The following is a 112,803-nucleotide window of genomic DNA, read 5'->3' on the forward strand; positions in this document are numbered from 1 at the left end:
AGCCAGTGCTGCTGATTTTCGTTCAGGCGAAATGCGTTTCATGGTGTTGCCTCACCGCCCCATTAGAGTTTTTGATGGGGGTGACAACTATCCTGACAGAGGGGGCGTCCAGCGAACTTTAGGGCTTTCTGACGAAATTCAGGTGTGTGCTGTTTACGGGGCTTCTGCGTGGTTGATTCTGGTTTTGTCATGTGAGCCACCTCTGGTTCAGAGTTTACCCACTTAGTCTCGTGTCCACTATTGCTGTGGTAAGATCAGAATGACCTGGAGAATAAATCCTGTGAGGCGAAAAATCCCAATACCATTATATGTAGCTCAATTATATTAATCTATATGATTTATTTATGGTGATTTTATCAATAGCATCATCGATACATGATAAAAAATGCAAATAACAACATAATTCACACCAATTAACTCCAATAACAGGCAACCCATAAATTAACAAAAATGAAAATACAATTCCATTATTGGAATGACTTAAAATTCAACGATCAAAAAAATGAAATATGACAACGCCTTACGATACAAAGGGTTAAATGATCTTTTTTTATTTTGAAAAGGTATTTTATTATTCGCAAAATTACGATATATTTCAAAAACGACTGAGAAATAATAGTACATTGGATGTGTATTTTATCTTAAGAGGGAATATGAATAACTATTATATAATCGACAATATTGTGTGCTTTTGCCCTTTAAACAATACATTAGAGAATCTATCTGGTAACGGAGAATCGATAATAATTAACTCACCCGCCAGTCGTTGCTTCCTACTGCTGCTTCAACAACAAAATAAAGTTATCAGCCAACAAGAGTTTCTGGATGAAGTATGGCAAAAAAAAGGTATTCATGTTTCTGCGAATACTTATTATCAAAATATCTCTATTCTGAGGAAGGGGTTGAAAAAAATCGGATTAGGTAACAACGTCATCATTACCGTTCCACGCATTGGCCTGACGCTTGCAAAAACCATAAAAATTACGGTATTGCCGCCAGAATCGACTCAACAGAACATTATTGCCGAACGTAAAATAGCCACTGAGTCCATACATTCTGCTGTGCAAGCAGTGTCCGTAGAAAAAGTGAGAACCACTCGGCAAGCCGGGGTTTTACAGTCCTCCAGTGCCTGTAGTCCAACAGATCAATCTGCTGCGGAAAAAAATTCATCGCCAGTCAGCCAGAGCCAAAATACGCATCAGGGCAACACTTTTTTCCAGCGTTCCTGGTCTTTTATTCATCGGGAAATCATTCATAAATTAAATGCCGTAACATTCATTATATTGTTGATTTTTTTTATATTTTCAAATTTAAATAAAACTGAACTTTTGACAACGGAGAACTACTCCAGCACGCCGAAGGAACAAGAATGCCAACGTTCCGCAGCTCAGGTTAATGAATTCAACTCATGAAAGACAGCTGATATTGGCACCTAAAATACTGCGCTCTATTAATCGTTTAATATCACAGGGTTTAAACCCGACACTCCTCAAATGTAGATCTGTATTTAAGGAGTGTCTTGCACAAAAGCGATAAAAAAGACGGCTGATGACTCCAATGAGTAGAACATGTATTTTTCGATGAAGGCTCCGATGACTTTTTCATGAAGCTCATGCAAAGCTGAGAACAGAGAGTTCTGCGGACCAGTCGTTTGATTCGAGTTCTCAGCATCAGGTTGTACGCTCAATGCGCTGAGTGAAAATCATGATAATTTAGCGCCTTACAATTAATATTCTATGAAGAACAACCACATAAATACGTTCATATATATCCTTCTATCTAATCTTACATAAGATAAAAATAAGAAGTCAGCATATGGACTTCATGCTTGTATTGCTATAAAAACATCATGAGCTTTTCAATAGTTAGTTCATTTTATGAGGGAACACACTACAGATTGTAAAATATAATTCTCATAAAATCTTTGAATGAGTTCATTAATACTTTACCAGGATATTTTAAATGTACATATGGAGAGGTACATATAGAAATGGAAAATGATACTTTTGATGATGGTTTTTTTTTCATCTTTAATGATAGATTTTGCTTCAACCCTTTTGAGCGAAAGATCTCATCAATCACAGATGATGATAACCACAGGGAAGTAAATATCAATGCTCCAGCAAGTAGATGCTTTTTATTATTGTTAAAAAACAGAAACGATGTAATATCAAGAGAATATTTCCTTGAACAGGTTTGGATAAATCACGGAGTTTTTGTCTCACTGAATACCTACTATCAAAATATATCAATATTAAGAAAAGCCCTAAAAAAGGTCGGACTAACAGAAGAATTCATTCTCACGATACCACACAGGGGATTAACATTAAGTCAAAATATTAAAATAAAAAAACAAAACAGAAATGAAACAGATATAACTACAAATGTGAAATATGACCGGATAGATAATACTCACAACATCCTTACCACAGACAAAAATGATAAAAAAACGCAGGAGATTCCTCATCTCTCAGAAAAGACAGCCATCAAATTAGCAAAAAAATCATGTGGAAAATTGAGAGGATTACTCTCGATGATCGCCATTGCCACAACCATTTCCCTTATAATGATATTATTAAACAATCACCTTCTAACTCAATCCAGAGAGCACCAGAACTGGGATACAAATAAAGAAACTACCTGTTTTCGATAAAAATAAGCTTTTTATTTTAAATAAAATCACACTAAATATTGATGATTTACTGTTTATCATGACGCAGTAATGAGTAGATAACAAGATGTCATCTCTCGTAAGATCTCGTAAGAGTGGTGTATTATGCACGGATATTTAACAACTTTTACGGTTCCAGTCAGTAGGAACCGTACACCCAGCCTTGATATGTTATCATTATTTACATTTACGCACTTACTGCAACATTCACTATCAAGAAAAAATCAACTTCATATAAATCATGATAAATATAATCCCGCTCACAATGATGAACTTATCATCTTAACTACCACACTTATTTTTATTAGTTATCTAAATATATTCACGTTCTCAAACTCATGAATATTTATCATTTAAGGTAAAGTTAAGTAGATCATATCTGTAAAAAAAGCTTACAGTACATCCACTACAAAATGAAGATACAGTTATAGTGGAATATAGAGATACATACTACATGTTAGTATAAGCCAGACATGTTAGTAGAAGCCAGCCAATAAACCAGCGTCAATAGCGTAAAAATGGAATTAATATCATGAAAGAACTTTCCGTAATCGAAATGGATGAAGTTTCTGGCGCATACAGCTGGGATTTGAGCAGTATCGGTAGCTTCGTACTGAGCGCAGCGTCAAATGCCGTTGAATTAGTATCTTCAGCGATTGTAGCCGCTTGCGTGGGAGCTATGGGTGGTGCATTAATCGGCGGTAAACACGGTGGTGATGGCGGGGGTATTCTGGGTGTCGGTTCTATCGGTCAGGGAGTTGGTATGATTGGTGCCGCAATTATCGGTGGTGTTGTCAGTGGTATTGCTGCCGCAGTAGTCGGATGGGAACGCACTGAGGAATATGCACGCAAGGCCATTGATGGCATGATTACCGGCACGCTCAGTTAATCGTTTTATTATTTAAGGAGCCACTTCGGGGCTCTTTTTTCTCGACGAGAATCTCATGGACAATAATAAAAAAAGCATATTTCGCAATGATGCTATCGATTATCAACGTCAGAAATGGGTGGGTAAAGCCCTACTTATTTCCAGAATCCCTGCACCTGTTATCAGTGGACTGTGTCTGGCTTTTATTGTGGCTATTGTACTGTCCATGATTTTCTTTGACTATAGCAGGCGCATTGATGTCGATGGTGAAGTCATTACCCTTCCTCACTCCATCAATATTTATTCCCCACAGCAAGGCTATATTATCACCAGTTTTGTTAAAGTTGGCGATCGGGTAAAAAAAGGCGACCCATTGTACGAGTTAGATGTTTCCCGTACAACGTCATCCGGCAACGTCAGTAGTACTGCGGTCGAATCTATCAAAATTCAGACTGATAATTTACACACCATAATTGCCAAACTAGAGAGCAATAAAAAATCCACCTTAGAAAATTTGCAGACTCAAATTAACAATTATGCGACAGCCCATAAAGAGACATTGAAAGTGTTAAAAAGCGCCCAAGAGGGTGTCGAAAAAATGAACCAAAGTTTACGTAATTATGAAAAATACCTGAAAAAAGGTTTAATTACCCAAGATCAACTTAATTATCAGCGCGCACAATCACTTTCTCAACAGAGTGCCTATCAAGCGCTGAACAACCAAAGCATTCAGGAAAATATTCAACTTTCACAATTACACAGCGATAAAATCACGCGTGCGGCAGATTTTGATAATCAGATTATTCAAAATCAATCTCAATTGAGTGATCTGGAACGACAACTGGCAGAATATAAAGCCAATAACAGCATCATTATCAGTGCCAAAGTAGACGGTGTTATTGAGTCACTTAGCGTCACCCCCGGTCAAATGGTTGAAACCAGTGCCAGTCTGGCACAAATTAAACCGGTGGATAATGTTGAGTATTATCTAATGCTATGGCTACCGGATAATAGTTTACCCTATGTAAAGATTGGGGATGGTATCAACATCAGATACAACGCTTTTCCGTCAGATAAATTTGGTCAGTTCCCGGGTAAAATTACTTCGATTTCATCTATTCCAGCCTCACCGCAGGAAATGAGCGGTTACAGTAGCGGTAGCCGTCAGGAAAAAGGTTCTTACTATAAAGTTTTGGTCTCTATTAGCGACACTGAGTTCAGTGATAAAGGGAAGAAACTTGCAATCTCTGGCGGCCTTCAGGCGAAGGTCATCGTTTTTCTTGAGAAAAAACCATTATATCAATGGGCCATTGCTCCTATTAATAAAATAAAAAACAGCGTGAGCGGAGTTGTCAATGACCAGTAATTCACTCTTTGACAAAATAAACAACAAAATCAATTTTTCATTACAGCGTAAAGTCCCCAAGATCCTGCAGTCTGAATCTTCAGAGTGTGGACTGGCTTGCCTGGCAATGGTGTCTGCTTACTATGGTCTGAATGTCGATTTATTTAATCTTCGTCAGAAATTCGGCGTATCAACTAAAGGTGCAACGTTAAACCTTGTCGTTAATGTTGCCTCACAGCTGCAACTAAAAACACGGGCACTTTCGCTGGATATTGATGAGATCAGGCAACTACGAACACCCTGTATTTTACACTGGGACATGAACCACTTTGTAGTACTGGTGAAAGTACGCCACAATTCATTTATTATCCATGATCCAGCTTTCGGGCGGCGTGTGGTGGGAATGAAAGATATGTCCAACCATTTTACCGGCGTGGCGCTGGAACTGTGGCCGGACAAAGAATTCCATAAAGAGACGGTGAAAACCAAGCTCCGCCTGCTTGACCTGATGAAGAATATCAATGGTCTGCCAGGGGCATTGCTGAAAATATTCTCGCTTTCGGTGGTCATTGAGTCGGTCAACCTGCTATTACCGGTAGGAACCCAACTGGTTACCGACCATGTCATTCAGGCACATGATTACGATCTGCTAACCGTCATCTGTCTCGGGTTGATAATCTTTACCCTGTTTAAGGCATTTGTCAGTGTGATCCGAGCCTGGACCTCAATTACATTGGGAACATTGACCGATGTACAATGGAAAACTACGCTGTTCGATCATTTAATGAAGCTGCCGTTGTCTTTCTTCGAAAAAAGACACCTCGGTGATATTCAATCCCGTTTCTCCTCGCTGGACGCCATCAGGACGACCTTCACCAACAGTATTGTTTCCGGGATTATCGATACGATCATGACCATCGGGCTGTTTGCGATGATGATGGTATATGGTGGCTGGCTGGTGTGGGTGGTATTGGGCTTTACTCTTTGTTATGCCCTGATACGCCTGTTGACCTACCGTCTGTATCGCCAGTTATCTGAAGAGCAAATCGTCAAGGGCGCCAAATCCAGCTCTCACTTTATGGAAACCCTCTACGGTATTTCAACGGTGAAATCATTGGGTATTGACCGCATTCGTTCAAGCCACTGGCTAAACCTGAATATTGACGCCACCAATACCGGGATAAAAATCACCCGTTTTAATATGATGTTTGGCGGTATCAATACCCTTATTTCTACGCTGGATCAGGTGGCGATCCTCTGGTTGGGCGCTTCGATGGTCATTGATAATAATATGACCCTCGGAATGTTTATGGCCTTTAACTCCTATCGGGGACAATTCTCACAACGCGCTTCCAGCCTGATTGACCTGACGCTAAGCCTGCGTATGCTTTCGCTGCATAATGAGAGGATTTCCGATCTTGTTTTCACTGAAGCGGAAGAAGAAATCACCGCACGGGTGATTTTTAAACCTGGCGAAGGTATTGCCCTTGATGTTAAAGATCTCACCTATCAATACGATGCATTATCAAAGCCGATCTTCACCGATTTGAATATGACCATTCAACCTGGGGAAAGTGTGGCTATCGTCGGTCCATCCGGTGCAGGGAAAACAACATTGCTCAAAGTCATGAGTGGTCTCCTCACTCCCACCAGCGGACAAATCCTGGCTGGCGGACTGGATATTCATAAAATCGGGCTGAATAATTTCCGGCAGAGTATCGCCTGTGTGTTGCAGGACGACAGGTTGTTTTCCGGCTCCATCGCCGACAATATTAGTGGCTTTGCCCCTGATGCCAACAGAGAGCTGATCATGGCCTGCGCGGTATACAGCAATATCCATCATGAAATAATGAGCATGCCAATGGGTTATGAGACACTGATTGGTGAACTGGGTTCAGGCATTTCTGGCGGACAAAAACAGCGGCTGTTCATTGCCCGTGCGCTGTATCGTCGCCCAAATATTCTTTTTATGGATGAAGCGACCAGCCATCTGGATATTGATAACGAAACGGCCATTAATAACGCCATATCGTCGCTGAAGATCACCCGAATCATTGTGGCTCACCGTCCTTCAACCATTGCCTCGGCTGACCGTGTTATTACGCTCTGAATAATATTCACCATCTGTTTTCCTCTCTTCCGGTAAGAGAGGAAATAGTCGTTCTTCTGACGGCTGAATACCGTCATTTATTACGGTATCCGGAAAAAAAGCGGCAAGACGCTGATCTCGCTACAGCGAGTCTCTACGACACAAAGAGTGAGACAGAGACCCGCTTTCCCGACAACCTTTACAGGTTATTTCGCGTAGGCTTCGGTCGAAATAGTCAGCTTCACTTCGTCGCTCACCGCTGGAACGTATTTGTCTAACTTGAACTCAGAACGTTTGAAAGTGGTCGTCGCATCAAAACCAACCGCCTGCTTTTTCACCATCGGATGCATTCCCTGCTTATTCAGCACCGCATGCAAAACAACCGGTTTCGTGATGTCTTTAATGGTCAGGTCGCCATAAACGTCCATTTTGTTTTTACCCTTGCTAACCACTTTGGTACTTTTGAAGGTCGCCGTCGGGTATTTCGCCACATCAAAATACTCGGCACTTTTAAATTCAGTGGTCAGGGCATCAACATGAGTATCAATGGTGTTCAGTGGGATGGAAACGTCGACTTTAGATTTGCCAACGCTGGCTGAGTCGAAGTCAATGTTACCTGTGATGTTGGATACATTCGCGGTCGGATGCGAAAAGCCGAAGTGTGTCCAGGCGATCACCACTGAAGTATGGTTGGGGTCCATGGCATAGCTTTCTGTCGCAGCGGCAGAAAACTGAGAATAGAAAGCAGAACTGATTAATAATGGCAAGGTGATTTTTTTAAGTAATGACATATATCCGAACCCTATTGTCTTAACGAGTAAGCTTGATAGTGCAAGATAATTCACCTATCCGATAGTGAAGATATTTGTTCAGGTCTGTCAAAAAGATTAGTTAACTTATGGAATGGTTTACACTGAGAAGTATGGGTTGTCCGCTCAGTAGTCAGGTGGCGGATCTGCCGGACAGCTCGAAATATTCGACAGCGGATCCTGAGCCACGCCAGCAGCCAAGTGAAATGAAGCAATAAAGGAGACAATGATGCCGGGACCATTGATTGGCGTAGGTGTATTAATTATGCGGGAAGGCCGATTGCTACTGGGTCGACGCCTGGGCAGCCATGGCGCAGGCGACTGGGCAACACCCGGCGGACATCTGGAATTTGGTGAAACACCGCAGGACTGCGCACGCCGTGAGGTACGGGAAGAAACAGGGATGAAGGTAGGCAACCTGGCGCAGTGCGGCTTCACTAACGACTTTTTTCATCGCGAACAAAAACACTATGTGACTCTTTTTATGCTGGCTGGAGAGTGCAACGGTACGCCGGAAGTACTGGAGCCGGAAAAATGCACCGGCTGGCACTGGTTCTCGCCGGATGCGCTACCAGAACCGCTGTTCGCGCCACTGCAAACGCTGCGTCAGGAAGGTGGTCTGGCTTTTCTCAATCCCGTAAAATAATCACTAAGACAGGGAAAATATTTCTGGCTACCGGAGTGCTGATCACTCGGTTCCATTATTCTCTCACTCCAGGGTAACGGTTCTTCTTTCTCTCGCGCTGAGTAGCGCAGCATCCAGCACCTCCAGCGTGCGAATAGCCTGCTCCGGCGTTACCGGCGGTTCAGTTCCCTCACGCACTGCCGCAGCAAAAGCTTCGTAATAACGTTGGTAACATCCCTGCGCAGAAGGGATACGCTCCTCGCCAGCTGCTGTGCGCAATATGCCCCACCGTTCCGGTTTCTCATAGCCCCAACCTGTTGGATCATCTGCCGGGCGCTTGCCAGCATAAATCGCCTCTGCCTGCACATCCGACCCATTGGAAACATAACTGCCTTTGTCGCCATATACCCGCAATTCGCGTACGGCCAGGTGGTTCAATTTGCTGGAAGAGAGGTACGAATGTACGCCACTGGTATGTGTCAGGGTAATCACAAAGCTGGCATCTGTCGGGCCTTCAGGTCGCTCCACAAGGTCAGTCTGCGCCAGCACTGATTTAACCGGCCCCAACAGCCAGATAGTCTGATCGACCAGATGACTGCCCATATCACGTAACAGTCCGCCTGTTTCCCCCCCCTCCAGCGTGTCCGGATCGTCGAGGTCCATTCGGTTATGCAGACGCCACAACTTCCCCACCCGTTGCTGCTCCAGTACGTTGCGCAGGGTTTGAATATCGGCATCAAAACGACGATTATGATAAATCCCCAACACGACGCCTTTGGCTTTCGCTGCGGCCGCCAGCTCACGTCCCGTCTTCGCATCAGGCGCAAAGGGCTTATCTGCAATAACCGCCACCCCTGCGGCTATCGCTTCCAGTACCAGTGCCCGACGGGTTTGCGGCGGGGTGGTAATGGTGACTATATCCACCCCAGCAGCCAGTAGCTCAGTCAGGCTGGCATACACCGGCACCTCAGGGAAGTCCACCTTCGCCCTGGCGATAGTCGCTGGCGCGCGAGCAACAATACCAGCCAACTCAACACCTTGTGCAGCAATGATAAAAGGTGCGTGAAAATTTTTACCACCGGTGCCATATCCTACTAATCCTATACGCATTTTTTCTCCTGGGAAATCACATGAGATATATATTTCATTTTTAACACGAATGGTTAATTATTTTCAATTTAGACAACGAAACCCGAATCAACCAGTCAGGGACGTGAAAATGAGCAGGGTTCCGTCACAAAAAAGAGCATTCAGGATGAAGACTCTTCAGACCACGTCGAATCCAGGACCCGGGGGAGGTGTACGCCAGCAGGTTAATGAAGCGCCTCATCGTCGTGGTACCAGGTTTCATAATTCGTCAGGTTATTGTCAATGATTCGGTCAGTTGGATTAAAAGCGATAAAAACCGCCTGATGCCAATGATACTTGACAATGATAGTTCTGTGAATTTATCAGAAACATTCGGTATAACCTCCTCATTTCACAGAGCAACCGACGTTGATCGTTGTTCTGCCACAACATTAAACTGTAAACCGCTTTCAATAATTTCACATAATAACGAGAGAGGACATCCTGCCAGCGCACGTCTCGCATAATGAAATGTGAAGTATCAATGTGCGTGTTTATTTAGCACTATAAAAATAATTTTTTTCCCCATTTACATTATATTTAAACCGTCGAATACTAGCGCCGACAACTCGTCGCGTAGCCCCTGCCACGCAGGGTTGCAATAAATTTATCTGATAGCAAACCAGATCCGTTAACAACAACCAAGGAACTCTTGTGGCACCCGTAGTAAATAAATCCGCAGCGTTGCACTCGGAAAATCTCGCTGATGAGGATGACAGTTTAGTTTCTCCCACAGATAATAATGCCATAAATAAAACCTACATCACCCGCGGCACTCGTCAATTCACCCACGCCACGCTGGCGCTATTTTGTGCCGGACTCTCCACCTTCGCCGTCCTTTATTGCGTTCAACCGATCCTTCCGGTGTTCTCGGAAAATTTCCATCTCACCCCGGCACAAAGCAGTTTATCGCTTTCGGTCACCACGGTCATGATGGCGCTCGGGATGCTGGTCACCGGCCCGGTATCGGATGCTGTCGGTCGAAAATCGGTCATGTCTGTTTCGCTGCTACTGGCGGCTATCTTCACGCTGGCATGTTCCGCCATGAGCAGTTGGGAAGGCGTACTGGCAATGCGCGCCCTGACCGGACTGGCGTTAAGCGGCGTAGCCGCGGTGGCGATGACCTGGCTCAGCGAAGAACTGCACCCGGTGTTTCTCTCATTTTCGATGGGGCTGTATATCAGCGGCAACTCGATTGGCGGGCTGACAGGACGGCTCTCCACAGGAATACTGGCGGATCACTTTTCGTGGCATGTGTCGTTGTGCCTGGTCGGGTTGTTTGCGCTAATCGCGGCCGGCCTGTTCTTCCGTTTGCTGCCACCTTCCCAGCATTTCCGCCCCAGTTCCCTGCACCCACACAAGCTGTTAGTGAACTTCATGTTCCAGTGGCGGGATACCGGGCTGCCCATGCTGTTTCTGGTCGGTTTTATCCTGATGGGCAGCTTTGTCACTCTGTTTAATTATGTCAGTTATCGCTTCCTGTCTGCGCCCTTCTCGCTGAGCCAGACAGTGGTAGGCCTGCTGTCGGTGGTGTATCTGACCGGAACTTACAGCTCGCCGCGAGCAGGAATAATGACGCCCCGTTACGGCCGTGGCGTGGTGCTGATGGCATCGCTGGGGCTGATGTTGGCGGGACTTCTGGCCACGCAGTTCACCTCATTGTTTCTGGTGCTGCCAGGACTGATGCTGTTCGCCGCGGGTTTCTTTGCGGCGCATTCAGTGGCCAGCAGTTGGGTCGGTCATCGCGCACGACGCGCCAGAGGCCAGGCTTCCTCCCTGTATCTGTTCTTCTATTATTTTGGCTCAAGCGTGGCAGGAACGCTGGGCGGTGTGTTTTGGAACAGTTATGGCTGGTTGGGTGTTTCAGGCTTTATCGCCGTGATGCTGACAGGCGGCCTGCTCCTCGCCAATAAACTGCGTAAAATTCCTGTTCTGGTGAAGAAAGTTCGCTAACAGTCTGAGGCGGAGCAACGCTCCGCCCTGGTTAATCCCGGCGCTAACGATTTACTTCGCCCCACTCTCCCCTTACTCTGTCGCCAGATAAGACCTGTCTGGAGCCACCATGAGTGACGTTGAAAATCTGCATGGGATGATTATTTTCGCCAAAGTCGTCGAGACGCTGAGCTATACCGAGGCAGCGAAACGACTTGGACTGTCGAAATCCTCAGTGAGCAAAGAAATCTCCGCACTGGAAGTCCGGCTCGGCACAAAATTGTTGCAACGCACCACCCGCAAGATTGCCGTTACCGAGGTTGGCATGACCTGGTATCACTACTGCGCCCGTATTCTCAACGAAGTGAAAAGTGCCGATCTGTTTATCCGTCAGTTCCATGAGGAGCCGACCGGTAACCTGCGTGTCGTGGCGCCGGTCACTTTCGGCTGTCAGTGTATCGTGCCAGTGTTGAACCAGTTTGTGGCCAATAACCTGCACGTCAGTGTCGATTTGGATCTCACTGATCGTCCGGTAAACCTGGTAGATGATAATATCGACCTGGCGATTGTTATCCGTCGCGACCGCCCCGAACATGCTCACTGCCAGGCACTGATCGATATCAGTTGGGGGTTGTATGCCTCACCGGATTATCTGCAACGTTTCCCCACCATCAACAAACCCGACGATTTGCCGCGCCACGATTTCATTCTGTTCCGCGGGCCTGCCCATACCATTTCACTCCCTTTTCGCAAAGATAAGCAGAAACGGGACATCGAAGTCCGCAGCCGCTTTCGCGCCAACAACAGTACCGCGCTGGTGAACTCCGCCATCGCCTGTACCGGGATAGCCTATCTGCCAGACTATAGCGCCCAGGACGCAGTAAAAGCAGGCAAGTTGGTCAGGGTGTTGCCCGAGTGGGAAATGGATGTGTATACATCGTGGATCCTGAGCAAAAGCGACAGCTTTATCTCACCGCGCGTCAGGCTGTTTATTGAAGTGCTACAAAAGGCATTACAGCAATAATGAATCAGGGCGGAAACACCTTCCCGCCCTGATTATCTTACTTAGTAGTAGTTACCGTGACGGTAATCCCATGTGGTGAAAATGTCAGACATCATCGACATGATCTTATCCACATCCAGCCCCTTACGGATCAGCACCGGGCAAGGCGTGATGTTACGCTCGCCTTTCTGCTCAGGCACCAGCTTGCCGCTCTCATCCACCATCGCGACCATCACCCCTTGCTCGTAACGGGTTTTTTCAGACTCGTTGGGCTGGATTGATTTCACGTAGTCGTTGGCGGCAATAATCAGATCAGCATGCGCTTCGATACGCTCGCCGATCCCTTCGACCAGGCCGCGGTTGCCTTTACCTGACGGGTTAGCTGAGCTGGCAAAGGAGAATTTACCGTGGTTTTCCCACAGTTCTTTCGCCAGTTTTTCGCCTGGCACACCAAATTTAATCACGAAGCAACTGGTCTGACGGCGATCCATCATCAGTTCTTTTGAGCCGTCGTCCGGAATACGCGCGACCGCTTCTTCTTTCCACGGCAGAATGCAGCCCAGCAACACGTCTTTATCCCAATGCTGCTGATACAACGCTTCAATTTCCGGGTTCAGCTGCGCCAGTTCTTTCAACTGCTCCAGCGAGCCGCACAGCACCACGCCCGGTTTGTTGCGGTTACGCTGCTTGGCCTCAAATTTACGCTCGAGACCTTTGGCATCGGAGGTCATGATGATATAGCCCACTTTGGTCGGGCAAACAATCATGCCGCCGTCGGCAGACAGAATTTTTACCGCTTCTGGCTGCAATCCGCCGTTCCACTGGATAGTCTTATTGTTCATAGTCACACCTGCAAATCTCATAAAGGGTTAGATGGGTTAGTGAGAGAGACCCGTCTGGACAACATCACGCCATTCACCGGGACCAGACGTCACTAATAACCTGTTGAAACCATCCTAACCTGGCCAGACATTTTCGCAACAATAAAGACCCATTAGCGATGATTGTTTCCATCAAGAAACAAATGTTGCTCATGATATGGCATCATCGGTATGGCACTTTTGCGGTTGTGTCGCATTAAGCAGCTAATCAGGTAACATGCTGTTTTTTTGTGATGTTACCTGCCCATATCCCTGATCCGAAAAGCCTTCAAACGCCTGCATTATCCCACAGATATTATTGCCCAGTGTGTTCGCTGGTATCTGGCTTATGCCCTGAGCCTGCGAAATCTCAAAATCAGGAGCCAGTGGAAATATCTGTACCGTGCGGTCGATACCTCAGGTCAGACAATAAACTTTCTGCTGACAGCGAAACGGGATGCGGCAGCGGCATTACGCTTCTTCCGCAAGGACATTCGCCACCATGGCGAACCCGAAATGGTAACCATCGATAAGAGTGGCGCCAATACGGCGGCGCTCGCCACGCTCAATGCCGGAGATGAAACCATCACCATCAGGCAGAGTAAGTATCTGAACAATTTGATTGAACAGGCCTCCCGGAATATCAAACGCCGAATACGGCTGATGCTGGGAGTCAAATCGTTCCGGCGTGCACCGGCTATTCTGGCCAGTATTGAACTGATTCACATGATACGTAAAGGGCAATATCAGCACCCTGCCGGGGACGGGATGCCCCCGGCAGGCCCGTTTTATCTGATGGCTACCTGAAAAACAGGCAGCGCAACATTTGCTGGCCGGCTGTCGTTAACGCGACAGAACCACTTTTGCCGCAAAACGGGCCACCCGACTTACTTCACCTGGCTCAGCTTATCAATGTCAGCATTCCCCTGCGACTCCGTCATGTTTTTACGCACTTTCGCCACGTCGCTGGCGCTGACCTGCGTTTTTGCGGTATTCCCCCAACTGCTGCGGATGAAATTCACCACATCCGCCACCTGCTGGTCCTTCAGGCGCCAACCAAAAGCGGGCATGGTGATAGTCGATGGCGCATCCTTTACGCCAGGCAGCGTGGCACCGCTCAGCACGATATGGATAAGCGACGTCGGATCGTCCGCCAACACCACCGGATTGCCGCGCAGTTGCGGGAAAAAGCGTTGGTAACCACTGCCATCCGTCTTATGGCAGGCCGCACAGCTGTCAACATACACCGAGGCACCCGGCTTGCTGTCATCGCCTTTCCACAGAGCTTTCGCTACCGCGTCATCCTCGCTAAAGCCAACCTGGTCAGCGTCGCGCGCACCCAGTGACTTCAGATAGCGGGCCATCGCGGTCACATCCTCTGCGCTCAGATACTGCAGGCTGTGTTGGATAACATCCGTCATGCCACCAAACACTGCGGTCTGTTGATTACGACCGGTACGCAGAAACTGCACCAGGTCATCTTCACTCCAACGCCCCAGACCGTCACGGTTGTCGCCGCGCAGATTACTGGCGGTCCAGCCGTCAATTGGTGAGTTACTACCAGCCAGGTAATCACTGCCTTCATGATCGCTCAGCGCTTTTTCCTGCATAGTCAGGCTGCGTGGCGTATGACAGGCGCCGCAATGGCCCAGGCCTTCCACCAGGTACTCTCCGCGAGCCAGTTGCGGATCCTGACCTTTTTGCGGTTGAAAAGCTTGCACATCCGGTGCAAACAAGCCGCGCCAAATCGCCAGCGGCCAACGCATGGACAGCGGCCACGGAATGTCGCTGTGCTGATTCGCCTGCGCAATCGGCTGCACGCCGTGCATAAAGTAAGCATAAAGCGCCTGCATGTCGTCGTCACTGACCCGCGCATAGGACGGATACGGCATCGCCGGATACAACGTGTCGCCATTCTTCGCCACACCGTGACGTACCGCCTTCTGGAAGTCATCGTAGCTGTAGTCGCCGATGCCGGTGTTCTTATCCGGTGTAATGTTGGTGGAATAGATAGTGCCGATCGGCGTCGCCATCGCCAACCCACCCGCGAACGGCTTCCCTCCCTTTTGGGTATGACAGGCCACACAGTCACCCGCTCGCGCCAGATATTCCCCACGTTTGATCTGCCCGGCGTCGTTGTCAGCGGCAATAGCGGCAAAAGTCGTCATGCCCAGCATCAGAGCCGGGATTAGTATTTTCATCATGGTTATCCTTACGCCTGTACCAACGGGCCTGGGTTTTTCAGGTACTGTTCACGGATAGCTTTTGCCGACCAGTAAGTCAGTGCCGCCACCATCCCTGTCGGGTTATACCCCAACCCCTGTGGGAAGGCTGACGCCCCCGGGACAAACACGTTAGGGACATCCCAGCTCTGCAGATAACGATTGATTGCACTGGTTTGCGGATCTTCACCCATAATCGCCCCGCCATTCATATGCGTGGTCTGATACACCGTGGTGTCGAAATGCGTGCCCGGAGCTTTGGGTGAACCGCTGATCAATTTCGGGTTCATCGCTTCGGCAATTTTATGCATCTGCCCATGCATAAACTGCGACATCTTGATGTCATTATCCTGCCAGTCAAACGTCATCCGCAGCAGTGGTCGGCCGAAAACATCCTTGTAATTCGGATCAAGATCTAGGTAGTTATTACGGTACGACTGATGCGCACCATGTGCATCCATCGATACATGATGCGTGTAGTGGTCGGCGACGGCCGCCTTCCATTTACTGCCCCAGTTTGGTGTGCCCGGCGGGGTCGGCAGGCCGGAGATCGGCTTCACGCCAGCCTGATTCACCCACATTGGCGAACCACCGACAAAACCATATTTGGCGTGATCGAAGTTGTCAGCGTTAAAATCGTCGATCCCTACGCCTGCGCCGCCCGCGCCGATAAAGTTGTTGGTAAACACATCTTTATCAAAGAAGGCTTTGATGGTGGAGATGTTCTGATAGGCGAAGTTACGGCCCACGGTCCCCTCGTTGGTCAGTGGATCGTAAGGCTTGCCGATACCGGATAACAACATCAGATGCACGTTGTGGAACTGGAAGGCTGAGAGGATCACCAAATCAGCTGGTTGCTCAATCTGGCGTCCCAGCGCATCAACATAGGTAACGCCAGTGGCTCGCTTCTTATCCGCCGTCAGGTTAACCTGCAACACATTGGCGTTTTCACGCAGCTCAAACGTCGGTTCCTGACGCAGCGCGGGCAGAATATTAACGTTCGGCGACGCTTTGGAATACATGTAGCAGGCATAGCCACTGCAGTAACCGCAAAAGTTACATGGCCCCATCTGCGCACCGTAGAGGTTGGTATACGGGCCGGAGGTGTTGGCTGAAGGTAAATCGTAGGGGTGATAGCCAATCGATTCTGCCGCCTGGGCAAACAACTGCGCAGAGTAGGTCCGCTTTTGCGCGGGCAATGGGAATTTGTCAGAACGGTCTGGCGCAAACGGATTGCCCTTCCCCTGACCTGTCACTTTACCTTTAACGCTCCATTCCGATCCGGAGGTGCCAAACACTTTCTCGGCCTTATCGAAGAACGGTTCCAGCTCATCATAGGTGACACCGAAATCCTGGATAGTCATCCCTTGTGGAATAAAGTTCTTGCCATAACGTTCCTGGTAATGACTGCGCATCCGCAACTCGATTGGATCAACACGAAAATGCACGCCAGACCAGTGCAATCCTGCCCCACCGGTTCCCGTACCCGGCAAGAAAGCGGCTAACTGACGATAGGGTAATGCGGTTTGCGCCATATTATGGCGGATGGTGACGGTACTTTTCGACAGGTCCTGAAACAGCTTTTTACGGATGTTATAGGTCAGTTCATCAATCACCTGCGGATACGCGCCATCCGGCCAGGTATCACGATGTGGACCTCGCTCCAGCGCCACAACATTCAGGCCAGCTTCGGTCAGCTCTTTCGCCATTATCGATCCAGCCCAACCAAAACCGACGATCACTGCATCCACTTTTCTCATTACATTTGCCATGATTATGCTCTTTCCCCACGCATAGACACCGGAGGGAACGGGTAGCGTTCCCCGCGTTCAACCCAGTCCATAAAGTCCGCACGGGCACCAGGGAAGTTAATCAGCGTCCAGCCGACCATCCCCTGATTACCACCGTGGATCGGATCGCTGAAAAACCCTTCACGAGTGTTTTGCAGCAGGAAAGAGAAAAAAACAGTGGCCGGAACCTGCCTGAACTCAACATGGCCTGCTTCAAAAGCCTGCAACAACGCATCCTGCTGGTCACCGCTCAGTTGAGAAAAGGTCTTACCCAGCTGAGCTTTCGCGACAGCATCCGCATCGGCGATGCCCAGGCGGTAAATATCCCGGGGGATCAAGGGCAGCTGGTAGCCTAACGCCGGATCGGCATCCGGATGGAAAGGCCCCTGCATATACCAGTTGGCGCCGGTACCGTACGGGGTATTCATCTGTCTGTCGATATACTCCGGTACTCCCGCTTCCAGCGCACCAGGCCCTCGCTCGTCAGCAGGGATTAAGCGGGCCACCGCCGCCTGTAAAAAAGCGTATTCCTCCGGGGTAAACCAGGTGGGTTGATAATCGCGGGCTTTCTGCGTACCAGCGGGAATATGATCTTTGGCTACCGCTGGTGCGGCGGCGGTAAGTGCGCCCAGTCCACTGCCGCTAATCGCCATGGCGGGTGCCAGGGTAATGGTCTTCAGCAAAAAATCCCGACGGGAACTTCCTGTTTTTTCTTTCGACATGACATTGCCTTATCAAGCTAAGGCCTGGTAACAAAACCAGGGGATCACCGTTGCTTGCAGTATTTTTTATAGAAGTGAAGTAAGAATAATGGCGTCATTACCGGGGTGATGTTACCGGTAACATTCGTGAAAAATTATACCCTGGATTTTTTCAAATATTTATCATAAACAAACAAAATGGCACAAATTAATTAACACAAGTTCACCATATCAGATATAAATTTTTAAATTCAATAACAAATCAACATTTTGTGCTTAATTTTCTTACTGGCAACTGCAATTCAAAATTTAACTCCTGTCTTTACCCCTTAGGATTGGAGGTTCCTTATAAATAAGAATAACCAGGTTACAAAAACAGCATGAGTGAAACCAGTACGGCCGGTCGACTGCCGTCCAGCGAGAAATTTAATACCCCACGCCTGTCCACCAGAATCGATGCTCTACCCGCTTCCGCCGGGCTATGGCGCTTTATTGCGCTACTGTCTCTCGGCGGATTTTTTGAACTCTACGACCTATTCCAAACCGGTTATATCAGCTCGGGACTGATGGCGGAAAACATCTTTCACCTCGGTCGCCAGGGCGTATTTGGCCTTTCTGACCAGGCGGCATTCGCCTCATCAACGTTCCTCGGTCTGTTTGTCGGCGCCAGTCTGCTGGCGCCCTACGCCGACCGCTTTGGCCGTCGCCTGACATTTATGTTTGCACTGGCCTGGTATGGCTGCTTTTCATTGCTCATGGCCTTTCAGGGGCAGGCGGAATGGATCATCTTCTGCCGTTTCCTGGTCGGCGTCGGGCTGGGCGTTGAGCTGGTGACCATCGATACCTATCTGACTGAATGTGTCCCCAGCAACCTGCGTAGCAAAGCGTTCGCGTTTGCCTTCTTCGTGCAATTTTTATCAGTGCCGGCGGTAGCGCTGATGTCCTGGTGGCTGGTGCCGAAAACTATCCTCGGGTTAACCGGCTGGCGATATGTGGTGATCGCCGGCGCTCTGTGTTCGCTGGTTATCTGGCTTATCCGCAAAAACTTGCCAGAATCTCCGCGCTGGCTGGCGCAGCAGGGCAAGCACCGCGAAGCGCATCAGGCCGTCAGTCTGATGGAAGCTCGTTGCGGCGTACCGTCTACGGAGCCCCCGGCTGATGAGATGGAAACGAATGAAATTATTGAGGAAAAAGGTACCTTTCGCGACATCTGGCGACCGGAATACCGTCAGCGTACATTGATGCTGGTCGTGATGAACATTTTTCAGGCGATTGGCTTCTTCGGCTTTGGCAACTGGTTGCCCGCGCTGCTGTCCGGCAAAGGCACCAGCATCACCCACAGTTTACTCTACGCCTTTTTCATCACTCTCGCTTACCCTCTCGGCTCATTGCTTTGCAGTCGTTATGCCGATCGGCTCGAAAACAAATGGCAAATTGTCCTGTCGTCGCTGATGACGGTAATTTTCGGCACGCTGTTTGCGCTGCAGAGTAACCCGGTGCTGCTCATTATCTGCGGCTTCTGTATCACCTGGTCGAACGCCTGGCTGACCTGGAGCTATCATGCCTATCAAACCGAAGTGTTTCCCACCTTTATCCGCGCCCGGGCGGTTGGCTTCTGTTACTCATTCAGTCGCCTTTCAACCGTATTCAGCAGTATTCTGATCGGGATGATTTTGCAGGTAGCCGGCACGCAGGGGGTGATCGCCTTTATCGTCGTCAGTATGCTGATTGTCATGCTGGTGATTGGCGTGTTCGGCCCGAAAACGCGGGGCCTGGATCTGGAGAATATCTAAAACGGTGGTGGGAGCATTGAGGCTCCTGCCCTCAGCGGTGAACTGACGCTCCAGACGGTAACACCTGCCGGATATCGTCAGTCCCTCAAAATATTCATCCGCTATTTTTCGCCAGGCGGCAGTTCGCCTGTAATCAATAGAAACAACAGCAATGAGATTATTAACAGCGAAAAGCGTTATAAAAAGGAAATAATGCCTGGAGTTCTTATGTTTAAATCTTTTTTCCCGCGGCCTGTACTCTTTTTTAGCAGCGTCGTTATCTGGTCTGCCCTGGCCATCCTGGTGTGGTTCGGAGGAGGGCATGACTGGCTTTTGCACCTCTCGTTTTTTTCCCATGGCGCCAATACTCCGCTCCCCAATAACGCCCTGCGCTTTATTGCACCGTCCGGCCTGGCTTTCTATCTTTATTATCTGGTGGTGGTCGCGCTGTTTGCCGGCTTCTGGTTTCTGTTCAGCCCCCATCCGTGGCAGCGCTGGTCGGTGCTGGGCTCAGCCCTGATTATCTTTGTTACCTGGTTTTCCGTGCAGGTCGGCGTGGCGGTCAATGCCTGGTATGGTCCGTTTTACGATTTGATCCAGAGCGCGATGGCCCATCCCAATACGGTGACCATTACCACTTTCTACCGTCAGTTGACAGACTTTCTCAGTATCGCGCTGATTGCGGTAGTGATGAACGTGTTGAATATGTTTTTCGTCAGCCACTATGTGTTCCGCTGGCGGACGGCGATGAACGATTACTATATGGCGCACTGGTCGGAACTGCGTGAAATTGAAGGGGCCGCCCAACGTGTGCAGGAAGATACGATGCGCTTCTCCTCCACGCTGGAAGATATGGGGGTCAGCTTTATCAATTCCATCATGACGCTAATCGCCTTTCTGCCGGTGCTGGTCGCGTTATCGATACACGTTAAAACCGTGCCAATTCTCGGTAGTATTCCTTACGCACTGGTCGTTGCTGCCGTGTTGTGGTCCCTACTGGGTACCGGGATGCTGGCAATCATCGGGATCAAGCTGCCTGGGTTGTCGTTCCGCAATCAGCGCGTGGAAGCGGCCTACCGTAAAGAACTGGTGTATGGTGAAGACGATCCCCACCGCGCCAGGCCGCCCACAGTGAAAGATCTGTTCCATAACGTGCGTAAGAACTACTTCCGCCTGTACTTCCACTATCTGTATTTCAATATTGCGCGCATTCTCTATCTACAGGTGGATGCGGTGTTCAGTCTGTTTGTGCTGTTCCCATCGATTATCACCGGCGCGATTACGCTGGGACTGATGACACAGATAACCAATGTCTTCGATCAGGTACGCAGTTCGTTCCAGTATCTGATTAACTCATGGACCACGCTGGTTGAACTGCTGTCGATCTATAAACGTCTGCGCAGTTTTGAGCAAACCCTGAATTCGTTACCTGATCATGAAGATGTGACGGCTTAGCCAGAAACAGGGGCGGATCACTTCGCCCCTCCGCGAATCAATGCAGGACCTTGCCCCTGAAGCCGCCTCGCTGCTTTGTGCATCCCGCGCCTGTGCGGTTTAAAAACACCTGTCGCATTTTTCCTGCAACTTACATTATCAGGGTATATACTGAAATATTCAGAATGGAGATAACATGTTAAATAGATTTAAAAGCCACAGGAATAAGATTTTTCCTTAGTGGAATCGTTAATTTATTAACACTTTCATTTTTCATCAACGTATAGCGACATTATGTGTTGATGATATCTGGCTTATTCTATCGCCAGAAAAATTAAGAAAAGTCCGCAAATAAAAAAACACGACAGTATGATAATTAAGGCTTTTTCCTATTGTGTTGGCCTTTTTTATCTTATTTTACCGATTCGCCATAAATTTAAAATTGCAGTAGTAATAACTTTTATTATAAAGTCCCGACTATCGCTTAAAAAAACACTGTAGAAATAAACGGATTTTCTAATAATCACAGGTGGTTACTCAGCTAAGTTTTATTTGTCTGTTACGGGTAAATACAGAAAAATCACCTTGTCACCGCCCACAGACATAGCACCAGTGTCATCACGTCAACACCAGGGCGTTATACCGGGCAGGTCGCAAGACCTGCTTTTTTTTTATATCGACATGATCGATTGCCCAGCCCCCGTGTTGTCAGCCTGGCACAACGCCAGGCCTGGGGGCCAGGCTAACGGAAGATGCTAAGCATCACCGCCACCCGGCGGGTTAGATGAAACCCGCGACAGCGGCTATACCTCTGATTCTGGCTGGACTCAGACCGACGAGGTTATATCTGCTCACTCCGGCAGCGTTCAGGAAGCGGATGCCAGACGCTTGATTTTCGCCTCATAGGCCAGCGCCTGCTCACTGTCAAACTGGTTCTCCCATTTAGCAATCACCAGTACCGCCAGGGCGTTACCTATCACATTCAGCGCGGTACGGGCCATATCCATGATACGATCCACTCCGGCAATAAACGCCAGACCTTCCAGTGGGATCCCCACACTCCCCAGCGTCGCCAGCAGAACCACGAATGAAACGCCCGGTACACCTGCAATGCCCTTCGAGGTCACCATCAGTGTCAGTACCAACACGATTTCCTGACCAACAGACAGTTCAATGCCATACAACTGAGCGATAAAGATTGCCGCGATGCTCTGATACAACGTCGAACCATCCAGGTTAAAGGAATAACCGGTCGGCACGACAAAACTGGTGATCGACTTCGGCGCGCCATACGCCTCCATCTTCTCCATAATCCGTGGCAACACAGTTTCAGAACTGGAGGTGGAGTAAGCCAGGATCAGTTCATCCTTCAGAATACGCATCAACGTGGTAATGCGCAGCTTACAAAAACGCGCCACCGCCCCCAGGACCACAAAAGCGAAAAACAGGATCGCGGCATAAACCAGGATAACCAGCTTAGCCAGCGGCCACAGTGAAGCAAATCCAAAGTTAGCAATGGTCACCGAGATCAGTGCAAACACCCCTACCGGCGCATAACGCATAATCATATGCGTCACTTTGAACATCGTTTCAGAGGTGGAACGGAACACCTTCAGCAACGGCTCACGATGTTCTGACGGCAACGAGGACAGACCCAGACCAAACAGAACCGAGAAGAAGATGATTGGCAGCATGTCACCTTTAGCGAACGCCGCGAAAATATTCGGCGGGATCAGCGACAAAATGGTGGTGACCAGACTATGCGCGCCACTTTCCACTTGCGCGGTGGTGGCTTCATATTTAGAAATGTCCACCGTTGCCAGCGTTGACATATCAATGCCGTAGCCTGGTTTAAACACATTCGCCAGGGTAATACCTACCACAATGGCAATGGTGGTGATCACTTCAAAATAGATGATGGTTTTCAAACCGATTCGTCCCAGCTTCTTTGCATCGCCCACCCCGGCGATACCGACAATCAGCGTGGAAATCACAATAGGCACGACAATCATTTTGATCAGTCGGATAAAGATATCTCCGGCAGGACTGAGAATGTTATTGATTAACCATTCACGATTTTCCGGTTGATTATGCAATATCGCGCCGACGAGTATCCCCAGAACCAGTGCCGTCATTATTTGCCAGGCCAGGCTAAATTTTGCTGCTTTCATAATATTTTTCCTTAACAAAACCCACGATCCGCGTGTGGCATGCGAAATGAATTACTCTCACGGGAGATCAAACCGAAATAGGCTAATTCGCGGATAATGGATGGTTGCACCCTGATTTGCAGGCGCGTAATCAGTACCATTTTCACAGGTATAAATGCAACCCTATGTGATATACGGCCAGAATATCATCAACTCTCAGGATAAAGAACTGAACTCATCATCGCTAAGTAACTCATTGTTATAATTGGTAATATTTACACACCCTGCCGCATAGTTATGCAAAACAAACCCCAAATTCGCAACATCACCAACGTTTAATCGCCTTTATTTTGACCTGTTTTTTTCTCACCGTGGCAGTTTTGAGGGGGTGGGAACAAGGGCAAACGTTTCATTCAGGTTCGGTAATTTTTTCGCTGCTTTCATCACATACAGTGACGACGTGATCCAGGACGCAAAAAACAAACAAATCTTATCGCCTCGCTTCATTCAACCTTTTATTGACATATCATTAACATATTCAAGGAGATTAGCTATGATCCAACCACACCGTCATTCCGTTCCCGCAAATATTGCGGAAAATACCCTGATCAACGCGCAACAATATCAGTCGATGTACCAGCACTCGGTGCAGGACCCCGAAGCATTCTGGGGAGAACAAGGTAAAATCCTCGACTGGATCAAGCCTTATTCAACGGTGAAAAATACCTCGTTCGCACCGGGCAATATCAACATCCGTTGGTTTGAAGACGGTACGCTGAACCTTACCGCTAATTGCCTTGATCGACACCTGCACAGTCGCGGAGATCATCCGGCCATTATCTGGGAAGGTGATGACGCCAGTGAAAGCAAGACACTGACCTTCCGGGAACTGCATCGCGAAGTTTGTCGCTTCGCTAACTCACTAAAAGAACTCGGCGTGAATAAAGGCGATGTCGTCGCCATTTATATGCCGATGGTGCCGGAAGCTGCCATCGCCATGCTGGCCTGCGCACGCATTGGCGCTATTCATTCGGTGATTTTTGGCGGCTTCTCGCCTGAAGCGGTCGCCGGGCGCATTATCGATTCTAATGCCAGACTGGTGATCACCGCAGATGAGGGCGTTCGCGCTGGCCGTCGTATTCCGCTGAAGAAAAATGTTGATGATGCACTGGCTAACCCTAACGTTAAAACGATGACTCATGTGGTGGTGTTCAAACGTACCGGTAACACGATCAACTGGCAGCATGGCCGCGATATCTGGTGGCACGAGCTGGTGAATAAAGCCAGCACGCACCACCAGCCGGAAGAGATGCAGGCGGAAGACCCGCTGTTTATCCTTTATACCTCCGGTTCGACCGGCAAACCCAAAGGGGTTCTGCATACGACTGGCGGCTATCTGGTTTATGCCGCGACCACCTTTAAATATGTCTTTGATTATCATCCAGAAGATATCTACTGGTGTACCGCCGACGTTGGCTGGATAACGGGCCACAGCTATTTACTGTACGGTCCGCTGGCCTGTGGCGCCACCACACTCATGTTTGAGGGCGTACCAAACTGGCCGCAGCCCAGTCGTCTGGCAGAAGTGGTGGATAAACATAAAGTGACCCTGCTTTACACCGCGCCGACCGCGATCCGCGCCCTGATGGCCGAAGGCGATAAAGCCATTACCGGCACCGATCGCACCAGTCTGCGTATTATGGGGTCGGTTGGTGAACCGATTAACCCGGAAGCCTGGGAGTGGTACTACCATAAAATTGGCAACGGCCGCTGCCCAATAGTCGACACCTGGTGGCAGACGGAGACCGGCGGTTTCATGATAACGCCTCTGCCGGGTGCCACGGAGTTAAAAGCAGGTTCCGCCACTAAACCATTCTTTGGCGTACAGCCCGCACTGGTGGATAACGAAGGTAACGCGCTGGAAGGCGTCAGTGAAGGTAATCTGGTGATTGTCGACTCCTGGCCGGGGCAGGCCCGTTCCCTGTTCGGCGATCACCCGCGCTTCGAGCAAACCTATTTCTCCACCTTCAAAAATATGTATTTCAGCGGGGATGGCGCTCGTCGTGATGAAGACGGTTATTACTGGATAACGGGACGGGTTGACGATGTGCTAAATGTTTCCGGTCACCGACTGGGCACCGCTGAAATTGAATCGGCGTTAGTTTCACATCCTAAAATTGCCGAAGCCGCCGTGGTGGGGTTCCCACACCATCTAAAAGGCCAGGCTATTTACGCCTATATCACCCTGAACAGCGGAGAAGAACCCACTCCAGAGCTGTACAACGAGGTGCGTGGTTGGGTGCGTAAAGAGATCGGCCCGATAGCCACCCCTGATGTGCTGCACTGGACTGATTCATTGCCGAAAACCCGTTCCGGTAAAATTATGCGTCGTATCCTGCGCAAAATTGCCGCTGGTGATATCGGTAATCTGGGCGATATCTCAACCCTCGCCGATCCTGGCGTAGTGGAAAAACTACTCGAAGAGAAACGCGCGATTCACATGTCGGAACCGCGCTGATAACCACAAAGCCATGGATGGGCTGGGGGCTGTCGCCAGGACGGTAACAGAACCAGACACACGACAACCGCTGAAAACCGGCTCAGGTGTCGCCAGATTCAAACCACGCTTTATTTCTGAGCCATCGCCTCGAAAATCGCCGGGTAACGGCTGCCTGAAATATTTTCGGGTGAGAACGTCGCTTCCAACAGGGCACATTCATCACCGGTCAACCGCAGATCAGCAGCCCCCGCATTCTGCTCAAGATGCACGATACGTTTTGCCCCGGGAATCGGTATGATGTCGTCCCCCTGGGCCAGGACCCAGGCCAGCGCTATCTGCGCAGCGGTCACTCCCCGGCCTGACGCCATATCCTCAATCACGGTCACCAGTTTGCGGTTAGCCTCCACATGACCCGTTTGAAAACGCGGCAAGGTATGGCGAAAATCTCCCGCTTCCAGTGCCGCTGTCGTGGGAACTTTTCCGGTCAGAAAACCGCGGCCCAGCGGACTGAATGGAATAAAGGCTATCCCTAATTCGCGACAGGCGGCCAGCACGCCATTTTTTTCAACATCGCGAGTCCACAGAGAATACTCACTCTGCACCGCGGTGATAGGGTGAATAGCATGAGCCCGTCGCAGTGTTTCTGCTGAGACTTCAGACAGCCCCAGTGCGCGTACTTTGCCCTCCTTCACCAATTCAGCCATTGCGGCGACACTGTCTTCAACCGCTACCGCCGGGTCTACGCGATGCAGATAATAGAGGTCGATAATCTCGGTCTGCAACCGTTTCAGAGACGCTTCCGCTACCGCACGGGCATTCTCCGGCGTGCCATTGGTACCGGTAATATCCCCGAAATCAGTGCGCTCCCGATTGTAGGTAAAACCAAACTTGGTAGCGATGGTCACTTGCTGTCGATAGGGCTTGAGCGCTTTCCCCAACAGGATTTCGTTGCGATAAGGGCCATACACCTCTGCAGTATCAAAAAAAGTAACGCCAAGATCGACTGCACGATGCAGAGTACGGACAGAGTCTGCTTCATCCTGCGTACCATAAGCCTGGCTCAGCCCCATACAGCCAAGGCCAATAGACGAAACCGTCATGTTTCCTAACCTGCGCTGTTCCATAAAACATCCCTCCGGGATTCTGGGTGAAATGAACTCAGAATCAGCATAATTGAAGTCAGTAATGATGATAATAGGGGCAATCAAGACTGCCTTAATCTATTATTTAGAACAATGAAACGCACACAGCTCTCTCAGCTTATTGTTTTTGTCACCGTCGCCCGATGCGGAAATTTTCGTTCAGCAGCGACTCAGCTTGGCATCGCACCTTCAGCGGTGAGCCATGCCGTGGCAACGCTTGAACATGATCTTGGACTACGGCTTCTGGCCCGCACGACCCGTTCAACAAAGCCCACGGAAGAAGGCGCTCGTCTTCTTGCTCGGGTTAGCGGACCGCTTGGCGAACTTGAAGCCGGATTGACTGAAGTGACCGAGAGAGCGCTTATCCCCTCTGGCCCGTTGCGAATAACCCTGCCGTTGTTGGCAGCCAGTGAAATCATCATGCCCCGATTAGCAGAATTCAGCGCACATTATCCGGCAATCGAACTGGACATTCGGGTCGCCGATATTTTCGAGGATATTGTCGAAAGTGGCTGCGATGCGGGAATAAGACTCGGTGAGAGCCTGGAAGCCGATATGATAGCCGTACGTGCAAGCAATGCCCGGCGAAGCATTATTGTCGGCGCACCAGCCTATTTCGCCCGGCATCCCAAACCTGAACATCCCCAGGATCTGGCCGCACACAACTGCATTCGCCGTCGGTTTGAGAGTGGCAGACTCTATCGCTGGGAATTAGCCCGTGAAGGACGCACAATAAATGTCGAGGTGAAAGGTAATCTGATCCTACCACAGCAGGATCTGATACGACAGGCGACCCTGGACGGAGCAGGATTGGCGTTTCTCTTCGAAGAAACCGTCTCAACAGACCTTCACGAGGGGCGCCTGATTTCTGTTATGGAAGAATGGTGTCCATCCTTCGATGGTTTTTATATCTACTACCCTTCCCGGCGGCAGATGCGTCCCGCATTACGGGCTTTCATCGATTTCTTTCGCTATTCAATGCCGTAATCGGTCAACATGACGCAGTATAATGCGCCTGAACCCGTCGGTCAGACCGTGGACCACATAAGATGCCCGATAGCCGGTGCGACGAGCACCGTGACGATACCGGACAACATCATCACCAGACTGGATACCACCCCCTCTTCCTGGCCTATCTCATAAGCTCTGGCGGTTCCCGCGCCATGAGACGCAGCGCCGAATCCGGCACCTTTCGCCAGCCCCTGCTTCACCGCCAAGCGGATAAACAACACATCACCAACGGCCATACCGAAGACGCCGGTAATCACCACAAATAACGCCACCAGATCAGGCTGACCGCCAAGTTGTTTCGCCGCAGCCAACGCAAACGGCGTGGTAATAGAGCGTACAGCCAGGCTACGTTGGATGGCTTCCGGCAACGTTAACAGTCTGGCCAGCCAGACTGAGCTAAACACCGCCACCAGCGTGGCGGTGATCACGCCGGCCGTCAGGGATATCCAGTGACGGCGGATCATCGCCATGTTCTCATACACCGGTACGGCAAAAGCTAACGTGGCCGGCCCCAATAACCATAATAACCAGTGGCTTTCACCAATGTAGTTCCGCCAGGATATGTGCGTCACCAGCAACAATGCCACCAGCACCATCGGCGTCATCACCAGTGGCATCAACAGCAGTTTGTGCCAACGACGATAGAGTTGCTTATTGAGGTAGTAGACCAGCAGTGTGGCCACCAGGCAAAGCATACTGATAATAAAATCATGCATCACGTTTCACCTGCCTGCGTTCTGCCAGCCAGACCTCAAAGCGATACACGCGCTCTACCACCAACGCCGTGGCCGAGAGAACCAGCAATGTGCTGACGACAATCACCAGCATGATACGCCAGCCGTCAACCCGCAGCAGTTGCGAATAATTGACTACCGCCACCACCGCCGGAACGAAGAACAGCAGCATCTCAGCCAACAGCCACCGCGATCCAGCTTTCACCCAGTCAAGCGGCAATACTCGCAGCATGATCAGCGCCAGTAATAACAACATCCCCACGATGTTGGCGGGCAGCGGCAGATGCAACCAGTCCACCAGTCGCTGGGCAACCATAAAGAAAGCAATATAGAAAATAACCTGTAACGGAACCTGAATACGTTGCAGCCAGCCCGTTCCTGGCAAGCGTATTGCCAACGCCATAATGACGTCTCCCCGAGTATTGCGTTGAAATATATTATAAAGGAGTAACAAACAGTGAAAAAAATAACTTAATATTATTCAAACTATGCCTTACAGGAATGTTTATGGACGTCCGAGCCCTGCGTTATTTTGTCGAAGTGGTACGCCAGCAGAGCTTTACCCGCGCGGCGGAGCAATTGTTTGTCACCCAGCCCACCATCAGTAAGATGCTGCGCCATCTCGAAGACGAGCTGGGCTGCACGCTGCTGATCCGTGAGGGGCGCAAACTGCATCTGACCGATACCGGCCAGGCGGTCTATCAGCGCGGGCTGACAATCCTGCAGGAATTTAAGCAGTTGGAAGCCGAAATCAGTGATATTAACGATTTGAAAACCGGCGAGTTGAGACTGGGTATCCCACCTATGGTGGGAATGCAGATTGCCGGATCCATTTCGGCGTTTCGCCATCGCTACCCAGGAGTGGAACTAAAAATATCCGAATTCGGCGGACTGACGGTGCAACAGGCGGTATTGTCAGGCAGTCTGGATATTGCCATGACCGCCCTACCGGTAGCGGATGACTTGCCGCTTAATGCGCTACCGCTGATGAGTCATCCGCTGTGCGTACTGGTGCCCCGGACCACGGAATGGCTGCGTCGCAGCCATATCCCGATTGCTGAACTGAGTGAATATCCCATCCTGATTTATAACGAAGAATTTTCACTCAACCGCCAACTCATGCGCGCGTTCCATGCCAGTGGCTTTGCACCACAGATTGCGGTACGCAGCGGGCAGTGGGACTTTCTGGCCGCCATGGTACAGGCAGGAATGGGCGTGGCAATTCTGCCAGAACCAATCTGCCAGCGTCTGGATAAGCGTCATCTATTGTGGTTGCCACTGGAATCGGATCTCCTGTGGCAACTGGGATTAATCTGGCGGGAAGGCAATTATCTGTCGAAAAGCGCCCAGGCATGGATTGCCTGCTGCCGCGAGTTCTGGCCGGGTGAGGCACCGACGCTGTCAATCCAGGAGTGCTCCGGACCGGTGCAACACCGCCAGGCCACATAATACAGGCTGAGGCCAGCAACTGAAGCGATGCGCGCTAATCTCATCAAGGGCGCGCACGCCTGCCAGGCCACGCTCAAACTTTTTCTGTCAATGGCAAGATATCTTCGTGCGTATTAATTCTCGCCGTTGCCGCAACAGCGACAACAACTCCTGATGTTTCTCCAGGTCAGGATCTTGCAGGATCGCCTGTACCACCAGGGCAAAGCCGACTTTCTCACCATGCAACCCGGGGGGAAACTGCGGATGATAAGTCATGCTGTCGTGAATAAGATGAGCAATACCTGCACGGGGCGTCGCATCTTTCACCCCATTGGCCAGTCCGGCAATACAGATAGCGGCATCGATCGTATTTTGTAGTGCCATGGTGACCCGTTGCTGGCGGTTGTCTTCCACCGCCTGACGACCCTGGTTCAGGATACTCTCCAGTGAGAGTTTGGCGGCCTGCGTTTTTACCAGCAGCCCGAGTGCGCCATTCGCCAACGGCAAATAGGGTGAAAATTCATACCATTTTGCTAAGGCATCCACGATACCCGCCTGCAAAAAGCGCGGCGGTGACTGCACGATGATCCGGCTGTCCACCAGCACACAAACCAGCGCCCGCGCGCCATTAATCAGACCAATACGCGCGCCCTGCTCGTTATACAGTACACTACTGGGAGAACCGGCGGCACAGGTCATTTTTCCAAAACCAGAGGCTCCGGGCAAGGCCACAAACTCACCTTTTTTTAGCTTTAAATTTATATTATTCAGTATGATACGATGACCAGAATTTTTACTCACATTAGCCAACGAGACGACATTAATGGGTTCCTGCGACACATGAGTATTCCCCGTCAATGAAGCGGTCTGCCCCGACTGACGGACGTCTCTGTCATTGATGATTGGGGTAGTGTTTATTGCTGCGGTGATACGCATCATTATTTACTTCGGTTCAGCCAGGGCATGGAATAATATTCCACCAGCCGCATAGTAATATCGCCCGCAATACCAACACAGCATAGATATAGCGGTTTGTATATCATCACTTTGCCACAACGCTACAAATCCCTTAAGCACATCTGTCGGGGTGCAACGCCACTGGTAGACTCTTCATAAGAACGGACCCAGTCGCCCTTGATGTATTGTCGCTCATAATGTAGAGAGATCCCTGATTGTCATATCATAACTCGCCATTAGAAATAATTAAGCCAGGGTGAGCGTTCTATACTTTGATTATTGAATTATCGTTGCTATAACATCAACACCATGAAGATTTAATAAAGAAAACATCAACAGGGAGCAAGTTACATTCTGGTATTGAATCTGGAAAACATTAAAACAGCATAATCTTATCTAATTTAAGCAATACAGACTTTAACACTTATGTATATTATTCATAAGCAGCAAGGCAGCGATTTTTGTTGCTACGCAAAAATACCACATTTTTTAACCAGCCCCCAGCAGCCAACATATCTGGAGACTGATCATCACTTAATATCAGCACACTTTTTTCAATTACTGAGGTTCTGAGGTGGAAACAATAAAATCATCAAAGTATGCGTGTTGATCGGTTTCCGGCGCCCAGTCGCTGGTTGAACCGCCAAAAAAGGTATCCATTTTTATCACGCTGATACTGACATCACTGCCTTGACGTAACGTAATATTGTCCAGCTCTAATATTTTATTGCCATCAAGGTATTGCACAAACGTACCATTTGACTTGCCGATATCATTGAGAATAACGTGTTGAGTCAGTGTGTACCATTTCCCTTTTGTAAAATGAACCCCTGTCGAGAAATAATCACCACAGCGATTTTCTTTATCTGGATAATATAAATAACCATAAACAGTGCCATTCTCACGCCACATTAAACGGGTGCTAAAACCATCAAAGGTACCATTATCAACACAACCTGTTGGATGATCCCCGCCTGCCAGCCCCGGCAACTTCCCACCTTTAACCCAGTTAAAATCCGGGGAGAACATGACCCGATATTGCAGCCACAGACTTTTATGCTCATTTTTTAACGGCGCATTAAAAACCATCGCTGAATTACCGCCAATCAATCCGGCTTTATAGGTTACCTGCAGAACGTTATTCTCCGGGGTTAACGGATCCGCGACAATATTCAGACGGCCAGCGGATAAACCAGAAGCATTTCCTGGTGATATCCCCCATTGCTCCCTGAAATCAGTGGCCTGATAAGGCCCCCTGGGGAGATGATTGAAATTGACGGTTAATAATTTCTCACCCTCCGGTTCTGTACAAGAACCCGTGCCATTCACTGTCCCCTCGTCGCCGCAGTCGTCAGTCTCTGCGGTCGTCACTGGCGAATGATCGGCGACTTCCCGCCATAACGAGGGATCGATGGACGGCGTCCAGTTAGCGCCAACATGGGCGGTATGAGTCTGTATCGCTTCGTAGTTTTTCCCCTGATAGGTAACGATATCACCCGCATGATAACGCGTCCCCTCCTGCCATTCTTCGGCCGCCTGTACCTGAAAAACCAGCACACAAAACAGCAGAAAAAAAACCGAAAAAATATTATTTAATTTCATGATGGTCATTCCTGGCTATGATTTTATGTAGCAAAAACTTTAGCAAATACCTGGTGATATTACCCTTGCTAAAATTAATACCATCAGGCAACTTTTAAAATAACGCCACTCGCCAGATGAAATAAAAACACCCGCCAGCGAACAGCCTCGTTGATTTTTTACATTGGGAAAATATTGCAGAATAAAGAATGTATAGACTCATCATGAATGGGTATAACAGATGATCACGCTCAGCCCTCCGCCAGATGCAATTGGCCGACCAAAAACCAAAGAGAGTCGTGAATGTGCCACTGTCGCACATTCACAACTGAATCGTCTCCGTCAGGCTGTTGAGATCCCGACTCGTCATGGAGATCATCCCAAAACAGCCTCATGAGAGTCATCCTGGGGAGGGAAACCGGGGCTGATTTTATTCTTCTTTCTCAATCAGTAACGTTTCCAGTAGATCGAGGTCATGCAACATCTTCGTCATGGTCTCATTGCTGATCTTCTGCGTGGCCCGCAGATGGTAAAGCTCGCCTCGTTCGGCGCGCAACGCGGTCAAACGGAAACGACGCTCAAGATTCTCGGTGTATAACGCTCGCTCCAGATCGTCATTGCCATCCACCCAGCGCCGCATGTGACCGATCACCCGCGCACTGACTTCCTGCACCAACTCACGATCGATATTCTCCTCGGTATCCGCCATCAGACGCTCAGCCATCTTATACAGACTCTCGATTGCCGTGCCAGCCATCGCCGCACGAGCCATCTGCATCTCACGTCGATAAGCACTTTTATCGATACCTTCCACCCCGCGCAGCAATAGCGGCAATACCACCACACCGATCAGCAAAGAAAACAGGATCACTCCCGTGGCGATAAATACCAACTCATAACGCGCCGGAAAGGCATTGCCAGTGGTCAGGAATAGCGGAATAGACAACACACCCGCCAGAGTAATCGCCCCTCGTACTCCCGCAAAAGAGGCTATCAGCAACTCACGCAATGAATAGTTGCTGAACTCCATTGGGTGCCTGCGCAACAGACGCTGGCTGATCAACCGCATGGTCCACAACCACGCAAAACGTACCACCATCAGCGCAGCATAGACCAGCACCACCGACAACACCAACATCCACAGATCCACATTCGGATCAACTTCAGCTTCACTGATTGAAATCTGCAGAATATCAGGCAGTTGCAGACCAAGCATCAGGAATACCATGCCGTTAAACACAAACTCCAGCATCTGCCAGACACTGTTGGCGCGCAACCGCATCGCCAGCGGTGCCTGACGGATAATGCCGGAACGCGTGATGGTCATCCCCGCCGCCACAGCCGCCAGAATCCCGGAGACACCAATATGTTCGGCGATCAGATAGGAAGCAAACGGCAGCAGCAGCAGCAATACTGTCTGCGTCGCCGGATCATCGCCGCTCCAGCGATTAAAAAGACGCAGCGATCTACCGTACAGCCAGCAAATAGCGATCCCCGCTAATAAACCGCCTACCGCGACTTTCGCAAACTCCAGCGACGCGCCGGAAACGGTAAACACCATGGTTCCCATGGTGACCGCGACGGCAAACTTCAGTGAAACCAGGCCAGACGCGTCATTCATTAACGCCTCGCCTTGCAGGATCGACATGATTTTTTTCGGAATGCGCCCTTCCCCGACGATGCCAGACAGCGCCACGGCATCAGTAGGCGACAGCACCGCCGCAAGAGCAAAGGCTGGCAACAATGGAATACCCGGCACCAACCAATAAATCAGGTAACCAATGCCCACGACAGTGATCAGCACCAGCACCAACGCCAGACCGATAATCTCTCGCCCATGATGCAAAAACTCACTGGTTGGCGTTTTCAAGCCGTCAGCGAACAACAGCGGTGGGATAAACAGCACCAGGAACAGCTCAGGGTCAAAATCGACATGCAAACCAAAAGTCGGCCAGGCGAGCAGAGCCCCCAGGAGAATCTGCACCAGCGGCAGAGGAATTTGAAAAGGGATAATACGGGCAGCAACGCCAGACAGCGACACCATCAGGGTGAGTATCAGGATAGTAAAAAATATTTCCATGTTGTCCTTAAAAAGCTTCCAAATATTTGTCACCGACCTGCTTCAGCCAGGCCTTACTTAATAGTAAAACAAAAATGTAAACTATTTAAAAACAGGATGTGCACTTATTTACGGAGAAAAATGCGGAAAATGTAGTCAGCAGAAGCCGGAGATCCGGCCTCTGCTGAGGATCAAATCGCCCAACCTCCAGCGTAAAAGGCCACCAGCGCGACCGCTATCACTAGCGTACCGACATTCAGTTTACGCCACTCACCGGCAAAAATACGACCAATCACCAGCGAACCAAAGCCCAGCATGATGCCGGTCACGATATTACAGGTCAGCACGATAAATACCGCCGCCAGCAGACCAGACATCGCGTCAACAAAATCACTGAAGTCGATTTTCGACACATTACTCAACATCAACAAGCCAACGTACATTAGCGCCGGTGCCGTGGCATAACCCGGAACCAGGTAGGCCAATGGAGAGAGGAACAGGGTCAGCAAGAACAACACCCCCACCACGATCGCCGTCAAGCCTGTTTTACCGCCCGCCGCCGTACCCGCCGCAGACTCGATATACACCGCCGCAGGCGCACCGCCGACCAGGCCGGAAAAAATACTGCTCAGGGAGTCAGTAGTCAGTGCCTTACCGCCATTGATGATCTGCTGGTCTTTATCCAGCAGATTCGCCTGGCCCGCCACCGCCCGGATAGTGCCGGTGGCATCAAACACAGCGGTCATCACCAGTGCCAGAACACTGGGCAACACGGCAGGTTTCAGCGCGCCGAGAATATCCAGGCTAAATACCAGTGAATGACCCTGCGTATCCGACAGTGAAGGCATAGCAAACAGTCCCTGATATTTCACTGCGGGATCAAAGAGTAAGCCGATAATCGAAAGGGCGATCATCGTCAGTAAAATGCCGCCTGGCACGCGCAGTTTTTCCAGACCGAAAATAACGGCCAGCCCCATCAACGACATGATAACCGGGAAAGAAGCGAAATCACCCAACGCCACCGGCAGACCTGGCGCGGGATTTTTAACGACCAGGCCAATACCATCGGCGGCAATCAATAGCAGAAACAAGCCAATCCCAACGCCAGTACCGTGCGCCACCCCCATCGGCAAGTTGCGCAGAATCCAGGCCCGGATACCGGTTGCAGAAATAATCGTAAACAGTATGCCCATCAGGAACACCGCGCCCAACGCGACAGGTACACTGATATGCTGGCCCATCACCAGACTGAAAGCGGTAAATGCAGTCAGGGAAATAGCGCAGCCGATTGCCATTGGCAGATTAGCCCACAACCCCATTATTAGAGAACCAAAACCCGCCACCAGGCAGGTAGAAACGAAAACGGCTGTCGGAGGGAAACCGGCTTTGCCCAGCATAGACGGTACAACAATGACCGAATAAACCATGGCCAGAAAGGTGGTGAGGCCGGCTAAAACTTCCTGACGAACTGAACTACCGCGCGCGGAAATTTTGAACCACACGTCTAACGAACCGCCGGCCTGATGAGAAGGAGTCGACATTGAGAAAAGTCCCCTGAGATTTCTTATGATTTATGAAAAGGCAAACGATTATCCTGCCTTTATCGCTGCACTTTCAACTCTTGATCGTGCATAAATTTGTTTAAATCAGCCACTGCCGCCGACGCGTTAACCGTCAAAACTCTACCCATTCGACTGAGACCGTCGTAATAGGATTTACTTATGGCCGTAAACTTGCCAGGCATCCTCAGCCCCTTCGACAAAGGAGGGTCTATTTTAGCCCACCAGGATCCAGCAGGATCGCGCCTGTACCGCGTTCACTGAGTTGATCATCCGGATTACGCAGCGGACAGTCTTCCATCGACAGGCAGCCACAACCAATGCAACCATCCAGATCGTCACGCAGGCGGGTCAATGTGGAGATACGACTGTCCAGTTCATCACGCCACTTTTTGGTCAGCCCGGCCCACTCTTTTGGCGATATGCGTTTACCGGCAGGAAACTGCATCAAATGCTCGCCAATGGTAGCCAGAGGAATGCCGATACGCTGTGCGATTTTAATAATCGCCACGCGTCTGAGTACATCACGATGATAACGCCGCTGATTACCGGCATTGCGAAAACAGCTGATTAATCCTTTGCTCTCATAGAAATGCAGAGCCGAGACAGCAACGCCGCAGCGTTGCGCTACCTCACCCGGCGTCAGCTCGCGCTTATTCGGACAATGGCGATTTTTTTTCATTCAAGGCCTTTACCTCAAGTTAACTTGAGGAATTATACTCAGCAGCCATTGAGATGGCGAAATGAAAATTCCAGTTTATTATTTCACGCTGGGTACCAGGGAGAAGACGCAGTATGCATGACGATATCATCCACACGCTTACCGACTGGATCGAAAGTAATCTTGATAAAACACTGTCCATTGATGAAGTTGCCGCCAAATCAGGCTATTCGAAATGGCATCTGCAAAGGATGTTTCGCTCGGTGACCCACCAAACGCTTGGCAACTATATTCGTGAACGTCGCCTGACACTGGCCGCGGAAGCTTTACGCCAGACACAGCGCCCGGTTTTTGATATTGCCATGCAATATGGTTACGATTCGCAGCAAACGTTTTCCCGTGTGTTTCGTCGTCAGTTTTCCCTGACGCCAACGGCGTATCGTCACACCATGCGCCGCCAGTCACTGAAACATCCGGCAGACTTTCACTTCGACTGTAGTGATTTCCCTGGCTCGGTTTATTCGCCATCATCAGAGAAAAATAGCTGTTCTGCCTGTAATTAACCCAGGGGATTCATCCCGACAGGCGGAATGAATCCAGGAGGTCATACCTCGCCGCCTTTTAATGAAAATAATTATCGTCTTCATTTCAAAATAAACCCGCCTCGCTTAAACGCATATCTCCCCACCGATTGCAGTAAAACGGATCTAACTCACGATAAATAAAGCATTATTTTACAACATACAAAAATCCCTCCAGGCAATTATAAAAATAGTTTAATTTTTAAAATCGGATGATATAATGTGACCGTCGTCACACTTCCATGACCCTGTAGTCAGTTCAAATGAAAAGCAATCCTGGCAACTTTTCATGCGGACGGGTGACGCTGGCTCAATGTCAGGTCTGATTTGTCGCGGAGTTTTAAAAAGAGATGGCAACCTTAACCGCCAGCCTAATGTTGATGAGGTGGGAACTGGTAAGCGCAGTAATGATGTTCATGGCCAGCACGTTAAAAGTGAAGTGCCGTCAGACCAGCCATAATGGCATGGCATTCATTTTTACTGGCGTAGGTATTGGCATGTCCTGCTGGTTTGTGACCGGTCTGCTGGGCATCACTCTGAGTATGGATAACCTGCTCAACTTCTGGCATGTCACCAAAGATGTGTTGGTAGATGTCATGAGCCACACCCCGGCTGATTATCCTCTCCCTTAAAAGGCAAGCGAGCCGTTGTTCCCGGAGAAAGCGGCTCGGATAAGCTGTGATTGCACGTTCAGACTTTCTTCAGCACCACGGGCAATGCAGAGACTTCAGCAGGCGGTCCTGGCATCACGTCAGGTTTATGATCCTGCACCCACATACTCCCCATCAGCTCGTTCAGTCCCTGATCCAGCCCGGTAACCATACCTGCTCCCGGCGTAAAAGTTAGCTCTCCGAAGTAAATCCGCCCGTCATGGATATACCAGTCCACCCGCACATAGTCGAAATCACTGGCCAGCGTCTTACTCAGGTCCAGCACTTTCTGTAGTGTTGGCAATTCATGACTGATATCCAGTCCGGTATCGCGGATCTTGTAGAAGCACGATGTCAGGTTGTTGACATAGAAGTTCATCGACAACGGTGCATTACCACTGCGGTTATAAATCACCTGTAGCACATACTCAAAGTTACCGTCTTTCTTATTGAACATATGAAACTTGTAGTCGATCGCAGCAAGCCTGCCGTCGCCAACGTATTGTTCAACCATAATGCGCGGCTTGATATAACGATAATGAATCTCACGAGCCTCCAGCGAAAAGTCACAAGCAAGCCACTCTTCACAGCGCTTAATCAACCATTGCTTCTGCTTGTCGTCCGGCTCATCTAATATGATTTCAACCATGCCGGATCCATGATTAGATTTGATAACCGTATTCTTTAACGATTTAAGCCCCAGCAATGTTACAGGTTGCGCAGTTTCATGTAATAGTGGAACTAAATACTCATCGCCAATGGTTTTTGCAATATAGTCTCGTACCAATACTTTATCCGCAAGGATTCCATAACGGACATAGTCACCCGTGACAAATTTGCGATAAAGAATTTTCTCATTAAATAATTTTGGCTTGCGAATATTTGGTAACTTTTTAAATTTACGGTAATAATAAAACCTGTCCTGGTAAGACCATGGCATTTTCCTGAGAAAAAATAAGACGCTTTTTCTCAATTTCGATTTGAGTTTTAACATTTTTTACCTCATTTGTAGGTTTTGTAGTTAAGCGAGGAAAGCTGTATTTTAAGAATGACACCATTCTTAAAAAAATAATTCATTACCGTCAGGGACAAAAGTTCACTAACAAGTACGCTCCAGGCAGCGCCGGTCAATCCCCAGGCACGAATGAAAAACCAGTTAGTCGCCCCACTAATCACCAGCAGTAAAAAAATCTTCACTAGCAGATAATTAAACCCACCTTCTTTCACTATATAGCGATAAGCGACTGTTCCCATTGCCGAAAAACAGGTTCCCAACGACAATAACATGACGAGACGCCCCGATTGTGTATAGTCATGTCCATAAAGGAAACGGATAATCTCTCCGCCAAACATCGCAACAATGAGAAACATCAACAAAGAAACCGCCATAACATAGCCATACAACTTTGCTGCCAACTTTGCTGCCACATCCGCCCGCTCCTTGAAAATCTCAGAAAAGCTGGAAGTAATGATGGCCGCCGGAATAAAAATCCACGACGCAGAAATCGTGTTCGCCGCGGTAAACAGCCCCAACTCATGCGCTGATCCCACTCCCACCAGGAAAAATTGTGCCAACTTTACCTGTATAGAGATAAACATACTGGAAATAGCCAACGGCAATCCGGCATGTAACAGATAACGCAGATAGCAACGATGTTTACGCTTTGGTGGCAGATGGATGCTATTTGTCTGAAAAAAGAGCTTTCTTTTGATCAGGTAAGGCACCAACGTCACTGACACGATCGATAACGACAACCACATGGGATTCAGCTTCCACCGTGCAATGACGAAGCTAATTCCAAAACTGAGCACCATTCCTGTCGCATTGGCAACAGTATTCATGCGCGATTTCAGTCGGGCATTATTGTAAACACTGAAAATATCTTGCGTCACAAACATAGCAGACCAAAACGAAGCCATTGCGAAAACTAAAAAATTTTCCCGCATCATTAACCAGACATAAATCAGTACCGGTACGGACAGCAACAATAACAGCACCATACGTAATCTTTTTGCCACCGCCATCAGGCGAATACCTTTAGTGGTACTTTTGCTAATACTTTTAAATAAAATGGTTTCAGTGCCAAAAATAGCTACAGTCTGAATGATCGAAAATACGGAAGCAGAGAATGCCATTTGTCCCAAAACTGCAGGACCAAAAGATTTTGCCACATAAGAGGTGACAAATATCACGCCGAATACAGAGACCACCTTCTCCGACATCATCCAGGCTGCATTTGATACGACACGGTGTTTCATCCAGGCATCCTTTGTAGCGCTTAATGTATTGCAAGACCCGATACATCCTTGTCGATAAAGGAGAAAGTTATGCCAGGCACCTTCTGGACCCAAACAGGTCCTGAATCATTATTATGATAGGTATTATTCAACTGAGTGAAACCCGTTATTAAAAAATTTATTTTAACTCCATCACATTTCAAGAATGGTCAGATTATATCTGTACTTGAATATTTGTGAGTCTGGTCAAAAAATCCATGCAACCACAATTTTATTCTGGTACAGGATTCTTCCCCGCATGGGATTAATCCGTATGGCCTACTGGTTTTCGTCATCCACAAAAACGAATTTATAACAAAAAACCAAATGTCGAAAGCGAACTGTAATCCAATGAAATAAAATAGGAGAAATCTCATGATGATATTTTTTCAGAATACCTTAAGTTAATACATGACATTCAAATCGCGTACTTAACAACGTTAAGATAATTTCTTGAGCATTTAGGTCCATCAATTATCTAAGTTGTTCTCATCACATTATAGTTAAGAAAGGTAATAACATTTATGAGAAAGTCACGATATACAGAAGAGCAAATCACCAATGCTATTAAAGCATCCGAATGCGGCGTTAAAGTGAAGGCTATTTGTGAAGAACTGAAGATCTCTGAGGCAACCTTCTACAGTTGGAAAAAGAAATACTCTGGGCTTTTTTCAGAAGAAGGAAGAAGAATCAAAGAGTTAGAGGAAAGGTTACACAGTATGGAACGTGAACTGCAGATACTCTCCTCCGACAAGGAGATGCTACAAAGTGTACTGAAAAACTTCTTTACTACCAATGACAAACGTCAGGCAGTTAATTTTCTACAGAACACTTATGACATCGGAACCCGCCGTAGTTGCCGTTTGCTGGATATTAGCCGTAGTGTGTATCACTATCCATACAACTTAGAAAATCATTAGTCTCAATGGACAACATATTTTTCTATGAACACAGACTAATTAAAATATTCACTCTGTTAATTGAATAATAAACATTCATTGCAATAACAACATACATCTCTGATGAGTGGATCAACAATACTATTGCCTACCCGGCCGGACGCCTCATTGGCAACATTAAAACTACCCTTTTAAGTCATAGAGTTAGTGGTGCATTTATCTCAAAACAAAGTGATAAATGCACCCATTGTGACATTAAGAGCACTTACAGGTTACACACCACATCTCCCGTTAACTGCAAAGACAGTGCTCTCTCCTGATTTAACGCTGACTCACCACATTCGCCCTTCAGGAAAGACCATCCCATATAAAGTCTAAATAATTCAAACAGTCGACACTGACACGGGTACAGTCACAACATGACCAATGGGAAGAATAACAGGTAAACCGTTAAAAAAATTAGCCTTAATCCCCAACACACCGTAAAACCAGGTCCCTCTACACGGATAGTACCGAAAGAAATTAAGTAGTAATAATTAATTTTCAATAAAATTTAGTCCAAAATATGAACAATAGAAAAGCATTACCGCCAGCGTTTCTAATGTTTTTATCCTCATGTCGCTCCTCTTTTTTCAAGAGTACAGGAAAACTATTTGAGTTGATCTTGAGTTAATCGTGGTTTGGCAAATGAAAACTTATCTCAAAAATCATTGTTGAAAGAATAAGCAAAGAAGGTTAACTGTCCCAAACCAGGGACAAATAACATTAGCGATTATTCTTATAGCGGAACAATGGTTTCCTGTGGCAGATGCCACAAGAGTAAAAATCGATCATCGCCAGCGGAAAGTATGATTGAAAACAGGAATGGATATAATTAATTTGAATTAAAATGGCCATTTTACGGCCTGTATGGAATAACTAAACGGGATAATTGCGAATATTCCGCTCTTTAGAGAGGGGCAATCCAGCACCACAAACTCAAACTTTGTCCTGCCAGCCAGTACCACCCAAGCCTCAAGATCAGCATTAATCCGGATGATGAGCTCAGGGCCGATGCGAACTTACGCCGCCCGGCCAACGACCAATAGCATCCGTAAAACAAACGGCGCTCATGAGAGCCCGGCAGCATACCTGTTGCCAGGGTAGAAACTGCGACGCTGGGATGATGTAAACGCTACACAGCACAGTCAGATAATATCTGACCACCGCCCCCTGCCAGTACAGGGTTACTTGTTTTCTTTCTCAACGTCGTCAATTTTCCAGCCCTTATGATCCCGACGCATGGTGACCAACAACAGTTGTTGATCGTTGGGATCATTACCCAGTGTCACGTCGCCAGAGGCGGTTTCACCGTTGATAGTGAAGCGGCTGACGCTGACATGATCCACCCAGGAATCGCTGTAGTCCTGATCCTGTAGAAAATAGTCATCATCCATACCATCAGGACTTTTGATCAGTACGTAAATTTTTTGCAGCAGCTGCGGTGTCACATAATCGTTCAACTGTGGGTCGTGCTCATCAATCGGACTTTCGTCCTTGCTCAACGCACTGAGGTACCAGCTATAAAAGTTTTTGCTGATGGTCTGAGGGCCGCTAATCTGCTTCGCCACTGCGGCATGCACAGTAAGCAGCGCGATGCCCAGCGCCAGTAACCATTTTTTCATTAATACCATCTCTGCCTGATTATCTCTTCCTGCTACGGTCCATGCGCATCCCTGCGCGATGTTGCCAGAAGCGTGGCTAATTTACCCTTTAACATTATCCAGTGAGTATATTTCCGCATTTTTTTAGTAAATGTTTATACCGGGGTCACAGACAACCAATGTTGTATCACCTTGACCAGCGCGGCAGGTTGCTCCAGAGGCAGCATATGACCTGAATTATCAATGATTTCCAGGCTGGCCCGGGGAATCATCTCACACAACGTCCGGGATTCCTGCACACTGCGCATCCGATCCTGCCCGGCAGCGATCACGAATGTCGGACAGGCTATCTGATGCAGCAAATGTGTGTCACTGTTGCGCGCCATCAGCAACTGCCGACAATACGCTTCTTTACCCATCCTCAGGCTCATTTGATGAATTTGCGACTGTAAATGCACATTTTCAGCATGTTCCTGGCTCAGTGATAACGCAATCGCTTTGTGCCCAAGACCGCGAAAAGCCCCCTGTGAAGCACGCAGTGACCTGGCTGCGGCGGCCTTGAAAGCCTGTGACTGCGGGCTGTCCTGTTGACTGGAAGTGGCAATCAAAATCAGTCGCTGGACCCGTTCCGGCGCCTGACGAATCATTTCGCGAGCCACATAGCCCCCCAGTGAAAACCCCACCAGCGTGAACCGCTCTGGCGCCCCGGCCAGCACACTTGCCGCCATGGTCTCCAGTGAGTCATCTCGCGATAAATCACCATAAATCAGCGGCCCGTAAGCAGCTAAATCATCGACCATTTCCTGCCACAACCCAGCGTCACACATCATGCCAGGCACTAACACCATCCCCGCCATGTCACCCTGCTCCGTTAGCTGCAATGGATTCATGATAACAGTATTGCAACCCACTCATTCAATACTGTTGGTGATTTAAAGCTGCCCACACAGAGATGATTAATTATGCTCACAGTAAGACATCAAACACGATGGGATAAGACAACGACAGACAAAAAAAAGCCCCAATTCTCTGGGGCATTTTAGCAACATCAACAATTTTTAACGGACGGTCACAAAATTTAGAACGGAATATCGTCGTCAAAATCCATTGGCGGTTCATTGTTCGCTGGCGCACTGCCCGGCTGTGCCTGTGGACGCGCTGGCTGTCCGCCGCTGAACTGGCTACCAGCACCCTGCGGCTGCTGCGGCTGGCCCCAACCGTTGTTGCCCTGAGCGCCGGCCGGCGCGCCAGCACCACCGTTTTGGCGACCACCCAACATCTGCATGGTACCACCAACGTTAACCACCACTTCCGTCGTGTATTTTTCCACACCGGCCTGATCAGTCCATTTGCGGGTCTGCAGTGCGCCTTCAATATAAACCTGAGAACCTTTACGCAGGTATTCACCCGCCACTTCTGCCAACTTGCCGAACAGCACGACACGATGCCATTCCGTCTTCTCTTTGGTTTCGCCAGTCTGTTTGTCACGCCAGCTTTCGGACGTGGCCAGAGTAATGTTGGCAACGGCACCACCATTTGGCATGTAGCGGACTTCCGGATCTTGACCCAGGTTACCCACCAGGATCACTTTGTTTACGCCTCTGCTGGCCATGTTCGTGTCTCCGATAAATGTTCTGCTTTCAGTCTAAGCCGGAAATTCTAACACTGTATACCCGCAAATCCTATCTTCGAATCCCGCGCCAGGATGTTCCCTTGAACCTTGCATTATTACTTTCCACCGCTGGAGATGGATCGTAAAATTTTCCTCTGTCAAACCTGATCTTGCAGAATACCTGGCGGACAGAATGAATAAAACACTGTATATCCAATCAGGTTTTTATATGCCATAATGACAGGCTTCATTCTGGCCGTGCCGGACAGGTATGGCGAGGTCTGTGTTAATCCGGGAATTGTCAATGGATAAGATCGAAGTACGGGGTGCCCGCACCCATAATTTGAAAAATATCAACCTGATCATCCCTCGCGACAAACTGATTGTTGTCACCGGCCTGTCAGGTTCGGGGAAATCCTCGCTGGCGTTTGATACGCTGTATGCCGAAGGGCAACGCCGCTATGTGGAATCGCTTTCCGCCTATGCGCGCCAGTTTCTCTCCCTAATGGAGAAGCCGGATGTTGATCACATCGAGGGGCTGTCGCCCGCTATTTCGATCGAACAGAAATCAACCTCGCACAATCCCCGCTCCACTGTCGGCACCATTACCGAAATTCACGATTATCTGCGACTGCTGTTTGCCCGCGTAGGTGAACCGCGCTGTCCGGATCATGACGTCACGCTGGCCGCGCAAACCGTCAGCCAGATGGTGGATAACGTACTGGCGCAACCGGAAGGACGCCGATTGATGCTACTGGCGCCGATCGTGAAAGAGCGCAAGGGCGAACACACCAAAACGCTGGAAAACCTGGCATCACAGGGGTATATCCGGGCACGTATCGATGGTGAAGTCTGCGATCTGTCGGATCCACCGAAACTGGAGTTGCAAAAGAAACACACTATCGAAGTGGTGGTGGATCGCTTTAAGGTTCGCGAGGATCTGCAGCAACGCCTGGCCGAATCATTTGAAACCGCACTGGAGCTTTCCGGCGGGACCGCCGTGGTCGCCGACATGGATGAGCCAAACGCCGAAGAATTGCTGTTTTCAGCCAACTTTGCCTGCCCGAGCTGTGGTTATAGCATGAGTGAGCTGGAACCGCGCCTGTTCTCCTTTAACAATCCAGCTGGCGCCTGTCCGGTCTGTGACGGTCTGGGCGTTCAGCAATATTTCGATCCGGATCGCGTCGTGCAGAATCCGGAGCTTTCTCTGGCGGGCGGCGCGATCCGTGGCTGGGATCGCCGCAACTTTTATTACTTCCAGATGCTGCGCTCTCTCGCAGAACATCTGCATTTCGATATCGAAGCGCCCTTCAACTCACTGGATGAAAAAACGCGTAAAGTGATCCTTTACGGATCCGGCAAAGAGAATATTGAGTTTAAGTACATTAATGATCGCGGGGATATGTCGATCCGTCGCCATCCGTTTGAAGGCGTGCTGCACAATATGGAACGCCGCTATAAAGAGACGGAGTCAGCGGCGGTTCGTGAAGATCTGGCAAAGTTCATCAGCAGCCGCGCCTGTACCAGTTGCGAAGGTACGCGCCTGCGGCGTGAAGCACGCCACGTGTTTGTTGAAAACACCACGCTCCCGACGATTTCCGATATGAGCATCGGCCATGCGCTGGCGTTCTTCCAGAATATCAAACTGAGTGGACAGCGAGCACAAATCGCTGAAAAAGTACTGAAAGAGATCGGTGATCGCCTGAAGTTTCTGGTCAATGTCGGCCTGAACTACCTGTCGATGTCCCGCTCGGCCGAAACACTGTCTGGCGGCGAAGCGCAGCGTATCCGTCTTGCCAGCCAGATTGGCGCCGGACTGGTCGGCGTGATGTACGTACTGGATGAACCGTCGATCGGCCTGCATCAACGCGATAATGAACGTCTGCTGGAAACGTTGGTGCATCTGCGCAACCTCGGCAACACGGTGATAGTGGTAGAGCACGATGAAGATGCTATCCGCGCGGCCGATCACGTGATTGATATTGGCCCAGGCGCGGGTGTCCACGGCGGCGAAGTCGTGGCAGAAGGCACCGTCGAAGCGATCATGGCGGTAGAGGCTTCCCTGACCGGGCAATTCCTCAGCGGTAAGCGCCAGATTGCGGTGCCGAAGGAACGCGTTAAAGCTGACCCGAATAAAGTCCTGAAACTGACTGGCGCAAAGGGCAACAACCTGAAAGAGGTGACGCTAACGCTACCTGTCGGGCTGTTCAGTTGTATCACCGGCGTGTCTGGCTCGGGTAAATCCACCTTGATCAACGATACGCTATTCCCGATTGCTCAGCGCCTGCTCAACGGGGCAACCATTGCAGAACCCGCGCCGTATCGCGACATCAGCGGTATGGAACATTTTGATAAAGTTATTGATATCGACCAAAGCCCGATTGGCCGCACGCCACGCTCAAACCCGGCTACCTATACCGGTATTTTCACCCCGGTGCGTGAACTGTTCGCGGGTGTTCCAGAATCACGCGCTCGTGGCTACACTCCGGGTCGTTTCAGCTTTAACGTCCGCGGCGGACGCTGTGAGGCCTGTCAGGGCGACGGTGTTCTCAAGGTGGAAATGCACTTTCTGCCAGATATCTACGTACCCTGCGATCAGTGCAAAGGCAAGCGCTATAACCGTGAGACGCTGGAAATTAAATATAAAGGCAAAAGTATTCACGAAGTGCTGGAGATGACCATTGAAGAAGCCCGAACGTTCTTTGATGCCGTCCCGGCGCTGGCGCGTAAGCTACAGACCCTGATGGAAGTGGGGCTTTCCTATATTCGCCTCGGCCAGTCAGCCACCACACTGTCCGGCGGTGAGGCTCAACGAGTGAAACTGGCGCGTGAACTGTCGAAACGCGGCACCGGTCAGACGTTGTATATTCTTGATGAGCCAACCACCGGTCTGCACTTTGCCGATATCCAGCAATTACTGGCGGTGCTGCATCAGTTGCGTGACCAGGGCAACACCATTGTGGTGATTGAGCACAATCTTGATGTGATCAAAACCGCTGACTGGATTGTTGATCTTGGTCCGGAGGGCGGCAGCGGTGGGGGGGAAATCCTCGTCTCCGGTACGCCAGAAACGGTAGCGAAGTGCACAGCGTCACATACTGCCCGTTTCCTGCAACCCCTGTTGAATAAGTCGTGATCCGCTGAGTGGGTGAAGCCTCTGTGCATCGTAAATAGATCCGCAGGGGCCGCATTTTATCCTTTTCTTGCTGCCAATCCCCTTCGCGCCGTGCACGAAATTTATACGATCCTGCCGAGTAATACCTGACTTATTTTAGGGAACTTTTGCTTCATCAAACAAATATTTGCAGAATCAGGCAAGATTTAAACAGATTCCGGTCTACCTGCTTTTCCTCTGGCTAACTATCCTTAGAGTTCTCGTTTTCCCGTCAGCAACAAGACGCTTTCAATAATAATCGGAGACATCATGAATATTACTCATGCTTATGCCGCCCAGGACGCAAAATCAAAGCTGGCCCCTTTTGAATACCAGCCACGCGAACTACGTGACCACGATGTGCAGATTGAAATTATGTACTGCGGTGTTTGCCACTCCGACCTCCATCAGGCCCGTAACGAGTGGAAAAACACTATTTTTCCTGTCGTCCCTGGTCATGAAATTGTTGGCCGTGTGACGGCTCTGGGCAGCCACGCTCACAAATACAAAGTGGGTGATTTAGTCGGCGTAGGTTGCCTGGTCGATTCCTGTCGTACCTGTGACAGTTGTAAACAAGATCTGGAACAATACTGCGAGAACGGCTTCACCGGAACGTATAACGGTAAGGATCGCACCACCGGCGAAATCACCTACGGCGGTTATTCTACCCAGGTCGTGGTGAACGAAGACTTCGTACTGCGCGTTCCAGAAAACCTTGACCCTGCGGGGGCGGCACCACTGCTCTGCGCCGGTATCACCACTTACTCTCCCCTGAGTCACTGGAAAGTCGGCCCTGGCAAGAAAGTTGGGATTGTCGGTTTGGGTGGGCTGGGCCATATGGGGGTGAAAATTGCCCACGCGATGGGCGCTTATGTGGTGTTGTTTACCACTTCTCCGTCCAAAATCGAAGACGGTAAACGCCTGGGGGCCGATGAGGTCGTTATCTCAAAAGATCCGGATCAAATGGCGCAGCATACCAACAGCTTCGACTTTATCCTGAATACGGTGGCTGCTCAGCATGATCTCAACCCATTCATCACCCTGCTACGTCTCAACGGTACCATGACCCTGGTTGGCGTACCTGAACATGACCATCCATCACCGCATGTTGCCAATCTGATCTACAAACGCCGCAGCGTGGCTGGTTCCCTGATCGGCGGTATTAAAGAAACCCAGGACATGCTGGATTTCTGTGGTAAGCACAACATCACCTCTGATATTGAGATGATCAAAATGGATGAAATTAATGAAGCCTATGAGCGTATGCTGAAAAGCGACGTCAAATACCGCTTCGTTATCGATATTGATTCTCTGCGTAACTAACTAATAAAAACCAGGGAGCGTTGTCGGTCGATTTTCCTGCCAGGCAACGCCCACCTGAGCGCAGAAAAGTGAGTGTTAACTCACCTCAGAATAAGCCGCAGTATGGAAATCAATCTCCCACTTCAGCACTTTGCCATACAGCTCTGACAGCGCAAAACGCAGCTCGCTGTTCAGTCCTGCCGTACAGCGATCCAGTTCCTCTTTCAACCAGTTAGCCTGCTGAAAAAAAGCCTCTTCGGCATGCAGCTCGACCCAGCGGCGAACATCCTCATCACTTTGCGTGGCGGCACTGACCCGCTTACACCAGTGGTAATACATCCACTCGGCGCCAAACATGAGCGTAATAATTTCTTCGTAGCTGCCGCGCTGCGCCACCGTCAGCATGCCGTCACGAAAACGGCGTACCCCAGGCAAATCGTCCGGATAGTTCGCCGGATTAACGTTGCGCTTCGCCAGGACCGTTTCAAACCAGGCAATCTGCGTATCCACCAGCGCATTCAACACCCCGATCAACCAGCGTTGCTGGCGGATCCCCGGCGCTTTACTGACCCCCAATGCGAAAATCGCTATCGCCGTCGCCACGAAATTGCCTTCAAATACCAGATAGCGGTTAAACACCGTTTCCGGCAGGACATCCTGCTCAATATCGCAGACAAAACGGTGTTGCTGCATCGCCTGCCAGTCGCTTTGATGTTCGCGCAGTAAACGATCGCTGAAAGCCTCCATTACTCCTCCTCCAACGCTGCACGGGCAGCGGCCATAAAGTGTTTCACGCGCGCCAGTTCAACATCATTCCACCACACACCATCAACCTTCAGCGCACTGGCAACAATCACCCCCTGGGTGCGGGAAAGGATTTCACCGACGTTATCCGGCGTGACCCCCGATCCCACCAATAGCGGCAAGGCAGTAGCACCTCGAATTTCATCAATCTCGCTCAGGGTAGCGCTGTCGCCGGTACGCTGCCCGGTGGCGATCACCGCGTCAGCATCAAAAAAGTCCAGATCACGGGTCAGCTCCAGAATCGAACGATCAGCGACAATCGCATGGCTGCCATGCTTCACGTGGCTGTCGGCAAACACTTTGATATGCTCAGCACGCAGTTGGCTGCGATAGCGCAGGGCCTTGGCCGCCGCCCCTTCGATAAAGCCTTCGTTAGCGATATAAGCATTCGCCCACTGGTTAACCCGCACAAAGTCTGCGCCGCCAGCCAGTGCGGTCGCCAACGCAGGAATAGCAGCGTTAGCTAACACGTTAATACCTAACGGAACATCAAATCGGCTGCGAATTTTATCGGTAATGACCGCCATGAGTGCTGACGTCTCCGGGCCAATATCTTCCGGTTTGGCAAAAGGAATATCGCCATGATTTTCAATAATTAATCCATGAACACCACCGGAGATATAATTATCAGCATCTCTGATAGCACGCTCAATTATATCTCCTACCGTTTTTCCACGATAATTTGGTGTACCTGGAAAAGGGTCGCAGTGAATAACACCTATAACCGCTTTCTTTCGTGAAAAAATAGCTTGTATTGCGTCAGTTTTTCCTGCTGATATAGCACCCATCATCTTCACCTTGTTTAAGGAAACACTATGCGTGTTTATGTCACCGGTAATATCACCGTCGATGAAACCTGGGCGATAGCCGATATTCCCACAAAAGGTTCATCCATTCATGGCAATAAAATTTCACAAGATATCGGTGGCAAAGGAGCGAACCAGGCCATTATCCTTTCCCGCTGCGGTATTCCCACCACCTTAATAGCCGCAACGGGTAATGATGCGAATGGCCGTTGGATCCGAGAACAAATTAATGCCGAACCGCTACAACTGTTGCCTGATTTCTGCTTCCCCTGTCACAGTGATACCTCAATTATTTTCAACAGCGCTGACGGCGATAACTCCATTATTACCACCACCACCGCTGCCGACTCACTGAGCCTGGCGACCATTACTCAGGCACTGGCTGAAGCCAGGCCTGACGATATTTTGCTGCAACAAGGTAATTTCTCCGTTGAGAAAACCCGTGACCTGTTTCAACTGGCAAAAACTCGCGGCATGACCACCGTATTTAATCCTTCACCGATTAACCCTGATTTTGCCCAGCTTTGGCCGCTGGTTGATATTGCGGTGCTCAACCAGCATGAAGCCGCCGAACTGAAACCAGTCGGCGTAAAAACGTTAGTGGTCACTCACGGTTCACAGGGCGCCAGGCTAACCACGCCTTCCCGGCAACAATTTTGCCCGGCAGAGGCCGCTCAGGCCATTGATACCACCGGTGCTGGCGATACCTTCCTTGCCGTGATGCTGGCCTCCGCGCTGCTACGTCAAACCCCCATTGATACGTTAGCGCTCACTCACGCTGCTAAGGCCGCTGCGCAAACCGTCAGCCGTCGAGGCACCCGAAGCGCCTTCCCACAGCAACACCAACTGGCAGCGCTTCTTCAGTCCTGACAATACCGCCCATCAGCAGATGGGCCGGAACCGGTTTATTTAAACAACGGACGGTAGGTATCGACATTCGCTTTGGTTACCACCGTCGCCGGAACCAGAATACGTTTTGGCACGGTTTTGCCCGCGGTAATGGTATTCAACGCCTTTAACGCTTCGGACCCCATTTTCTCCGGATCCTGTTGCAGCACCGCCACCACATAACCACCGTCGATACCACTTATCGCTTTCGCCGTCAGATCCCAGCCAAACACTTTGATGTCCTTCTGACGTCCCTGATTTTCCACGGCGGCGATCGCCCCCAACAAAGCCGGTTCACCGGTGGCATAGATCGCGGTCAAATCCGGGTTACCGGTTATCAGGTTTTCCGCCGCCGTCATGGCGTCGTCCTGAATATTGCGACCATCCACGACATCAGCCACGGTGATTTGTTGGTTACTTTTGATGGTGTCTGCAAAACCTTTTTGGCGATCATTCTGGATAGCGGAGTTCAACGCGCCCACGATACCCAGTCGCGCTTTGCCCGCCATATTGTTGTGCACATAGTCCAGGAAGAATTTACCCAGAATTTTTCCGCCTTCGATATTATCCACGCCGACCTGCGCCGCCTGTGGACCGGCTGGCAGCACCGCATCGATGGCCACGACTGGAATATGTGCCGCCGCCGCCTCTTTAATTGCCGGCATAATACCGTTCACATCAATCGCGTCGACCAGAATACCCTTAACGCCCTGCTGAATATAATTTTCAATCGCATCATTCTGCGCCACTGGATTATCGGTAGCATTGAATATGACTAAATTTTTACCACTGGCTTTCGCGGCCTCTTGCGCACCTTTATTCATCAGATTAAAAAATAATGCCTGCTGGTTAATCTGTACTAATGCATACTCAGGTGCCGCCGCTATGGCATTCACGCTATAAGCCGATGCTAATAATGCCATTGCCAATGCTACAATACGCATTTTTCCACGGTTAAATAACATCATCATTGTCCTCATTAATTTAGGGTATATAACCACCTCTGCCCCAGCATAAAAATGCTCAGCAGAAAGAATGTTGGCGGGACAAATATCAGATTGACAGACTGGTGAGCCCATTAATAGCAGCTGACCATCAGTAAAGGCCGGCAGGAGACATTTAGATAGCCGGTCCGTTTCGGCCTCTGGATAAAACGCTCATTACCGGTTGGGAATCGCTTCCCGGATGATACAGGTAAACTGGCTATTACAATTCGTCGCGACTGAATTTTTGTCAAGTGCTATTTTTCTCCGGCGCGCGATAACCGGGATAATTCAGGGATAAGGGAGGCGAGCCACTGAGCGTCGCTAACGCACCTGACCGCGCTGAGCATGACGAGGATGGCATCAGAAAATGCTATAACAGCAGCGCTTAACTATGTTACAGATAGCCTTCTTTACCCTGACCTGGCATGATTGATGATTAAAAAACGCGTTCTGTTATCTGATGTAGCGACGCTCGCCGGGCTGTCAAAAGCCACCGTTTCCCGCTACATGAACAACAGTATCGTTCTGCCGCAGGAGACGGTGGCACGGATTGAATCAGCCATCAGACAGCTCGATTATCGTGGCAACAGCCTCGCCCGTCGCCTGAGTAAAGGCGGCAGTGAAACGCTCGGGCTGGTGTTGCCGGATATTACTAACCCCTTTTTTGCTGAACTGGCAGATGCGGCGGAAGAAGCGGCGTCCGAGCATGGTTACAGCCTGGTGCTGTGTATCACCCGCAACAATCCGGAGAAAGAAAGCCAGTTTATCCACTGGCTGGATACCTGCCAGGTGGACGGATTACTGTTCACTACCAACCGGCCAGATAACGGGCTATTGCGTCAGGAAATCCAGCGCCATCAACGTATTGTGCTGTTGGATGAAGATATTCCCGGCAGTCGCGTGCCAAAAGTGTTTGCCGACAACGTGCAGGGCGGGATGCTCGCCACCCAGCAACTGATTACCGCCGGCCACCGCGATATTGCCTTTATCGGCGGGCCGGATCAGTTGATGAGTGTGCGCGAACGTTATCAGGGGTTTTGCACCGCACTGGAGCAGGCTGGTTTGCGCTGTCCTCCCGAGTGGATAATGTACGGAGACTACCAGCGTGAGTTCGGCCAACAGGCACTGCACCAGCTGTTCAGCTGTGATCGGCGTCCCACCGCCGTGTTCGCCGCCAGTGATTTTTTAGTGCTCGGTCTGCTGGACGGGTTACGGGAACGGGGATTACACGCACCAGAGGCGCTTTCGCTGGTCGGCTTTGATGACGCCAGCTATGCTGACTTCACGCAACCACGGATCTCCACCATCCGCCAACCCGCACAAGAACTGGGCAGAACGGCGGTCAGTCTGATGCTGCGCCTGCTAAATGGCGAAGAAAATGTCCCTGCAGAAACCCGTTTACCGGTCACCTGGATTGGCCGCGATTCCATCCAGCCGCGTTAACCCCTGCTCAAAATAGCGCATATTACGCACAAAAATGGCGCAAAAAATCTGCCTCGCTATCTGCCGCCATGCCAGCGGGTAAACCGGTTTACCTGTGGTATTTAAAATTATCTGGAGAAGATACAGTAAGTTACAAACATTCTCTCCCTCTTCGTGTTCATACTGGCATGGAAGCTGCTTTGCCTATCCTGGCGAACAAATATTTAGTGAGTGTTTTGTCCCGATGTGCATGGAGACAGTTCTGTTACTCAGGTAAACCGGTTTACAAGGTGTAAACCGAGAGCAACGGAACATTTTTCAGCCATCACCTCCACCACACCGTCTGGCGATGGGAGTACATGATGCAACATCCAGGCCCTGCCACCGCGCGGGTAGAAATGGTCAATATCACCAAGACTTATGGCTCAATACGTTCGTTACGCGGCGTCAATTTGCGGCTGGCGCCAGGCGAAGTACTCGGTCTGGTCGGCGATAACGGCGCCGGTAAATCCACCCTGACCAAAGTGCTGTCCGGGGCAGTGGTCCCGACCAGCGGCGCTATCCGTATTGATGGCGAAGAACAGCACTTTACCAATCCGGCGGATGCCCGTCGTTGCCATATCGAAATGGTCTATCAGGATCTCTCGCTGTGCGACACCGTCGACGTGGCGGGAAATCTGTTTATGGGCCGCGAACCAATGAAACAGGTTCTCGGTATTCCCTTTATGGATCAGGCCAAAATGCACGCCGATGCCCGTGAGATGCTGAAGGGATTGGGGATCTCGATTCCCGACACCCATATGCTGGTGCGCAATCTCTCCGGCGGGCAGCGTCAGGCGATAGCCATTGCGCGAGCAGCGGCCTTCGATCCCAAGGTGTTGATTATGGATGAACCCACCGCGGCGTTGGCGGTGGCTGAAGTGGAAGCGGTGCTGGAATTAATCCGGCGGGTCAGTGAGCGGGGGGTCAGCGTTATCCTGATTACTCACCGCCTGCAGGATCTGTTTCTGGTCTGTCACCGCATTATGGTGATGTATGAAGGCAGCAACGTGGCGGATCGCCTGGTGGCGGAAACCAGTCTGAGCGATATCGTTAACCTGATTGTAGGTGAAAAATTCACCGCACATTCAGCCGCCGCGCACTGAGGGAAACAGGATGAGTATGGTCAATTTAAGGGGTTCTCGTGTTATCCCGCACTCACTGCCACGCCGCATGCTGCACAACCACTCGGGCGTAGTCAGTATCGCGCTGTTTTTTGTCTGCTGCTGCGTGGTGTTCTCGCTGATCACCAGCACGTTCTTTAGCGGCGCAAACTGGATGAACATCATCCGCCAGAGTGCGCCACTGCTGATTGTCGCCACCGCCATGACGCTGGTTATCACCACTGGCGGCATCGATTTGTCGGTGGGTTCCACACTGGCGTTAGTGGGTGCTCTTTCAGCTATCGCCTTGAATAACTGGGGATTGCCGTGGCCAGTGGTACTGACTGGTGGCCTGGTGCTTGGCGGACTGGTCGGCGCAGTCAACGGTTTCTTCATCGCTTATGAGGGGATACCGGCGTTTATTGTCACCCTTGCCACACTGGCGGTGGTACGCGGCGTAGCGCTGTTGATAACCCAGGGCTATTCCATCCCTATTCCAGAGGATAGCGCATTTGCATTGATGGGACGGGCCTGGGTGATAGGGATACCGATGCCCGCGCTGATTGGCATCGTGGTGCTGATTTTTGGCCATATTGTACTGAATTATATGCGTTTTGGCCGCTACGTGACCGCGATTGGCGCCAATGTCGAAGGCGCCCGCCGCAGCGGGATCAACACCAAAGCGGTGACCTTGCGTGTGTATATCATCAGCAGCATGGCCGCCGCGCTGGCTGGGATGATCATTACGGCTCGCCTCGGCAGCGGTTCCTCTAACCAGGGAGAAGGCTTTGAGCTACAGGTTATCGCGGCGGTGGTGCTGGGCAGCACCAGCCTGTTTGGCGGCTTCGGCACCATCCTCGGCACGCTACTGGGCGCCATGTCGATAGCCATTATCCAGAACGGCCTGATCCTGTCGCATATTTCGCCGTTTTATAGCCAGATAGCCACTGGCACCATCATCCTGCTGGCCATCTGGCTGAACACCCGTATTCTCAACCCGTCGCGCACGACAGCGAAAGGATAACCGATGAAAGGATCGATTTTTCGCCATGCCGATCCATTGCCGGTCGGGATCAACAGCGGACATGTGATGACCGTCCTGGGCCCCATCCCGCTGAATGAGATGGGCGTCACACTGATGCATGAACATATCTTGCTGGATGCGTCAGGAAAATGGGTTCCCCCCTGCTGCTGTAGTGATCGCCACATCGCGGAGATGCCGGTACGCATCGAAAACCTGGGCGAGTTATCCCTCAACCCATTGATGAGCCGTGATAACTGCCAGTTGTTTGATGTCGATGTCGCAATTGAAGAACTCATGAAATTCCGTGCGCTGGGCGGCGAGACGGTCATCGACCCCACCAATATCGGTATTGGCCGTGACCCAAAAGCATTGCAGCGGATTTCACGCCTGACGGGTCTGAATATCGTGATGGGCACTGGGCTGTATCTTGCGCCTTCTCATCCGGAATGGGTGAAAACCATCACCGTTGAACAACTGACGGAAAAGCTGATTTACGATGTCGGCGGCGCGGATCAAAAACCCGAGGTGCTGGCTGGCTTGATCGGCGAAATTGGCGTATCCAGCCGGTTTACCGCCGATGAAGAAAAATCGCTGCGCGCCGCAGGACGCGCCAGTGCCGCCACCGGCGTACCGATAGAGGTCCACCTCCCGGGCTGGGAACGGCTCGGCCATCAGGTGCTTGATATCCTCGCGCAGGAAGGTGCTGATCTGCGTCACACCGTGCTGTGCCATATGAATCCCAGTTTTGCCGACAAAACCTATCAACGCGAACTGGCGCAACGCGGCGCCTTTCTCGAATACGACATGATCGGCATGCACTATTACTACGCCGATGAGTCCGCCCAGTCTCCTTCTGATGAAGAGAATGCCCGCGCTATCTGTGAACTGATCGACGATGGCTTTATTCAACAGATTTTGCTGTCGCAGGACGTGTTTCTGAAAACCATGCTGACCCGCTACGGCGGCCATGGTTATGGCTATATCCTTAAGCATTTTGTTCCCCGCCTGCGTCGACATGGTGTGAGCGGTGAACAGCTTGAAACATTAATGATTGCTAATCCGCAGCGCGTATTTGGCGGATAAAGGGAAAAATTATGCGAAAGAACATCCTGTTGGTTGGCGAGTCCTGGACCAGTACCGCTACCCATGTAAAGGGCTTTGACCAGTTCGCCACCGCCACCTGGCATAACGGCGCGACTGATTTCCTCGCAGCGCTGGCTGACAGTCATTACGCCATCAGCCATATGCCAGCGCATGAAGCGCCCGTCAATTTTCCGCTGACGCTGGCCGAACTACAGCAATGGGATGCGATTATTCTGTCCGACATCGGTGCGAACACACTGCTGCTGCATCCGGATACCTGGCTCAAAAGCCAACGGACGCCAAACCGTCTGGCGCTACTCCATGACTACGTGGCGGCAGGCGGCAGCCTGATGATGATCGGCGGCTATTACAGCTTCCAGGGGATCAACGGCGGCGCGCGCTATCGCCACACTCCCGTGGAAAAAGTGTTACCGGTGCGTTGCCTGGCCTGGGATGATCGGATCGAATCTCCACAAGGAATTTATCCGGAAATCAAACAATCGCATTCGGTGTTTAACGACATTACCGGCGACTGGCCATGGTTACTGGGCTACAACGAAGTTGAAATGCAACCGGAAGGCACCTTGCTGGCGACCGTGGCCGGTACGGAACATCCGCTGCTCGCCGTGCGGGAATACCAGCAGGGCCGTTCCCTGGTGTGGACCAGCGACATGTCTGCTCACTGGCTGCCAAATGAGTTCGCCGCCTGGCCGGGCTACCGTCAGTTGTGGCTCAACTGTCTGGACTGGCTGACAGGGCAAGCCTGATGGCAGACCAGACCATCAGACGACGACGCGCCCACATGACCAGCGAGAATTTCATGGCAGGTGTTGCGGCCTGCTCATTTTTAGCAGTCTGAAGGATAGCCGGATGACCCATTCCACTTTATTGTTGGCTCAACGTCTACTGCGTTTTGACACCCTTAACCCTCCCGGCGATGAAGCCGCCTGCATGGCGTTTTTTGCCGAATGGCTGAGCGAACAAGGTTTTGCGGTTACCCTCACGACCTTCGGTGAACATCGCTGCAATCTGGTTGCACAAATGCCCGGGACTCGACCAGGCCGTCCGCTGGCCTTCACCGGCCATCTGGATACGGTGCCACTGGGCTATCAGGCCTGGCAGTACCATCCTTTTGGCGATGATGTCATTGATGGGCGGCTGTATGGGCGAGGTTCCAGTGATATGAAAGCCGCCATTGCTGCTTTCGCTGTCGCCTGTGTCAACCATCAGGCGGCAATCCGGGCAGGCACCGGCGTGGTACTGCTGATAACCGGTGGCGAAGAGACCGGTTGTGACGGTGCCAGGGCGCTGATCGAGGGAAGTGAATTACCGGAGATTGGCGCACTGATCGTCGGCGAACCCACGGCGAACTATCCGGTTATCGGGCATAAAGGCGCACTGTGGCTGCGCGGTGAAACGCGGGGGAAAACAGCGCATGGCGCGATGCCGGAACGGGGAATTAACGCGATTTATCTGGCCGCTGAAGCGCTGGGGAAAATTCGTCAGTTCGAACCAGGCGCCCCTCATCCATTAATGAAGAAACCGACACTGAACGTTGGCCGCATTCAGGGCGGGCTCAACATCAATTCCGTTCCCGACCATACACAGTTTGATGTGGATATCCGCACCGCGCCAAATCTGCAACACGCCACCATCCGACAAAATTTGGCCACTGCGCTGGGTGAAACGGTGACCCTTTCCACCCTGATTGACCTGCCTGCGGTGCTAAGCGCGGAGGATAACCGCTGGATAACCCGCGTATACCAACGCTGCCAGCCATTGCATGCCCAACCGCTGAGTGCGAAGGTCGTGCCCTACTTCACCGATGCGTCGTTGTTGCTCCCGGCCCTGAACAACCCACCGTGCATCATCCTTGGCCCAGGAGAGCCGGACATGGCACACCAGACCGATGAATACTGCCTGCTGAGCCGCCTGAATGAGGCTGAAACGCTGTACGGCGAGCTGATTGATGACTGGCAGACAGGGCAATGGGACGGATAATAAAAAATTGGAGGAAATGGCCGCCAGCCGCGGCCAGCATTATTTCGCCCGACAGGCCCCGACAGTAAATTCATTCGCCATGGCGAAACCGCGCAGCCCGCCGACCAGCACCGCCATCAATTGAGTACCAACTTGCTTTTCTGTCAGGCCGACGGTATGCAAAAGGTCAAAAATTTCACGCGGGTCGAACAGAATGTTCCAGAGAAAAATCGCCTTATCACCAATATCCGGAAGCCCCATCTCCGCCATCGCCTCACGTAATGGTGGCCGCAGCGCATCAGCCTGCACCAGAAGGTATTCCGCACCTTGCCATAAACGTTCCAGGTAACCGCGACGGTTACGCATCGGCACCATGGCGGCACCGCGCTCGCGAACCAGCTTAATCCAGTACCGACTGACCTTCTCCAGTTTCAGTAAACCGTCGCACGTCTGACGCTGACTGTAATCAAGCAGCAACTGTCCCACTTCCTGACGCCAGGTGTTCAGCACCTCTTCAACCGACGTAAACTGACGGTAGGCGGTTGCCACGGAAACCCCCGCTTCCGCCGCAATTTCCGTCATGCTTATCGGTGCTTCTGACCGCTCGAAGAGTCTGACCGCGGCCTGGATAAGATTCTTACGGTTTCTTTCGGTATCACTGCGCATCGTTTTTCCAGCCATGGTGAGTCAGTTTCCTCTGGCAATTCTGGTTACCGCAGTCCCGCAAGGCCCCGCTTAAGACGGCGTATCCCTTCGTTGATCGTCTCACTACTCGCCGCATAAGAGAGGCGTAAGTGTCCTTCTCCGGCAGCACCAAATTCACTTCCCGGCCGTACGGCAACACCCTGTTCACGCAGCAGTGAAACCATGTCGATGGCCGGAATGGGCAGCGAATAAGCTGGGAAACAATAAAATGCCCCTTCCGGCTCATTCAGGGTCAGCTCAGGTATAGATGACAGTCCGTCGATCATCAACAAGCGCCGTTGTCGGTAGACATCATACATACGTTTGATGTCATCCTGACACTCAGTCAGGGCCACCAGCGCCGCTCGCTGCACCGCGCTGTTAACCGAACCATTAACACTATTATGCACCCGTGCGGCGGCGGCGATCATCTCTGCAGGCCCCGCAAGATAACCGACACGCCATCCTGTCATCGCATAAGTTTTGGAAAAAGTCTGACAGAACAGCGTTCTCCCCGCAAAGGCGGGAACCTGCAAAACCGACGTAAATGGACGCTCAGTAAACACCAGGTCACTGTAGGCTTCATCAGCAATCACCAGGGTATTATAACGATTGACCAGACGGCCCAACGCGTCGATTTCTTCCCGGTGATGAACAATACCGGTCGGGTTACCTGGATTACAAAAGACAAATAACTTCGCGTCTTCCATCACCGTGGCAAGACGTGCAAGATCCCAGTGTAAATCAGCACGACAGGGCATCGGGATGCAAATCCCTCCCGCCATATTGACCAGATCAGCATACAGCGAATAGGTTGGATCCGGGATAACCACCCGATCGCCAGGATTGACGATCGAAAGGATCGCCGCCGCCAGGCCGGCAGTACCGCCATGGGTGACCAGAATTTCGCCAGGCCGCACCGGATTTCCGCTTCGTGCGGATACGTCGTCGGCCAGAGCCTGACAAAGCGCCGGATCGCCCAGCAACGGGGCATAATGGGTATAACCACTTTTTAGCGCCTCCGCAGCGGCCTCGATAATACGTGGCGGCGTATCAAAGTCTGGTTCGCCCATCGCCAGCGAAACCATACCACCGCTTGAGGCCGGTTGTTGCACGCGCAGCGAGGTGCGCTCAATACGGCGTACCGCCTCGGAGGCAGTAAATAATTTGGCAGACATCATTCACCTTTTATAGTCGGGTTCAGCGATTGTTTTCGCGCTCGGCTTTACACTCGGCTGGTGCATTTTTCCAACGACTCACTTCAATATCGCCAGAAACATCGCGCAGGAAAGTCGGTGCAATAATCAACTCTTCAATAACGGTACGGGCAGGAAGCGAGGCCGCCAGCAAAATGGCCTCGGCCACATCTTCAGGCTGAACCATACGCTGCCGAACCTCCGGCAATGGCGGATTAGCACGGTTATCCATGATCGGCGTGTTCACTTCGCCCGGCAGAATACAGACAGAACGGATCCCGTCATTGCGGAAGGTATTGTGTAAGTAAGTCATGAAGTTACGAACGGCAGCCTTCGCCGCGCCGTACGCCGCGCCCCCCAACAAATTGGGGCGCAACGCGGCCAGCGATGAAACCGTGATAATAGTCCCGTTCTTACGGGCCAGCATGGTGGGCAACAGAGCCTGAGTCAGCAGGAAAACCGCTTTCATGTTGACGTCCTGCACCTGATCCCACTCCTCTTCCTGGATCCAGCGGGCATTTAACGTCTTACTGGCGCTCCCTGCGTTATTCACCAAAATATCAACATCGCCCAGCTCACTCGTGGCCCACGCCACCAGCGCCTCGACCTCACTCTTTTTGGCGATGTCCGCCGCATACGTCCAGACAGTGCCATCATTCTGTCGCAGCGTTGTGGCCACCTCATCCAGTGCAGACTGCCGACGCCCCACTAACACCACCCGGGCGCCACGTTCGGCAAACCCTGCGGCCGCCGCCTGGCCAATACCGCTTCCGGCCCCCGTAATGAGGACCACCTTTCCGCTTAAATTACTCATTATCGCCCTCCCGCTCCGCCACATTCACCCCATAGTCACGTAATGCACCCGCTGCGGTAATATAGCCTTCCTGCCAATCCCACAGGACCGCCTGCCTGTCGCGTTCCGCCACCGGCATTTTTCCGCCACCGCCAGGCATCTGGATCGTCACTTCGTCACCGGGCAATACATCATGTCGTCCCACCGGTTTCGCCAGAGGTTCACCATTGATAGCGACGAGATTAGGCGCTCCCGCCGCCCCCCCCAACACGCCTTCCGCCGCGTGTTTCTGACGGGAATAAAACATGCTGTGGCTCAATGTATGTTGGCTGGTATTACGGATAACCATGCGTTGGGCGACCCCACCGCGATAACGGCCGGCCCCGCCTGAATCAGGCACTATGGCCTTTTGCATGAACAGGAGCGGGGTCGTTGATTCAATCAATTCAACAGGAGTGGAAGACATGTTGCCCGGGAAACCGGCCACGATGCCGTCGGCTGATGGACGAGCGCCCGTCCCACCATTGACACACAGGCTTTCGACAAAACGCCGACCATCGTCAAATTGTCCGGCAAACACGTCACAGGTCACTGGGGCGCTACCGGAGTGCCCCATAACCCGCTCCGGCATAATGTCGGACAGTGCCGTGAAGATAGCCGCATGCGCCATATGACCGACACGGTTACGCATCTCTACCGCACAGGGCGGTCGCGCATTGGCGATCGAACCTTCCGGCGCAGTCACGGTGATGGGTTTAAAGCAGCCATCGTTATTGGGGAGATGCGGTTCCAGCAGGCATTTCAATGGATAAACACTGTAGGCATAGGTGAACGACATCGGACAATTACTGCCGAACAGTGATTCTGCTGACGATCCGCTGTAATCAATGGTGATATTGCTACCCTCAACGATGACGGCGACATTCAGGTGGATATCGCCTTCATAATCACCGATGTCCACCGCGGCCTGATAGCGCCCATCCGGTACCGCGGTAATCGCTTTACGCATGGCGTTTTCAGTCAGCGCGTGAATTTTCTCAGCCAGTGGCGTCACTGATTCCAGATTCAGATCATTCATCAAGCCCAGCAAGCCGTTGGCACCGATTTGGTTGGCCGCCAGCATGGCATGGAGATCGCCGGCCACCTGATCTGGCGAACGCACATTCGCCAGGAACAGATCCAGCAATTGCTGATTAACCTGGCCTTCAATGATCAGTTTGCTCGGCGGGATCAGGAAACCTTCTTCAAACATGTCACGCGATGAGCCCATATTCAGCGAACCACCAATATCTGACATATGCGCCGCCGCACCGGTAAACGCCACCAGTTTGTCGTTACGGAACACCGGGGTCACCACCGTGACATCGTTAAGATGACCGGTTCCCAGCCACGGGTCATTGGTTATCAGGCTGTCGCCCGGCTTCAGCGACTCCGCTGGAAATTTAGCCAGCAGGTGTCGTACCGTCGCAGGCAACGTGCCAATAAATACCGGTACGCTGGTTTTCGGTTGTGCCAGTGAACGACCGTCGGCGTCCATCAACAGACAGGAGTAATCACCGACTTCACGAATAATGCTGGAGAATGCCATGTTCACCAACGTCGCGGCAGCCTCTTCGGCAATACTGACCAGTCGATCCCAGGTAATGCGCAGGCTCACCGGGTCATCAAGAAAACGCAGGTTATCGGGGGGTGCAATCATCATCCGTTCAGCTCCATCAAAATATTGCCTTGCTCATCCAGTTGCGCTGAGGCGCCTGGACCGACGTAAATCGCACACTCTTTTTCCTGCAGCAGCGCGGGCCCCTGAACGGCGACGCCAGTGACCAGCAAGCTGCGCGGAATGACGCGACACGGGCTAAAACCCTGCTCTCGCCCGAGGTAAACCGCCTGGTTTTTTTCACGGGCATCAGGCTCAGGATGAGCTGATTGATCAGTGGTGGTGAGTATCGGGGGCGTGGTCTGAACACGCCCGCGCCAGTTCACGACTTCAACACTTTGCCCCGGCAAAATACGCCCAAACCGGGTCTGGTGCGCGGCTTCAAAGGCCGTAATCAGCGCCTGAACATCCCCCTGAGCAAGGAAACGTTCCGGCAGCGTCACCGTCAGTTCAGACCCCTGCCCGACATAACGTACACCAGCCAGTTTCTGTTGCACGATACAGTCAGGATCCGCGTTGGCGGCGGCCAGGGTGGTCATCGCCTCATCGAAGCCTTCGGCGAATATCGCCTTGATACGGGTGATATCGATTCCCGCTAACAAACGGCAACGATCACTACGCACAAAGTCAGCACTCGGCGGTGCCGTCAGCAAGCCAAAGGCCGAATAGACCCCGGCACCATGGGGGAAAAAGACCCGTTTCACCGCCAGTTGTTTCGCCAACGACCAGGCATGGCTGGGGCCTGCACCGCCAAAAGCCAGCATAGTCATCTGTGATGGATTGACATTTTTCTCCACGGCATGAGTACGCAACGCTTCCGACATCTTACTGTTAGCCACCTCATGGATGCCCCAGGCCGCGTCTTCGATACTCAGACCAAGTGGTTCAGCCACCTGACGAATAGCCTGTCGGGCGGCGTCAACATCTAAACGCATCCGTCCACCGAGAAAGGCATCAGGATCCAGCAGTCCGAGAACCAGATTCGCGTCGGTCACGGTGGGCAAACAGCCGCCGCGGCCATAACAAGCCGGACCCGGCCAGGCACTGGCGCTTTCCGGACCGATCTCCAGCAGCCCCAGGGTATCGACACGGGCAATACTGCCGCCGCCCGCGCCAATCTCGATCATATCGACTACCGGTAACTTCACTGGCAGGCCGCTGCCTTTCAGCAAACGATCGGCACGCCCCACTTCATAATCGGTGGTGATTGTCGGCTCGCCGTGACGCACCACACAGGCTTTTGCCGTCGTCCCTCCCATATCAAATGCCAGCACTTGCTGTTGCCCATTTTTACGGGCAAACGCGGCGGTGGCGACGATCCCTCCGGCCGGACCGGACTCAATAATGCGCGTGGGATAATCAGCAGCGACCTGTGGTGCCATTAATCCACCGTTTGATCCCATCACCAACCAGTCACAGACGAACCCGCCTTCGCGCAATTTTTCTTCCAGTCGCGCCATATAACGGCGCGCTTTAGGCTGCACGAAGGCATTCATCGCGGTGAGTACCCCACGATCATATTCACGGATTTCACGCGACACTTTATGTGATACGGAAATGGAGACGCCTGGCAACTCACGGCTGAGAATCGCTTCAATGCGCAATTCATGTTCCGGCCAGGCGTAAGCATGCAGACACAACACCGCCACCGCTTCATAACGCTGAGCGCGTAACTCGGCAGCAAGTTGCACCACTTCGGCCTCATCAAGCGGGGTGATTATCTCGCCTCGCGCCGTGACCCGTTCGGAAATTTCATACGCCTGAGAACGTGGCAGAAGCGGCTGAGCCGGCGCTCCGTTTAAGTCATAAATGTCGTAACGGTATTCACGTCCCAACACCAGCACATCACGAAAACCACGCGTGACCACCAACGCCGTTTTGGCGCCACGACGTTCCAGCAAGGCATTAATCGCCAACGTGGTGCCATGGGTGATGGTATGAATATCACTGGCCTGCAGGCCCGCCTGCGCCACTAATTGCGTCAGGCCGGTGTAGGCCCCATCCGCAGGATCGTCAGGCGTAGTGAGTGTTTTGTGGCGAACCGTTTCCCCCGTCGTATCATTTAACAGCACCAGATCGGTGAAGGTGCCACCAATATCAAACCCTATCCGCCAGGATGACGCACTTTTCATGTTGACCTCAAAAATCCAGAGAGATGGCTGATTGTCGCTTACTCGTCGTTAAGCGGCTTGCCAGCGGTTTCTTGTAGATAAAACGTGCTAATCAAGGTCAGTACCGCAGTAAAAATCACCATGTAGCTTGGGATACTGGCAATACCGGTGAGACCGATTAACCAGGTCATCAGCAACGGCGCCGAACCGCCAAAGATAACCGTGGAAAGGTTGAAACCAATGCTGTAAGCGCTATAACGCACATTGGTTGGAAACATTTCAGCCAGCGTGGTCTGGATAACCCCGGCATGTCCGGCAAAAGCGCAGGCCAGCAGAATGCTGGCCATACAAGCCAGCGGCATGGTGCCGAGCGTTAACAGCCAGAAACACGGCCATGCCAGTACTCCCATCGCAATAGCGGAGGCAATCAACATCGGTTTACGTCCGAGTCGATCAGACAGCCAGGCCATTAACGGAATGGCGCAGATGATCGTGACCAGACCACTGGCGGTGACCATCAGGCTCTGGAGCTGCTGAAAATGCATCACTTTGTTGAGATAAGTCGGCATATAGACAAACAGAATGTAATAGCCGGGACCGTTGACCGCCGGTAAGGTGATGGCCAGACCAATCGCTTTCAGATGACGTCCGGAGGAAAGCACCTCACGAATGGGGTTACGTACCACCCGCTTATTGGCTTTCACCATCTGAAAGTGAGGGGTATCCTGGATGCGGGTACGGATATAGACCCCAATCAATGCCATCGGAATGGCCAACAAAAATGGCACCCGCCACAGCCAATGGTTCATGGCCACCACACCAAAGACATTGATGAGTCCACTGATTAACAGACTGCCGAACAGCAAAGCGATAAACGACCCCATCACCAACGGCGACATCACCACTGCACGACGGTGATCTTCAGCATATTCAGCCACAAAAGACCCTGCGCCAGACACTTCACCACCGGCGGAAAAGCCCTGTACCACCCGGAGAAAAATCAGCAATGCCGGGGCTACCCAACCAATACTGGCGTAACCGGGCACCAAACCAATCGCCGCCGTAGCCAGTGAAATCATCAACAACAACATCGCTAAAAGCTTCTGACGCCCCAGTTTGTCGCCCAGGTAACCACAGATGACCCCACCAAACGGACGGGCAACGAAACTCACCGTGAATCCGACATACGTCAGCATCAACCCTGCATCCGTGGCACTCATCTCTTTGGCGGAAAACACCAGGACCAGTGAACTGACCAGTAAACCGTAGATCCCGTAGTCATACCATTCCACAAATGAACCGACCCCGCCGGCAATGGATGCGCGGCGCACCACGCTATTCCTGGTCGTTTCATCCTTCGGCAAAGCGTAATCCATTGTTGCCACATGTGATTTCGTCATTGTTTTGCCCTGAAAATGTGTTTGATTTATCCCGGTGTTAACGCGAACCAGTTATCTTTACTGGTAATGTTGCGTGACTTCCGCTGTCATTGCCGCTTCGCGACGCGCAACCTCTTGTACCGCCGCCAACACCGCCTCAGCCCGCCAGAACGGGATGACGATGATGCCGTCGTCGTCTCCAACCACAATGTCTCCCGCACAGCACACCACACCGCCAATCGCCACGGGTTCGCCAATGACACCGGGGCCATTCTTATAAGGACCCGCCGGTGTCGTACCGCGACAAAACGTCGGAAACCCGGTCGCTTCAACGACCTTACGGTCACGTATTGCCCCATCAATAACCTGTGCAACCGCGCCAGCCTGCTGGAAGCGCTGAGTCAGTTGTTCGCCAACCAGCGCACGATCAATATGGCCTAACCCATTGATCATCATCACATCGCCAGGCTGAATGTAATCCAGTGCTCTGATTACCGCCGCGTTATCGCCTGCGGTAACCAGTACCGGAAAAGCAAAGCCGACAAAGGGGGTATTACTGCTGACAGGCACGATAGCCGCGTCACACATATTTAACCTTTCCATCGCATCGCCAATGTTTGCGACAGGAAATCCGGTAAAAGCAGAACGCCATTTTTGCTCCGGGCGCTGCCACGATGAAGAAATACGAATATCTGCTGCTTTAAGTGCCATTGCCCCGACCTAAAAGTGATAAGAAATTATCAAGTGAGAATCTTTTATCACTTTTAAACAGGGAAATTGCAACGTTTTTATATGATCTAAATCCGTATAAAAATAAAAACAAATGCCTGAAACACAACATAACCCAGGCAAATGACAATATATAACAAATTGATATTTATCGATTTTTATTGAAAAACCATAAAATAAAAAGATGGTAAAAAATAAAAAAAACACCTCTTTCAAAATGGCTATATTATTTTCTTATGTTATTCATCAATATCAAGATCAAAAACAGTGCGAATAATTGAGTTAATATTTTAATCAATCACAATAATGGTGCGTTAATATGAGAATAAAAAGAGGAAGGTGCCAACGTACTGACTCTACAGCCCGTTATTTAAGGCTTACTGCTTTTTCTGATGCACCATTACAGTGCTTATTACCGGACTATGTCATAAATAATTCACATTACCGGACAAAAAATGCCGACACACGATTGAACTGTACGGGGCAGATCCCGTCACCGTGGATCCGTCTGACCGAATCACCCGGGCAGTATGGGAAATGCGAATAAGCGAAGTGAGTCGGCCCGTTAAACACCGCCAGCATACCGGCAATTTGCCGTATGACGGAGAGCCTCGACAGACTATTCCCCTTGCAAGGTGGCCATAATACGCCGGGCACCGCCGTGAATACGGTGCTCGCCCAACCAAATACCCTGCCACGTTCCAAGAACCAGACGCCCACGGCTGACCGGTAACAGCAGCGACGCCCCCAACAACGATGACTTAATGTGAGCGGGCATATCGTCCACCCCTTCATAATCATGCTCATAGGGGGCATTTTCCGGTACCTGCCGCAAAAAATGCTGTTCCATATCGCTACGTACCGTGGGATCACAATTTTCATTCAACGTTAGCGAAGCGGAGGTATGCAGCAGTAGCAAATGCAGCAACCCCGTCTGTACCTCGTTGAGACGATGCAATACCGCAGTGATCTCATCGGTAACAAGATGGAACCCACGGGATTTGGGACTCAGGGTGATGGTTTGCTGATACCACATAGCGAGGTTCCTTAGCTGAATCGATGGATATCCTGAATAATGCACGTTACAGGAAGATAGCAAGAAAAGGCAGTCCGATGAACCGCCACAGGTCAATGCGGCGAACGACTGAACGTGGTCGACACGCCAATCATCTGCAGCCTGGCGGGTATCAGCCTCTCAATCAAATTTGGCGGCGATTAAACATGCAGCAGGAGACGAAAAAATCACGCCAGGGGGAGGAAAAGATCGACGGTGACCGGGCTGATGCCCGGCCAGAAACGCTTACATCACTGCCGCAAAAGCTTCGGCGACTTGATGAACATTTTTGCTGTTCAGGCCCGCCACACACATACGACCGCTGGCAAGCAGATAAATACCAAACTCGTTACGCAGACGCTCAACCTGCCCGACACTCAGCCCGGTGTAACTGAACATGCCGCGCTGCTTCAGTAAATAATCGAAGTTTTTGTCTGGCATCGCCACCGTCAGCACGTCAACCATGGCCTGGCGCATGGACAGGATACGCAGGCGCATCCCTTCGACTTCTGCCAGCCAGTTGGCTTTCAGTTGGGCATCATTCAGCACGCAGGAAACCACTTGAGCACCAAAGTTCGGCGGACTGGAGTAGTTACGACGTACGGTCGCTTTCAGCTGCCCCAACACACAAGAGGCTTCTTGCGCATCATGACACACCACGGACAGGCCGCCGACACGCTCGCCGTACAGAGAGAAAATTTTAGAAAAAGAGTTGCTGACCAGTGCTGGCAGCCCCGCCGCGACGATCGTGCGGATAGCGTAAGCATCTTCCTCCATCCCCGCGCCAAAGCCCTGATAAGCGATGTCGAGGAAAGGGATCAAATCGCGCTCTTTCAACACCTCAGTGACTCTATCCCACTGGGCGTTAGTCAGATCCGCACCGGTCGGATTATGACAACATGGATGCAGTAGCACGATGCTTTGCGCTGGCAACGTCTTCAGCGTTGCCACCAATGCTTCAAACCTCACGCCGTTAGTTTCTTCGTCATACCAGGGGTAGGTGTTCACCTGGAAACCCGCACCGGCGAAAATTGCCACATGGTTTTCCCACGTGGGATCGCTGACCCACACCTGAGATCCAGGGAAATACGCCTTCAGAAAATCCGCACCGATCTTCAGCGCGCCAGACCCCCCAATAGTCTGAATAGTGGCAATACTTCCGCTCTGCAATGCTGGGCTATCCTGGCCAAACAGTAACGGTGCAATCGTCCCACGGTAAGACGCCAGACCGTCCATTGGCAGGTAAACCGAGGCGCCGCGTACCTGGGCATTCAGACGGGTTTCTGCGGCGGCCACAGCCTGCAACTGGGGGATCTGCCCGTTCTCATCGTAATACAACCCAATGCTCAGGTTCACCTTATACGGACGCGTATCCTGCTTAAACGTCTCCATCAGAGAGAGAATTGGATCGCCAGCATAGGCATCAACGTTTTGAAACACGGTGCAGATCTCCATGAATGAATGTAGGGATAAACGAAATAGCGGCACGGACGATGACGCATGGCGATCATCAGAGTGAGGTTCCTCCCCAGGCCGGAATCATACTATACCCTAAATCATCCACATTGCAGGACAAAAACACCGGGTGTTTTTGAACCATCCCGGCGCGGAAGAAGGGTTCTGTCGCATTAAGCAGCTCATCAGGTAACATGCTGTTTTTTTTTATGATGTTGCCTGCCCATGTCCCTGACCAGAAACGCCTTCAAACACCTGCATTATCCCGCGGATATCATCGCCCAGTGTGTCCGCTGGTATCTGGCTTATTCCCTGAGCCTGCGCAATCTCGAAGAGATGATGGCAGAGTGTGGTATCTCCGTCGACCATTCCACGCTTCACCGCTGGGTTATCCGCCTGGTACTACTACTGGACCAGGCATTCCGCTGGCATAAACGTTGCCCGGGCCGCCGGTGGCGAATGGATGAAACGGACATCAAAATCAGGGGCCAGTGGAGATATCTGTACCGTGCGGTCGATACCGAAGGCCAGACCATCAATTTTCTGCTGACGGCGAAGCGGGATGCTGCCGCGACATTACGTTTTTTCCGCAAAGCCATCCGGCATCACGGGCGGCCGGAAATGGTGACCATTGACAGAAGTGGCGCCAACACGGCAGCGCTGCCCCCCCTCCCCCCTGGCAGACCCGATGAAGAAATCATCACCATCAGGCAGAACAAATATCTGAACAACCTGATTGAGCAGGATCACCGGAATATCAAACGGCGGACACAAGCTATGTTGGGATTCAAATCATTCCGGCGGGCACAGACTCTATTACAGGTATCGAGTTAATCCACATGATACGCAAAGGGCAGTATGGGCATCCGGGCGGGGACGTGCTGTCTCCTGCAGAGCAGTTTTACCTGATGGCTGTGTAAAAAACAGGCAGTACAATTTCTGCCGACCCGCGGCCGTTAATGCGACAGAACCCAAAATATCCTGCTGTTAATTATTAATTTGCATGATTTTGATATCAAACTTGCTGCAGTCTTTGACGCTGCACAGGCCGCTGAACCACAGCTCGCCCTGCGGGCCGACCATCACCCCCGTACTGTTGACGAACAGGTCTGCATACGTCTGATGCAAAATAATGTTAACCAGTCGGTCAGTGAACACGCTGTCATATGCCTGAACAAAAGCACGACTGTCAGCAATATCAGTTTCTTTATGGCTGACAGTAACTGTAATGGGATAGTCGACCATTGCAGCCACGGTTTTTTTATCCTTTCCTTTAACCGCTTTCTGCAGCTTGTTAAGAAACCGATGGTATTGCCCGTGCGAATCAGCCCCCATTAGGGTATCCAGCCGGGCGTCTGTTTCTTTATCGCTGCCGGCAAATACCGCGGCGGATGCACACAGTGTTAACAGGAGAGCGACTGATAATTTTTTAATCATATTATTCCTGTCTGAACGGGGCAGCTTCTTCAAGCCTTCTTTTGTACAGGGGCGCTAAAATTTTCGGGTTGCCGACTTTGCGGCCTTTAGCATCATGTTTAAAAATATAAATGTACTGCAGCATCTTATCGTGTACCGCTTTCATGTCGCCACGATCAGCCGCGTCCATCACAGCCGAAGGATCAGACACATTGTAAATGAACGAGACCAGTCCGTCGAACTGGGTCTGGGTCAGACGATGGTGGGGTACTTTACGGCGAATATACCGTTCGACTTTATGTACATGCCTCGCCAGCGCCGTGTTGATATCGCTGGCGGTAACGGGCTTTTTCAGTTCTGCGTCGGTACATACGCCAAAATGAGCCAGCGTACCAACCCCCCACGTACAGTTTCCTGAATGGGGCCCCAAATCGTTGTAGTAGCGGTAAACCACGCCTTCGCGTATCCGTAACTGACCATATCCTGCCGTACTGAAAGACAGTGAATCATTAACGCCTGCCATTATCCTGTTTATTTCCGTGCAATATTTTCATAACGAAATTGTACCATTAATGGTTAGTAAAATTAATGCGCTATGCCCGAAGGCCGTATTTTACCGTATCCTTACTGGTGGGCCGTAGGATACTCAGTCAGAGCTCATGCCGCGCCTGAAGCCTGCGGTGGCGGATATGCGGAAAGAGGAAGTCACGAAGGGCCGCGTTTTGATAACGGGTTCCGTATTCAGCATCCTCCTCACTGCCATTTTCAAATAACGACCAGCTGGCAGCGTTTTATGCCCCTGTCAGCCAATCGTTTTTAACATAACATCCCTTGTTCGCTCCTCAGAAACGCGCTCAGGGCGTTTTTACTCTCTGAGCCGCAGAAAACCATGAAAACCGGCCAGAATCACATACGGAAATTCTCAGGGCCATGAATGACTATGCAGGCAACTGCATGGCCGACCATTTCAGCCTGAATTCAGGCAGGAAGACTTAAAACGGTTCTGTCGCATTAAGCCGCTCATCAGGTAACATGCTGTTTTTTTTGTGATGTTGCCTGCCCATGTCCCTGCCCCAAAAAGCCTTCAAACGCCTGCTTTATCCCGCGGATATCATCGCCCAGTGTGTCCGCTGGTATCTGGCTTATTCCCTGAGCCTGCGCAATCTCGAAGAGATGATGGCAGAGTGTGGTATCTCCGTCGACCATTCCACGCTTCACCGCTGGGTTATCCGACTGGTACTACTACTGGGCCAGGCATTCCGCTGGCATAAACGTTGCCCGGGCCGCCGGTGGCGAATGGATGAAACGGACATCAAAATCAGGGGCCAGTGGAGATATCTGTACCGTGCGGTCGATACCGAAGGCCAGACCATCAATTTTCTGCTGACGGCGAAGCGGGATGCTGCCGCGACATTACGTTTTTTCCGCAAAGCCATCCGGTATCACGGGCGGCCGGAAATGGTGACCATTGACAGAAGTGGCGCCAACACGGCAGCGCTGACCACCCTCCCCCCTGGCAGACCCGATGAAGAAATCATCACCATCAGGCAGAACAAATATCTGAACAACCTGATTGAGCAGGATCACCGGAATATCAAACGGCGGACACGAGCTATGTTGGGATTCAAATCATTCCGGCGGGCACAGACTCTATTACAGGTATCGAGTTAATCCACATGATACGCAAAGGGCAGTATGGGCATCCGGGCGGGGACGTGCTGTCTCCTGCAGAGCAGTTTTACCTGATGGCTGTGTAAAAAACAGGCAGTACAATTTCTGCCGACCCGCGGCCGTTAATGCGACAGAACCGCCTAAATCAGCAAGAGATGTAACAACCTTGACACTAACCGTTAATCTATTGATTTTATTTATTTAAACAATTAACATTAAATATGCATGGTTTTAACGGTTTTTTGTTATTCTAATAGTAAATCTGGTGCGGTAAATGGAATATAGAAAAAAAACGGTGATAATTTTAGGTGCAGGGCCAGTTGGATTATTTTCGGCATTTAAAATACTAGAAAATAATTTTGCTGAAAATGTGCTAGTGCTTGAAAAGAGAATGGATCCTAAATGGGAAAATGATGAATGGGCATCTAGATCAATGGTTGTACAATTTCATCGGCGATTTTTTTCCTTTTCTATACCTGATGCTTTAATACACTGCCCTAACGGAGTATTCAGCGAAGATAATGAAGAGAATCGCAGAAAATATTCTGACCTAGACCATATGAGTTTGAGTAGTATACAATCTATTCTTCTTAAAGAAATCAATGATAATTACAATGATCGTTTTTCTTTGATGAAAATAGAAGATATCCTGTGTGAAGATGATGTTATATCATTAGTTGTTGATTGTAACGGAGAGCAACATTTTAGCGTTCTCAATCCTAGTCTTCTCGTTGATGCTACGGGTTATCACTCCACTTTGATGAATAAAATTATCGGAGTGGAATTTGAGGATGAATTTGAATATGGTTCAGCATTAAAAATAACGTGGCCGGAACATAATCTTAGCCATGCTGAAGATAAATTAATAGAATTTCATGATTGTCATAAAAATACAAAGTTTTTCAGTTACGGATACTCATCGGTTGCAGAGTTTTCTTATCCATCCGAAGATTTCAATGTTTTTTTTGAAGATTGTGGGTACTCGATAAACAATCAAAGTATCAAAATCCCATTTTTAAAAGATGATACAACCCCATTCTCAATAAAACTACCAGCGTTCTTAAAAAGAATAGTGTCACTGGATAAAAATGATGATTTATATAAAAAATCAATAAGTCTGTTCAGGAAAATTCGTGAAGGAAAGTTGAATGGTATAAATGGTTATGAATTTATTAAACATTTGCAAGATTTCTGCTGGCATGAAGCAGATACACTTTCTTTGGTAATACGTCAGATTTTAAGAAAGAATATAACCATAAAAGATGTTTATGTTGACATTGATAGTGATCATGCAGATTTAGAAAAGATAGGCATTGTGTTTGTACCATCCAGAGCAGAAAGATGGCTTTCAACGAATAGGGTAAAGACAAATATAAAACTTGTATCTGTAAATGGAAGTTATGAGATATCTGGCTTTAACCTTATCCATCCTGTAACGGCTTGTGCTGTAGGTGATAGTCTTGCCAGTACAGATTTTAGACATGGACTTGGAATTAACCGAGGTTTCCATACCGCAGTACGACTTTTTCAGAACAAAATAGATCCAGAGTCAGCAAGACGCGAATTGATTGAAAATGGATATTTCATTTTGAACGAATTTAGTGATCATAATATATTCAGCAGAGCTATCTCATGCAGAGACTGGCTAATTTCACATTGATTTATAAAAATAGGTTGAGGAATTGATATTTTGATGGAATTTTTAATAATAGCATCTGCTTTTATCGGAAGCATCCTGGCAGGACTGTTTGGTGGTGGTGCGGGATTAATCTTTACGCCGACAATTTTTCTTTTTTTGTCGCATAATAATCCTGATGCTAGTCACATTATGCAAACAAGCATAACAACAATGATTGCATCCTTAATGCTATCAGGTGTTGTCGCCATTTTTAAACATCATAAGTATAATCATATAGACTGGAACGCATTGAAATGGTCTGCACCATTAGTAATTTGCGGTTCAATTCTTGGGTGTTTTACAATGACTTATATGTCAAGTAAAGCTATTATTTACTTTTTCTCACTGGCAACAATTTTATTGGCGGCCAGAACCACTAAAAAACTGTTGAATAATGAGAAGAAAGATAAGAAAACGATTAAAGCAAGTTGGGGATTCAAATATCCCGGTAGTTTTATACTTGGATTGATCTCCACATTATCTGGATCTGCCTCATTTGTCGTACCTTATTATGAGAAGATCGGTTTAAATATTAAACAAGCAATAGGAACAACCACAGTTGTGGTTTGGTTGTACTCAGTTTTCGTTCTTATCTTTATGATATCTCTTGGATTTCATGAAAATAACTTACCAGCGGGTAATGTAGGTTTCTTAAACTACCAATATTTGTGGCTATTCATGATCCCGACAATTCCCGGAGCCTTATTAGGTGCGAAGATTTCCAGTATACTCCCAGAGAGGAAATTAAAAATATCATTCGTAATCCTACTATATGTAATTGGCATTAGCATGTTATTTTCTTGATGCCTTCATTAAATTCTTAAAGACTTTATTACCTAATTACTTGATAATAAACAATGCGATGTGCTGGTGATAAATTAATTCAGTATCCCAGCACAGCATTAATCTCTACTACTATTATGAATACATTATACAGCACAAACACACCAGTCATCCTACCTATTAGATAATGCGCTCTGAAGTGGTCAACAAAAATTGGCCACGGATTTAGATCTTTCCAAAAACAATTTTTCTGATTCATTGGGCGTTAATCCACCGTTATATAGTTGAGAAGGGATAGTGTGAACCCATATGTATCATCAGTAAAAACCGGTTCAATTCGATCAAGACTAAACATGTTGACTCCCACAAAAAAAACCACAACCATATTGTGATTTTTTTTGTGTTTACGAAATGCGATGCGCATCACATAAGGCTCTGTCGCATTAACAACGCAAAGTTAGAAAAAGCGGTACTGCCTGTTTTTCAGGCTGCTATCAGATAAAACTGTCCTGCCGGGGACATCCCGTCCCCGGCAGGGTGCTGATATTTCCCTTTACGTATCATATGAATCAGTTCAATACCGTCCAGAATGGTCTGTGCACGCCGGAACGATTTGAATCCCAGCATCAACCGCATTCGGCGTTTGATATTCCAGTGGTCCTGCTCAATCAAATTGTTCAGATACTTACTCTGCCTGACGGTAATGGTTTTCATCTTTTTCTTTACCGCCATTGAGCGTAGCGAGCGCCGCCGTATTGGCGCGACTTTTGTCCGTCTGCTGATGTTAATGCGACAGAACCGAAATACACAGAATATGTATGACCCGGTTATTCGTCGTCATACTGTGGACCCGCATAATTATCAAAACGCGACCACTGGCCATTAAAGGTTAGACGTACGGTACCGATTGGGCCGTTACGCTGCTTACCCAAAATTATCTCGGCGATCCCTTTCATATCACTGTTCTCGTGGTAAACCTCATCACGGTAGATAAACATAATCAAGTCGGCATCCTGCTCGATGGAGCCGGATTCACGTAGATCCGAGTTGACCGGACGTTTATCAGCTCGCTGTTCCAGTGAACGGTTAAGCTGCGACAGCGCCACTACCGGCACCTGAAGCTCTTTGGCCAGCGCCTTGAGAGAGCGGGAGATTTCCGCGATTTCCAGCGTACGGTTATCCGACAACGCAGGCACGCGCATCAGTTGGAGATAGTCGATCATTATCAGACTCAGGCCACCGTGTTCACGAAAAACGCGGCGTGCACGAGAGCGTACTTCTGTCGGCGTCAGGCCGGAGGAATCATCGATGAACATGTTCTTTTTCTCCAGCAGAATCCCCATCGTACTGGAGATGCGCGCCCAGTCCTCGTCATCTAACTGACCAGTACGGATCCGGGTCTGATCCACACGGGACAACGAGGCCAGCATACGCATCATAATCTGTTCACCGGGCATCTCCAGACTGAAAATCAGTACCGGTTTATCCTGGGTCATCGCGGCATTTTCGCAAAGGTTCATCGCAAACGTGGTTTTACCCATGGAAGGACGCGCCGCCACAATAATCAGATCCGATCGTTGTAAACCGGCGGTTTTCTTATTCAGATCCTGATACCCCGTATCCACACCGGTCACCCCATCGTGCGGCGTCTGATAAAGCGATTCGATCCTTGAAATCGTCGCTTCAAGGATCTGATCGACACTCTTTGGCCCTTCATTTTTATTGGCGCGATTTTCAGCTATCTGGAAAACACGGGATTCGGCCAGATCGAGCAGATCTTCACTGGTACGACCCTGCGGATCATAACCGGCATCGGCTATTTCGTTCGCTACTGCGATCATTTCACGGACAATTGCACGTTCGCGAACGATATCCGCATAAGCGCCGATATTCGCTGCACTGGGGGTGTTTTTCGACAGTTCTGCGAGATAGGCAAAACCGCCCACCATGCTCAATTCACCTTTGGTCTCCATCGATTCGGAGAGGGTTATCAGGTCAATTGGCTTGCCCTGTTCCAGCAAGCGCTGCATTTCACTAAAAATCATGCGGTGTGGTCGGCTGAAGAAGTCCTGCGCCACCACACGTTCAGAAACGTTGTCCCAGCGTTCGTTATCCAGCATCAACCCGCCCAACACGGATTGCTCCGCTTCCAGAGAATGGGGCGGCAATTTAAGCCCTTCCATCTGCCGATCGTGAGGCGCATGGTTATCAACGGATTTGTTGGAGGGTTTATTTCCTGCCATAGTAATGCGATACCAAAATCTGAGAGGGGGAAGCGCGCAAGTATACCTGTTTGCTGACCTTTCGTCCTCTCTCAATGACGCTGAATCCACAGGAGATATCATGACGAAACGTATACAAATCAGCCAGCACGGCGGCCCGGAAGTGATGCAGGTGATTGACGTTGAGATCCCTGAACCTGCGACAGGAGAGGTCATTGTTGAGAACAAAGCGATCGGCATCAACTACATCGATACTTATGTACGCAGCGGCCTGTATCCCGCCTCATTACCTTCAGGATTAGGCACTGAAGCCGCGGGGGTAGTGAAGAGCGTTGGTGAAGGCGTAACGGCGGTGAAACCGGGAGATCGCGTAGTTTATGCTCAGTCGACTCTCGGCGCCTACAGCGAATATCATGCGGTACATGTCGATAAACTGGCGCTCCTGCCCGACAGTATTTCTTACCAGCAAGCGGCGGCATCGTTTCTGAAAGGCCTGACCGTTCATTACCTGCTGCGCCAGACTTATGTGGTTCAGCCTGACGAAGTTTTCCTGTTTCATGCGGCGGCAGGCGGTGTCGGATTGATCGCCTGTCAGTGGGCAAAAGCGCTGGGGGCTCATCTGATCGGCACCGTGGGTTCTGCTGAAAAAGCAGCACGGGCGAAGGACGCTGGCGCATGGGCAACCATTAACTATCGCCAGGAAAATATTGCTCAGCGTGTCAGTGAACTGACGGATGGCAAAAAGGTGCGGGTGGTTTACGATTCGGTGGGGAAAGAGACTTGGGAAGCCTCGCTGGACTGCCTGCAACGTCGCGGTTTGATGGTCAGCTTTGGCAACTCCTCCGGCCCGGTCAGCGGCGTAAATTTGGCTATTCTCAATCAAAAAGGGTCGCTGTACGTAACTCGCCCTTCGCTGAATGGCTATATTACCACGCGTGAAGCGCTGACAAATGCCAGCAACGAATTGTTCTCGCTGATCGCGAGCGGAGCGATTAACGTGGATGTGCCTGAACAGCAAAAGTTTGCTCTGACTGATGTACAACAGGCGCATAAAACGCTGGAGAGCCGTGCCACTCAAGGTTCAAGCTTGTTGATCCCTTGATCGATCGCCAGAAACGAATCGGGCTTCCCGCAGGAAGCCCTTATTTTCTTTTTTTATGATTTACGCTGTTAGTAGGGTCAGCGGTGATGAATTCGTTCTGATTCAATCGGCACAATCATGGCAAATTTTATAAGTAAAAAATATGTTTAATTGCAAAATCATCTGAGCAATCTTCCATGTTGTGATCCAGACCTCACTACCATGCGTAAAAAACCATCTAATACATTGATTTTATCGAGATAACTAACACTCACTGTTCAGTTTAACCGGCTGGTAAGCCGTGATAAGCCCCTATGCCCAGCACCGCCAATAGCCACCATGGAAACATTTTTATAACAACCAACAGCAGGCCACCACAGATAATCACTATCATTGCAACAATCAGCGCAACGATGGTGCCAGCAAATAGCGGTCAGTTACGGCTTGACGGGTGTTTATCACATGTAAGGCGGCAGACTATGACGTCCCGACAGAGTCGAAACTGATCGACGCCTGTCTACATTAACGTTAAACGATCGCCGGGATCTTATCGGCGACCAGCGCCAACGCCTGCTCCACAGTCGCAATATTGGCGCCCGGTTTATGCGCATTCTCGCTCAGATGACGGCGCCACTGACGGGCGCCAGGAATGCCCTGGAACAATCCCAGCATATGGCGGGTAATATGACCCAGCCAGGTTCCCTGTGCCAGTTCACGTTCAATGTACGGATACATTGAGCGCACCACCGCCACCAGATCGACGGGTGCATCATCGCTGCCGAACAACTCGCGGTCTACCTGCGACAGCAGCCCTGGATTCTGGTAGGCTTCACGCCCCATCATCACCCCATCCACGTGCTGCAAGTGCACTTTGGCTTCTTCCAACGTCTTCACGCCGCCGTTAATCGACAGAGTCAGATGCGGGAAATCACGCTTAAGCTGATACACACGTTCATAATCCAGCGGGGGGATTTCGCGGTTCTCTTTCGGGCTCAGCCCTGACAGCCATGCTTTGCGCGCATGGATGATAAACATCTCACAACCGCCCTGCTCAGACACCTGATGGATAAAATCACACAAAAAAGCATAACTGTCCTGATTGTCGATACCAATACGTGTTTTCACCGTGACCGGAACAGACACCTTATCACGCATGGCTTTAATGCCATCCGCCACCAACGCCGCTTCACCCATCAGACACGCCCCAAAACGCCCGTTCTGTACACGATCTGAAGGACAACCGACATTGAGGTTAATTTCATTATAGCCCCGCGCTTCCGCCAGCTCGGCGCACCGGGCCAGCGCAGCGGGTTCAAAACCGCCCAACTGCAACGCCACGGGTTGTTCTTCCGGGCTCCAGGCCAGATAGTCGCCTTTGCCATGAATGATCGCGCCGGTAGTGACCATTTCCGTGTACAGCAACGCCTGACGCGTCAACTGACGGTGAAAATAGCGGCAGTGACGATCCGTCCAGTCCAGCATCGGGGCAACACTGAATCGTGAAGGGCTGTATTTTGGCGCTACACCGCTGTTAATACTGATGTTCTGTGGGTTGAAGACTTCTTTATTTTCATGCATTTTTTGTCTTTATGTCGTATTTTTTCTTTATCAGGACACCAAATTTAAGGAGTCCTCAGCGCCTAAATCTGGCATGGGACATATCAGGATTGCATACTATACCATAGGCAAAAGAACGAAAGCAGACGGCAAAATCTTCACAAAGCACGTCGATGCAAAAACATGGGGGAGAACATTCGTGAAGCTATTGGGGCCCATATCACATCACTAGTGGAGGTGGCAAAGCCGTACCAGAAGTTACCCCTGTAGAAAGCTGGCTGGCCGATCCTGGCTATGCTGGCATGGTATAACTCCCCTTTTTGCTGATCCGCCGTATCGATCAGTTTGTTGCCACACATCCAGAATATGGTAGCCGTTCCGGCTTCCTGTCTCGTGTCGCGGCGGATAAAATAATTGGACGAAAAAAAACGTAAAACCTCGCAAGAGGCTTTTGTAACGATAACCCAATGGATTTAGGCCGAACATGGACAACGCAGAGCTAAAACAACACTTGTATGAGTGCCTCCGCTGTGAAGTAATGATGAGCAGTAAACCTTTTTCATGGTGGAGAACACTACATAAAGCATTCAAGTGCCCAGAAAGACGTTACTTTTTCTGGTGGAGAATTGCATCGTACTTATACAAAACTAAAAAAATAAAAAAATCGCAAGAAAAATAAACAGATCATTAGTTTTAAAATACGGTACCGAAATACAGCTTCCTGCACATATTGGACCTGGGCTTATTATCAGTCATCATCAGGGAATAGTAATAAATAGTGCGGCTAAAATAGGGAAGTCCTTTCGCATACGACAAAATGTAACGATTGGAATATCAGGAAATTCTAAAAGTGGCTTACCACCATCTATCACCATTGGCGACAATGTAGAGATTGGGGCGGAGTCATGTATCATCTCAGAAAATATAAAAATAGGTAATAATGTCACTATTGGTGCAATGTCATTCATTAATAAAAACATTCCTGACAATTGCACTGTTTTTACAGAAAAAATCAACAGAACGATCGTTAAAAATAATTAATCTGTTCAGTAAACTCATTAGTTTAATGAATGCGGATGAAACTGACATCAGGGTCAGAGGGCAGTGGAAATATCTGTACCGGGCTGTCGATACCTCAGGTCAGATGCTCTACTGGCATAGAAACAGGATACGGCAGCAGCATTACGTTAGAACGATCGAAAAGGGATGGTCCGCGCCCCTCTGACCTTACCGTACAATTTCTTTTATTTTTAGTTGTTAATCAAATGATTAAGATAATATCGACAGGAGTCTGGACACCTCAAGGCTGAATTCGTCGTTTGGCTTCTGACGTGATAACATAACAATCAGATTTAGCCTCGGGGGAAGTTATGAATATAAGCAGCGCTGAAAAAATTCTGTCGCAGGCAGAAGCACTCTGCCAACAACGCAATGTCAGGTTAACACCTCAGCGTCTCGAAGTGCTGCGTCTGATGAGCCAGCACCACGGCGCGATCAGTGCTTATGATCTGCTCGATTTATTGCGTACCTGTGAACCGCAAGCGAAACCCCCCACGGTTTATCGCGCTCTGGATTTCTTGCTGGAGCAAGGCTTCGTTCACCGCGTAGAGTCCACCAACAGCTATGTCGTCTGCCATCATTTTGAAGAACCGGCACACACTTCAGCAATGCTGATTTGTGATCGCTGTGGAGCCGTGGTGGAAAAACATGCTGAGGGCGTCGAAAGCATCTTGCAATCGCTGGCCTCGTCGTCAGGCTTTGCCCTGACCAATAGTGTTATCGAAGCGCATGGATTATGTAGCGATTGTGTCGAAGTTGAAGCCTGTACGCATCAGGATGCCTGCCAGCACGACCACACGATCAACACCAAAAAACGTGGACGTTAAACGTTATAGTCGCCATCATTTTATTTAATGGCATCGCTAAGGCCATGATAAAAAACATGAATGACCGTGTGATGACGCGGGATAACCGGCGACGTCAGCAAGTGAACCAGCTATTGTAACGCCAGTGACGCCGCCAGATAATTCCCAATGCCAGCCCACGCAGTAGCAGAAAAACGGTCACCGCCAGCCACAAGCCATGATTCCCCAGTACAGGTACAGTAAAAAGTGTCAGCCCATATCCCAGTGCTGCAATCACCATGCTGTTACGCATCTCACTTGCACGAGTCGCGCCAATAAACATGCCATCGAGCAGGTAGCACCACACGCCGCAGACTGGCAGTACTATTTGCCAGAACAGGTAAATGTCAGCCTGTTGGCGCAGTTCAGGCAAAGAAGTCAACAAGTTGACAATATGTGGCCCGGCCAGGGCATAGACCAGTGAAAACAACACAGCAACCACGCCAGCTTGACGACACGCGGCATGCCAGATCAGCAGTAGTTTGCTGCTATCCCGGGAGCCGAATGCCTCGCCTGAACAGGCTTCCACCGCATAGGCAAAGCCATCCAACGCATAGGCGGTAAAAGTCAGGAACATCATCAGCACAGCATTAACCGCCACCACGTCCCTGCCAAGTCGGGCACCCAGTACGGTCAGCGAAACGAAGCAGAGCTGTAAAAGCAGCGAACGCAGCATGATATCCCGGTTAAGCCGCAGCAATCTTGCCAGGTTTCCCCGCCATGCCGTTTTCAGCATCACCAACGAGATACCACGCAGTTTCAGCACCCGCCACACCATATACAACCCGATAATCAGCGTAACATACTCAGCAATAGCGGTAGCGGCGGCGGCGCCTTCAACGCCCCATCTCAGCTCAATCACCAGCCACCAATCCAGCACAATATTCACCAGGTTGCCGACGACTAACAAGATAACCGGAGCGCGGACATACTGCACGCCAAGCAGCCAACCCAGTAGCACCAGGTTCGCCAGCGTGGCGGGCGCGCTCAGCCAGCGAATATTCATAAACAACGCGGCCTGGTGTAACACAGCGGTATCTCCACCGACTACCGACAACGCAAGATGGTTCAGAGGAGATTTCAGCAGGATAAAGGCCATCCCGGCCAGCAGAGCGATAAGCAAAGGCTGTATCAGTGCTCGCACCAGTGCGGGCTTGTCACCTGAGCCAAAAGCTTGCGCAGTCAGTCCGGTGGTGCTCATACGTAGAAATAACAACAGCATAAATAAAAAGCTGGTAGCGCCAGTCCCAACCGCCACACCACCAAGATAGCTGGGGCTGTCCAGATGACCAATAACAGCGGTATCGACCAGCCCTAATAGTGGAACACTGACATTCGACAGGATCATTGGCAGAGCGAGTCGCCAGAGGTGTTTATCAGAAGGGGTCAGGAATCGCATCGTTATCCACTGTCATTCTGCGACAAACTCAAAGAAAGACTATCGGCAGTTGGAAAAAAATGACAACCAGTAAGACGCGCCGCCGAAGCCGCGCGCGGTCTTCAGGATTATAGCCAGTTACCGTTGCGGATAACGCCCACCGCCAGCCCTTCGATTGTCAGGGTCTGCTGGCGAAGATCGACGACAATCGGTTGAAACTCACTGTTTTCCGGTAACAATTGTACCATATTGCCCTGTTTTTTCAGGCGCTTTACAGTGACTTCATCATCAATACGCGCCACCACAACCTGGCCATTACGCACGTCCTGGGTTTTATGGACCGCCAGCAGATCACCATCCATAATACCGATATCTTTCATCGACATACCGCTCACGCGCAGCAAAAAATCAGCACTGGGTCTGAACAGACCGGGATCCACCTGGTAGTGGCCTTCGATATGCTGTTCGGCCAGCAACGGTTCTCCGGCGGCGACGCGACCAATGAGTGGCAAACCGTCTTCTTCTTCCATCATCAGACGGATACCCCGTGACGCGCCAGTGACAATTTCGATCACACCTTTACGCGCCAGTGCTTTGAGATGCTCTTCAGCCGCATTAGGGGAACGGAAACCAAGCTGTGTAGCGATTTCTGCCCGCGTAGGCGGCATACCGGTCTGATTAATATGGTCGCGTATCAGCTCATAAACCTGCTGCTGCCTTGCTGTTAGTGCTTTCATCCCGCCCCCTGGTTGTTTATACAGTCGACTGTGAGTATATACAGGTATTTGCGCGTTGAAAACCTCAACCTGGATAAAAACAGTCGTTCGTTAAATATTGCGAGCGCTAACTGAAATGGGCAAAGAGCAACGCGCCCCAGACAAAAATGGCCAGTAGAATAGCCAGTAATACGGCTGCGGACCCCAGGTCTTTCGCCCGACCAGACAAGGTATGGAAATCCTGACCTATGCGATCCACCACCGCCTCAATGGCGCTATTGATCAGCTCAACGATGATAACCAGCACCACGGAACCAATCAGCAAAACCCGCGCGATGGTATCAATATCCAGCCAACTGGCCACCACAATGGCGAGAATCACCGCCAGCGTTTCCTGGCGAAATGCCGCTTCGTTTTGCCAGGCCGCCCGAAAGCCTTTCCATGAGTAACCTGCGGCTTTTATGATTCGGGTCAATCCGGTGACGTTATTTGTCATAATGAGGGAACCCTTTGGAATGTTTAACGTCAATGTGTGAGTAGCGCGCATTTTGCAACACCACAGATCTCGCAGTCGCTTTCTGGTATGCTTGCGACGCTTTGCTAACAAGAGGCTTCATGTTGTCTATGTCAGGTTGGCGTAATTTATATTATAACTTATTGAATTTACCGGTTAAATTCTTGGTAAAAAGTAAAGCGATTCCCGCCGAACCGGTTGTTGAACTGGGGATCGATACCTCGCGCCCTATTATGTATGTGCTACCGTACGATTCAAAGGCCGATTTGCTGGCGCTACGTGAACAGTGCCGCAAACAGGCTCTCCCTGATCCGTTAGAGCCATTGGAAATCGATGGTACCGTACTGCCACGTTATGTGTTTATCCATGATGGTCCCCGGGTATTCCCTTATTTCGTGCCGAATGTGGAATCAGTGAAACTCTTTCACGATTACCTGGATTTGCACCGCAGTAATCCGCACCTCGACATCCAGATGATGCCAGTCTCGGTGATGTTTGGCCGGGCGCCAGGTCGTGAGGTGCAGGGTGAAGATCAGCCTCATCTGCGAGTGCTGAATGGCGTGCAAAAATTCTTCGCCATACTGTGGCTTGGTCGTGACAGCTTCGTGCGTTTCTCTCCGATTGTTTCTCTACGCCGCATGGCGACGGAACACGGCACGGACAAAACCATTGCCCAAAAGCTGGCCAGAGTAGCGAGAATGCACTTCGCCCGCCAGCGCCTGGCGGCAGTCGGTCCTCGTCTACCGCTCCGTCAGGACCTGTTCAGTAAACTATTGCAATCTAAAGCTATCGCCAAAGCGATAGAAGACGAGGCGCGTAGTAAGAAAATCTCTCAGGAAAAAGCGCAGCAGAACGCTGTTGAGATGATGGAAGAAATTGCGGCTGACTTCTCCTATGAAGCGATCCGTCTCACTGACCGTGTGATGGGCTGGACATGGAGTAAGTTATATAAAGGTATCAATGTGAACGGTGGCGAGCGTGTGCGTCAATTAGCGCAGGACGGTCATGAAATCGTTTATGTCCCCTGCCATCGCAGCCACATGGACTACCTGCTACTCTCTTACGTACTTTACCATCAGGGGCTGGTTCCCCCGCATATCGCCGCCGGTATCAACCTCAACTTCTGGCCAGCTGGCCCAATTTTCCGTCGTTTGGGGGCCTTCTTTATCCGTCGTACCTTTAAGGGCAACAAGCTTTATTCTACGGTGTTCCGCGAATATCTGGGTGAACTGTTTACCCGTGGTTATTCGATAGAATACTTTGTGGAAGGCGGCCGTTCCCGTACGGGGCGTCTGTTGGATCCGAAAACCGGTACACTGTCGATGACTATCCAGGCAATGTTGCGCGGCGGCAACCGCCCAATAACGCTGGTGCCGATTTATATTGGCTATGAGCACGTGATGGAGGTGGGGACCTACGCCAAAGAGTTACGTGGGGCAACCAAAGAGAAAGAAGGTTTCATGCAGATGATCAACGGGTTGCGTAAACTACGCAACCTGGGCCAGGGGTATGTCAACTTCGGCGAACCACTGCCGCTGGTGAACTACCTGAATAATCATGTACCGGAATGGCGTGAGGCGATTGATCCCATCGAAGCCCAGCGTCCGGCCTGGCTGACGCCAGCGGTGAACGATATCGCACAGCGCGTCATGGTACGGATTAACAACGCCGGTGCAGCCAACGCCATGAATCTGTGTGTTACCGCGCTGCTGGCTTCACGTCAGCGTTCATTGACTCGCGAGCAACTGATTGAGCAGTTGGAATGCTATACCCAATTGTTACGCAACGTGCCCTATTCGCCGGATTCCACCGTACCGGAAATGACGCCTGAAGCGCTGATGGATCATGCGCTGAGCCTGAACAAGTTCCAACTCGAACAGGATAACATCGGCGAAATTATCGTGTTGCCGCGAGAGCAAGCGATACTGATGACCTATTACCGTAATAACATTCACCATATGTTGGTGATGCCGTCGGTTATTGCAGTGATCCTGATGCAGCATCATGAAGTAACGCGTGCAGAATTGCTGCGCCAGGTCAGCATCATTTATCCTATGCTGAAGAGTGAATTGTTCCTGCGGTGGGAAAAAGAAGACTTACCAGCAGTGCTGGATGAACTGATCGCCGAAATGGCTCGTCAGGGCCTGTTGAGCGCGGATCCGCAAACGTTACGTCTCATCTCCGCTCGTTTTCATACATTACAGTTGCTGGCGGCAGGCGTGCGAGAAACACTGCAACGCTATGCCATCACGTTCTCCATCCTCAGCGCAAATCCGTCAATTAACCGCAGTACACTGGAGAAAGAGAGTCGCACCATGGCTCAGCGTCTGTCAGTATTGCATGGCATCAACGCACCGGAATTCTTCGACAAAGCCGTATTCTCCACGCTGGTGTTGACGCTGCGCGACGAAGGTTATATCAGTGATACCGGAGATGCACGGGTCGAACAGACCAACAAGGTCTATCAAATGCTGGCCGAGTTGATTACGCAGGATGTCAGGATGACCATTGAAAGTGCGGTCACGCACGAGTAAGGCGAGCGACTGGCCAGTGTAAAACCGGCTTCGTGGATAATGTCGCACGAGTGCTATTCTATCAGGGCGTTGCGGTTGTTTAACCGCAACGCCCTCGTTTATGGCAGTCCGCATAAGCAACGGTCTTACGCATGAACACACATAAACCAGAGCGGCACAAAACGATATTGCAAAACGGCCTCGGTCAAAGCCAACTGGCCAGAGGCGCACAGCTCAACACGATACCAACAAACAGCACCAGTCCGACGTAGTTATTGTTCAGGAAGGCCTGGAAACACGCCTCGCGCTCACGGTCGGTGATCAGTCTCTGCTGATGCACAAATAGCGCGCCAGCTAACAGGATTGACCAGTAAAACGCCCCACCCAATTGCATCATCCAGCCAATTAATGCCATCAGCGCCAGTGTGACAAATTGTAGCAAGCCAATAATCAATTTATCGAAACGACCAAACAAGATAGCCGTCGACTTCACGCCAATTCGCAGATCATCATCACGATCAACCATCGCATATTGCGTGTCGTAGGCCACCGTCCAGCAGATATTGACCAAAAACAGCAACCAACACGTCAATGGTACCGTTTCACTTACCGCAGCCCACCCCATCGGGATTGCCCAGCCAAACGCAGCGCCCAACACCACCTGCGGCAGATGGGTGTAGCGTTTCATAAACGGATAAACCCATGCCAGCGCCAGCCCAGCGAACGACAGCCAGATAGTCATCGCATTCATGGTCAACACCAGACCAAAAGAGATTAACACCAGCCCGCCAAACAACAGCCTGGCCTCCTTTGAGGTCACTGCTCCGCTGGCCAATGGACGGGTGCGTGTGCGCTTCACATACCCATCAATTTTGCGGTCAGCGAAATCATTCACCACACAGCCAGCGGCACGCATAAAAAAGACGCCCAAAATAAAGACCACCAGCACATTCAGCGGAGGGATACGCATCCCAGCCAGCCATAAGGCCCACAAGGTAGGCCACAGCAACAATAGCGTACCGATCGGTTTATCAATACGCATCAGACGGCTCCATGCCTGAAATTTATTCATTGACAGACTTCTCTCCACGCTACAACCTCCCATCATCCTGCTCCGGCCAGTACAGCGGAGCAGGCGGTAAAAACAATTCGGTCAGTAATAATGGTTTGCCGGAAAGACGCAAACGCGAACGACGTCCCAATAATCCCTCCACCTGCCCCAGTTCAATGAAATCACGCGTCAGGGTTGAGGAAGCAAACAGATAGCGCCCCAACGGGCGCGAACCCAACTGCTGCAACATTTTTTCCGGACCATCCAGCGTCGACTCGGGCACAATGGTGCGCCCCGCCAGCCAGGGTTCACCATCGCCACACAGCAGAACTTCCCGTAACCAGTAACGCGATTCCTGCGGCAACAACCTCACGTCATCCCCAACGTCTTCAGCGGTAATAAACCCTTCCTGTCGCACCATCGCCGTGACCTGCCCGCAATGGCGTTCAAAGCGCTGGGTCATGGAATCTTCTTCCATTAACCAGTTGAGCGCGGGAGCCGTCAGCAAAGACGAGGACGATGGCAACCATTCAAGGGCGCGCAACTGTGACAACACATGATCGGTCATTAGCCTCTCCGGACAAAAATTTCGGGGAATAGTGTAACGCAGACCTGGTAGCAGGACACGACGTGACCACCTCAATTCCGGAGAGTTTTAACGGCCCAACAGACGATTGCGTTCTAAACGCGCCAGAAACACAGACTGGGGACGTCACAACAGACCACGGAAATATCAAAGACAACCCGTGCGGGTTGCCGGTTGGTTCTGGCGCAAATGACCGGTTATAAAAGGCCGGTGCTTACGCGACCGGCCCGATGGCAAACGACAGACAACTCAATGCTCAGTCACGCCAGTTTTTATAGCGATTAATCAGACCGTTGGTTGAACTGTCATGGCTGCTTACCGCCTCACTGCCGGACAGTTCTGGCAGGATACGATTTGCTAACTGTTTGCCCAGCTCAACACCCCATTGATCAAAGGTGAAAATATTGAGGATCGCGCCCTGAGTAAAGATTTTATGTTCATACAGCGCAATCAGCGCACCCAGGCTGAACGGCGTGATATCGCGCAGCAGGATGGAATTGGTGGGACGGTTTCCTTCAAACACTTTAAACGGCACGATGTGTTCAACAGACTTCGCCTCTTTCCCCGCGTCGATAAACTCTTTTTCAACCACCTCGCGTGATTTTCCGAACGCCAGTGCTTCAGTCTGCGCAAAGAAGTTCGACAGCAGTTTAGCGTGATGGTCTCCCAACTTGTTATGGCTAATGGCCGGTGCGATGAAGTCACAGGGAACCATTTTAGTTCCCTGATGAATCAGTTGGTAAAACGCATGCTGACCATTTGTGCCCGGCTCACCCCAGATAATCGGGCCAGTTTGATAAGAAACCGGGTTACCGTTACGGTCAACATACTTACCGTTAGATTCCATGTTGCCTTGCTGAAAATAAGCAGCAAAGCGATGCATATACTGATCGTAAGGCAGGATAGCTTCCGTTTCGGCACCAAAGAAATTGTTATACCAGATACCAATCAATGCCAGAGTCACCGGCAGGTTTTTCTCGATCGGGGTGGTGGAGAAATGCTTATCCATAGCATGTGCGCCACTCAGCAGTTTCTCGAAGTTATCGAAGCCGATTGACAGGATGATCGATAAACCAATCGCTGACCACAGGGAATAACGACCACCAACCCAGTCCCAGAATTCGAACATATTGGCGGTATCAATACCGAACTCGCTTACCGCCTTACCATTGGTGGACAAGGCCACGAAGTGCTTCGCGACGTGTTTCTCATCCCCTGCGGTTTTCAAAAACCAGTCCCGCGCACTGTGGGCATTGGTCATGGTTTCCTGGGTGGTGAACGTTTTAGAGGCGACCAGGAACAGCGTGGTTTCCGGACTGAGGTTCTTAATCGTTTCAGCAATATGTGTGCCATCGACGTTAGACACAAAGTGCATGTTCAGGTGATTTTTGTACGGACGCAGCGCCTCGGTGACCATATATGGTCCCAAATCAGAACCACCGATACCTATGTTTACTACATCGGTAATCGGCTTGCCAGTGTAGCCTTTCCACTCGCCGCTGATGATGCGCTCAGAGAACGATTTCATCTTCGCCAACACCGCATTCACTTCCGGCATGACGTCCTTACCCTCCACCACGATGGGGGTATTACTGCGGTTACGCAGGGCAACGTGCAGTACGGCACGATCTTCAGTCCGGTTGATTTTTTCACCAGAGAACATCGACTTGATGGCTCCCTGTAAATCGGTCTCTTTAGCCAGCGCCTGCAACTTGCTGAGGGTTTCGTGGGTGATACGGTTTTTGGAATAATCCACCAGCATCAGATCGTCGAAGGTGGCAGAGAACGTCGCGAAACGGTTGCTGTCTTTGACAAACAGATCAGCGATTTTGACATCCTTCATCTCTTCAAAATGCTGCTGCAACGCTTTCCAGGCAGCGGTTTGTGTCGGATTGATATTTTTCATAGCAACACACTCTTTTTATTTAAGAACCGTCAATCAGGCCGGACGCAAGGTTACCTGTTACGAGCTTTCAGCGCCCCTTTTCCTGCAACAGGTCACCACTATCACGGGAGATGATTCCCCCTTAGTCCGGGACTATTTATCACTACTACTCAGGTAATGAGGATAATGCCCGCTCAGAGTTTCAGTATGACTATTCTTGCTGACGAAAGGAAAATTTTTATGGCGCGGCCTGGCTGATGTCAGCTCTTTTGCTTCGATTTTAACAAAGTAAAAATTTAGTATTTTCAAAAAAATAGACAATACTGCACATTATTGAGTACAGGGTTAACAATCAGACACACCTTATCAGCGCCATATAAACGTCAAGACATCCTCAGCGCAACACGCTCCCGGCCGCAGGTAGAACTTGCTCTGCCGGAGACAGACCGTCCCCGTCCGGATGATGATATTGCCTGACTCAAACACCCGGCTGAATTCAGCATCAACGCGATGTGTCGGGTGCTGAAGGTGACCCGCAGCAGCGGGTAGGTCTGGCGCAACCGCCGTCAGGTGATGAATGCACGGCAATTCTGGTGTCGTCTTTCGCACGACTCCTGACATCTCTAAGGTGCAGGCATTTATGTGCTAACAATAATAAGACCAGAGCAAAATGACAATTTCTCCAACGCCAGTCATTGACATCGACGTCAGAACCCGATATTTCTATCGCGCTAATTGCGCAGTTGATGCGCAAGCCAGAAGAGGCGCGTCGCCCAGGCAGTGTGTTGGAGGATCCGTATCCGCAGAAGACACATCAGGGGGAGCGACGCCGAGGTACAAACCACGCGGAATGGGGCGTATCGACTGCAGGGGCTGAATCCCCTGGGTTGTCACCAGGATCGTTCGACAGTCAGACGATCCCTGTCCTGATTACCGGCGTCGCAGCGCATCCCGCTGTCATCCTCGCTAATCGGGTATACAAGGTGGGGCGCTTCTGGGTGACTCGTAGTAAAAACCCTTTTCTACGTCTGCCCCGTTTCTGCTCTTCCCTTGTGCCAAGGCTGATGGAATCTAACCTGACACGAGGAATGTCAAGACATGTCCCAATCTTCATTGATCGTGGCAAAATTTGGCGGCACCAGCGTTGCCGACTTTGTCGCGATGAATCGCAGCGCCGACGTGGTGCTGTCCGATCCGAATGTTCGCCTGGTGGTACTTTCCGCCTCTGCGGGAGTCACCAACCTGCTGGTGTCTCTGGCTGATGGTCAGGAACAGGAGCAGCGCGCTTACCTGTTGGATGAAATCCGCCGTATTCAGTACGCCATCGTCGATCAGTTGGACCAGCCTGATGTTATCCGCGAAGAAGTCGATCGCATGTTGGAAAACATCACGATGTTGTCTGAAGCAGCGGCGCTGGCGACCTCCAGCGCGTTGACCGATGAACTGGTCAGCCACGGTGAACTGTTGTCCAGTCTGTTGTTCGTGGAGATCCTGCGTCAGCGCAAGGTCGAGTCCGTGTGGTTTGACGTGCGTAAGGTGATGCGCACCAGCGACCGCTTTGGCCGTGCCGAACCGGATGTGGCCTTGCTGGCCGAACTGTCTCAGTCACAGTTGGCGCCGCGCCTGCAGGAAGCGCTGATCGTAACCCAGGGATTTATCGGTAGTGAAGCGAAAGGCCGTACCACTACGCTGGGACGGGGCGGCAGCGACTACACGGCGGCACTGCTTGGCGAGGCGCTACAGGCTAGCCGCATCGATATCTGGACTGATGTGGCGGGCATCTACACCACCGATCCGCGCATAGTGCCAGCAGCAAAGCGTATTGATGAAATCACCTTTGAAGAAGCGGCTGAAATGGCGACCTTCGGGGCAAAAGTACTGCATCCGGCTACGTTATTACCCGCAGTCCGCTGCGATATCCCGGTCTTTGTGGGTTCAAGCAAGGATCCTGCCGCAGGCGGTACCCGCGTCTGCAACCAGACACAGAATCCACCGCTGTTCCGTGCCATGGCTCTACGTCGCAAGCAGACGCTACTCACACTACACAGCCTGAATATGCTGCACGCACGAGGTTTCCTGGCCGAAGTGTTCAACATCCTGGCCCGCCACAGTATTTCCGTGGATCTGATAACCACCTCCGAAGTCAGCGTGGCACTGACCCTGGATACCACCGGGTCCACCACCACCGGTGAAAGCCTGCTGACTCAGGCACTGCTCACCGAGCTTTCTTCCCTGTGCCGGGTGGAAGTAGAAGAAAATCTGGCGCTGGTGGCGATCATTGGCAACAACCTGTCCCACGCCTGCGGCGTCGGCAAAGAAGTGTTTGGCGCACTGGAGCCGTTCAATCTACGCCTGATTTGCTATGGCGCCAGCAGCTATAACCTGTGTTTCCTGGTACCGGGCGATGACGCGGAACAAGTGGTACAGGCACTGCACCGCAATTTGTTCGAATGATCCTTAATTTGCCGGCGTTTAATCATCCCAGATAAAAATCTGAAATTCGGCGATTGTAATTCCGTCATATATGTTGATAATTCCGCATGTTAACAACAAAAACTGCGAGATTATTATGAAGAAGTTTATGGCGGAATTTTTAGGAACGTTTGTACTGGTTTTTGGTGGTTGCGGTAGCGCAGTTTTGGCTGCAGGTTTTCCAGGACTGGGGATTGGTTTTGCTGGCGTGGCGCTGGCATTTGGCCTGACGGTGTTAACCATGGCTTATGCCGTGGGCCATATTTCAGGCGGTCATTTTAACCCGGCGGTGACACTGGGTCTGTGGGCGGGCGGTCGTTTCCCAACGGCTCAAATCCCTGGCTACATTATCGCTCAGGTGATCGGCGGTCTGGCAGCGGCAGGCGTACTGTATGTTATCGCCAGCGGTCATGCCGGTTTCGATGCGGCAACCAGCGGCTTCGCCGCCAATGGTTATGGCGAACACTCACCGGGCGGCTTCTCACTGCTTTCTGGCATGGTGACTGAAGTGGTGCTGACCGCCATCTTCCTGGTGATAATCCACGGTGCAACCGATAAACGCGCCCCCGCTGGCTTTGCCCCGATCGCCATTGGCCTGGCGCTAACCCTGATCCACCTGATCAGCATTCCGGTGACCAACACCTCGGTGAACCCGGCCCGCAGTACCGCTGTGGCTATCTTCCAGGGCGGTTGGGCGATTGATCAACTGTGGATGTTCTGGCTGATGCCGATCATCGGTGGGGTGATCGGTGGCCTGATTTATCGTGGTCTGCTGGAAAGCAAAGACTAATATTTCCTTTATTGGCGGGTTGAAAATCATTATCCCGCCATTGTTATTCTCCCTTATTTTCCCCCCCTTATTTAATGCTATGATTCGGCGTTCGCTTTTCCCCCGTTCCGGGTATAAAGCGCACCACCTGTGGAAAAATTTAATCGTTATATACCCCAAAATGCAGGGTATAAATACAACATCATAAATAGGAAATCTGGCTATGCTTGCCACTATTACCCGGCTGTTTCCCTTATGGGCCGTTCTGCTGTCTATCGCCGCTTATTACACCCCTGCGACCTTTCTGGGGATTGGCCCGTGGGTGACCTCACTGCTGATGCTAATTATGTTCGGCATGGGCGTTACGCTAAATATCAATGATTTTAAACGGGTGCTGACCCGTCCAGCGCCGGTACTGGCCGGAACGTTCCTGCACTACCTGGTTATGCCGCTGGCGGCCTGGGGACTGGCTAAACTGTTCCATATGCCGCCTGACCTGGCGGCGGGGATGATTCTGGTCGGCAGCGTGGCCAGCGGCACCGCCTCAAATGTGATGATCTATCTGGCCAAAGGCGATGTGGCCCTGTCGGTGACCATCTCTTCCGTATCCGCGCTGGTCGGCGTTTTTGCCACCCCGCTGCTGACCAAACTGTATGTTGATACCCATATTCAGGTCGATGTGATGGGTATGCTGCTGAGTATTGTGAAAATCGTGGTGGTTCCCATTGGTATCGGCCTGATTGTTCATCACACCATGAATGGCCTGGTAAAGCGCGTGGAACCTTATCTCCCCGCATTTTCCATGGTCTGCATTCTGCTCATCATCAGCGCGGTGGTGGCGGGTAGTCAGGGCTTTATCGGCTCGGTCGGTCTGGTGGTGATTGCGGCGGTTATCCTGCACAACGCGATTGGTCTGCTCGGCGGCTACTGGGGCGGTAAGCTGTTTGGCTTTGATGAGTCAACCTGCCGCACCCTGGCGCTGGAAGTGGGGATGCAGAACTCCGGCCTGGCGGCGACACTGGGTAAACTGTATTTCTCGCCGTTAGCCGCACTGCCAGGTGCCCTGTTCTCCGTCTGGCACAACCTCTCCGGTTCCCTGCTGGCAGGTTACTGGTCCGGTAAACCTGTCAATAAGAAATAATCTGTCTCCGCGTTCCCCCGCACACTACGGGGGAGCATTTATCACTCCTCATCCCGCTCATCATCTGGCTGTTCCAGCACGTTATAAGCCACTGCACAAAACAATGAGTTAAGACGCTTCATATCCCCCAGCAAGCCAAGGTGCAGCGAACTGGTCTCAATACTCTGTACATTCTGTTGATGAAGACGCTCAACGTGCTTGTACGAGTAACGCCGGTTAGTAATGCGAAAGCGATGTTTGGCACGGCGTAAACGCTTAGCACTGGTGATATCCCGCGACAAAAAGACCGACAGGCTGAGACGAAGATGACCCACAAGCTGATCCAGCAACGCCTCCAGTTCAGCCATGCCCTCGACAGAAAACGCCCGACGCGCGGTCAGCGATTTATCTGCCACATCACTGCTCATACGCTCAACAATGTCGCCCGCCATCTCCAGGTTCACCGCCATCTCAATAATCTCCGCCCAGCGCCGCGAGTCATCTTCCGGCAAATCCTCCTTCGGCATCTGTGCCAGGTAAAGCTTGATGGCGGTGTACAGCACATCCACATCATCGTCCAGTTTACGGATTTCCCGATCCTGGCGCTGTTCGCCATGTACGACCTTGCCGAAGGTCGTCAGCATCTGTTCCAGCACATCCCCAATACGCAGTGTCTCGCGCGCGGCATTGGCCAGCGCCAGCGCCGGAGTATCCAGCGCACTGGGATCCAGATAACGTGGTTTAAGCCGCTGATCGGTTTCCGGTTCATCGCGGATCAAACGTTCACACACCTGCGCCATCGTCCCGGCGAACGGCACCATAATCAAACAACGGATTAGGTTGTAAAAGACATGGAAGAAGATAACCAGATCTTCATCATTAACCGGTAATTTATGCAGCAGATTGGGGAGTGAATTGATAAAAGGCAGCACAATTAACGAGCCAATAAACTTGAATAACAGGCTACCGAGTGCCACCCGCTTACCCGCGGCATTCGACGCGCTATTATTCAGCATTGCCAACAGCCCACTCCCCAGGTTTGCACCAATCACCAGGCATAACGCGACCTTAAAAGAGATGACCCCTGTGGCGGTGAGCGTAGCGGTTATCAATACCGCCGCCAGACTGGAATAACTGATGATGGCAAACACCGCACCAATCAATGCATCAAGCATCACATCGCCAGTCAGAGAGGAGAACAACACTTTTACGCCGGCGGCATGCGTGATGGGCGTCGCGGCGGTGACGATCAGTTGCAATGCCAGTAAGATCAGCCCCAGCCCGATACTGGCTCTGCCCAACTGTCCGGCGCGGCTCTGTTTACGCCCCAGGAAGAACACCACGCCAAAGAAAATAAACAGCGGTGAAAGCCATGAGAGATCGAAGGTCAGGATACGCGCCATCAGTGCCGTACCAACATCGGCACCCAAAATAATCACCAATGCAGGCGTCAGCGCCACCAGTTCCTGAGCCACAAATGACGTCACCAGCAGCGTAGTGGCATTACTGCTCTGTACCAGTGCGGTCACCCCAATTCCGGCCATAAAAGCCATCGGTTTTTTGGACACACTACGGCTGAGCACACGACGTAAATCGGCACCGTACACCCGCATGATACCGGTACGCACGATATGCGTTCCCCAGACCAGCAACGCCACGGCAGAAAGAAGATTAAGCAGGGTTAACACCGATATCGACCTCACAACTTAGCAAAAATAACTGGGTCGGACGGAGATACCCGTCCTCCATGACTGGCATTAAGTTTAGTCGATGCACTGAAAAAATATTGTTAATCAGCGTGATAGTTGACGGCTGTCAGGCGACCTCACGCAAAGTCAGTTTATCCAACAGCAGACCAACCTGATATCCCACCGGATGCAGATCGTCCGGTGAACGGTTAAGAACATCGACCCACAGCTCCACATCATGGGCTTTGACCCGATAACGAATCACGTTACCCAGCAGGCTGTGCCCCAGGATTTCCGCCGGGACCCCTTGCTGAGGAGCGCAAAACTGCACCGACTCAGGGCGCAGCGCTACCTGAGCAGAGTAACGCTCACCGGTCAGGAGGGAAGCCTGCTCCGCCGTCAACAGATTGTAATGACCAATAAATCCAGCGGCAAACAAATCCGCCGGCTGGGTGTACAGCGACTCCGCGTTACCATTCTGAACGATTTTACCTTTGTTCATCAACACAATACGATCGGAAAGCGTCAAAGCCTCTTCCTGATCATGTGTGACAAACAAGGTAGTCAGATTTAACTCTTTCTGAATACGGCGGATCTGGTCGCGCAGGTGGCGTCGGATGCGGGCATCCAGCGCGGAAAGCGGTTCATCCAGCAGTAGCAGGCGTGGTTGAGTGACCAGAGAACGGGCCAGCGCCACCCGCTGACACTGCCCACCGGACAATTGATGCGGATAACGTTTGGCATAGTCATTCAACTCCACCAGCTCCAACACTTCCCCAACGCGTCGCTGGATTTCAGCAGCAGCCAGCTTTTGCATCTTCAGGCCAAAGGCGACATTGCGTTCCACGGTCATATTTGGGAACAGGGCATAACTCTGGAACACCATGCCAATCGAACGTTTCTGCGGCGTCAGCGGCACGATATCCTGCCCCTGCAACAAAATTTGCCCACTGTCGACCGATGTCAGTCCGGCAAGACAACGCAGCAGCGTAGATTTCCCACAACCGCTGGGCCCCAGTAAGGTGACGAATTCCCCTTCGCTGGCGCTGAAGTCGATATCCTGGAAAATCGCCGTCGGGCCATAACTTTTATTCAGTTGGGTGACATTCAGGTAGGAAGACATCTTCAGCCTCTCTCGCGGTTCAGGGTATTTGCCAGCCAGGTGACCAGCAGGACAACAAAGAAATAGGAGATAACCAGCGCGCTGCTAAAGTGACCACTGGCATTGCGTACGTTGTAGAGATAAACCTGCAACGTTTCATAGCTGGTACCAACCAGCAGGTTAGCAAACACAAACTCACCAATCAGAAAAGAGAAAGAAAGCAACACCGCGATAAAGGCCCCTTTGCGCAGATTAGGCAATACCACCATCAGCGCCGCCTGCCAGGTGCTGGCGCCCAACAGGTGAGCGGCATCAATCAGCTCGCGCATATTAATCGCCTGCATATTGTTGGCGATGGCGCGATAAATAAACGGCAGTGCGATGGTGAAGTAACAGCCAATCAGGATCCACGGCGAGCCAGTCAGCATCAGCGGCGGCGAGGAATAGAGCTGCAACAGCCCAACCGAGGACACCACTGGCGGTACGGCGAATGGCAGCAAGATCAACACATTCATCACCGTATCCAGCCGTGGAAAATAGTAAGCAATCACAAACATGGTAGGCAGCACCAGCGCCAGCGAAAACAGCAACGCCCCCAAACAGATCAACAGTGAATGCTCCAGTGCCACCAAAAAGCGCGGATCACTCCACAACTGCAGCATCCATTTCAGCGTGAAGCCATCCGGCAGGATCGTCGCGCCCCATTCACTGGCCAGCGCATACAGCAGGGTGACCAGTAATGGTAACGCCAGGATCAGGAACACCAGCCAGACCATCACCCGATGGTAAAGCGTTTCACTTCGCGACATCATCACGTTCCTCCATCATTAACGCGCATGCTGATAACTGCGACGAACCAGCCACTGGTGGACCACGGTTATCGCCGACATCAGTATCACCAACAACATCGCCAGCGCACTGCCCATATTTGGATCAAGCGAAATATCCCCCGACACCAACGCGGCAATCCGCACCGGAACGACGTTGAAATTCCCGGTCGTCAAAGCATAAATGGTGGCGTAAGCCCCTAACGCGTTGGCCAGCAGAATAACAAAAGTTCCCAGCAGGGCGGGCATGAGAATAGGCAAGCCGATATGCCACCAATAACGCCAACGGCTGGCACCCAGCAGCGCCGCCGACTCTTCCCAGTCTTTCTTCAGCCCGTCAAAGGCGGGGTACAACAGCAAAATCCCTAACGGGATCTGGAACCAGCTGTACACCACTATCAGCCCATCGGTGGAATAGAGATTGAAGCCCTTCATCAGGGCATATTTGTGCATCAGCAAGGTCAGGCAGCCATTCATGCCCAGCAGGATAACAAACGCGAACGCCAACGGTACGCCAGCGAAATTGCTGGTCATATTGGTGAACGACATAAAGAAGCGATGGAGTTTGCCTCCCCCCAGTTGATGCAGCGAATAGCCGCCCAGCAGCGCGATAATCAGACCGTAAACGCTTGACCAGAAAGAGATATCCAGCGAAAAACGCATCGCCTGAAAGTAAAACGTCGAGGTGAGAATATCGCGGTAATTTCCCCAACCCCATGCTTCGTACATTTCGCTATAAAAGCTGTTGATCGCTATCCAAACCAACGGGGCAATCTGAAAGGCGATGTAGAACAGCGCGAAAGGCAACAGACACAGCAGCGCTATTCCTTTACCTTTCATCATGCGTTCTCCTGTTTCAACAGGGCAGAACAAACCGGCTTATCGTGCCCGACCCCCAGAACGTCACACAGCGTGCCACACAATTCGGTTTGCAATGGCGCGGCATCATTTTGCAGAGAGAAAGCCTTACCGAAGACAAACAGCGGGACCAGGGTTTCTTCCGGTAGGATGCCGCCATGACTGCGATCGTCGTTCATACCGTGATCCGCGGTCACCACCACCTGGTAGCCTTCCGCCAGCCATTGCGGCATCCAGTGCGACAGATAACCGTCAGCCATGCGGGCGCGATTGCGATACTGCGGGGTGGAAAGACCAAATTTATGGCCAGCATCGTCAATATTCATTGGATGGATCAACAGGAAATCCGGGTTATAACGCAAACGCAGACTTTCAGCATCCTCAAACAAATGCGAGTCCGGATAGCCGTCGTCATAATAAAAATGGCCATACTGGATGGGCAGTGCCATATCTTCCGTATGACGATCACGGGCAGGCTGCCACGGCGAACGGTTATACAGCTCACTCACCCAATGGTAAGCCGCTGCGGCCGTCGTCAGCCCGGCATCGCGCGCATAGTGAAAAATACTGCGCTCTTTGCTCAGACGGCTGACCCCATTGTGAATAATGCCGCTTTTCACCGGCGTGATGCCGGTGAGGATACACTCATACAGCGGACGGGAGAGCGAAGGCAACTCACACCTCATCTGGTAGAACTGTCCGTTTCCCTGCGCGCACTCTGCCTGCAAATACCCCATCGCATAGTGCGCCACCTCGTAACTCAGGCCATCCAGCACCACCAGAATCGTTTTCATGTCCAGTCCTTATTGCTTCATATTGACGATAACGTTTTCCTGCCACAAACGGGGCAGCATTTTAGAGGCTTTATCCCAGGCGACAGGATCGGCAATTGGATGCGCATTTTTATACTCAGCATTCGGCAACAATTTAGCCTGAACATCAGCAGGCAGTTGCAAATGCTCGGCGCGGATCGGACGGGCATAACCGCGAGCCAGATTTATCTGACCGGCATCGGAGAAAATATACTCACGCGTCAGCTTCGCGGCATTAGGATGCTTAGCATATTTGTTGATGATCGTGGTGTAACCGGAAGTGATGCTGCCATCACTGGGGATCACCACCGCAAAACGGTTTTTATCAATCTGATCACGGTAGTTCAGGCCGTTGAAATCCCACACCACCGCCACCTGAATTTCGCCCTTTTCAAGATTGGCAATCACCGGATCGGTCACCCCCAAACGGCCTTCCTTCGCCAGTTCGCTAAAGAAATCCAACGCGGGCTTCAGGTTCTTCTCACTGCCGCCCATGGCGTAAGCGGCGGCCAACACGCCGTTAGCCGCCTGCGCTGCCACCCCGACATCGCCAATGGTGACCACATATTTGCCTTTTTTCAGATCTGCCCAGCTATGTGGTACGTCTTTAACCTGATCTTTGTTGACGATAAACGCGATGGTGCCGGTATAGGCCAACATCCAGTTACCGTCCGGGTCTTTTGCCCACGTCGGGACCTGATCCCAGGTACTCGGTTTGTATGGCTGCGCCAGTCCTTTTTGCACCGCTACCGGGCCGAAGGCCGCGCCTACATCGCCAATATCTGCGCTGGCATTGCTCTTTTCAGCGGCAAACTTCGCCAATTCCTGAGCAGAAGACATGTCGGTATCGCTGTGTTGAATGCCGTATTTGCTGGTGATATCAGCCCAGGTCCCTTTCCAGTTAGCCCAGCTGTCTGGCATTCCGACGCTGTTGATTTGTCCTTCGCTTTTCGCTGCTTTCTCCAGCGCAGCCAGATTATTATCGGCGGCATTTGCGCCCGGCAGGGTAAGAAAAATGGCACTGGCTAACACAGATGCGAACAAAGATTTCATAACTGCTGCTCCAGATGATAAGTTGAATGGCCTTCTGGACTAGTCCAGCAAGATCCGAGCCAATCTAGCCTGGCGATATGACATTTTTATGTCAGAGCAAGCAGGGGCTGGACTAGTCCAGTAGCTGTTAGCCGTAAACAGGGACTTACGCCCCCCCTGTTGTGCTGATCCTGTGCAGCTGTGCACCAAATTGAGGCTTTGATGTGATGAAAGCATTAACCGTAGATGTTATTTGTCAGACGCTGGCGGCCCGCATACGGGAAGGCGCTTTCGCCGCCAGCGGACGCCTGCCCTCCGAACGTGACCTCAGCGAGCAGTTCTCCACCACTCGTATTACGTTGCGTGAAGCGCTGGGACAGCTGGAATCACAAGGAATGATTTATCGTGAACTGCGGCGTGGCTGGTTTATTGCCCCGCCGCGTCTGGCTTACGATCCGCTGCTGCGCAGCCACTTTCACGCCATGGCGGAACAGCAGGGCCGTACCGCGCAAACCTGCGTATTGGATGCCCGGACGGTGAAAGTCAGCCGGGAGGTGGCGGAAAAACTGGCGATGCGTGAAGGAGAGGAGGCGTATCGTGTTTGCCGCCTGCGACATATTGATAATCGCGCCGTGTTGTACGTCGAACACTACCTCAATCCCGCTTATTTTCCCGACCTGCTGAGCTTTGATTTAACCCGTTCGCTGACCCGACTCTATCAACAGCAGTACAACATTCACTATGGCCGGGTGGGCTTTACTATGCTGCCGATGCCACTACCGAAATTCGCCGCGCCCGCGCTGAAAGTGGCTGCGGGCAGCCCGGCATTGTTTATCACCCGGATTAACCGCGACCAGCATGACCGGATTATTGACTGCGACTATGAATACTGGCGCTACGATGCCATGTATATCGCCGTCGAAGCCGGAGAAGAGGGACGAACGCCATAAGTCGTCTGGCGCACATCCGGGAAAGATGACCTGCTGCGGATAATCGGGATTAACATAAACGCAACGGGGAACTTTTTCGCTGTAGAGAGAGCGGCAATACCGCCCCCTGGACAAGGCCCTTCTCTGGCGTAAAACTTGAAACAGATCACAATTTATGTGACTTCCGGTGGGAACCGATTGCACCGGCAAGCAATTCACTCAACAATGCTAGTGATAAAAAATGTTACCGGTAACACCTCATTAATGGTGTTCCTTTATTCCCCTCTGGGAGCAGTACTATGAGCAAACAACACCAACGGGTTCCCCTCAACCAAACCGTAGCCCGTGTCACTCAGCGCATTATTGCGCGTTCGGCTACCAGCCGGGATGCCTATCTGAGCCGTATTAACACCGCTCGCTCGCAGACCGTTCACCGGGCAAAACTCGCCTGCGGCAACCTGGCGCATGGTTTTGCTGCCTGCCAACCGGACGACAAGACATCACTGAAAAATATGCTGCGCAGTGATATCGCCATTATCACCGCCTACAACGATATGCTCTCTGCCCATCAACCTTATGAAAACTATCCTGAAAAGATCAAGCGCGCCCTGCAGAACGTCGGCGCAGTCGGTCAGGTGGCCGGCGGCGTTCCGGCGATGTGCGATGGCGTAACTCAGGGGCAGGATGGCATGGAGTTATCACTGATGAGCCGCGACATTATCGCCATGTCTGCCGCGGTCGGGCTGTCGCACAATATGTTCGACGGCGCGCTATTCCTGGGGATTTGCGACAAAATCGTCCCGGGTCTGGTCATGTCTGCCCTCTCCTTCGGCCACCTTCCCGCCGTGTTTGTGCCTGCCGGGCCAATGAGCAGCGGCCTGCCAAATAAAGAGAAAGTCCGGATACGCCAACTCTATGCCGAAGGCAAAGCCGATCGCCATGCGCTGCTGGAGGCCGAAGCGGCGTCCTATCACGGCATCGGCACCTGCACGTTTTACGGCACCGCCAACACCAACCAAATGGTGATGGAAGTGATGGGACTGCATCTGCCTGGCGCGTCTTTCGTCCACCCTGACACGCCACTGCGTGAAGCGCTGACTGAGGCGGCCGCGCAACAGGTCACCCGCCTGACGGAAGTCTCCGGCAACTATCTGCCTATAGGACAGTTAGTTAATGAACAAGTGGTGGTCAACGGGATCGTGGCCCTGCTGGCAACCGGTGGTTCAACCAACCTGACCATGCATATGGTCGCGATGGCGCGGGCGGCAGGTATCCAGATTAACTGGGATGACTTCTCCGAGTTGTCAGAAGTCGTTCCGCTGCTGTGTCGGATCTATCCCAACGGCCCGGCGGATATTAATCAATTCCAGGCGGCCGGTGGGGTAGCATTGGTGGTACGCGAACTGCTGGCTCATGGTCTGCTGCATCAGGATGTGCATACCGTCGCCGGTTTCGGTCTGGAGAAATACACCCAGGAACCCTGGCTGGACAACGGCCAACTGGCATGGCGTGACGGCGTGACAACCTCACTGGACGACAAGGTGATCGCCAGTGTGGCACACCCCTTTGAGCATCATGGCGGCACCCGGGTGATGTCTGGCAATCTTGGTCGTGCGGTGATGAAAACCTCGGCCGTTCCGGCGGATAACCAGATTATCGAAGCGCCCGCAGTGGTCTTCGACAGCCAGCACGCAGTGCAACCCGCGTTTGAAGCAGGCGAACTGAATAAAGATTGCGTGGTGGTGGTGCGCTTTCAGGGGCCGCAGGCCAATGGCATGCCGGAGCTACACAAACTGATGCCACCGCTGGGCGTATTAATGGATCGGGGTTTTAAAGTCGCGCTGGTGACGGATGGCCGTCTGTCCGGCGCATCAGGCAAAGTGCCTTCCGCCATTCACGTCACGCCGGAAGCGCAAACTGGCGGTCTGCTGGCCAAAGTACATAACGGCGATATGATCCGCGTCAATGGCCAAACCGGTGAACTAACACTGCTGGTTGATGCCGCGACGCTCAAGATGCGCGAGCCGTATCAGCCCGATTTACGCGCTGAACATATCGGCTGTGGCCGCGAGCTGTTTGGTGCACTGCGCAGCCAGCTGTCCGGCGCCGAGCAAGGTGCCTGCTGTATCAAATACGATAACTAACTTATTAAAATTGCAGGATAAAAACGCGTTTAACCGCACTGCCGCCCATCTCAGTAAGGTGAAGCGGCCAGACCGAACCACACGGTCAGCTGCCTACTCAGGTAAGTGACGGGAATGCGCGGATGCAGCCAACGCACCTGCCATCAACGGAGAACCTCAAATGAATCAGTGGAAAACCAGCGCCAAAGAGATCCTGACCGCCGGTCCGGTTATTCCCGTTATCGTTATCAATCAACTGGAACACGCCGTCCCCCTGGCGAAAGCGTTAGTGGCTGGTGGGGTAAACGTGCTGGAAGTCACCCTGCGTACCCCCTGTGCGCTTGAGGCGATCCGCGCCATCGCCAGCGCCGTGCCGGAAGCGATGATTGGGGCAGGAACGGTCATCAATGCTGAGCAGTTGCAACAGGTCACCGCTGCGGGCGCCCGCTTCGCTATTAGCCCCGGGCTGACCGAATCACTACTGACAGCGGCGAATGCTGGTTCGATCCCGCTGATCCCAGGGATCAGCAGCGTTTCGCAACTGATGCTCGGACTGGATCACGGCTTGCGTGAATTTAAATTCTTCCCGGCAGAAGCTAACGGCGGCGTCAAAGCACTGCAGGCGATTGCCGGACCGTTTCCACAGGTACGCTTCTGTCCGACCGGCGGCATCTCTCCCGCCAACTACCGTGACTATCTGGCGCTGAAAAGCGTGCTGTGCATCGGTGGTTCGTGGCTGGTGCCTGAAGACGCGCTGCAAAACGGCGATTACGACCGCATCACTAGCCTGGCGCGCGAAGCGGTGGCGGGCGCGACAGCCGTGTGACGCAGGAGAGCTTCCTGAAGCTCCCGCCACGTTATTCACGCCATAGCGGTGCTGATTGCCTGGCTGGCAGCACCGCTTAACGGGGGGATCTGGCTGGATCTGCCCTGTTATTGCACATGCCCAAACAAGATGGCGGTGTATTTTTCCGACACCGTTCCGCTGGGTTGACCGTCGGCGCCAAAGTAACGCCCCACCCGACAGACTTTCTCCTGCGTATCACAATAGATGTTGTTGGTGAAGGTGAAACGGCTCAGGTCGAAGTCGCCCTGGGAAAAAAGTCGCTCCGCAGCCTTTGTACCTAAAAACCTTGCGGTCAGCGCTTTTGAGACGCCCTGCGCATCGGCACAAAAGAATCGGTCACACAATACCCCTTTTTCGGGGTGTGAAAGTGCTCTGTGTTCCACTTCCCCGGCGGCGGAAAAAGCAGACACGCCCCACAGCAATAATATGAAAATCCGGTACATCTTACCTCCAGCTTACGGGTAAATCCCTGGCTCACTCGCGTCCGTCGCTCAGGCGGTTATCAGCAGTTTTATAACATGTTAGCTGATAACGCTTAATCTTCCCCATCCCACAGCAATATGCGCGAAATTCGCAAATATACAGAATGTGGAGCAGCAGATAGTTATATCGCGGTGAAAAGACCAGATAATCGGCAATAAAAAGGCTGATCTCTGGTTTTGATCAGCCTTTCAGGCAAAGATACGGGATCATGCGAAGAAATTATTCAAGCGTAGGGTTCATATAGCGCAAGTCATACGGGGTAATCTGGTAGACGTAGTAATTCAGCCAGTTAGAAAACAACAGGTTACCATGGCTACGCCAACTGGCTCGTGGTGGCAACGCCGGATTATTCTGGGGAAAATAATTATACGGAATGTCAGGGTTAAGCCCGGCGGCGCAGTCACGATGATATTCTCCCGCCAGCGTCTGTGCATCATATTCAGGATGTCCGGTGACAAACACCTGTCGCTTGTCTTTACTGGCCAACAGATAGGCACCGGTTTGATCCGATTCAGCAAAGATATCCAAATCGGTGTAATCACGCAGCATCTGCGAAGGAAAATCGGCATAGCGCGAGTGCGGCGCGAGGAATACATCGTCAAAACCACGAGTGAGTAACGCATGGGGGTGCAGGATCTGATGTTCATACACACCTGACAGTTTTTTCTCACGGGTCTGCTTTGGAATACCGTAGAGAATATTCAACGCGGCCTGCACAGCCCAGCAAACAAACAATGTGGAAGTAACGTGATCTTTCGCCCAGTGCAGTATGCGTTGGATTTGTGGCCAGTAAGCGACATCATTAAAATCGACCAACCCCAGCGGCGCACCCGTCACGATCAGCCCATCAAAGTTATCATGCTGAATATCTTCAAAATTACAGTAAAAAGTATTCAGATGATCCATTGGCGTATTACGCGATTCACGGTTATCAATGCGCAACAACTGAATATCAATCTGCAATGGCGAATAGGAAAGTAGCCGAAGGAACTGGTTTTCTGTCTCAATCTTTTTCGGCATCAGATTCAGGACCAGCACCTTCAATGGACGGATTTCCTGAGTGCTGGCACGTGAAGAGGTCATAACAAAAACATTCTCGTTGCGCAGAAAACTCACGGCTGGTAACTCATCCGGTACCCTGATCGGCATAACTTTTCCCTCAATTAACCATTTAAACGTTTAGACATCCAGACAGCCAAAGATATCGTGTGATCAGGTAAATGTCGAGGTTTCATCCGCTAGTTGAAAATGTTTCATCTGTGGTCGCTGAACATCTCAACGAAGGGCAGTGTCACGGCAGCATCGGCGCTGGCATGACGGTACAGCAGCCAGGTACGGCTTTTCACCGCTTCATGACCCACCACAATCGGAGTGCGGAACAGGGAATCGGCCAGTGGCCGATAGCTGGAGACAATGGCATATCCCATCCCTTTCTCAACCATGGCCAGGCACACCTCCAGTTTGTCCACACTCATTGCCACGCGTGGTGCGAGTGAATAATTGGCATTCCACCAACGTTCAATCAGCCGGGTGATATGACCGCCGTGATTAATTTTGATTTGTGGCAAATGGGGCAATAGCGCTAAATCCAGCGGCTGTCGACTGATCAGATAGTAGTTATCCTCGTCGATCAGCCGTTTACCCTCCTTCCAACCGTAATCGTCTTTCACCAACGCGATATGAATGTCGCCACGCTGGAGTTTTAGGTACATCTCTTCACTCAGTCCACTGACCAGATTGATATTGATACCCGGGTGCAACTGGCTGAATTCGGCCAGCAGATCGGGAAGACGATAGGCGGCAAAATTGCTGGAGACCCCCATCCGCAGTTCCCCCTGCTGTGGGCCATTCAGGTTTTGCAGGGTATTTTTCAACAGTTGTAGTTCATCCAGCATGGTTTCGGCGTGCTGTGCCAGATAGCGTCCCTGAGCGGAAAACACCAGACCACGTCCACTCTCCTCGAACAGGTGGATCGACAGCTTGCGTTCGATCTGCTTCAGCCGGTAACTCAACGCGGGTTGCGAGGTGAAAAGCTGCTCAGCTGCACGCGTGATATTTTTGTACTGCCAAACAGTACGGACAATTAACCAGTCTTTTTCATTCATCGTGCCCTCTGCCGCCCCAGAACCCCTGCAACCATAAAATATTTTTTGCCATGGCTTTGCAAGCTATAAAAAAGCTCAATTGGGAATTATGTGGGAAAAAGCCTATATCTGTTTAACATTCTAATTTTACAGAAATTAACTGCACCTGATTGGGGAATGAATATGTCTGAATGCACCAGAAACGCGCAGAAGGATAAAATTATTTATGCTGTTGACGCTATCAGTCCAGCGATGCAAAACCTGGCACTTAACCTGCACCAGAACCCGGAACTGAGCTTTGAAGAGCATCGTTCAGCGGCGGCGCTGATTGCTCCACTGCGCGAAGCGGGTTTTTCCATTGAAACAGGCACTGGCGGGCTGGAAACCGCGTTCCGCGCCACCTGGCGTAAAGGCACTGGCGGCCCGACCATCGCTTTCCTTGCTGAATATGACGCGCTACCCGATCTGGGCCACGCCTGCGGCCATAACCTGATTGGTAGTGCTTCGGTGACGGCCGCGCTGGCATTAAAAGCGGCAGAAGTCGACTTTAACGGCTGTATTGAAGTCATTGGCACCCCGGCTGAGGAAGACGGCGGCGGCAAAATCATCATGGTCGACAAGGGCGTCTTCGACAATGTGGATGCGGCCATGATGTTCCATCCGCGGGAAAAGAACATGGTGCTACGTGGCGCTCTCGCCTGCCATGATTCGACGTTTAAGTTTTACGGCAAATCCTCCCACGCGGCCTCTGCTCCCCAACTGGGTATTAGCGCACTTGATGCGGTGATCCACACCTTCAACGGTATCAATGCGCTGCGCCAATTCTTCACCGAAGATGTTCGCGTGCATGGCGTGATAACCAATGGCGGCAGTGCTGCCAATATCGTTCCAGCCTATGCCGAAGCCAAATTTATCCTGCGCGCGGCCACGGTGGAGGGGCTGAGCGAAGTTCGCCGCAAAGTATATGCCGCCGCGCGCGGGGCCGCTGAGATGACCGGAGCGCGAGTGGAAATTGAAGAGGGATTGATCTACGCCGAACGCAACAACAATCTGGCGCTGGCAGCCGGCTTCACCCGCAATCTGGCCCTGCTGGGCGTGGAAAGCTATGACCCGCCCAAAAGCGGCGGCGTCGGCTCTTCCGATATTGGCAACGTCAGCCAGGTAACCGCGGCTATTCATCCTTATTTACGTATTGGCGACGTCACGCCCCATACGCCGGAATTTGCCGCTGCCGCAGGCTCAAAAGCAGGATTAACCGCCATGCTAACCGCCGCGAAAGCGCTGGCAATGACAGCTTATGACTTATGCCATGATGAAGATCAGTTAACAGCCGTCAGGTCTGAATTTATCGAGTGGCAATCACAAAAATTATCGGCAGGAGAGAAATAATGCTTAAGGCCCATGTTGTCGCTCTGGCTGCTCTAACCTTCTGTAGCGCTTCCGCACTGGCGGCAGGCGAAACCCTGCGCGTCGGAGCCGATCTCACTTATCCCCCGTTCCAGTATCGTGATGTTAACGGCAAACCGACCGGTTTTGAAATTGATATCACTAACGCTATTTGTAAAGCGATGGAGGTTAAATGTGATTATGTCGTCAGCAGCTTTGATGCCGAAATCCCGTCCCTGATGGCAAAAAAAGTGGATTTCATCTCCCCCCTGGGCGCCACCAGTAAACGTAAGAAGTCGATTGATTTTAGTCACTTCGTTTATCACGTGCCGTCTCAGTTGGTGGTACATAAAGGCTCAACTTTGCAACCAACGCCAGAATCACTGCAGGGTAAAAATATTGCCGTGCAACAAGGCTCGATTCAGGAAATGTATGCCAATAAATACTGGGCACCCAAAGGTGTCAACGTGAAAGCCTATCCCGATCAGGACGGCATATATCAGGATCTGGCTGCAGATCGTCTTGATGGCGCTCTCAGCCCGTCTGTTGCCGTCACTTTTGGCTTTTTGCAAAAGCCAGAAGGCAAAGACTTCGAGCTTACTGGCCCGGAAGTGCGTGATGATGTGCTGTTCAGCATTGGTTCCGCCTACGGTGTACGCAAGGGCGATGAAAAAACGCAGCAACTGTTGAATGAAGGGCTGGCAAAGATTATGGCCGACGGGACCTGGCAAAAAATTAAGCAGCACTATTTCGGCGATATTACGATGAAAGTGGCCAGAACGGAGACAACGGATGCGGCTAAGTGAGCCCAATTGGGCGGAACTGATGCCACTGATGGAGGATTTGCTGAACGACTGGCAACACCTGAATCGCCTGTCCGGTAGCGAAGAGGCAGAACGTTCGGTAGATTTTCTTATACAGCGACTGAATGCGTTGGGTCTCTCCCCAATACGTAAAACCTGCCCGTTGTATCTCAGCGATCCACAGTCAGGATCGCTGACCCTGCCAGGGTTTCCTCTGTGGCAGGGTGAGGCGAAGACCCGTTCGTTCTCAGCAAATTGTCCCGATGGCGTGACCGGAACGCTGGTTGTTGACCGACGTTCTCTCCAGCCCATTACCGAATGTGAACGGGCTGGATGGGAAGCTGAAGTGCGTGGCAAGATAGTGATTGCCGATCAGGCTTTTGAGGATTATGTCCAGCGCCTGACGCGAGCCGGAGCGCTTGGCCTGGTCCACATCTGGGGTTCAGCAGAGGAAGCGCTGCATGAAGAAACGGTGGGGCCGGTCTGGGGAACGCCGGTGCCTGACGATATGACGCTCTACCCTGTTCTTCCCGTCATTTCGGTCAATCATCACCAGGGCCAAAAATTACTGGAAATTGTCAATCAGCACCAGGGAGGTGTTTCTGCGCATCTGTCCACCATCGTGCATGAACATGTTACCGCCTGTAGTCTGCCAGTTATCGATATTCCTGGTGAGTCAGACGAATTTGTCCTGCTTTCCAGTCACTATGATTCATGGCATGAAGGTATGACGGACAACGCCACCGGCAATGCACTCTGTCTGGCCGTGGCGGCGTATTTTCATCAGCAACAGTCCCATTTAAAACGCGGATTGCGCATCGCCTGGTGGCCAGGGCACTCCAATGCCCGCTATGGGGGTTCGACCTGGTATGCAGACCATTATCGCGGGGATTTACAGCGACACTGTGTGGCGCATATCAACGTGGACTCACCCGGTTGCAAAGAGGCGACGGAAGTGGTGGTAAACGCCAGCGGTGCGGAAAATGCACATTACCTGAACCGGATAATCCGGCAGGTGACAGGCAAATCAGCCCGACGTATTACTGCACTGGGGAAAGGTGGCGATCAATCTTTCTGGGGCTGCGGCATCCCGCTGCATTTTGCCTTTCGCGAAGAGCCTGAAATCCGTACCAGCCAGTCTCCCGGCAGTGGTGGAGGCTGGTGGTGGCATACAGCGGAAGACACGCGTGACAAAGTTGATAACACTATTCTCTGGCGTGATTGTCAGATCCATATTGGCTGGCTCACCCAGTTACTCTGTGAAGAAGCGCTCCCTGTAGATCCTGACAGTTACCTGGCATTACTGATACAGGAACTGGATCAGTTGCAACATTTTCTGGATCCACAGTTTGACCTTGCGCCGATCCGAACCGAGTTACAACAATTACAGCAGCAACTGGCTGATTTTTCGGACTGGCAGGAAAATAAAGAACAGCGTCAGGCGGTATATCATGCCGTTGCTCTGTGGCACCGGTTTCATTACAGCTCAACCGATGATTTCCATTATGACCGAAGCTATCGCGGTGGCGCCTTTCCTGGATTACAAATTCTGCGTGAGCAGCGGCAACAGACGACAACGCCTGTCGCTTTTCTGGCAATGGCCACTCAGTTTATACGCCAGCGTGATCGCGCGTTAGGTTTGCTGCAACAGAGCGCTGAGATACTGCGGAAAAAGTAGTGGTTTGAGGTCGTTGGGGCCGATAGCGCCGGTTTCCCGGTGGTGGACAGCCCCTGGATAAGCATGTCATCACGGGAAGCACCAATGGCTGACCCGATTCTCTGGCGGGTGGTGACTGCCAAAACCGTCACGTTCCCAGACTGTTGTGATGTGTATTCTGCCATCCGATTAACTCCTTATTTTCCCTGTCAATAATTAGCGACAAAATGTAAACACGCTACAGAAGTAAACATCAGAGACAGGAATGTTAAGAAGTTGTTTTTTGATAATGTGGCAAAACTGTGAGGACGGCTGGATTTCAAGGGTAAATAAACGCAAAAAGCCCCGACCTTCCGGTCGGGGCTTCCGCTTGTTTGATGCCTGGCAGTTCCCTACTCTCGCATGGGGAGACCCCACACTACCATCGGCGCTACGGCGTTTCACTTCTGAGTTCGGCATGGGGTCAGGTGGGACCACCGCGCTAAAGCCGCCAGGCAAATTCTTTGTGCCGTCC

General features: G+C 50.9%; 95 protein-coding genes, 1 rRNA gene, 4 pseudogenes and 1 riboswitch. Of the genes and pseudogenes, 45 read left to right on the plus strand and 55 right to left on the minus strand.

The genetic code is table 11. The annotated features are described in order from the left end of the window. The first annotated feature begins 653 nt into the window (after nucleotides 1-653). A complete protein-coding gene (locus tag EH228_RS11235) occupies nucleotides 654-1,412 on the plus strand; it encodes a winged helix-turn-helix domain-containing protein (protein WP_193323329.1) in 759 nt (252 codons plus the stop codon). 95 nt (nucleotides 1,413-1,507) lie between these two features. Here EH228_RS11235 and EH228_RS11240 read toward each other — a convergent pair. Further along, a pseudogene (locus EH228_RS11240) lies at nucleotides 1,508-1,703 on the minus strand (IS1 family transposase); the annotation flags it as partial. 287 nt (nucleotides 1,704-1,990) lie between these two features. On the opposite strand from EH228_RS11240, the gene EH228_RS11245 reads away from it, so the two are divergent. The 4 genes from EH228_RS11245 (at nucleotide 1,991) to EH228_RS11260 (ending at nucleotide 6,994) form a co-directional block, all read left to right on the plus strand. After that, a complete protein-coding gene (locus EH228_RS11245; protein ID WP_152321754.1) occupies nucleotides 1,991-2,653 on the plus strand; it encodes a winged helix-turn-helix domain-containing protein in 663 nt (220 codons plus the stop codon). Nucleotides 2,654-3,203: 550 nt separating this feature from the next. Then, nucleotides 3,204-3,560 carry a hypothetical protein gene (locus EH228_RS11250; RefSeq protein WP_152321755.1) on the plus strand — a complete coding sequence of 119 codons (357 nt, stop codon included), beginning with the start codon at nucleotides 3,204-3,206 and terminating at the stop codon, nucleotides 3,558-3,560. A gap of 55 nt (nucleotides 3,561-3,615) precedes the next feature. Continuing rightward, entirely contained in the window at nucleotides 3,616-4,905 is a 1,290-nt protein-coding gene (locus EH228_RS11255) for an HlyD family secretion protein (RefSeq protein ID WP_152321756.1), read from the plus strand. After that, on the plus strand, nucleotides 4,895-6,994 hold the full coding sequence (locus EH228_RS11260; RefSeq protein ID WP_152321757.1) for a peptidase domain-containing ABC transporter: 2,100 nt from the start codon (nucleotides 4,895-4,897) through the stop codon (nucleotides 6,992-6,994). The genes EH228_RS11255 and EH228_RS11260 overlap by 11 nt, the downstream gene beginning before the upstream one ends. A gap of 185 nt (nucleotides 6,995-7,179) precedes the next feature. On the opposite strand, the gene EH228_RS11265 is transcribed toward EH228_RS11260, so the two are convergent. Further along, nucleotides 7,180-7,764 (minus strand): YceI family protein, encoded by a 585-nt coding sequence (locus EH228_RS11265; RefSeq protein ID WP_152321758.1) that lies wholly within the window; start codon nucleotides 7,762-7,764, stop codon nucleotides 7,180-7,182. 247 nt (nucleotides 7,765-8,011) lie between these two features. Here EH228_RS11265 and EH228_RS11270 point away from each other — a divergent pair, with 247 nt between their 5' ends. Next, complete coding sequence (locus EH228_RS11270; protein WP_152321759.1) at nucleotides 8,012-8,428, plus strand: nucleotide triphosphate diphosphatase NUDT15; 417 nt, start codon at nucleotides 8,012-8,014, stop codon at nucleotides 8,426-8,428. A 63-nt stretch (nucleotides 8,429-8,491) separates the two neighbouring features. Here EH228_RS11270 and EH228_RS11275 read toward each other — a convergent pair whose 3' ends face one another. Beyond that, the gene (locus tag EH228_RS11275; protein WP_152321760.1) at nucleotides 8,492-9,517 is read right to left on the minus strand and encodes a Gfo/Idh/MocA family oxidoreductase; all 1,026 of its coding nucleotides are present in this window, start codon (nucleotides 9,515-9,517) and stop codon (nucleotides 8,492-8,494) included. Nucleotides 9,518-10,189: 672 nt separating this feature from the next. Between EH228_RS11275 and EH228_RS11280 the strand changes: the two genes are divergently transcribed. Together EH228_RS11280 and EH228_RS11285 are read left to right on the plus strand one after the other, a co-directional pair. Continuing rightward, nucleotides 10,190-11,488, plus strand: coding sequence for an MFS transporter (locus tag EH228_RS11280; RefSeq protein ID WP_152321761.1), 1,299 nt, complete (start codon nucleotides 10,190-10,192; stop codon nucleotides 11,486-11,488). 109 nt (nucleotides 11,489-11,597) lie between these two features. Next, entirely contained in the window at nucleotides 11,598-12,491 is an 894-nt protein-coding gene (locus tag EH228_RS11285) for a LysR family transcriptional regulator (protein ID WP_152321762.1), read from the plus strand. Nucleotides 12,492-12,532: 41 nt separating this feature from the next. Here EH228_RS11285 and EH228_RS11290 read toward each other — a convergent pair whose 3' ends face one another. After that, nucleotides 12,533-13,312, minus strand: coding sequence for an L-threonylcarbamoyladenylate synthase (locus EH228_RS11290; protein WP_152321763.1), 780 nt, complete (start codon nucleotides 13,310-13,312; stop codon nucleotides 12,533-12,535). A gap of 285 nt (nucleotides 13,313-13,597) precedes the next feature. Between EH228_RS11290 and EH228_RS11295 the strand changes: the two genes are divergently transcribed. After that, nucleotides 13,598-14,137 (plus strand): IS6 family transposase, encoded by a 540-nt coding sequence (locus tag EH228_RS11295; protein WP_152321764.1) that lies wholly within the window; start codon nucleotides 13,598-13,600, stop codon nucleotides 14,135-14,137. A gap of 80 nt (nucleotides 14,138-14,217) precedes the next feature. Here EH228_RS11295 and EH228_RS11300 read toward each other — a convergent pair whose 3' ends face one another. From EH228_RS11300 to EH228_RS11310, 3 genes are read right to left on the minus strand one after another with little or no spacing between them, the layout of a single operon-like run. Then, a complete protein-coding gene (locus tag EH228_RS11300) occupies nucleotides 14,218-15,534 on the minus strand; it encodes a cytochrome c (protein WP_152321765.1) in 1,317 nt (438 codons plus the stop codon). An 8-nt stretch (nucleotides 15,535-15,542) separates the two neighbouring features. Then, complete coding sequence (locus EH228_RS11305) at nucleotides 15,543-17,324, minus strand: GMC family oxidoreductase (protein ID WP_152321766.1); 1,782 nt, start codon at nucleotides 17,322-17,324, stop codon at nucleotides 15,543-15,545. Nucleotides 17,325-17,326: 2 nt separating this feature from the next. Continuing rightward, the gene (locus EH228_RS11310; RefSeq protein ID WP_152321767.1) at nucleotides 17,327-18,064 is read right to left on the minus strand and encodes a gluconate 2-dehydrogenase subunit 3 family protein; all 738 of its coding nucleotides are present in this window, start codon (nucleotides 18,062-18,064) and stop codon (nucleotides 17,327-17,329) included. A gap of 359 nt (nucleotides 18,065-18,423) precedes the next feature. Between EH228_RS11310 and EH228_RS11315 the strand changes: the two genes are divergently transcribed. Both EH228_RS11315 and sbmA read left to right on the plus strand, forming a co-directional pair. Next, on the plus strand, nucleotides 18,424-19,836 hold the full coding sequence (locus EH228_RS11315; protein WP_152321768.1) for an MFS transporter: 1,413 nt from the start codon (nucleotides 18,424-18,426) through the stop codon (nucleotides 19,834-19,836). 207 nt (nucleotides 19,837-20,043) lie between these two features. Further along, nucleotides 20,044-21,270: a peptide antibiotic transporter SbmA gene (sbmA, locus tag EH228_RS11320; RefSeq protein WP_152321769.1), complete on the plus strand. Its 1,227-nt coding sequence runs from the start codon at nucleotides 20,044-20,046 to the stop codon at nucleotides 21,268-21,270. Nucleotides 21,271-22,115: 845 nt separating this feature from the next. On the opposite strand, the gene gltP is transcribed toward sbmA, so the two are convergent. Then, nucleotides 22,116-23,420 carry a glutamate/aspartate:proton symporter GltP gene (gene gltP, locus EH228_RS11325; protein WP_152321770.1) on the minus strand — a complete coding sequence of 435 codons (1,305 nt, stop codon included), beginning with the start codon at nucleotides 23,418-23,420 and terminating at the stop codon, nucleotides 22,116-22,118. Between the two features lie 532 nt (nucleotides 23,421-23,952). Here gltP and acs point away from each other — a divergent pair. Further along, nucleotides 23,953-25,917, plus strand: coding sequence for an acetate--CoA ligase (gene acs, locus EH228_RS11330; RefSeq protein WP_152321771.1), 1,965 nt, complete (start codon nucleotides 23,953-23,955; stop codon nucleotides 25,915-25,917). Nucleotides 25,918-26,027: 110 nt separating this feature from the next. Here the strand turns inward: acs and EH228_RS11335 are convergent, their stop codons facing one another. Continuing rightward, nucleotides 26,028-27,023 (minus strand): aldo/keto reductase, encoded by a 996-nt coding sequence (locus EH228_RS11335; RefSeq protein ID WP_152321772.1) that lies wholly within the window; start codon nucleotides 27,021-27,023, stop codon nucleotides 26,028-26,030. Between the two features lie 111 nt (nucleotides 27,024-27,134). Here EH228_RS11335 and EH228_RS11340 point away from each other — a divergent pair, with 111 nt between their 5' ends. Next, entirely contained in the window at nucleotides 27,135-28,028 is an 894-nt protein-coding gene (locus tag EH228_RS11340; protein WP_152321773.1) for a LysR family transcriptional regulator, read from the plus strand. Nucleotides 28,029-28,069: 41 nt separating this feature from the next. Here the strand turns inward: EH228_RS11340 and EH228_RS11345 are convergent, their stop codons facing one another. Together EH228_RS11345 and EH228_RS11350 are read right to left on the minus strand one after the other, a co-directional pair. After that, nucleotides 28,070-28,768 (minus strand): LrgB family protein, encoded by a 699-nt coding sequence (locus EH228_RS11345; RefSeq protein ID WP_152321774.1) that lies wholly within the window; start codon nucleotides 28,766-28,768, stop codon nucleotides 28,070-28,072. After that, nucleotides 28,761-29,189: a CidA/LrgA family protein gene (locus tag EH228_RS11350; RefSeq protein WP_152321775.1), complete on the minus strand. Its 429-nt coding sequence runs from the start codon at nucleotides 29,187-29,189 to the stop codon at nucleotides 28,761-28,763. The genes EH228_RS11345 and EH228_RS11350 overlap by 8 nt, the downstream gene beginning before the upstream one ends. A 104-nt stretch (nucleotides 29,190-29,293) precedes the next feature. On the opposite strand from EH228_RS11350, the gene EH228_RS11355 reads away from it, so the two are divergent. After that, nucleotides 29,294-30,235, plus strand: a complete 942-nt coding sequence (locus EH228_RS11355; protein ID WP_152321776.1) for a LysR family transcriptional regulator — start codon at nucleotides 29,294-29,296, stop codon at nucleotides 30,233-30,235. Between the two features lie 87 nt (nucleotides 30,236-30,322). Here the strand turns inward: EH228_RS11355 and EH228_RS11360 are convergent, their stop codons facing one another. The 5 genes from EH228_RS11360 to soxR form a co-directional block, all read right to left on the minus strand. Beyond that, a complete protein-coding gene (locus tag EH228_RS11360) occupies nucleotides 30,323-31,153 on the minus strand; it encodes a dehydroquinate synthase/iron-containing alcohol dehydrogenase family protein (protein ID WP_152321777.1) in 831 nt (276 codons plus the stop codon). 576 nt (nucleotides 31,154-31,729) lie between these two features. Then, a complete protein-coding gene (locus EH228_RS11365) occupies nucleotides 31,730-32,773 on the minus strand; it encodes a polysaccharide lyase (RefSeq protein WP_193323330.1) in 1,044 nt (347 codons plus the stop codon). Between the two features lie 409 nt (nucleotides 32,774-33,182). Next, complete coding sequence (locus EH228_RS11370; protein ID WP_152321779.1) at nucleotides 33,183-34,832, minus strand: Na+/H+ antiporter; 1,650 nt, start codon at nucleotides 34,830-34,832, stop codon at nucleotides 33,183-33,185. Nucleotides 34,833-35,002: 170 nt separating this feature from the next. Continuing rightward, complete coding sequence (locus EH228_RS11375) at nucleotides 35,003-36,352, minus strand: NCS2 family permease (RefSeq protein ID WP_152321780.1); 1,350 nt, start codon at nucleotides 36,350-36,352, stop codon at nucleotides 35,003-35,005. A 229-nt stretch (nucleotides 36,353-36,581) separates the two neighbouring features. After that, nucleotides 36,582-37,052 (minus strand): redox-sensitive transcriptional activator SoxR, encoded by a 471-nt coding sequence (gene soxR / locus EH228_RS11380; RefSeq protein WP_152321781.1) that lies wholly within the window; start codon nucleotides 37,050-37,052, stop codon nucleotides 36,582-36,584. A 113-nt stretch (nucleotides 37,053-37,165) separates the two neighbouring features. On the opposite strand from soxR, the gene soxS reads away from it, so the two are divergent. Together soxS and EH228_RS11390 are read left to right on the plus strand one after the other, a co-directional pair. Next, nucleotides 37,166-37,594 (plus strand): superoxide response transcriptional regulator SoxS, encoded by a 429-nt coding sequence (gene soxS / locus EH228_RS11385; RefSeq protein ID WP_152321782.1) that lies wholly within the window; start codon nucleotides 37,166-37,168, stop codon nucleotides 37,592-37,594. Between the two features lie 368 nt (nucleotides 37,595-37,962). Beyond that, nucleotides 37,963-38,244: a YjcB family protein gene (locus EH228_RS11390; RefSeq protein ID WP_152321783.1), complete on the plus strand. Its 282-nt coding sequence runs from the start codon at nucleotides 37,963-37,965 to the stop codon at nucleotides 38,242-38,244. 58 nt (nucleotides 38,245-38,302) lie between these two features. Here EH228_RS11390 and EH228_RS11395 read toward each other — a convergent pair whose 3' ends face one another. Both EH228_RS11395 and EH228_RS11400 read right to left on the minus strand, forming a co-directional pair. Further along, entirely contained in the window at nucleotides 38,303-39,256 is a 954-nt protein-coding gene (locus EH228_RS11395; protein ID WP_152321784.1) for an ATP-grasp fold amidoligase family protein, read from the minus strand. An 8-nt stretch (nucleotides 39,257-39,264) separates the two neighbouring features. Further along, on the minus strand, nucleotides 39,265-40,521 hold the full coding sequence (locus EH228_RS11400; protein WP_152321785.1) for an MATE family efflux transporter: 1,257 nt from the start codon (nucleotides 40,519-40,521) through the stop codon (nucleotides 39,265-39,267). Between the two features lie 542 nt (nucleotides 40,522-41,063). Between EH228_RS11400 and EH228_RS11405 the strand changes: the two genes are divergently transcribed. Next, nucleotides 41,064-41,459 carry a transposase gene (locus EH228_RS11405; RefSeq protein WP_152321786.1) on the plus strand — a complete coding sequence of 132 codons (396 nt, stop codon included), beginning with the start codon at nucleotides 41,064-41,066 and terminating at the stop codon, nucleotides 41,457-41,459. Between the two features lie 1,205 nt (nucleotides 41,460-42,664). On the opposite strand, the gene EH228_RS11410 is transcribed toward EH228_RS11405, so the two are convergent. The 3 genes from EH228_RS11410 to EH228_RS11420 form a co-directional block, all read right to left on the minus strand. Next, nucleotides 42,665-43,102, minus strand: a complete 438-nt coding sequence (locus EH228_RS11410; protein WP_152321787.1) for a DUF3828 domain-containing protein — start codon at nucleotides 43,100-43,102, stop codon at nucleotides 42,665-42,667. Nucleotides 43,103-43,236: 134 nt separating this feature from the next. Then, nucleotides 43,237-43,971 (minus strand): alpha/beta fold hydrolase, encoded by a 735-nt coding sequence (locus tag EH228_RS11415; protein WP_152321788.1) that lies wholly within the window; start codon nucleotides 43,969-43,971, stop codon nucleotides 43,237-43,239. A gap of 188 nt (nucleotides 43,972-44,159) precedes the next feature. Further along, nucleotides 44,160-44,693, minus strand: coding sequence for a single-stranded DNA-binding protein (locus tag EH228_RS11420; RefSeq protein WP_152321789.1), 534 nt, complete (start codon nucleotides 44,691-44,693; stop codon nucleotides 44,160-44,162). 304 nt (nucleotides 44,694-44,997) lie between these two features. Here EH228_RS11420 and uvrA point away from each other — a divergent pair, with 304 nt between their 5' ends. Both uvrA and EH228_RS11430 read left to right on the plus strand, forming a co-directional pair. After that, nucleotides 44,998-47,829, plus strand: a complete 2,832-nt coding sequence (uvrA, locus tag EH228_RS11425) for an excinuclease ABC subunit UvrA (protein ID WP_152321790.1) — start codon at nucleotides 44,998-45,000, stop codon at nucleotides 47,827-47,829. A gap of 288 nt (nucleotides 47,830-48,117) precedes the next feature. Then, nucleotides 48,118-49,170: an NAD(P)-dependent alcohol dehydrogenase gene (locus EH228_RS11430; protein ID WP_152321791.1), complete on the plus strand. Its 1,053-nt coding sequence runs from the start codon at nucleotides 48,118-48,120 to the stop codon at nucleotides 49,168-49,170. 75 nt (nucleotides 49,171-49,245) lie between these two features. On the opposite strand, the gene EH228_RS11435 is transcribed toward EH228_RS11430, so the two are convergent. After that, nucleotides 49,246-49,896, minus strand: coding sequence for a TenA family protein (locus EH228_RS11435; RefSeq protein ID WP_152321792.1), 651 nt, complete (start codon nucleotides 49,894-49,896; stop codon nucleotides 49,246-49,248). Continuing rightward, nucleotides 49,896-50,741 carry a BtpA family protein gene (locus tag EH228_RS11440; RefSeq protein WP_152321793.1) on the minus strand — a complete coding sequence of 282 codons (846 nt, stop codon included), beginning with the start codon at nucleotides 50,739-50,741 and terminating at the stop codon, nucleotides 49,896-49,898. The genes EH228_RS11435 and EH228_RS11440 overlap by 1 nt, the downstream gene beginning before the upstream one ends. Nucleotides 50,742-50,768: 27 nt before the next feature. On the opposite strand from EH228_RS11440, the gene EH228_RS11445 reads away from it, so the two are divergent. After that, nucleotides 50,769-51,629, plus strand: coding sequence for a PfkB family carbohydrate kinase (locus EH228_RS11445; RefSeq protein WP_152321794.1), 861 nt, complete (start codon nucleotides 50,769-50,771; stop codon nucleotides 51,627-51,629). A 35-nt stretch (nucleotides 51,630-51,664) separates the two neighbouring features. Here the strand turns inward: EH228_RS11445 and EH228_RS11450 are convergent, their stop codons facing one another. Next, nucleotides 51,665-52,615, minus strand: coding sequence for an ABC transporter substrate-binding protein (locus tag EH228_RS11450; protein ID WP_152321841.1), 951 nt, complete (start codon nucleotides 52,613-52,615; stop codon nucleotides 51,665-51,667). Nucleotides 52,616-53,065: 450 nt separating this feature from the next. On the opposite strand from EH228_RS11450, the gene EH228_RS11455 reads away from it, so the two are divergent. From EH228_RS11455 to EH228_RS11480, 6 genes are all read left to right on the plus strand, one after another. After that, the gene (locus EH228_RS11455; protein WP_152321795.1) at nucleotides 53,066-54,076 is read left to right on the plus strand and encodes a LacI family DNA-binding transcriptional regulator; all 1,011 of its coding nucleotides are present in this window, start codon (nucleotides 53,066-53,068) and stop codon (nucleotides 54,074-54,076) included. Between the two features lie 377 nt (nucleotides 54,077-54,453). Next, a complete protein-coding gene (locus EH228_RS11460) occupies nucleotides 54,454-55,200 on the plus strand; it encodes an ATP-binding cassette domain-containing protein (protein ID WP_193323333.1) in 747 nt (248 codons plus the stop codon). Between the two features lie 10 nt (nucleotides 55,201-55,210). After that, nucleotides 55,211-56,221, plus strand: coding sequence for an ABC transporter permease (locus EH228_RS11465; protein WP_152321796.1), 1,011 nt, complete (start codon nucleotides 55,211-55,213; stop codon nucleotides 56,219-56,221). Between the two features lie 3 nt (nucleotides 56,222-56,224). Continuing rightward, nucleotides 56,225-57,304, plus strand: coding sequence for a phosphotriesterase family protein (locus EH228_RS11470; RefSeq protein ID WP_152321797.1), 1,080 nt, complete (start codon nucleotides 56,225-56,227; stop codon nucleotides 57,302-57,304). 11 nt (nucleotides 57,305-57,315) lie between these two features. Then, complete coding sequence (locus EH228_RS11475; RefSeq protein WP_152321798.1) at nucleotides 57,316-58,071, plus strand: glutamine amidotransferase; 756 nt, start codon at nucleotides 57,316-57,318, stop codon at nucleotides 58,069-58,071. Nucleotides 58,072-58,174: 103 nt separating this feature from the next. Further along, complete coding sequence (locus EH228_RS11480) at nucleotides 58,175-59,305, plus strand: M20 family metallopeptidase (RefSeq protein ID WP_152321799.1); 1,131 nt, start codon at nucleotides 58,175-58,177, stop codon at nucleotides 59,303-59,305. Between the two features lie 39 nt (nucleotides 59,306-59,344). Here EH228_RS11480 and EH228_RS11485 read toward each other — a convergent pair whose 3' ends face one another. From EH228_RS11485 to EH228_RS11525, 9 genes are all read right to left on the minus strand, one after another. Next, nucleotides 59,345-59,965 (minus strand): TetR/AcrR family transcriptional regulator, encoded by a 621-nt coding sequence (locus tag EH228_RS11485; RefSeq protein ID WP_152321800.1) that lies wholly within the window; start codon nucleotides 59,963-59,965, stop codon nucleotides 59,345-59,347. Between the two features lie 29 nt (nucleotides 59,966-59,994). Continuing rightward, nucleotides 59,995-61,146: a pyridoxal phosphate-dependent aminotransferase gene (locus EH228_RS11490; protein ID WP_152321801.1), complete on the minus strand. Its 1,152-nt coding sequence runs from the start codon at nucleotides 61,144-61,146 to the stop codon at nucleotides 59,995-59,997. Nucleotides 61,147-61,168: 22 nt separating this feature from the next. Then, the gene (locus EH228_RS11495) at nucleotides 61,169-61,978 is read right to left on the minus strand and encodes an SDR family oxidoreductase (protein ID WP_152321802.1); all 810 of its coding nucleotides are present in this window, start codon (nucleotides 61,976-61,978) and stop codon (nucleotides 61,169-61,171) included. Continuing rightward, nucleotides 61,971-63,659 (minus strand): hydantoinase B/oxoprolinase family protein, encoded by a 1,689-nt coding sequence (locus EH228_RS11500; RefSeq protein ID WP_152321803.1) that lies wholly within the window; start codon nucleotides 63,657-63,659, stop codon nucleotides 61,971-61,973. Before EH228_RS11500 ends, EH228_RS11495 begins: the two co-directional genes overlap by 8 nt. Further along, entirely contained in the window at nucleotides 63,656-65,746 is a 2,091-nt protein-coding gene (locus EH228_RS11505; RefSeq protein WP_152321804.1) for a hydantoinase/oxoprolinase family protein, read from the minus strand. The genes EH228_RS11500 and EH228_RS11505 overlap by 4 nt, the downstream gene beginning before the upstream one ends. 38 nt (nucleotides 65,747-65,784) lie before the next feature. Then, entirely contained in the window at nucleotides 65,785-67,125 is a 1,341-nt protein-coding gene (locus EH228_RS11510; RefSeq protein ID WP_152321805.1) for an MFS transporter, read from the minus strand. A gap of 57 nt (nucleotides 67,126-67,182) precedes the next feature. Then, nucleotides 67,183-67,815 carry an RraA family protein gene (locus EH228_RS11515; RefSeq protein ID WP_152321806.1) on the minus strand — a complete coding sequence of 211 codons (633 nt, stop codon included), beginning with the start codon at nucleotides 67,813-67,815 and terminating at the stop codon, nucleotides 67,183-67,185. 637 nt (nucleotides 67,816-68,452) lie between these two features. Next, complete coding sequence (locus tag EH228_RS11520) at nucleotides 68,453-68,869, minus strand: secondary thiamine-phosphate synthase enzyme YjbQ (protein WP_152321807.1); 417 nt, start codon at nucleotides 68,867-68,869, stop codon at nucleotides 68,453-68,455. 264 nt (nucleotides 68,870-69,133) lie between these two features. Next, nucleotides 69,134-70,327, minus strand: a complete 1,194-nt coding sequence (locus tag EH228_RS11525) for an amino acid aminotransferase (RefSeq protein WP_193323331.1) — start codon at nucleotides 70,325-70,327, stop codon at nucleotides 69,134-69,136. A 240-nt stretch (nucleotides 70,328-70,567) separates the two neighbouring features. On the opposite strand from EH228_RS11525, the gene EH228_RS11530 reads away from it, so the two are divergent. Further along, a protein-coding gene (locus EH228_RS11530; RefSeq protein ID WP_152321809.1) for an IS6 family transposase occupies nucleotides 70,568-71,262 on the plus strand; the annotation gives its coding sequence in 2 pieces (ribosomal slippage) (nucleotides 70,568-71,162 and nucleotides 71,162-71,262; 696 coding nt in all). Nucleotides 71,263-71,329: 67 nt separating this feature from the next. On the opposite strand, the gene EH228_RS11535 is transcribed toward EH228_RS11530, so the two are convergent. After that, nucleotides 71,330-71,779 carry a hypothetical protein gene (locus EH228_RS11535; protein WP_152321810.1) on the minus strand — a complete coding sequence of 150 codons (450 nt, stop codon included), beginning with the start codon at nucleotides 71,777-71,779 and terminating at the stop codon, nucleotides 71,330-71,332. 1 nt (nucleotide 71,780) lies between these two features. Further along, nucleotides 71,781-72,281, minus strand: a complete 501-nt coding sequence (locus tag EH228_RS11540; protein WP_152321811.1) for a lysozyme — start codon at nucleotides 72,279-72,281, stop codon at nucleotides 71,781-71,783. A gap of 539 nt (nucleotides 72,282-72,820) precedes the next feature. On the opposite strand from EH228_RS11540, the gene EH228_RS11545 reads away from it, so the two are divergent. From EH228_RS11545 to EH228_RS11555, 3 genes are all read left to right on the plus strand, one after another. Beyond that, nucleotides 72,821-73,515, plus strand: a protein-coding gene (locus EH228_RS11545) for an IS6 family transposase (protein WP_152321812.1) whose coding sequence is annotated in 2 segments (ribosomal slippage) — nucleotides 72,821-73,415 and nucleotides 73,415-73,515 — 696 coding nt in all. Because the reading frame shifts where the segments join, the coding sequence is not laid out codon by codon here. Nucleotides 73,516-73,703: 188 nt separating this feature from the next. After that, complete coding sequence (locus EH228_RS11550) at nucleotides 73,704-75,089, plus strand: hypothetical protein (RefSeq protein WP_152321813.1); 1,386 nt, start codon at nucleotides 73,704-73,706, stop codon at nucleotides 75,087-75,089. 33 nt (nucleotides 75,090-75,122) lie between these two features. Continuing rightward, nucleotides 75,123-75,911: a sulfite exporter TauE/SafE family protein gene (locus EH228_RS11555; RefSeq protein WP_240116280.1), complete on the plus strand. Its 789-nt coding sequence runs from the start codon at nucleotides 75,123-75,125 to the stop codon at nucleotides 75,909-75,911. 462 nt (nucleotides 75,912-76,373) lie between these two features. Here EH228_RS11555 and EH228_RS11560 read toward each other — a convergent pair. Both EH228_RS11560 and dnaB read right to left on the minus strand, forming a co-directional pair. Then, nucleotides 76,374-76,662, minus strand: a pseudogene (locus EH228_RS11560) (DDE-type integrase/transposase/recombinase); the annotation flags it as partial. 55 nt (nucleotides 76,663-76,717) lie between these two features. Next, nucleotides 76,718-78,133, minus strand: coding sequence for a replicative DNA helicase (gene dnaB / locus EH228_RS11565; protein WP_152321815.1), 1,416 nt, complete (start codon nucleotides 78,131-78,133; stop codon nucleotides 76,718-76,720). 100 nt (nucleotides 78,134-78,233) lie between these two features. Between dnaB and EH228_RS11570 the strand changes: the two genes are divergently transcribed. Next, the gene (locus tag EH228_RS11570) at nucleotides 78,234-79,214 is read left to right on the plus strand and encodes a quinone oxidoreductase (protein WP_152321816.1); all 981 of its coding nucleotides are present in this window, start codon (nucleotides 78,234-78,236) and stop codon (nucleotides 79,212-79,214) included. A gap of 507 nt (nucleotides 79,215-79,721) precedes the next feature. Here EH228_RS11570 and dusA read toward each other — a convergent pair. Then, nucleotides 79,722-80,771, minus strand: a complete 1,050-nt coding sequence (gene dusA / locus EH228_RS11580) for a tRNA dihydrouridine(20/20a) synthase DusA (RefSeq protein WP_152321818.1) — start codon at nucleotides 80,769-80,771, stop codon at nucleotides 79,722-79,724. Nucleotides 80,772-80,939: 168 nt separating this feature from the next. On the opposite strand from dusA, the pseudogene EH228_RS20850 reads away from it, so the two are divergent. Further along, nucleotides 80,940-81,184 (plus strand): annotated as a pseudogene (locus EH228_RS20850) (type II toxin-antitoxin system HicB family antitoxin); the annotation flags it as partial. Between the two features lie 324 nt (nucleotides 81,185-81,508). On the opposite strand, the gene EH228_RS20730 reads toward EH228_RS20850, so the two are convergent. After that, a complete protein-coding gene (locus EH228_RS20730; RefSeq protein WP_338030654.1) occupies nucleotides 81,509-81,718 on the minus strand; it encodes a hypothetical protein in 210 nt (69 codons plus the stop codon). On the opposite strand from EH228_RS20730, the gene EH228_RS20735 reads away from it, so the two are divergent. The 3 genes and pseudogenes from EH228_RS20735 to zur all read left to right on the plus strand — a co-directional run bounded on the left by EH228_RS20735 (nucleotide 81,663) and on the right by zur (nucleotide 82,636). After that, nucleotides 81,663-81,791, plus strand: a complete 129-nt coding sequence (locus EH228_RS20735) for a serine acetyltransferase (protein WP_338030655.1) — start codon at nucleotides 81,663-81,665, stop codon at nucleotides 81,789-81,791. The genes EH228_RS20730 and EH228_RS20735 overlap by 56 nt on opposite strands. A gap of 34 nt (nucleotides 81,792-81,825) precedes the next feature. Then, a pseudogene (locus EH228_RS20855) lies at nucleotides 81,826-81,975 on the plus strand (DDE-type integrase/transposase/recombinase); the annotation flags it as partial. Nucleotides 81,976-82,120: 145 nt separating this feature from the next. Next, the gene (gene zur, locus EH228_RS11600) at nucleotides 82,121-82,636 is read left to right on the plus strand and encodes a zinc uptake transcriptional repressor Zur (RefSeq protein WP_152321819.1); all 516 of its coding nucleotides are present in this window, start codon (nucleotides 82,121-82,123) and stop codon (nucleotides 82,634-82,636) included. Nucleotides 82,637-82,730: 94 nt separating this feature from the next. On the opposite strand, the gene dinF is transcribed toward zur, so the two are convergent. The 3 genes from dinF to EH228_RS11615 all read right to left on the minus strand — a co-directional run bounded on the left by dinF (nucleotide 82,731) and on the right by EH228_RS11615 (nucleotide 85,244). Next, entirely contained in the window at nucleotides 82,731-84,053 is a 1,323-nt protein-coding gene (dinF, locus tag EH228_RS11605) for an MATE family efflux transporter DinF (protein ID WP_152321820.1), read from the minus strand. A gap of 107 nt (nucleotides 84,054-84,160) precedes the next feature. After that, nucleotides 84,161-84,769, minus strand: coding sequence for a transcriptional repressor LexA (gene lexA / locus EH228_RS11610; protein ID WP_152321821.1), 609 nt, complete (start codon nucleotides 84,767-84,769; stop codon nucleotides 84,161-84,163). Between the two features lie 106 nt (nucleotides 84,770-84,875). Further along, a complete protein-coding gene (locus EH228_RS11615) occupies nucleotides 84,876-85,244 on the minus strand; it encodes a diacylglycerol kinase (protein ID WP_152321822.1) in 369 nt (122 codons plus the stop codon). A 128-nt stretch (nucleotides 85,245-85,372) separates the two neighbouring features. Between EH228_RS11615 and plsB the strand changes: the two genes are divergently transcribed. Further along, nucleotides 85,373-87,796, plus strand: coding sequence for a glycerol-3-phosphate 1-O-acyltransferase PlsB (plsB, locus tag EH228_RS11620; protein ID WP_152321843.1), 2,424 nt, complete (start codon nucleotides 85,373-85,375; stop codon nucleotides 87,794-87,796). A 184-nt stretch (nucleotides 87,797-87,980) separates the two neighbouring features. On the opposite strand, the gene ubiA is transcribed toward plsB, so the two are convergent. The 3 genes from ubiA to pgi form a co-directional block, all read right to left on the minus strand. Further along, nucleotides 87,981-88,847, minus strand: coding sequence for a 4-hydroxybenzoate octaprenyltransferase (gene ubiA, locus EH228_RS11625; RefSeq protein ID WP_420841459.1), 867 nt, complete (start codon nucleotides 88,845-88,847; stop codon nucleotides 87,981-87,983). A 19-nt stretch (nucleotides 88,848-88,866) separates the two neighbouring features. Next, nucleotides 88,867-89,394 (minus strand): chorismate lyase, encoded by a 528-nt coding sequence (gene ubiC / locus EH228_RS11630; protein ID WP_152321824.1) that lies wholly within the window; start codon nucleotides 89,392-89,394, stop codon nucleotides 88,867-88,869. Nucleotides 89,395-89,668: 274 nt separating this feature from the next. Further along, the gene (gene pgi, locus EH228_RS11635) at nucleotides 89,669-91,318 is read right to left on the minus strand and encodes a glucose-6-phosphate isomerase (protein ID WP_152321825.1); all 1,650 of its coding nucleotides are present in this window, start codon (nucleotides 91,316-91,318) and stop codon (nucleotides 89,669-89,671) included. Nucleotides 91,319-92,048: 730 nt separating this feature from the next. Beyond that, a riboswitch (Lysine riboswitch) is annotated at nucleotides 92,049-92,299 on the plus strand. Nucleotides 92,300-92,395: 96 nt separating this feature from the next. Here pgi and lysC point away from each other — a divergent pair. The 3 genes from lysC (at nucleotide 92,396) to panS (ending at nucleotide 95,679) form a co-directional block, all read left to right on the plus strand. Next, the gene (lysC, locus tag EH228_RS11640; protein ID WP_152321826.1) at nucleotides 92,396-93,751 is read left to right on the plus strand and encodes a lysine-sensitive aspartokinase 3; all 1,356 of its coding nucleotides are present in this window, start codon (nucleotides 92,396-92,398) and stop codon (nucleotides 93,749-93,751) included. 115 nt (nucleotides 93,752-93,866) lie between these two features. After that, the gene (gene aqpZ / locus EH228_RS11645; protein ID WP_420841460.1) at nucleotides 93,867-94,559 is read left to right on the plus strand and encodes an aquaporin Z; all 693 of its coding nucleotides are present in this window, start codon (nucleotides 93,867-93,869) and stop codon (nucleotides 94,557-94,559) included. A 202-nt stretch (nucleotides 94,560-94,761) separates the two neighbouring features. Next, nucleotides 94,762-95,679, plus strand: a complete 918-nt coding sequence (panS, locus tag EH228_RS11650; protein WP_152321827.1) for a ketopantoate/pantoate/pantothenate transporter PanS — start codon at nucleotides 94,762-94,764, stop codon at nucleotides 95,677-95,679. Nucleotides 95,680-95,720: 41 nt separating this feature from the next. Here panS and EH228_RS11655 read toward each other — a convergent pair whose 3' ends face one another. The 6 genes from EH228_RS11655 to EH228_RS11680 form a co-directional block, all read right to left on the minus strand. Further along, nucleotides 95,721-97,346 (minus strand): Na/Pi cotransporter family protein, encoded by a 1,626-nt coding sequence (locus EH228_RS11655; protein ID WP_152321828.1) that lies wholly within the window; start codon nucleotides 97,344-97,346, stop codon nucleotides 95,721-95,723. Nucleotides 97,347-97,473: 127 nt separating this feature from the next. Beyond that, nucleotides 97,474-98,469 (minus strand): ABC transporter ATP-binding protein, encoded by a 996-nt coding sequence (locus tag EH228_RS11660; RefSeq protein ID WP_152321829.1) that lies wholly within the window; start codon nucleotides 98,467-98,469, stop codon nucleotides 97,474-97,476. Between the two features lie 2 nt (nucleotides 98,470-98,471). Then, nucleotides 98,472-99,257, minus strand: coding sequence for an ABC transporter permease (locus tag EH228_RS11665; RefSeq protein ID WP_152321830.1), 786 nt, complete (start codon nucleotides 99,255-99,257; stop codon nucleotides 98,472-98,474). A gap of 18 nt (nucleotides 99,258-99,275) precedes the next feature. Then, nucleotides 99,276-100,115, minus strand: a complete 840-nt coding sequence (locus tag EH228_RS11670) for an ABC transporter permease (RefSeq protein ID WP_152321845.1) — start codon at nucleotides 100,113-100,115, stop codon at nucleotides 99,276-99,278. Further along, entirely contained in the window at nucleotides 100,115-100,927 is an 813-nt protein-coding gene (locus tag EH228_RS11675) for an alkaline phosphatase family protein (protein WP_152321831.1), read from the minus strand. Before EH228_RS11675 ends, EH228_RS11670 begins: the two co-directional genes overlap by 1 nt. A gap of 9 nt (nucleotides 100,928-100,936) precedes the next feature. Beyond that, nucleotides 100,937-101,998, minus strand: coding sequence for an ABC transporter substrate-binding protein (locus tag EH228_RS11680; protein WP_152321832.1), 1,062 nt, complete (start codon nucleotides 101,996-101,998; stop codon nucleotides 100,937-100,939). Nucleotides 101,999-102,204: 206 nt separating this feature from the next. On the opposite strand from EH228_RS11680, the gene EH228_RS11685 reads away from it, so the two are divergent. From EH228_RS11685 to EH228_RS11695, 3 genes are all read left to right on the plus strand, one after another. Continuing rightward, complete coding sequence (locus EH228_RS11685; protein ID WP_152321833.1) at nucleotides 102,205-102,927, plus strand: UTRA domain-containing protein; 723 nt, start codon at nucleotides 102,205-102,207, stop codon at nucleotides 102,925-102,927. 278 nt (nucleotides 102,928-103,205) lie between these two features. Further along, nucleotides 103,206-105,050, plus strand: a complete 1,845-nt coding sequence (gene edd / locus EH228_RS11690; RefSeq protein WP_152321834.1) for a phosphogluconate dehydratase — start codon at nucleotides 103,206-103,208, stop codon at nucleotides 105,048-105,050. Between the two features lie 160 nt (nucleotides 105,051-105,210). Further along, entirely contained in the window at nucleotides 105,211-105,855 is a 645-nt protein-coding gene (locus EH228_RS11695; protein WP_152321835.1) for a bifunctional 4-hydroxy-2-oxoglutarate aldolase/2-dehydro-3-deoxy-phosphogluconate aldolase, read from the plus strand. Between the two features lie 107 nt (nucleotides 105,856-105,962). On the opposite strand, the gene EH228_RS11700 is transcribed toward EH228_RS11695, so the two are convergent. The 3 genes from EH228_RS11700 to EH228_RS11710 form a co-directional block, all read right to left on the minus strand. Beyond that, complete coding sequence (locus EH228_RS11700) at nucleotides 105,963-106,319, minus strand: YcgJ family protein (RefSeq protein ID WP_152321836.1); 357 nt, start codon at nucleotides 106,317-106,319, stop codon at nucleotides 105,963-105,965. A gap of 259 nt (nucleotides 106,320-106,578) precedes the next feature. Next, nucleotides 106,579-107,508 (minus strand): homoserine O-acetyltransferase MetA, encoded by a 930-nt coding sequence (metA, locus tag EH228_RS11705; RefSeq protein ID WP_152321837.1) that lies wholly within the window; start codon nucleotides 107,506-107,508, stop codon nucleotides 106,579-106,581. A 104-nt stretch (nucleotides 107,509-107,612) separates the two neighbouring features. After that, on the minus strand, nucleotides 107,613-108,464 hold the full coding sequence (locus EH228_RS11710; RefSeq protein WP_152321838.1) for a LysR family transcriptional regulator: 852 nt from the start codon (nucleotides 108,462-108,464) through the stop codon (nucleotides 107,613-107,615). Nucleotides 108,465-108,626: 162 nt separating this feature from the next. Here EH228_RS11710 and EH228_RS11715 point away from each other — a divergent pair, with 162 nt between their 5' ends. From EH228_RS11715 to EH228_RS11725, 3 genes are read left to right on the plus strand one after another with little or no spacing between them, the layout of a single operon-like run. Continuing rightward, the gene (locus tag EH228_RS11715) at nucleotides 108,627-109,832 is read left to right on the plus strand and encodes a M20 family metallopeptidase (RefSeq protein WP_152321839.1); all 1,206 of its coding nucleotides are present in this window, start codon (nucleotides 108,627-108,629) and stop codon (nucleotides 109,830-109,832) included. Further along, nucleotides 109,829-110,635, plus strand: a complete 807-nt coding sequence (locus tag EH228_RS11720; RefSeq protein WP_152321846.1) for a transporter substrate-binding domain-containing protein — start codon at nucleotides 109,829-109,831, stop codon at nucleotides 110,633-110,635. Before EH228_RS11715 ends, EH228_RS11720 begins: the two co-directional genes overlap by 4 nt. Next, on the plus strand, nucleotides 110,622-112,310 hold the full coding sequence (locus tag EH228_RS11725; protein ID WP_152321840.1) for a M28 family peptidase: 1,689 nt from the start codon (nucleotides 110,622-110,624) through the stop codon (nucleotides 112,308-112,310). The genes EH228_RS11720 and EH228_RS11725 overlap by 14 nt, the downstream gene beginning before the upstream one ends. A gap of 358 nt (nucleotides 112,311-112,668) precedes the next feature. On the opposite strand, the gene rrf is transcribed toward EH228_RS11725, so the two are convergent. Continuing rightward, nucleotides 112,669-112,784: ribosomal RNA gene (gene rrf / locus EH228_RS11730) — 5S ribosomal RNA — on the minus strand. Nucleotides 112,785-112,803 lie beyond the last annotated feature (19 nt).

Origin of the sequence: Erwinia endophytica (assembly GCF_009295515.1) — a bacterium.
GTDB lineage: Bacteria > Pseudomonadota > Gammaproteobacteria > Enterobacterales > Enterobacteriaceae > Erwinia > Erwinia endophytica.

Bases quoted from the DNA above. Each gene is read 5' to 3' on its own strand.
- EH228_RS11235 (WP_193323329.1), top strand. From the start codon at position 654: ATGAATAACTATTATATAATCGACAATATTGTGTGCTTTTGCCCTTTA.
- EH228_RS11245 (WP_152321754.1), top strand. From the start codon at position 1,991: ATGGAAAATGATACTTTTGATGATGGTTTTTTTTTCATCTTTAATGAT.
- EH228_RS11250 (WP_152321755.1), top strand. From the start codon at position 3,204: ATGAAAGAACTTTCCGTAATCGAAATGGATGAAGTTTCTGGCGCATAC.
- EH228_RS11255 (WP_152321756.1), top strand. From the start codon at position 3,616: ATGGACAATAATAAAAAAAGCATATTTCGCAATGATGCTATCGATTAT.
- EH228_RS11260 (WP_152321757.1), top strand. From the start codon at position 4,895: ATGACCAGTAATTCACTCTTTGACAAAATAAACAACAAAATCAATTTT.
- EH228_RS11265 (WP_152321758.1), bottom strand. From the start codon at position 7,764: ATGTCATTACTTAAAAAAATCACCTTGCCATTATTAATCAGTTCTGCT.
- EH228_RS11270 (WP_152321759.1), top strand. From the start codon at position 8,012: ATGCCGGGACCATTGATTGGCGTAGGTGTATTAATTATGCGGGAAGGC.
- EH228_RS11275 (WP_152321760.1), bottom strand. From the start codon at position 9,517: ATGCGTATAGGATTAGTAGGATATGGCACCGGTGGTAAAAATTTTCAC.
- EH228_RS11285 (WP_152321762.1), top strand. From the start codon at position 11,598: ATGAGTGACGTTGAAAATCTGCATGGGATGATTATTTTCGCCAAAGTC.
- EH228_RS11290 (WP_152321763.1), bottom strand. From the start codon at position 13,312: ATGAACAATAAGACTATCCAGTGGAACGGCGGATTGCAGCCAGAAGCG.
- EH228_RS11300 (WP_152321765.1), bottom strand. From the start codon at position 15,534: ATGATGAAAATACTAATCCCGGCTCTGATGCTGGGCATGACGACTTTT.
- EH228_RS11305 (WP_152321766.1), bottom strand. From the start codon at position 17,324: ATGGCAAATGTAATGAGAAAAGTGGATGCAGTGATCGTCGGTTTTGGT.
- EH228_RS11310 (WP_152321767.1), bottom strand. From the start codon at position 18,064: ATGTCGAAAGAAAAAACAGGAAGTTCCCGTCGGGATTTTTTGCTGAAG.
- EH228_RS11315 (WP_152321768.1), top strand. From the start codon at position 18,424: ATGAGTGAAACCAGTACGGCCGGTCGACTGCCGTCCAGCGAGAAATTT.
- sbmA (WP_152321769.1), top strand. From the start codon at position 20,044: ATGTTTAAATCTTTTTTCCCGCGGCCTGTACTCTTTTTTAGCAGCGTC.
- gltP (WP_152321770.1), bottom strand. From the start codon at position 23,420: ATGAAAGCAGCAAAATTTAGCCTGGCCTGGCAAATAATGACGGCACTG.
- acs (WP_152321771.1), top strand. From the start codon at position 23,953: ATGATCCAACCACACCGTCATTCCGTTCCCGCAAATATTGCGGAAAAT.
- EH228_RS11335 (WP_152321772.1), bottom strand. From the start codon at position 27,023: ATGGAACAGCGCAGGTTAGGAAACATGACGGTTTCGTCTATTGGCCTT.
- EH228_RS11340 (WP_152321773.1), top strand. From the start codon at position 27,135: ATGAAACGCACACAGCTCTCTCAGCTTATTGTTTTTGTCACCGTCGCC.
- EH228_RS11345 (WP_152321774.1), bottom strand. From the start codon at position 28,768: ATGCATGATTTTATTATCAGTATGCTTTGCCTGGTGGCCACACTGCTG.
- EH228_RS11350 (WP_152321775.1), bottom strand. From the start codon at position 29,189: ATGGCGTTGGCAATACGCTTGCCAGGAACGGGCTGGCTGCAACGTATT.
- EH228_RS11355 (WP_152321776.1), top strand. From the start codon at position 29,294: ATGGACGTCCGAGCCCTGCGTTATTTTGTCGAAGTGGTACGCCAGCAG.
- EH228_RS11360 (WP_152321777.1), bottom strand. From the start codon at position 31,153: ATGATGCGTATCACCGCAGCAATAAACACTACCCCAATCATCAATGAC.
- EH228_RS11365 (WP_193323330.1), bottom strand. From the start codon at position 32,773: ATGAAATTAAATAATATTTTTTCGGTTTTTTTTCTGCTGTTTTGTGTG.
- EH228_RS11370 (WP_152321779.1), bottom strand. From the start codon at position 34,832: ATGGAAATATTTTTTACTATCCTGATACTCACCCTGATGGTGTCGCTG.
- EH228_RS11375 (WP_152321780.1), bottom strand. From the start codon at position 36,352: ATGTCGACTCCTTCTCATCAGGCCGGCGGTTCGTTAGACGTGTGGTTC.
- soxR (WP_152321781.1), bottom strand. From the start codon at position 37,052: ATGAAAAAAAATCGCCATTGTCCGAATAAGCGCGAGCTGACGCCGGGT.
- soxS (WP_152321782.1), top strand. From the start codon at position 37,166: ATGCATGACGATATCATCCACACGCTTACCGACTGGATCGAAAGTAAT.
- EH228_RS11390 (WP_152321783.1), top strand. From the start codon at position 37,963: ATGGCAACCTTAACCGCCAGCCTAATGTTGATGAGGTGGGAACTGGTA.
- EH228_RS11395 (WP_152321784.1), bottom strand. From the start codon at position 39,256: ATGTTAAAACTCAAATCGAAATTGAGAAAAAGCGTCTTATTTTTTCTC.
- EH228_RS11400 (WP_152321785.1), bottom strand. From the start codon at position 40,521: ATGAAACACCGTGTCGTATCAAATGCAGCCTGGATGATGTCGGAGAAG.
- EH228_RS11405 (WP_152321786.1), top strand. From the start codon at position 41,064: ATGAGAAAGTCACGATATACAGAAGAGCAAATCACCAATGCTATTAAA.
- EH228_RS11410 (WP_152321787.1), bottom strand. From the start codon at position 43,102: ATGAAAAAATGGTTACTGGCGCTGGGCATCGCGCTGCTTACTGTGCAT.
- EH228_RS11415 (WP_152321788.1), bottom strand. From the start codon at position 43,971: ATGAATCCATTGCAGCTAACGGAGCAGGGTGACATGGCGGGGATGGTG.
- EH228_RS11420 (WP_152321789.1), bottom strand. From the start codon at position 44,693: ATGGCCAGCAGAGGCGTAAACAAAGTGATCCTGGTGGGTAACCTGGGT.
- uvrA (WP_152321790.1), top strand. From the start codon at position 44,998: ATGGATAAGATCGAAGTACGGGGTGCCCGCACCCATAATTTGAAAAAT.
- EH228_RS11430 (WP_152321791.1), top strand. From the start codon at position 48,118: ATGAATATTACTCATGCTTATGCCGCCCAGGACGCAAAATCAAAGCTG.
- EH228_RS11435 (WP_152321792.1), bottom strand. From the start codon at position 49,896: ATGGAGGCTTTCAGCGATCGTTTACTGCGCGAACATCAAAGCGACTGG.
- EH228_RS11440 (WP_152321793.1), bottom strand. From the start codon at position 50,741: ATGGGTGCTATATCAGCAGGAAAAACTGACGCAATACAAGCTATTTTT.
- EH228_RS11445 (WP_152321794.1), top strand. From the start codon at position 50,769: ATGCGTGTTTATGTCACCGGTAATATCACCGTCGATGAAACCTGGGCG.
- EH228_RS11450 (WP_152321841.1), bottom strand. From the start codon at position 52,615: ATGATGTTATTTAACCGTGGAAAAATGCGTATTGTAGCATTGGCAATG.
- EH228_RS11455 (WP_152321795.1), top strand. From the start codon at position 53,066: ATGATTAAAAAACGCGTTCTGTTATCTGATGTAGCGACGCTCGCCGGG.
- EH228_RS11460 (WP_193323333.1), top strand. From the start codon at position 54,454: ATGGTCAATATCACCAAGACTTATGGCTCAATACGTTCGTTACGCGGC.
- EH228_RS11465 (WP_152321796.1), top strand. From the start codon at position 55,211: ATGAGTATGGTCAATTTAAGGGGTTCTCGTGTTATCCCGCACTCACTG.
- EH228_RS11470 (WP_152321797.1), top strand. From the start codon at position 56,225: ATGAAAGGATCGATTTTTCGCCATGCCGATCCATTGCCGGTCGGGATC.
- EH228_RS11475 (WP_152321798.1), top strand. From the start codon at position 57,316: ATGCGAAAGAACATCCTGTTGGTTGGCGAGTCCTGGACCAGTACCGCT.
- EH228_RS11480 (WP_152321799.1), top strand. From the start codon at position 58,175: ATGACCCATTCCACTTTATTGTTGGCTCAACGTCTACTGCGTTTTGAC.
- EH228_RS11485 (WP_152321800.1), bottom strand. From the start codon at position 59,965: ATGGCTGGAAAAACGATGCGCAGTGATACCGAAAGAAACCGTAAGAAT.
- EH228_RS11490 (WP_152321801.1), bottom strand. From the start codon at position 61,146: ATGTCTGCCAAATTATTTACTGCCTCCGAGGCGGTACGCCGTATTGAG.
- EH228_RS11495 (WP_152321802.1), bottom strand. From the start codon at position 61,978: ATGAGTAATTTAAGCGGAAAGGTGGTCCTCATTACGGGGGCCGGAAGC.
- EH228_RS11500 (WP_152321803.1), bottom strand. From the start codon at position 63,659: ATGATGATTGCACCCCCCGATAACCTGCGTTTTCTTGATGACCCGGTG.
- EH228_RS11505 (WP_152321804.1), bottom strand. From the start codon at position 65,746: ATGAAAAGTGCGTCATCCTGGCGGATAGGGTTTGATATTGGTGGCACC.
- EH228_RS11510 (WP_152321805.1), bottom strand. From the start codon at position 67,125: ATGACGAAATCACATGTGGCAACAATGGATTACGCTTTGCCGAAGGAT.
- EH228_RS11515 (WP_152321806.1), bottom strand. From the start codon at position 67,815: ATGGCACTTAAAGCAGCAGATATTCGTATTTCTTCATCGTGGCAGCGC.
- EH228_RS11520 (WP_152321807.1), bottom strand. From the start codon at position 68,869: ATGTGGTATCAGCAAACCATCACCCTGAGTCCCAAATCCCGTGGGTTC.
- EH228_RS11535 (WP_152321810.1), bottom strand. From the start codon at position 71,779: ATGATTAAAAAATTATCAGTCGCTCTCCTGTTAACACTGTGTGCATCC.
- EH228_RS11540 (WP_152321811.1), bottom strand. From the start codon at position 72,281: ATGGCAGGCGTTAATGATTCACTGTCTTTCAGTACGGCAGGATATGGT.
- EH228_RS11550 (WP_152321813.1), top strand. From the start codon at position 73,704: ATGGAATATAGAAAAAAAACGGTGATAATTTTAGGTGCAGGGCCAGTT.
- EH228_RS11555 (WP_240116280.1), top strand. From the start codon at position 75,123: ATGGAATTTTTAATAATAGCATCTGCTTTTATCGGAAGCATCCTGGCA.
- dnaB (WP_152321815.1), bottom strand. From the start codon at position 78,133: ATGGCAGGAAATAAACCCTCCAACAAATCCGTTGATAACCATGCGCCT.
- EH228_RS11570 (WP_152321816.1), top strand. From the start codon at position 78,234: ATGACGAAACGTATACAAATCAGCCAGCACGGCGGCCCGGAAGTGATG.
- dusA (WP_152321818.1), bottom strand. From the start codon at position 80,771: ATGCATGAAAATAAAGAAGTCTTCAACCCACAGAACATCAGTATTAAC.
- EH228_RS20730 (WP_338030654.1), bottom strand. From the start codon at position 81,718: ATGAATGACATTGCACCAATAGTGACATTATTACCTATTTTTATATTT.
- zur (WP_152321819.1), top strand. From the start codon at position 82,121: ATGAATATAAGCAGCGCTGAAAAAATTCTGTCGCAGGCAGAAGCACTC.
- dinF (WP_152321820.1), bottom strand. From the start codon at position 84,053: ATGCGATTCCTGACCCCTTCTGATAAACACCTCTGGCGACTCGCTCTG.
- lexA (WP_152321821.1), bottom strand. From the start codon at position 84,769: ATGAAAGCACTAACAGCAAGGCAGCAGCAGGTTTATGAGCTGATACGC.
- EH228_RS11615 (WP_152321822.1), bottom strand. From the start codon at position 85,244: ATGACAAATAACGTCACCGGATTGACCCGAATCATAAAAGCCGCAGGT.
- plsB (WP_152321843.1), top strand. From the start codon at position 85,373: ATGTCAGGTTGGCGTAATTTATATTATAACTTATTGAATTTACCGGTT.
- ubiA (WP_420841459.1), bottom strand. From the start codon at position 88,847: ATGAATAAATTTCAGGCATGGAGCCGTCTGATGCGTATTGATAAACCG.
- ubiC (WP_152321824.1), bottom strand. From the start codon at position 89,394: ATGACCGATCATGTGTTGTCACAGTTGCGCGCCCTTGAATGGTTGCCA.
- pgi (WP_152321825.1), bottom strand. From the start codon at position 91,318: ATGAAAAATATCAATCCGACACAAACCGCTGCCTGGAAAGCGTTGCAG.
- lysC (WP_152321826.1), top strand. From the start codon at position 92,396: ATGTCCCAATCTTCATTGATCGTGGCAAAATTTGGCGGCACCAGCGTT.
- aqpZ (WP_420841460.1), top strand. From the start codon at position 93,867: ATGAAGAAGTTTATGGCGGAATTTTTAGGAACGTTTGTACTGGTTTTT.
- panS (WP_152321827.1), top strand. From the start codon at position 94,762: ATGCTTGCCACTATTACCCGGCTGTTTCCCTTATGGGCCGTTCTGCTG.
- EH228_RS11660 (WP_152321829.1), bottom strand. From the start codon at position 98,469: ATGTCTTCCTACCTGAATGTCACCCAACTGAATAAAAGTTATGGCCCG.
- EH228_RS11665 (WP_152321830.1), bottom strand. From the start codon at position 99,257: ATGTCGCGAAGTGAAACGCTTTACCATCGGGTGATGGTCTGGCTGGTG.
- EH228_RS11670 (WP_152321845.1), bottom strand. From the start codon at position 100,115: ATGAAAGGTAAAGGAATAGCGCTGCTGTGTCTGTTGCCTTTCGCGCTG.
- EH228_RS11675 (WP_152321831.1), bottom strand. From the start codon at position 100,927: ATGAAAACGATTCTGGTGGTGCTGGATGGCCTGAGTTACGAGGTGGCG.
- EH228_RS11680 (WP_152321832.1), bottom strand. From the start codon at position 101,998: ATGAAATCTTTGTTCGCATCTGTGTTAGCCAGTGCCATTTTTCTTACC.
- EH228_RS11685 (WP_152321833.1), top strand. From the start codon at position 102,205: ATGAAAGCATTAACCGTAGATGTTATTTGTCAGACGCTGGCGGCCCGC.
- edd (WP_152321834.1), top strand. From the start codon at position 103,206: ATGAGCAAACAACACCAACGGGTTCCCCTCAACCAAACCGTAGCCCGT.
- EH228_RS11695 (WP_152321835.1), top strand. From the start codon at position 105,211: ATGAATCAGTGGAAAACCAGCGCCAAAGAGATCCTGACCGCCGGTCCG.
- EH228_RS11700 (WP_152321836.1), bottom strand. From the start codon at position 106,319: ATGTACCGGATTTTCATATTATTGCTGTGGGGCGTGTCTGCTTTTTCC.
- metA (WP_152321837.1), bottom strand. From the start codon at position 107,508: ATGCCGATCAGGGTACCGGATGAGTTACCAGCCGTGAGTTTTCTGCGC.
- EH228_RS11710 (WP_152321838.1), bottom strand. From the start codon at position 108,464: ATGAATGAAAAAGACTGGTTAATTGTCCGTACTGTTTGGCAGTACAAA.
- EH228_RS11715 (WP_152321839.1), top strand. From the start codon at position 108,627: ATGTCTGAATGCACCAGAAACGCGCAGAAGGATAAAATTATTTATGCT.
- EH228_RS11725 (WP_152321840.1), top strand. From the start codon at position 110,622: ATGCGGCTAAGTGAGCCCAATTGGGCGGAACTGATGCCACTGATGGAG.